The sequence below is a fragment of the Aquimarina sp. Aq107 genome (assembly GCF_943733665.1).
Lineage (GTDB): Bacteria > Bacteroidota > Bacteroidia > Flavobacteriales > Flavobacteriaceae > Aquimarina.
In genome coordinates, this window is record NZ_OX030782.1 from 330,001 (window position 1) to 445,343 (window position 115,343).

Below are 115,343 nucleotides of genomic sequence, written 5' to 3' on the forward strand. Positions count from 1 at the left end.
TAAAGCAGTTTCTCCATTACTTAAGAGTTATTATGGAACAGGAGGAGACTTAAATGTTGATGAGATCCACGAAGTAATACCTATTACAGAGAACTGTGGAGTTTGGCATCCGCAAGAAGGAGTTTTTAACGGGCATTTTCAGCCAACAGAAGCTGATAAGATAAATAGAATTGGGCAATTGCGACAAGGAGTTATAAAGGTTTTGGAGAACACAACTTTTTCTCCTGATGTATCAAGAAAATATACGGTAGCCGATATGATTACTGGATATGGAGTAGCTGAAGCAGTAAGACATTATTATGATATTTATGGTGGTACTGTAAAAGGTAAAAAGGCGGTTGTACAAGGTTTTGGAAATGTAGGGTCTGCAGCAGCATATTATCTTTCGGAAATGGGAGCTAAGGTTGTTGGAATTATTGATCATGCTGGTGGATTAATTAATGAAGATGGTTTTTCTTTTGAAGAAATAAAAGAACTTTACCTTAATAAAAAAGGAAATAAATTATATAGTGAAACACTAATTCCTTTTGAAGAATTAAATAATAAAATATGGTCTTTGCAAACCGAGATTTTTGCTCCTTGCGCTGCATCTAGATTAATTACAAAAGATCAGATTACTCAAATGATGAATTCTGGTTTGGAAGTAATTTCTTGTGGAGCGAATGTACCTTTTGCAGATAAAGAAATATTTTTTGGTTCTATTATGGAGTACACGGATGAGCAAGTGAGTTTAATTCCTGATTTTATTTCTAATTGTGGAATGGCAAGGGTGTTTGCTTATTTTATGGAGAGAAGAGTTTTGATGACAGATGAAGCGATTTTTAATGATACGTCTTTAACAATAAGAGATGCAATACAAAGAATATTTGATAAGAATAATTCTAATAAAAATATAAGTAGAACGGCGTTTGAGATTGCTTTCAAACAGTTAGTTTAATTATTATACAAATTAATTACATATACTATGTTTAAATATTTTCTAGGTAATAGTCCTAAATGGTTTAAAACCGTAATGATAGGATTTCTAATCTTTAATGTGTTTTCGTTTTTTTTCCTCGGTAAGACAATTACGTCTTGGATATTTATTGCAGAATTCATTTTTACATTAGCAATGGCGCTAAAATGTTATCCCTTGCAGTCAGGAGGACTATTGGCAATAGAAATTTTAGCACTTAACCTTACTACTCCAAAGAATGCGTATCACGAGGTGGATCAAAATTTAGAAGTAGTATTACTTTTGGTATTTATGGTGGCTGGGATTTATTTTATGAAGCCATTATTAATGTACATTTTTAGTAAGGTTTTTACTAAAATAAAATCAAAAATGATATTGTCCATGCTGTTTGTTTTTCTGTCAGCAATACTTTCAGCTTTTCTGGATGCATTAACCGTTACAGCGGTGTTAATTAGTGTTGCTGTTGGTTTTTATGGAGTGTACCATAAAATTCATTCTATGCCCGCTTCTGATTTTGATCAAGATGGATCACTGGATCGAAAAGAACTTAGTGGTGAAACATTGGAGGAGTTTAGAAGTTTTTTAAGGAGTTTAGTGATGCATGGAGTAGTGGGAACTGCCTTAGGAGGAGTATGTACTTTGGTGGGAGAACCTCAAAATCTGTTAATAGGAGAAAGAATGGGATGGGATTTTATAGAATTCTTCATTAAAATGGCTCCTATCACATTACCAGTATTAGCCGCTGGATTATTAACTACAGTAGTTCTAGAGTTAACAGGTTCGTTTGGATTTGGAGCTAAGTTACCAGAAGTGGCAAGAAGAATTATTGAGAATTATACTGATCAAGAAGATGCAAATAGATCAGATAAGGCAAAATATGGATTGATAGTGCAAGGAGTGTCCGCTATACTTCTTATTATTGGTTTAGCATTGCATTTAGCACCTGTGGGATTTATTGGTTTGGCATTGATAATTATACAAACTGCCTTTATGGGAATTACAGAAGAACACCAATTAGGAAAAGCTTTTGAAGAGGCGCTTCCATTTACAGGATTATTGGTAGTTTTCTTTGTTATCGTAGCTATGATTCATGATCAACATCTTTTTTCACCTATAATTGATTGGGCATTGTCTCTGGATCCATCTAAACAACCTTCGATGTTTTATGTGGCTAACGGATTGCTATCTATGATTAGTGATAATGTATTTGTTGCTACTGTATATATCGGAGAGGTAAAACAGGCATTTGATAATGGTGTTATAACGAGAGAACAATTCGAAAAATTAGCTATTGCTATAAATACAGGAACAAATTTACCTAGTGTTGCAACACCTAATGGTCAAGCAGCGTTCTTATTCTTACTTACTTCTTCTTTAGCTCCACTTATTGGTTTGTCTTATGGAAGAATGGTTAAAATGGCATTACCATATACTATTATACTTGGTGGTGTAGGTCTTTTAGGAATAATTTATGTATTATAACAATCATTAAAAATATACTTAACCTATAGAAATAACGTTAGTATACTAACACTAAATTAACAAGAACAAATATGACCCATTTATTGATGCTTGGTATGTTAGCCCAAAATACCAAAGAAATTGATCCGGAAGCAGAAGAAAAAACATTGTCCATTATCGATTTATTGCTTAGTGGAGGAACAGGAGGAGTAGTTATTATAGCTATACTTTTTGTTTTGTTATTTGTAGCAGTTTATATTTATTTCGAAAGAATTTTTGCAATTAAAGCAGCATCTAAATATGATGAAAGTTTTATGCATCAAATTAGAGATAATGTTGCAAGTGGTAAGATTGAAGCTGCAAAAATTCTATGTGCGCAGACTAATAACCCTGTTGCTAGGTTAACCGAAAAAGGAATTTCGAGAATTGGAAATCCTTTAGAAGATATTAATAAAGCAATAGAAAATGCAGGTCGACTAGAAGTTTATAAATTGGAGAAAAACGTAAGTATTTTAGCTACTGTTGCTGGTGCTGCTCCAATGATAGGATTTTTAGGTACTGTAATTGGTATGATTTTAGCTTTTCATAATTTGGCATCAAGTTCAGGAAGTGCAGACATGGGATCATTAGCAGAAGGTATTTATACTGCAATGACCACTACGGTTGCTGGATTAGTAGTTGGTATTGTCGCTTATATAGGATATAATCATTTAGTAGTAAGAACAGATAAGGTTATTCATCAAATGGAGGCAACTACAGTGGATTTCCTTGATTTATTAAACGAACCTGCTTAATATGAATTTAAGAGGAAGAAATAAAGTAAGTCCAGAATTCAGTATGTCGTCTATGACGGATATTGTGTTTTTGTTGCTAGTGTTCTTTTTATTAACATCGCCAACAATTACGCCTGAAGCACTTGATTTAATCTTGCCAAAAGCTAAAGGTAAGAGTTCTAACGTTCAAAATATATCAGTTAGTATTACTAATAAGTTGCAGTACTATGTAGATAATGAACGAGTGAGTCAGAGTAGATTAGAATCTACCTTGTTAACTAAGTTGTCAGGTAAAAATGAGCCTACTATTATACTAAGAGCTGAAGAAGGAGTTCCTATTGAAAAAGCTGTTGGTGTAATGGATATAGCAAATAGAAATAAATTTAAAGTAATCTTAGCTGTAAAACCAGAATAATTGATGTTGAAACTAGATACAAAACATAAAAAAAAGTCTTTTATAATAACCATAATACTGCATGTGGCTATTATTTTTTTATTGTTTTATCTAGGGTTAAGTCAACTAGATCCGGATCCTGAAGGTGGTATAGCTGTTAATTTTGGAACAACATTAACTGGATCAGGAGATATTCAGCCGACAGAGGCTATAAAATCATCTCCAAAACAAACAACTCCAGAATCCGCTTCAGATGTCCCTGAACCAGAACCTGAAACACCTGAGATTACCGAAGAGGTGGTTACTCAGGATATTGATGATGCTCCTGTAGTAGAGGAAAAACCAAAAAAAGAACCTCAAAAAAAGGTAGAGAAACCGAAAGAAAAACCAAAAAATAAGCCAGCTGAAAAAAAAGTTAAAGAAAAGCCAGTAGAAAAAGTTGAGGAAAAGAAACCGGATCCTAAACCAGATAAGTCGACTTTAGATATATTAGATAGCTTTTCTAATGGCCCTAAGAGTGATGGTAAAGCTAAGGGAGGAGAAGGAGATGATGGAAAACCTGGAGATAAAGGTAATCCTAATGGGAACCCTTATGCTACTAGTTATTATGGACAACCAGGTCCAGGAGGTACAGGAGGAGTTGGATATGGTCTTAACGGAAGAGGAAGACCAACAAATTCTAAAGTAGTGCAAGAGTGTAATGAAGCTGGACGAGTGGTAGTAAAAATTATTGTTAATAGGTCAGGTAAGGTTGTTCAGGCTATTCCTGGAGTTAAAGGCACTACAAATAGTGCTAAGTGTCTTCTAGATCCTGCTAAGAAGACAGCGCTTACTTTTAAGTGGAAAGCTGATCCAAAAGCTCCAGTCAAGCAAATTGGTTTCGTAGAAGTGACTTTTGGTTTAGGTGAATAACTATAATTTATATTGATAATTTTAAACTTTTCTTCATATAAATAATAAGTTCTTTTTTTAACTTTAAAAATGGAACGAATTTTATAAATCAATAATTAAAGAATTTAATATCGACTATCAAACAACTTTAAAGTGGATGTTTGCACAGTTACCAATGTATCAGCGTCAGGGTGCAAGCGCATATAAAATTGATTTAACAAATACAGTTAATTTAGTAACTTATCTTAAAAATCCTGAAAGTGAATTCAGGAGTATTCATGTAGCAGGAACCAATGGGAAAGGGTCGACTAGTCATATGCTTGCTTCTGTTTTACAAGAATCCGGATATAAAGTCGGCTTGTATACTTCACCTCACCTTAAAGATTTTAGAGAACGAATTCGTGTTAATGGAAAAGTTATAAGCAAAGAATATGTAGTGAATTTTATTTCAGAGCATAGATCTTATTTTGAAGCAAATCAATTATCGTTTTTTGAAATGACTGTCGGCTTAGCTTTTCAATATTTTTCTGAATCTAATGTGGATATTGCAATAATTGAAGCGGGTCTAGGTGGTAGGTTAGATTCTACAAATATTATTATACCAGAGGTTTCTGTTATTACTAACATAGGATTAGATCATACACAGTTTTTGGGAAATACATTGAGAGAAATTGCGAGAGAAAAGGCAGGAATTATTAAAAATAACATACCTGTTGTTGTAGGTAGAACAACTGACGAGACGAAGGAAGTATTTGAAAAAAAGGCTTTAGAACATCATAGTGATATCTATTTTGCTTTTGATTACCAGGGTGTTGTTTTTAGTACGGATCTAAAAGGTAGGTATCAGGGCGAAAATATGAAAACCGTATTGCAAACAATTCTTATACTTCAAGAAAAAGGTTGGAGTATTAGTAATGAGAGTATGGAGAAAGGTCTAGCAAATGTTGTAAAGAACACAAGTTTGTTAGGTAGGTGGCAGATATTAGGGGAAAATCCAAAAGTTATATGTGATACTGCGCATAATGAAGATGGCTTAACGTATGTGATGAAACAGTTGTCAGAGGAAAAGTATGATACTTTGCATATAGTTTTAGGTGTGGTAAATGATAAAGATTTACATAATATTTTACCTTTATTTCCTGTAAATGCTATTTATTATTTTGCAAAACCTGACATAGGAAGAGGATTAGAAGTAGAAATATTAAAGGAAACAGCGTTAATTTTTAATTTAAAAGGAAAAGGTTATAGTTCTGTGTCGTTAGCTTATAAGACTGCTTTACAGGAAGCTAGCAATGAGGATTTGATCTATGTTGGTGGCAGTACATTCGTAATTGCAGAAATAATTTAATTTTTCTTTCAAATTCTTTTGGTAGACTGTAAAACTGTGTTATATTTGCATCCGCAATCACGAATAAGGGTTGCGAAAACATAGAGGGCAATTAGCTCAGTTGGTTCAGAGCACCTCGTTTACACCGAGGGGGTCGGGGGTTCGAATCCCTCATTGCCCACCAAAAAAATCCATTCAATTTTGAATGGATTTTTTTATTTTAAATTACCCTAACGATAGACTCATTGAATCAAAATCAGATTAATCCTAAGGTTTGAAATATGATCATGATTGTTATGTAGAGTCTGAGTTAATTCTAATGAAGTAGTTTTAAATTAGAAAACACTTTAAGAATACACTATTATTTTAGGAATAAAGATTAGGGTGTCTAAAAATTATCATTATAAGAAAAAATTAATTATTTTAATTGATAATCTGGATGACCTGTTTGCCATAGTAAAAAAGTCATTATTTTAGATAATTCTTTATCTTTTTTATTAGCAGAAGCTTCAAACCCATGACCACCTTCAAAATCAACATCCAATAAGACTGGATTATTAGAATTGCCTTCTTCCTGTAATTTTGCAGCAAATTTAGCTGGTTGCCATGGGGGTACACGTGAATCATTCATGCCAGCGGTAAGATAAACTGCCGGATATTTTGTTCCTTTTTTAAGATTGTGATAGGCATCCATTTCTAATAATGCTTGAAACTCTATAGAGTCTTTGACAGTGCCAAATTCTTTAATGTTATTTTGACCATTAGGGCCAAATTCGGAGCGTAACATATTCAACGTCCCAACTCGAATAGCGGCAGCTTTATAAAGGTCTGGGCGTTCTGTGATTGCTCTGCCGATGGTAATACCACCTGCACTAGCTCCCCAAAGTGCTGTTTTATCTTTATTTGTGTAATTATTATTAATCAGATATGTCGTGCAGGCAATCAAATCTTTCCATGAATTAGGTTTAGTAGTTTTACGCCCTCCTAAATGCCAATCATCTCCTTTTTCTCCTCCTCCACGAACGTGAGCTGTTGCGTAGATACCACCCTCTTCTAACCAATACAATAAATAATTATATAAAAAGGGAGAGTTGGACCATTTATACGCTCCATATGCGTTAATTAGCATTCTATTTTGACCATTTAACTTGGTTCCTTTTCTATATATAATTGATAAAGGTACCATAACTCCATCATGTGATGGAATTTCAATTTCTTCAACAATTATGTCTTTTAAAAAATCATATTGAGTAACTGGTACTAAATCTATTGATTCAAATTGCTTTGTTTCGTGATTTAGAATATACGTTTCCTTATAACTAGTCCAACCTTCTATTGTAATTCTTAGTTCAGAAAAATCGATTCCGTGTGAAGACAAATTGATATTACCAGAAGGTTTGGGAAGCTTAATTTCGGATTCTTTTGTAGTTAGATGATCTCGAAAAAATAATTTAGCTTCAACTCCATTTTTTGTTTTTACGTAATAAATTCCGTCTTTAGTTATTTCGAAATCAGATATTACAGATGAATTTTGTTCCGGAACTAATATTGTGGCATCTTCAAAATTAGGTGCGTCTAGATTAACTTTACAAATTTTGAAATTGGAGGCTCCTTTGGCAGTTCGATAATATAGATCACTACCATAGAGAAAAAACTGTTTAATTTTTTCTTGTTTTCCATAAAGCTTTTTCCAATTTATCTTTTCTTGGGATATATTTTTTATTTCTTCGTAATAAGTATCTCTGTAAGATGATACTCCAGCAATTGAAGCAAGAACATATTTATTTTTAGGATGTGTGAAATAGATAATAGGAAAATCCTCTTGTTTGATATTAATTTTTGGGTTATTCTTTTTAGAAAATATGGTTTTAAGTTTATCTACTTTTTTATTTAAATAATAGATTTTAGCCTCAGCTAGAAAAGAATAATCTTTGTTTTTGGTATCTGTAATTGGAGTGTAGGTGTAAATGAACCCTTCATTATTTGATAGCCATTCGACTCCTCCTAAGGAATTGGGTAATGCATTGGGTAGCGTATCAGAAACTATTTTTTTTGTTTTTACATCCATCACAAAAAGTTGAGAAAACTCTTCGTCATTCTTAGTTATGCTTAAGACTATTTTGCTGGAATCCCAATTTGGTTGAATGTAGTTTATAGAATAAGATTCATCCGAAGAAGGTTTGAAATCTTTTGGATCATATAAAATTTCTTCTGATCCGTTTAAACCATTTCTCAGGTAGACTTTAGATGTTGTTTCAATTTTTGAACGTTTTAAATAAAAGTGAATATCATCTTGACTAATTTTCAATTTAGTAATAATACTTTCATTATCGTTTCTCTTTTTTTCAATGGATTTTTGAATTTTAACTATTCCTGGATTATGACCAAAAGCTTTCTCAGTTTCTGTTTTTTGGTCTTTTAACCAATTTATAGTTACTGAATCATTTAAATTCTCTAGTATTCGATATGTATCTTCAATTTTTTGGCCATAATACTCATCTACAATATTTGAATCTTTCAAAGCTTCAGTTTTTTCTTTTTCTTTACATTGAATTGCGACTACCAGAAGTAGAAATACACTTAATTTTCTTATCATACGCTTACTAAAAAAAAACCATCTGATACTTATTAAGTAATCAGATGGTTTGATGTTGTTACCAAAATTAACATAATTGCAGGGTCGCTTGAGTATTTTGACCGGAATCGTCGTCATCAAGCAGCGCAGCAAATCCTCCTTTGATTGTTCTGGAGTTATTTAATTTTGAAATTTGAAATTTTTCGAAACTTAATTTGTTTTTTTTTCTGTCTTTTTTCATTGTGTGAATTTAAATAGGGTTAACTGATTTCTGTCACAAATGTAATGGGATTTTTAACTAAATTTTAAGCCTATATGCTTAAATTCATGAATTTCATCACCTATTTTCCGCTATTTTGTTCTTTAAATTCTTTAAAAAATAAGAAGGGTAGATCCCAGTGTTTTTATGGAAAGCGGTAGTAAAAGACTGTGCTGTATTAAAGCCAAATTCTTTGGCAATGGCTTTTATAGTATAGGATCGTAATTTAGAGTCCTCGGTTAGTCTTGTTACTGCATAATCGATCCTGAGATTATTAATGTATTGAGAAAAAGAAGTCTTTTTCTTTGTATTTATTATTTTTGATAAATAACCATTATTGGTATTTAATTCTTTGGCAAGCAAACTTAAAGTGTATTGTTTTGTTACAAATTGATTACTTCTTTCGAATTTATCAAGCTTACTTAGAATCGTATCGACTACTTCAGATGGTAAATCAATATCTTCTCTTCGACTTTTCTCTTTAGGATGCGTACTATTTTTCTTTACTGCATGTTCATTCCGGTTTTCTAATAAGATTTTAAACCGTTTTTTGTTTATTAAATTTCTTCTACCAACATAAATAATAATCGCTGACAAAATCAAAACGAATAGAACTAAAAACCAATTTATCAGTTTTTCTGTTTTTTTCTCCGTTTCAAGTTTTGTTATCAGTTTTTCTTTTTCCGAAATTAATTTTGGAGTATCATATTGTTCTGCTATCTGTTTACTTAGATTCGTAGGTCTAGTTTTAAGAATACTATCCACGGATAGTAATTTCTTTATGATTTCTAATTGTTTTTCAGCATTGTCTTCATATTTTTTGAATAAAGCTTCATAGGCATCTCGTGCTTGAAGAATTACTTGAGGACTTTTTTTATAGGTAGAATCAACTTTATCAAGATAATATATGGACTTTGTTTTATCATTAATCGAATCATAAATACTGCTAATATGTATGTAATTCATAGCAAGTGAAATTTTCTTGTCTTCTATTAATGAAGTCCCTTTAATCATACTGTCTAGGGCGGTTTTGTATTCCTTTTGTATCAATTTGGCACTTCCATACGATAGTAAAAAAAGTGGATACAAATATTTATCCTCAGTATCCGAGCTTACTTGTATCCCTTTCTTGCTATAGAATTGAGCAGAATCTGCCCTTTTATTAAGTATGTAAGCATTAGAAATAGCGAATAAAGATTTTAAATACTGTTTTTTATGTTTTTCTTGATGCTCTAGTTTTTTAAAAAAAGACATATTTTCCTTAAAAATATTAAATGCTTCATTGTTTTCATGAATTTTACTTTTAAGTAATCCTATGTAATGTCTTATAATTAACTGTTTGAATTCATCTTTTTGCTCACTATAATATTCATTCGCTTTTAGATAATTTTTTAATGCTTCGTTATATTCTACTACATAATAAAGCTGTATTCCTTTTTGTAAATAACCTTTAGCCAGATAAGCTTTGTCTTCAAGGTTTTGCGACACTTGGATGATACTATCAGAATATTTAACGGCATCCTCAGAATGACTAAATATTTCAGAAAGCGTGTAATAAGCCTCTGCAAGCTCAGCAACATTATTATTTTGTTTGACCAAATTTAGGTATTGATTCGCTAGTGATTTTTTGCGAAATTCATTGCTTTCACTCTTTATTTTATTGGAGTATAAGATTGATAATGAATCTTGTTTTTGTATTTGATTTGCGCATAAAATATTAACAAAAAATAATAGTAGTATTAAAAAAGAAAACTCATTTCTCATACATTCAATTTCGATATAAAATTTTAGGTTTAAAGGTAAAAATAGAATGGTTATTGAGAATTAAAGAAAAGTTAAATTCGTGTTTTTATCCATTTTTTAGCCTGTATACTTATTACAAAAATAATTAAAGTCTTTATTAATGTCTTTTTTTTTTGTAAAGTTTTGATATACAGGTTTTTTTAAGTTGAAAAAATGAATTGAAATTCATGAATTTCAAGCTTATATTCATGAATTTCAGTTGTATCTATTTTCATATTCCACATAATATATAGACTTTTGAATTATTAACGATTTATTAATGATTTTAAAAAGGAATCATTTCAAATGTTTCTTGAAATTTGTTGAACAGCTAGGTTGATTTATGTTTTACATTAATAATATAAATTAACACTTATGATCGGAAAATAAATTGTTTTATTTGAAATTATAAAACTTTAGAATAGGTTATCCTATTTATGAAATAATCTTTGGAAGTATTTTTTGAATAGAAAAATTATATAATCCGAAGATTATAATATAACAAATTTTGATATAAAATAGCTCAACTTTAAAAGGATACAGCATTACAAATTCTGTTGAAAGTTAAGTTGTGAAGAAGACATAGTTTTTCGAAATAATCCCATTTTTTGGAAAAGTCACGCATATGTCACTTTTGGAAATTTCTAGAAATAGAGATTTTGGGAGTGCAGGAGGCGAAGCCATATCAAAACCTCATTTTAATATACATTTTTTTAAGTTTTACATTCTTGTTGACACAGGAGTGTATGTAAATGTCTCACATATAAATCATTAACTCATGTCAAAAACTTTTAAAACCGGTTGGTATGTCCTGTATGTTAAATCATGTCAGGAGAAAAAAGTTCACGATCTTTTACAAGAAGATCAATTAGAATCTTTTTTACCCGTAGTGAAAACTATTAGAAAATGGAGTGATAGAAAAAAGATTGCTTTTAAACCTCTTTTTACTTCTTATGTATTTGTAAAGATTAATTCACCTTTAGATTTTCATAAAGCACTTTCCGTAAATGGCGCTTGTGCTTATATCCGATTTGGGAGCGAATATGCAATAGTAAAGGATCAAGAGATTTTAAACATTAAATTATTTTTAGGATCTAACGAAATTTCTAATGTAGAAACTTCTAATAGAACATTTAAAATAGGTGAAATCAAGAAAATTAACTACGGATCACTAAGTGGCCTGGAGTGTGAGATCTTAAAAGTTAACAACACCAATAAACTTATCGTAAGGATAGATTCATTGCAACAGAGTATTATAGCTACAATTCCTTCTTGCCATATTGTAGATATTCATAAGGTAGCATAATATTAATCAAGCTATTTAAGCTACAAATCTACATACATTAAATTCCTGAAAAAAATCAAGTTTATATCATCTAAGTAAATTATATAGATGATATAAACTTAGTAAAATATTATGTTCGATTGGGTTTCCAATTGATATGATAATAGTTTAATTTTTGGAGCGTACTAAATAATTAGAATGGATATGATTCAGAAAAAAATTACAACAAAATATTGGGTTAATAAACTGGAAGGTTTTTCTTCTGACGATTTAAATACTTCTATGGAGTTAATTTCATCTGAAGATAGTATTTCAATAAAAGCAGAGGATTTATCCTATTTTTATAAATTAACCTCAGATAATCATATTGCTGAATTTACGATTCTTTTAACCGTTTTCAATACGCTTTTACAACGTTATTTTGGGGAATGTTATATGATTTTCTCGGATGATTTGATTCCTGATGAAGATATTTCATTATTATATCGTTTTTCAGCTATAAACAATAAAATATTTAAACAGTTTCTTCAAGAAGTTAAGGAAGAAGTTCAGGATGTATACAAGCATAAAGGTTATGATTTAGATACGTTTGAAGGAAAAGAATTTGAAAAATATACGCCATATGGATTTTCTTATAATGGAATTAAAAATAATTCTTCTTCATTTTCATTAAAAGTAACTAAGCAAGAAAATAAAGATATTAGAATTTCTATACTTTTTTCAGAAAATTTTGTAAAGAAGGAGCTTGCAAGTCATTTCCTAAATAGATTTAGTGTTTGGGTTAAAGAATTAGAAGAAAACATAGAAAAGCAGGTTTCCCAAATCGCAATCATATCCGAAGAAGAAAAAGAAAAGCTAGTATCTGCAGTTGATACTGTAGATACTGTAGGTTCTTTGTCAGATACAATCATTTCATTATTTCAATCTCAGGTCACCAATACTCCTAATGATATTGCTCTTGAATATGAAGGAAAGGAATTCACTTATAAAGAAATTAATGACCGATCTAATCAATTAGCTCATTATTTGGTAGAAAAAATAGGTATTTCTTCTGGTGATTTTGTTGGAGTGAAATTAGTAAGGACTGAAAAATTATTAATTTCACTTTTGGCTGTACTTAAAACAGGAGCTACGTATGTGCCTATTGATGTAACTTATCCTGAGGAGAGAATTGCTTACATAGAAAGTGATAGTAATTGTAAATTGGTCATTGACCAGCAACAAATAAATCAGTTTGAGAAAGATCAACTTAAGTATTCAAAACAGAATATAAAAACTGATACTAAATCGAGTGATTTAGCCTATATCATTTATACTTCGGGAACTACTGGAAATCCTAAAGGTGTAATGATTACCCATCAGAATGCGGTTGCTTTGATTAATTGGGCAAAGGATGAATTTAAAAACACTGATTTTGAGGTAGTGTATGCAGCTACATCACATTGTTTTGATCTCTCTGTTTTTGAATTCTTTTATACGTTATCAGTAGGGAAGAAAATAAAATTATTGGATAATGCACTAGAAATAGGAGAGCATATAGAAAACGATAGCAAGGTGTTATTAAATACAGTTCCTTCCAGTATTCGAAACGTACTAGAAGAAGCTTATGATTTATCAAATGTATGTGCTGTGAACTTGGCAGGAGAACCTTTTCCTGTAGATATAGCTCAAAAACTTTTAACTACAAAAGCAGAGATTAGAAATCTTTATGGTCCATCAGAGGACACTACTTATAGTACATGTTATAAATTATTAAATAAAGAAGTATATAAATCAATTCCTATAGGGAAACCTATTACGAATACTCAAGTCTATATTTTAGATGAAAACTTACAGTTGTTACCTTCAGGCGCAATAGGGAAATTATATGTTTCTGGAGTTGGAGTAACGAAAGGGTATTTGAATCGTCCAGAATTAACCGCTGAAAAGTTTATAGAAAATCCATATTGTTCTGGAGAACGAATTTACGATACTGGAGATTTGGCAAGATGGCTTCCAGATGGAAATATTGAATTTTTAGGACGAAAAGATCATCAGGTAAAATTAAGAGGATATCGTATAGAATTAGGCGAGATAGAAAATTCGATATCAGATTTTTCTGAAGATGTTTTGCAAGCTGTTGTAGCGGTTAAAAAAGTTAAGGAAAAAGAAATTTTAGTTGGTTACTATGTTGAGAATAATGTTATTGATAAATCTGAATTAAGAGATTATTTAAGCATCCGTTTACCATCCTACATGATTCCGACTTATTTTATTGCAATAGATTTCGTTCCTCTTACCCCAAATGGAAAAGTAAATAAAAAAGCACTTTCCGAAATTACTACAGTAGATATCGTTAAAAAGGATTATGTAGCACCTAGAGATAAAACAGAGCAAGATTTAGTGAATATATGGGAAGAGGTGTTAGGAATAAAAAACATTGGTGTTAAGGACAATTTTTTTGAGTTGGGAGGTCATAGTCTTATGATTTCACAAATTATAAATAAGGCTTATAAGGCTATGGGAGCCAATATCCCTTTTAAGTCTTTTTACACAAATCCAACAATCGAAGATATAAGGAAAACCTTAAAAAATGATACGTTTATCTCAATAGAAACGGCTCGCATTTCGGATTCTTATCCGATTACATCATCACAACATCGTTTATGGTTGCTAAGTCAAATAGAGGAGAGTACACAAGCATATCATATTAGAGGAGCTGTATCTTTAGAAGGAAATGTGGATATCGAAAAATTTGAGGAGGCATTTCATTATGTAGTTAGCCGTCATGAAATATTACGTACATATTTTGATAATAATGAGGAGGGTATTCTAAGACAGTACGTATTATCAAAAGCGGATTTTGATTTTGAATTAATAGTAAAGGATTTTTCTAAATCGGATGTACCTTATGAAAAAGTTGCGAATTATATAAAAGAACAAAAAGGTAAAGGATATGATTTGTCTAAAGCTCCTTTATTTGATGCATCATTATTAAAAATTAATGATGACAACTTTGTGTTTTTCCTATCAATGCATCATATTATTAGTGATGGTTGGTCATTAGAGATTTTAACTTCGGAGATTGTAGAAAGCTATAAACAACTACAATCAGAAAATTCTTTAAAGCTACCGGATTTACCAATACAGTTTAAAGATTATGCAGTTTGGTTGGAAGAAACAAATACCGAAAGTGCATTAAAGAAATCAAAAGAATATTGGTTAAATGTTTTTCAAGGAGAATTACCAGTGCTGGATTTACCAACTTATAAAAATCGTCCACTTGTAAAAACATATACAGGTAAGGAGGTAAATTATAATTTTTCAAAAGAGATTTTATCTAATCTGAAGGTATTTTCACAGAAACATCAAGTTACCTTATTTATGACTTTGATGTCTGGAATTAAAACCTTGCTTTCAAAATATAGTAATCAGAAGGATATCATCATAGGTACACCAATCGCAGGAAGAGAACATCCTGATCTTGAACCACAAATAGGTCTGTATTTAAATACATTAGCAATAAGAACCAAGTTAAATAGAGAGGATAGTTTTTTAGATATACTTCAAAAAGAAAAACAACAATTATTAGGAGCGTATTCACATCAAAAATATCCTTTCGATAAACTAGTAGAAGAACTTGGAGTAGCAAGAGATCCTTCCAGATCACCATTATTTGATGTAATGGTTATATTACAAAATCAAAAACAATTATCGGATTTCCAAAATAGAGAAGACCTTCAGGAATTAGTGGTAAGTCCATTTAACATAACGCGTGAGACTTCTCAGTTTGATCTTTCTTTTGCATTTATAGAGAAAGAAGATTTGTCACTTCATATAACGTATAATACAGATATTTATGAAGAGTCTTTTGTAATAGAAATCTTTTCTCATTTGGAAAATTTATTTGAACAAGTATTAGTTTCTGATCATATTAGGCTAGAAGATATAGATGTACTAACAAAGTTAGAAAAGCATAAAATATTAGTAGATTTTAACAATACTAAAGTAACTTACCCAAAGGATAAGACTACTGTAGATCTATTTAATGATCAAGTTAAAAAAACACCTGATCAAGTAGCTTTAATTTTTGAAGAAAAAGAGGTTACATATGAGGAGCTTGATAAGTTATCTAGTCAATTAGCTAATTATCTAATAGTTAATTACAAAATAGATGTCGAGGACTTGATAGCAGTCAAATTAGATAGAAGCGAATGGCTTATAATTTCTTTGCTGGCTGTATTAAAAACCGGAGGAGCTTATGTGTCAATTGATCCTACTAGTGATGCTTACGAACGTTCAGCATATATCGAAAATGATAGTAATTGTAAAGCTGTAATTAATAATGAATTACTAGATCATTTTAAATCTCAGCAACGCAATTATGAAGAGAGATTACCAGAAGTACCTTTGAAACCGGAGCATCTTATGTACGTAATTTATACTTCAGGTTCGACTGGTAGACCAAAAGGAGTAATGGTTGAGCATAAAAGTTTAGTAAATTATATAAAAAATCAATCTTTAGAATTTGATTTTGATAGTACAGAACGTGTTTTATTATTTTCTAATCCAACATTTGATGCATCCGTAGAACAATTGTTTTTGACCTTATTGAATGGCGCATCATTAATCATAATATCAAAGGAGTATATCATTGATCCTTCAAGGTTTGTAAGAGCCTTAAAAGAATATGATATAACACATTTTCATTCTACACCAACTTATTTACAACATTTAAATGATCTTAAATCTTGTGAAAATATAAGAAGAATAGTCTCTGGTGGTGAAGCATGCTCAAGAGATCTAATTATGAAAATGAGTAGTGTTTCAGATTTTTATAACAAGTATGGACCTACAGAAACAACAATTAGTTCTACAATTTGTAAGATTAATAAAAATCAATTTAAAGGAAACATCGTATCTATTGGAAGTCCAATAGCAAATACTCAAATATATGTATTATCAGAAGGTCTTGGATTGTTACCTGTTGGAGTAGTAGGAGAAATATGCATTTCAGGAGAAGGACTATCAAGAGGATATTTAAATCAACCAGAGTTGACATCTACAAAGTTTGTGGAAAACCCTTATTTAGCAGGGGGAAAAATATATAAAACAGGTGATTTAGGTCGTTGGTTGCCAGATGGAACAATAGAATTCATCGGAAGAAAAGATGACCAAGTTAAAATTAGAGGGTATCGTATAGAGTTAGGAGAGATTGAGAATGTTATGTTATCTCAAAATTTTATAAATCAGTGTTCTGTTGTAACACAGAAAGTTGAAGGTGAAGAGGTAATTGTAGCTTATTTGGTAGCCGAAAAACCGTTGGATAAAAAAGATTTACGTTTATCTCTAAGTAAAGAATTACCTGATTATATGTTACCGAGTTATTATGTAGAGATAGATGCTATTCCATTGACACCAAACGGTAAAGTAGATAAAAAAGCATTACCTCCAGTAGGGAATCAGGATGTAGCCCTTCAAGAATATGTAGCTCCTACCAATGATTTACAAGTAAAGTTAGTGTCTATTTGGGAAAATGTGTTAGGCGTAGAAGGTATTGGTATCACTGATAACTTCTTTGAATTGGGAGGGCATAGCTTAAAAATAACGCTGTTGGTTAATAAAATCAAACAACATTTAGATTTAGAAATATCCGTAAGAGACATGTTTCTAAATCCTACAATTGAAGGAGTAGTTTCCAAATTAGAAGCGAGTATTTACCATAGTATTCCAAAAGCATCTCAGAAAGAAAGTTATAGTTTAACATCTTCTCAGAGACGTATATGGGTTATGAGTCAATTTGAGGAAGGAAATGTAGCATATAACATACCTAGTGCATTTAAACTAAAAGGTAGATTTCATCCAGATAAGTTATCTCAGGCTTTTACTAAGATAGTTGATAGGCATGAAGTACTACGTACCGTTTTCAGGGGAAATGATCAAGAAGAGGTAAGACAGCATATTTTGGATGCTAACTCAATGGATATAACATTAGAATTTGTGGATATAAGTTCAGAATCAGATTCTTCTGCACTATTAGAAGATTTAGTTGTTTCAAATCAAAACCATGTTTTTGATTTATATAATGGTCCATTATTCAAAGGAATGGTTATCAAGTTAACTCCAGAGAATCATGTACTGCTGCTAAATATGCATCATATTATTGGAGATGGTTGGTCGATGGAGATATTGAGCAAAGAATTTATAACAGTCTATAACAGCTTAGTTACCAGTCAAGAAGTAGATCTTTGCGAATTATCTATACAATATAAAGACTATGCTGAATGGCAAATAAGTAAAGAACAACTTCAACAATTAGATAAAGAAAAAGAATATTGGCATAAGAAATTATCTGGTAATTTACCTGTACTAGAGCTTCCAGTAAATAAGATGAGGCCGAAAATGAAGACATATAATGGAGATTCATTTTCTTATAGTTTTTCTAAGGATTTAAGTACATCTATACAATTGTTTAGTAAGAAACGTGGAGCAAGTTTATTTATGACTTTGATGTCAGGAATTAACGGCTTGTTATCACGATATGTTAATACAGGTGACATTATTATTGGTACACCAGTAGCTGGACGAAATCATTTAGATTTAGAACAACAAATAGGACTGTATTTGAATACTTTAGCTATTCGTACTCAATTTGATAAGAATGCAAGCTTTGAAGATTTGTTGTCAATTCAAAAATCTACACTATTAGATGCCTATTCCAATCAAAAATACCCGTTCGATACTTTGGTTGATGAATTGGCTACTAATAGAGATACCGGAAGATCAGCACTATTTGATGTTATGGTGGTCTTACAAAATCAACATAATTTACTAGGTTCTTCAGATCTAGGATTAGAAGAATTATCATTAGAGCCTTATTTAGATGTTCAAAGGAAAGTAACTCCGTTTGATCTTAGTTTCATTTTCTCCGAGCAAGAAGGGAAAATTTCTTTACATCTGGAATATAATACTGATATTTATGATGCTGTGTTTATTGAAAAACTTGTATGTCATTTAGAAAGTTTCTTAGAAAATTCTATTGATGATCCAAGTCTTAGCATTACAGATATTAATTTCTTGAAAACTCAAGAAGAACATCAGTTGTTACATGAATTCAACAATACAGATATTATATATCCAAAGGGTAAGACAGTTGTAGATATATTTATTGATCAAGCCATCAAAACTCCAAATTCAACTGCTATCTTTTTCGAAGGAAAAAAAATAACATATAAAGAATTAGATGAATTGTCAAATGAATTGGGAAATTATTTGAAATCAAATTATACTCTTGATATTGAAGACCTTATCGGTGTAAAATTAGAAAGGAGTGATTCGTTGATAATTAGTTTACTAGCAATTTTAAAATTAGGATGTGCTTATGTTCCTATTGATCCAAATTATCCAGAACAACGAATATCGTTTGTTGAAAAAGATAGCAATTGTAAGTTAACTATAGACATCGATTTACTAGAATTATTTAGATCTTCAGAACCTCAATCAAAAGAGCTTCCAATAGTATCAATAAAACCAACAAATTTAGCATACGTAATTTATACATCAGGTTCCACAGGGAAGCCTAAAGGAGTTATGATAGAACATGGTAGTTTATTAAATCTGTGTTTCTGGCATATGGATGCCTATGACTTAAAGATCTCAAGTAGAGGAACTTTATTTGCAGGATCTGGATTTGACGCTTCTGTTTGGGAGATTTATCCATATTTGTTATCAGGTGGTTCATTATATCCTATTGCTAGTAAAGGAGTTAGGTATGATGTTAACTTGCTTAAAGATTTTTTAGACCAACATGAAATCACACATTCCTATTTGCCAACAAGGATTTGCGAACAGTTAGTATTAGAAAGTTTGGAACTGGAACGTACAAAAATTTTGACTGGAGGTGAAGCACTTAAGTTACCTGAGGGAATTAAAAACTTAAAGATCTATAATAATTACGGGCCTTCAGAAAATACTGTTGTTACTACTAGTTTTAATTTAAAAGATCATTTAGAAGATGCAATACCTATTGGTCGTCCTATTTCAAATACCAAGGTGTATATTCTATCCGATTCATTGAGATTACAACCAGTTGGAGTAGTTGGAGAGTTATGTGTTTCTGGAGTAGGTTTGTCTAGAGGTTATCTTAATCACAAGGAGATGACATCCGAAAAATTTATAAGTCATCCTTTTATGGTTGATGGACGATTATATAAGACAGGAGACTTAGCTCGTTGGTTGCCTAATGGTACTATTGAGTATATCGGTAGAAAAGATGATCAGATAAAAATAAGAGGTTATCGAATAGAACTGGGAGAAATTGAAAATGTAATAGCTTCTCGATCTGGAATAGAACAAGCTTTAGTACAAGTAGATGTGCAAAACGGAGATCAAGTACTTGTGGCTTATATTGTATCTAAAGAAGCATTTGATAAGCAATCACTACGAGCCTCTTTAAGTCAGGAACTACCAGATTATATGGTACCTAGTTATTATGTGAATTTAGATGTTATTCCTTTGACCGCAAATGGAAAAGTAGATAAACACGCACTGCCATCAGTTGGAATAGAAGATCTTATTCGACAAGAATATGTAGCTCCTACTAATGAGATAGAAGAACATTTAGTATCTATATGGGAGGATGTTTTAGGAATAGAAAAAATTGGAATTACTGATAACTTTTTTGAATTAGGTGGGAATAGCCTAAAAGCAACAATTCTGGTTAATAGAATAAATAAAGCTTTTGACAAAAGGTTCTCGATTCAAGATCTATACGATACTCAGGAAATAGTTGGGGTATCAACAAAGTTAAAATTCATTGTTTTTCAAAACCAATTAAAATCCGATAACATTGACGATTTTGATGAAGTAATAATATAAAATATCTACTGGTTTTATTGTTTGACCAGAACTTACTTGCACTAATTTATACTGAGATCAAAACAAGATCAATATTCAATTTATTTGACTTAAAGTCATTGTAATACCTGTATACTGATATCCGAAATTTAACTTCAGATATATATCAGTATAATCTTAAAAAATATATCGTGATTGAAAATTTAATTCATACGCTGGAATCATTAAGTATTGGTGTTAAAGTACAAGATGGAGATATAAAAATTAATGCTCCAAAAGGTGTTTTAACCAATGAAATTGTGAACGATATCAAAACTCATAAAGAGCAGTTGATTAGTTTACTTTCTTCATATGAGCCTATACCGAGGTCAACTGAAAAGGAGTATTATGATCTCACCTCTTCTCAAAGACGTTTATGGACATTAAGTCAGTTCGATGAAGGTAGTATGGCTTATAATATATTTGGAGCATTCGAACTTCATGGAATATTAGATCTTGATAAACTATCATTGGCATTCAACCACCTAATTAGTAGACATGAAAGTTTACGCACAGTTTTTGAAGAAAATAAAAGTGGAGAGTTAGGCCAATATATAATTCCGATAAAAGAGCACTCTTCAGTATTAAAATTTATTGATCTCAGGGAAAATATTACAGAAGAAATTATAGCAAATCGTGTTACATCTTTTCAGAGACATATTTTCGATTTAGAAAACGGACCGCTATTTATTGGAGAGATTATGAAAGTTTCTCCTGATCGATATGTATTGGTATTTAATATGCATCATATTATTGGAGATGGATGGTCTATGGCTGTGTTAAAGAAGGAGTTTATGCTTATTTATAACACACTAGTATCAGGAAGTAGTCTAGAATTACCAGAATTGAATATTCAATATAAAGACTATTCTGAATGGCAAAATAGTAAAGTTCAACAGGAGAATTTGAAAAAATCAGAGTCATTTTGGCTGGATATGTTGAAGGGGGATTTACCAATATTAGAATTACCTTTTCAGAAAGTTAGACCAAAACTAAAAACATATAATGGTTCTAATAGCAAACATATATTTTCTAAAGCATTTACTTCACAACTTAATGCATATAGACAACAAAATGAGGTAACCACATTTATGGTTTTAATGGCAGCTGTAAATGGTTTGTTTTCAAGATATACAAATACTGAAGATTTTGTACTAGGAACTCCTGTGGCAGGGAGAGAACATCCGGATTTAGAAGAGCAAGTTGGTTTGTACTTGAATACTTTGGCTATTCGAACTCAATTCGAAAAATCAACAAGTTTTAAAGAATTACTGGCAATTCAAAAATCCACTTTATTAGATGCTTATTCACATCAAAACTACCCTTTTGATGAGTTGATTGATGAATTGCATTTAAAGAGAGATATGAGTCGATCAGCTTTGTTTGATATTATGGTTGTCTTTCAAAATCAACAAGAGGTAGTCGATCCGGAAGGATCGCTTTTTAATGAAGTTGAATTAGTACCATATCAAAATACAGACAAGTCATTTAGCAAATTTGATATTACACTCGTTTTTTCCGAACAAGACTCACAATTGAACTTAGACTTAGAATTCAATACAGATATTTATGAAGCTGTTTTTATAGAAAAAATAGCGCTGCATTTAGAAAATTTCTTACAAGAATGTATCGCCAATTCTGATCAAAGTGTTACTAAGATTAATTATTTAAGCGAATTAGAGGAGAAACAAATAATATATGATTTTAATGACACTCTAACTCCATACCCAAGTAGTAAAACAATTGTAGATCTGTTTGTTGAACAAGCTATAAATACTCCTGATGCAATTGCAATAACATTTGAAGAAAAAGAGCTAACCTATAAAGAATTGGATGAGCTATCCAACCAATTGGCAAATTACTTAATAAGTAATTATGATATTGAAATTGAAGATTTAGTTGGTGTTAAATTAGATCGCAGCGAATGGTTAATAATTACTTTGTTAGCTGTTTTAAAAACTGGTGGCGCATATGTTCCTATTGATCCAAATTATCCGGAACAACGTATCGCATATATTGAAAAGGATAGCAAATGTAAGTTTACCATTGATGAAGATTTACTAGAGTCATTTAGGAATTCTGAAACTTCATTGAAATCGCTACCAAAAGTTAAGACCAAAGCGAATCATCTCGCGTATGTGATGTATACTTCGGGATCGACAGGAACCCCTAAAGGCGTATTAATTGAGCAACAAAGTATTATTCGCTTGGTAAAATCATCCAACTATTATCAATTTGCACCATCAGATGTATTGTTAACAACAGGGGCATTTTCATTTGATGCTACTACATTCGAGTATTGGGGAACTTTATTAAATGGATCGAAGTTAGTCATCTGTACTAAAGATGTGTTGCTAAATAGTACATTATTGAATAAACAAATTAAAGATACTGCAGTTAACGTAATGTGGTTTACTTCTGGATGGTTCAATCAACTGGTTGATAATGATATAGGGATATTTGAATCGTTAGAAACAGTTTTGGTAGGAGGAGATAAATTATCAGCTGGACATATTAGTACTATTAAGGAGGTTTTTCCAAATCTGAAATTAATTAATGGTTATGGTCCAACGGAAAATACTACATTTTCTTTGACTCACAACATAACTGAAGTAGAAAATGAAATACCTATTGGATCTCCAATAAGTAATAGCACAGTATATATCTTGAATGATGATCTACAAGTACAACCAATTGGTATAGTAGGGGAAATCTGTTTAGGAGGAGATGGTTTAGCAAGAGGATATCTGAATGATCCTGATCTTACTTCTGCGAGGTTTATAACACATCCTTTTTTGGATAATAGTCGATTATATAGAACAGGTGATTTAGGTCGTTGGTTAGCTGATGGTACCGTAGAGTTTATGGGGCGAAAAGATGATCAAGTAAAGATTAGAGGGTATCGTATCGAACTTGGGGAAATAGAAAATGTGATTCTAAGAAAAAAATCGATAGATCAATGTGTAGTTACAGTTGATAAAGTTCAAGAAGAAAATGCAATTATATCTTATCTGGTTAGTGCAGAAACTATAGATAAAAAAGAATTGAGATCTGAACTAAGCAAAGAACTACCGGATTACATGTTACCTAGCTACTATGTTTCCTTAGATAAAATACCACTAACTCCCAACGGTAAGGTAGATAAGAAAGCATTATCAAAGATTGGAAAGGAAGACTTGATTCAAAAAGAATATGTAGCACCTAAGAATGAGTTAGAAGAACAGTTAGTGTCGATCTGGGAAGATGTATTAGGAGTAGAAGATATAGGAGTCACAGACAACTTTTTTGAATTAGGAGGGCATAGTCTAAAAGTAACTTTGGTATGTAATAAAATAAAGCAAATATTGGGTCTCGAGTTAGGAATAAAGGATATGTTTCTCGATCCTACTATTACTGGGATAGCTTTGAGATTGCAAAAGAATACACAATCGGATATTCCTAAAGCAGAAGAAAAAGAAAATTATCCGTTGACGTTTTCTCAAAAAAGACTTTGGATTTTAAGTCAGTTTGAAGAAGGTAGTATCGCATATAATATTCCAGGAGCTTATGAATTGAAAGGTGTAGTAGCTATTGATAAACTAAAAAAAGCACTTAGAGCTATTATAGAAAGACATGAAAGCCTACGAACAGTTTTTTTAACCGATGATCATGGAGATGTACGTCAATATATAAAGAGTATCGATGAGGTTGAAGTGATAATTGATCAAAAAGATTTAAGTAATGTAATCGATCAATCTTCTGCAGTTTCATCAATTATCGAAAATAGTAACAAACATCGTTTTGATCTCGGTGACGCACCGCTTTTAAAATTACAGTTAGTTACATTATCTCAAGAAAAGCATTTATTACTATTTAATATGCATCATATCATCAGTGATGGATGGTCAATGGAGGTACTTAGTAAAGAATTTGCAGTAATATATGGTAGTTTGTTAAATAATAAGAATATTATTTTACCTACACTATCACTTCAATATAAGGACTATGCAGAGTGGTTAACAGGAGAATTACAACAGTCTAAATTACAAGAATCCAAAGATTTTTGGCTAGATAAATTTAAAGGTGATTTACCAGTTTTAGAACTTCCAACGTATCAATCTAGACCTAAAATCAAGACATACAAAGGTGACGCATCAACATATACTTTTTCAAAAGATTTTAGTCATCGTTTGCAACTGTTTTCAGAAAAAAGAGGAGCAAGTTTATTTATGACTGTAATGGCAGGTATAAATGGTTTGTTTTCGAGATATACAGGATTGAGTGATATAGTATTGGGAACTCCAATAGCAGGAAGAGATCATCCAGATCTAGAAGGACAGATAGGTTTATTTCTAAATACATTGGCCATCCGTACTCAGTTTCAGAAATCATATACTTTTGATGATCTTTTAGAGATACAAAAAAGCACATTATTAGATGCATATTCACATCAAGATTATCCTTTTGATGATTTAGTAAATACTTTAGATCTACATCGTGATATGAGTCGTTCTGCTCTATTTGATGTAATGGTAGTATTTCAAAACCAAAGAGGATTACTAGAATCTGATGATTCTTCTATAGAAGGACTAACATTTAATGAATACAAGAATAATCATAGAAAGGTAAGTCAATTTGATATTAGTTTTATCTTTTCTGTAAAGGAAGATTGTTTGCATTTATACTTAGAATATAATACCGATTTATATAAGTCATCATTTATAGAAAAACTATTCAAACATCTCGAAGGTTTTTTAAATGGATGTATTTCAAAACCTCTACAAAGTATACAAACTATTGATTATTTAACTCAATCAGAGCGAACCCAATTATTAGATGATTTTAATACAACAGAGGCTTCATTTCCAGAAAATGAGACAATTGTAGATTTATTTTTAGCACAAGTAAAAAAGATACCAAAAGCTACTGCAGTTATATATGAAGAAAAAGAATTTACCTATCAGGAATTAGATGAGCTTTCAAATGAATTATCTCATTTTTTGTCAAAAAATTACCCTCTTAATTTAGAAGACTTAATAGGCGTTAAACTAAATAGAGATGAATGGTTAGTAGTATCATTGTTAGCAATTTTAAAACTTGGTTGTGCTTATGTACCAATAGATCCGAAATATCCAAAACAGAGAATAGCATATATTGAAAAAGATAGTAGGTGTAAAGTTATTATAGATGATAACTTGCTATCAATTTTTAAAGAAGAAAAGAATACCTCAAAAGAGCCTGTTGATGTACAAATTAGCTCGTCTAATATTGCTTACATAATTTACACATCAGGTTCTACAGGAATACCAAAAGGAGTAATGATAAAGCATAGCAATGCAGTGTCAATGCTCAACTGGAGTAAACTTGAATTTTCATCTACTGATTTTGAAATGTTGTATGCGGTGACTTCTCATTGTTTTGATTTATCGGTTTTTGAAATTTTTTATCCTTTAACTATTGGTAAGAAAATTAGAGTAATAGATAATGGCTTATCAATTACTAAATACCTTTCAAAAGATAAGAAGATACTAATAAATACTGTTCCTTCTGTAGTAGATAGCTTATTAGAACATAATATACCTTTTGATAATATTGTGGGTATTAATATGGCGGGAGAACCGATTCCTATTTCTTTAAGTAACGCATTATTGAAATATGATGTAGAGTTAAGAAATTTATATGGCCCTTCTGAAGATACCACTTATAGTAGCTGTTATCATATAGATAAACTTCATGAACAATCATTACCGATAGGAAAACCTATATCAAACACTCAGTTTTATATCCTGTCAGATGAACTTTTATTACAACCTATTGGAGTAGTGGGAGAGATCTGTATATCGGGTGAAGGATTATCATCAGGATATTTAAACAAAGTTGAACTCACGAATGAGAAATTTGTGCCAAATCCATATCAACCTGGAGAATTAATGTATAGAACTGGTGATTTGGGAAAATGGTTAGCGGATGGTACAATAGGTTTTATAGGAAGACAAGATGATCAGGTTAAGATTCGTGGACATCGAATTGAACTGGGAGAAATTGAACATGCATTAACTCAAGAAGAATCAGTAATAAATTCTGTTGTATTAACAAAAGATTACAAAGGAGAAAAAACTATTGTGGCTTACTTAGTAGGAAACAATTTGGATCAACACAAATTACGAGAATCTCTTTTGGAACAGCTACCGATTTATATGCTTCCATCATATTATAAATTTTTGGAAGAGATCCCATTAACGCCCAATGGTAAAATTGATAAAAAAGCTTTATTAGAATTAGAAGATTTAGAATCTAGTAGTCAGGAATATGTGGCACCTAGAAATAAGTTGGAAAGAGAATTGGTAGAAGAATGGAAAGATCTATTAGAAATAGACCAAGTTGGAATAAGAGATAACTTTTTTGAGTTAGGAGGACATAGTTTAACCGTTAATGCGCTTCTAAATCGTATAAATGTCAACTACAAAACGGTAATCAAAATAGAACAATTCTTTAGTTCACCTACCATTGAGTTCTTGTCATTACATATTGAAAATGTACAATGGCAAAACGAAGAAGTAAAACAAATCGAGAAGAAAAAAATTATTATATAAAATGGAAGTAGCAGCTTTAATAAAGAAAATTCGAGATAACGGCTTAGGAATAAAATTATTAGAAGGGAATCTGGAACTTGTTTTTTATAAGGATGATGTAGATGATTCTCTTATAGAACTTGTTAAAGATAACAAGGAGAATATTATAGAATATTTGAATTCTATTTCTGTTGAAAAGAATCAAATGGAGATCCCTATGTCACTCGATATGGAAACATATTCCATAACTTCTTCTCAATTTAGGTTTTGGATCTTATGTCAGATGCAAGAGATTAATGCTGCATATAACATACCTTTTGTTTTGAAGATGGAAGGAGATCTGGACATCACTATCCTTAACACGACTTTCAAAAGGTTAATGGAACGCCATGAAATTTTGAGAAGCAAATTTGTGGAGTCCGAAAATGGTGATATAAGACAAAAAATAATTAATGTTGAGGAGGTTGGTTTTGAGGTAAATGAGCATGAAGTTTTAGATAGTCAGTCTATCGGGAAGGAGATAACTAAACTTGCAAGCAGTCCATTTGACTTGAAAAGTAACTCATTATTTAAAGTTGATCTTATTCATAGTGGAAGTAATATTTATTATTTATGTTTCAATATTCATCATATTATTAGTGATGCAAGATCAATTGAAATTATCATTAAAGAATTAGGAGAGATATACAATTCATTGATTTCAGGTAAAAAGATTGAATTACCAGTACTTAGCATACAATTTAAAGATTATAGTGAATGGAGTAATAACACAAACAATCTTGATAAGGAAGAAAAGTATTGGTTAGAAAAATTTAAAGGACAACTTCCAGTAATTAATTTACCTACCTATCAGTTACGACCAGCAACCAAAACATATGCAGGGTCAAGTTATGTAAACAATCTTGATCAAGAATTATTAAAAGAACTTAGATCGTTTTCTAGGAAAAACAAGGGAACTCTCTTTATGACGTTAATGGCAGCTCTCAATGGACTGCTATATAGATATTCTTCACAAACAGATATCATTTTAGGAACACCTGTTTCTGGAAGGAATAATTCTCAATTGCAAAATCAAATAGGTTTATACATCAATACATTACCTATTAGAACACAATTTGAAGCGACCACTTCTTTCTTTGAATTGTTCCAATTACTAAAAGAAAATCTGGAATCGGCATATGCTAATTCTAATTATTCATTTGGAGATTTAGTAGACAAACTAAATCTAAAAAGAGATGTAAGTCGTACACCTTTATTTGACATTCTGGTTACCCATCAACAAAAGAATGATAATTCTTTAAAGACGGAAGACAGTTTTACAAATTTAAAGTGTTCTTTCTATAATGATTTCGAAAACACAGTTAGTAAATATGATATTACTTTTAATTTCTTAGAAGATAATAACGATTTAAGTCTTTTTATAGAATACAATACCGATATTTTTGAAGAAGAGTTTATACAGAATTTAGCGTTCAATTTTGAAGAATTTTTAAAGACGTCTATTGATAAACCTAATGTAGAAGTTCAAAAAGTACCACTAGTAAATAGTGAAGAAGAAGACAGGCTGTTAAATTTATTCAATGACACCAAGGTTTCATATAACCCTAAAAAAACAGTAGTCGAAGACTTTTTAGATCAGGCCTCTAGCACTCCCGATAAAATAGCGCTTGCATACCAAAATGAAGAAATAACATATGCAGAGTTAAATGAGAGATCAAATCAATTAGCCCACTATTTATTCGCTTCAGGAATTCAGGAAAGTTCTGCTGTTGCATTGTGTATAGATCGTTCTATTGAATTGATGATTGGAATACTTGGAATCTTAAAAAGTGGTGCTACTTATTTACCATTAGATCCATCATATCCAATAGATCGTATTGATTATATGGTCGAAGATAGTAAGGCTCAGTTTTTAATTACAAAAGAAGAAATTGCAGGGCTCTTACCAAAAAATGCAAATATTATTTCTTTTGAAGAGGAGTCTATTTGGGAATGCTCAAAAGAAAACTTAGAATTCTTACCAACATTTTCAAATGCAGCATACGTCATTTATACTTCGGGTACTACTGGAAAACCAAAAGGAGTACTGGTAACACATAAAAACTTATCCAATTTCTTTGTGGGATTGAATGATAGATTTGGTCAGCTAGAAAAAGATGAGAATTGGCTTGCTGTTACAAGTATAAATTTTGACATCTCAATTTTAGAAACTATTTGGACGCTAACCAGAGGTAGTAAAATTGTGTTACAACCAGATAGGCCTGTTTTGCTAACAGACAATACATCAGCTATGGATTTTAGCTTATTGTATTTTGCAGCTCAAGAAGAAATTGCATTTGAAAATAAGTACAAATTATTATTAGAAGGTGCCAAATTCGCTGATGAAAATGGATTCGAAGCGATTTGGATTCCAGAGAGACATTTCCATAGTTTTGGAGATCAATTTCCGAACCCTTCTGTAGCAGCAGCAGCAGTATCCACCATTACAAATAATGTTACCATACGATCAGGAAGTGTTGTGTTGCCATTACACGATCCTGTAAGAGTGGCAGAAGAATGGTCTATGGTAGATAATTTATCAAATGGAAGAGTAGAAATGTCCATAGCATCTGGTTGGCATCCAAATGATTTTGTTTTGGCTCCAGATGACTACCATACACGTCATCAAAAGATGCAGGATAAATTAAATACGGTAGTTGAATTATGGGAAGGAGGAACACTAACACGAAAAAATGGAGTTGGTAAGGATACCACTTTCAGAATACATCCAAAGCCAATTCAGAGTAAATTACCTATTTGGATTACTTCTGGAGGAAATGTGAAAACATTTGAATATGCAGGATCTATTGGAGCTAATGTATTAACGCATTTACTTGGGCAAAGTATAGAAGATCTTGAATTTAAAATCGACAGCTATAGAAAAGCCCTGAAAGAAAATGGGTTTGATCCTGAAAAAGGGAAAGTTTCATTAATGTTACACACTTTTGTTAGTGATGATCTTTCTTTTGTAAAAGAAACTGTAGAAGAACCATTTAAAAATTATTTACGTCATTCGGCAAACCTGATGAAATCTATCGCTGATGATAAGGGGCTTGATTTAGAGAAAGACCTTGATGTGTTGATTGAAATGGGGTTCCAACGTTTTTATAAAACAAGTGGTTTATTTGGAACTCCAGAAACCTGTATGAAACGCATTCAGGAATTATATAAAGTTGGAGTAAATGAAATCGCGTGCTTAATAGACTATGGAATTGACACGAATATTGTTTTATCAAATTTAGAGCACTTGAAAGGATTACAGGATTTGATATCAAGATCAAAAACTCAAAATCAGTTCTTAAAAAAACGAATGGAGTTAGACTGGTCTACTTCTAGTTTGATAAAAGAAAATCAGATAACACACCTGCAATCAACTCCATCTTTTATTCAAGAGTTATTAATAGATAAAGAAGGTAGAGATGCTTTAGAACAGATTGAAACCTTATTAATCGGGGGTGAGGCGCTTCCATTGTCTTTGTCCAGACAATTAGAAGAGCTTAGAAAAAAACCACTTTTTAATATGTATGGCCCAACCGAAACTACTATTTGGTCTACTATTAAAGAAATATATGAAGATCGTAATATAAGTATTGGAAAACCAATAGCTAACACCCAGATATATATACTAAATAGTTCTAATCAACTATGTCCTACTGGAGTAATAGGTGAATTGTGTATAGGAGGAGACGGAGTTTCTAAAGGATATTTGGGTAGACAAGATTTGACTGATGAAAAATTTATAACTAACCATTTTTCTGGAAAAGGTAAAATCTATAAAACCGGTGATTTAGCACGTTGGTTGCCTAATGGAGAATTAGAATGTCTGGGAAGAATAGATAATCAGGTAAAAATTAATGGGCATAGGATTGAACTTGGTGAAATCGAAAATAGTATTGAAGAATTTCCTGGAATTATAAAAAGTGTAGTGAATTCTGTTGATAATAATGGAACTAAAAGCCTAGCAGCATATTTAACAATAAATGAAGCATACAATGCTAATGATTTGTTAGAATACCTAAATCTAAAATTACCTAAGTATATGGTTCCATCATTTTTGATGGTATTAGATGAGTTTCCAATGACCCTAAATGGTAAAATAGATAGAAAATCTCTTCCAGAACCAAATGTTTCCAATATAAGTAAAAACAAGTTTGTAGCTCCAAAAAATGATTCAGAAAGAATACTGGTTGAGATCTGGGAAAAAGTTCTAAAATCTGAAAATATCGGGACTGAAGATAACTTTTTTGAACTAGGTGGAAATTCACTTTTGGTGATGCGTATGCTAACACATATTCGAAATGAATTTAAAGTAGAAATATCAATTGTAGAATTTTTCACCACAAAAAACATTCAGGATCTTTCAGGTTTAATTGCGGAAAAAGAAAATACAGATAGTATTACCGAAATTAAATTTGTAGAAAACAAACCACAATATCCCCAATTATCTTTTTCACAAGAACGACTTTGGTTCCTTGATAAATTAAGTGGAAGTACTCATTACCATATGCCTCTAATTTTTGATTTAGATGGTCAGGTGAATTTTGAAATCTTAGAAAAAGCCTTTAAAACAATAATCGAAAGACATAAAGTTTTGCGAACCATATATCTCCAAAACAAAGGAGAAGCATATCAGAAAGTCATTCCATTTGATCAATGGAAAATGAATTTAGTTCGTGACTTTGAGAATATGGGTGATACAAGTATCGAACAATTAATAATTAGTGAAATTCATAAACCTTTTGATCTTGAAAAAGACTATATGCTAAAAGCAAGTGTTTTTTCTGAAAGTGATGAGACCTCAAAGTTATTGATTTTAATGCATCATATCGCTTCAGATGGGTGGTCAGTTTCATTATTGTTAAAAGAACTTGAACTTCTTTATAACGGATTAATAAATGACCCTACTTTTAAGCTAAAACCTTTAGATATACAATATGTTGACTACAGTATTTGGCAAAGGGAACAAATTAAAGGTGATTTTATCGACAAACAATTATCATATTGGAAAGCACATTTAAAAGATTTAGAGCCATTAAACCTTCCAATCGACTTTCCTAGAAAGGCCCAACAAAGTTTTCAAGGAGATCATTATCATTTTACTATAGATACAGATACTTCAAAAAGAGTATACGATTATTCAGAGAAAGAAGGCACTACGCTTTTTATGACATTATTAACTACGTTCAAAGTGCTATTGAGTAGGTATAGTAATCAAACTGATATTTGTATAGGAACACCTATTGCCAATAGAGAACAAGAAGAAGTGGATAAGTTAATTGGCTTTTTTATCAATACCTTGGCATTACGCAGTAACCTTGATGGAAATCCTAAATTTAATGATTTATTAAAAACGATAAAGGAAAATACATTAAATGCTTACGCTCATAAGCATGCACCATTTGAACAGGTAGTAAACCAGACAGTGAAAACAAGAGATTTGAGCAGAAGTCCTTTGTTTCAAGTAATGTTTGTTCTTCAAAATAAAGAAGAAAATCCAGAATATAAACTAGGAGATGTTACTCTTAAATCTGGTCCTTATACTTACGAAAAATCTCAGTTTGAATTAATTTTTAGTGTTACAGAAACACCAAAGGGACTAAGTGTGGGTGTTAAGTATTGTAGCGACTTATTTAAAGAAGAAACAATAGTACAATTGGCGCAACACTATAAAAATCTAATACATTCAGTACTTGATAATCCAAACCAGAATATTAATAACATAGAGTTCTTAGATGTAGATGAAAAACAAGAGCTGTTAGAAAGTTATAATGATACTTTGGTTACCTATCAAAAAGAGTTAGTGATTAATTCATTATTTAATCAAAAAGTAATTCAATCACCAGATAATGTAGCGATTAAATATGAGCAGAATTCATTAAGTTATTTGGAGTTAGATCAGATTTCCAATCAGTTAGCCAGATATCTACAAGCTACCTATTCTATTGATAGAGGAGATATCATAGGTGTAGAATTGGAAAGATCAGAATGGCTTATTGTAACAATGCTAGCAGTATTTAAATTAGGGTGTACTTATCTGCCAATAGATCCAAGTTTTCCTGAAGTTAGAAAAGAATATATCATTAATGATAGTAACTGTAAAAGGATAATTAAATCCACTTTGATAGATGAATTTGATAACTGTAAACAAGATTTTGACGAAAAAGGATTAGATGTAAAGGTTGAACCAGGTAATCTAGCTTATATCATATATACTTCTGGTACTACAGGTAAGCCTAAAGGAGTAATGATTACGCATCAAGCAATTTTGAACACCATTTTATCTCAAATAGATGCTTTTAAAATTAATTCCTTTGAGAATTGTTTACAATTTTCAAATCAATGTTTCGATTCCTCAATCTTTGAAATATTGATCAGTCTATTAGGAGGAGCTACATTGGTGATTTTGGAAGAATCAATGAAATTAGACATACCAGCTTTTATCAATTATATTGAAAAGCATCAAGTTACATTGGCAATATTGCCTCCGTCATTCGTAACGCTCTTAGACGTAGATAAACTATCAACGATAAAACGACTTGTTACAGCAGGAGAGGAAGCTCCAATACAAAAAGCCAAAGAGTTTTCTGAAATAGGGATCTATACGAATGGATATGGTCCAACAGAAAGCAGCGTATGTACACTGACGTATGAAGGAGAAATAGGTGACAAAATTCCGGTAGGAAAACCAATAGCAAATACCAAGGTTTATATTTTATCCGAAGATCTCGAATTACAACCAAAAGGAGTCATGGGTGAGTTATGTATAGCAGGTGCCGGATTATCCATAGGATATTTAAACCGCCCAGAATTGACTAAAGAAAAATTTGTAGATAATCCTTTTGTTGTTGGTGAAAAGTTATACCGTACCGGAGATTTGGCTAGATGGTTGCCTAATGGAAATATTGACTTTTTAGGTAGGAAGGATTCACAAGTGAAAATTAGAGGATATAGAATAGAGTTGGGAGAAGTCGAGTATGTTCTATTAGAACAAAAGAACTTGGTTAAGCAGGCAATTGCAGCGATAACAGAAAAAAACGGGATGCCTATACTAGTATCATATATTGTTCCTGGCGATGAGTATAATAAAGAAGAGTTAAAGACTATTCTTAGGAGAAACTTGCCGGACTATATGATCCCAAGCTTTTTCATCGAAATTGATGAAGTAGCAGTAACTTCTAATGGTAAAATAGATAAAGCAAAGTTACCTGATATAGATCAGCAGAGCCTTGTAAAACAGAAGTATGTTGCCGCAGAAAATGATATTGAAGATAAAATAGTACAAATAATATCAGATGAATTTGATATTCCAATAGGAAGAATCGGAGTAAATGATAACTTTTTCGATTTAGGAGGTAATTCTATCAATATGGTTAAAGTTTTATCAGTTTTGAATGCTGAGTTTATAGAGGAAATAAAGATTGTTCACCTTTTTCAATATCCTACAGTACGTAGCCTTACAAAGGCATTTTTTAATAAGAATGATAGTATCATTGAAGAAGAAACTAGTGAAGAGTTAGAGGAAGATTTTGATTTTGATGAGGAACTAAATGAGTTTACAAATTTAATAGATTAAAGAGATGAATAAAGGTCAAAATAAAACAGACATTGCAATTATAGGGATGTCTTGTAAATTCCCAAAGTCTAATGATGCTAAGGAATTTTGGACTAATGTAAGTGAAGGTAATGAACTATTTGGATTTTATTCAGATGAAGAGTTATTGAAACATGGATATTCAGAAGATAAAATTTCGAAATCAAATTTTGTAAAGAGTAAGATAGAAATACCAGATGTAGAAAGTTTTGATTATCGTTTTTTTAATTATACTAAAGCCGAAGCGGAAATGATGGATCCGCAATCTAGGATATTACATGAGCAAGTATGGTTAGCTCTGGAAGACGCTTCGTGTGATATTTCTAATTATAAGAAAAAAATAGGTTTATTTTTGACAGCCTCTAATAATGAGTTATGGTTGGCTCATTCTAAAATAAATCCTAATGATAAAGTAAATCCTTTTTATATATCTCAATTAGCAGATAATAAATTTTCAAATACACTAATTTCATATAAATTAAACCTTAAAGGTCCTAGTTATTATATCAATACGGCTTGCTCAAGTTCACTTACAGCTGTTCATTTAGCATGTAGAAACTTACTCTTAAAAGAATGTTCCATGGCGGTCGCAGGAGGGGCAAAGATTGTTTCTAATGTGAATAAAGGATATACTTTTCAAGAGGGGATGATATTTTCAAAGGATGGATATTGTAAAGCATTTGATGAAGATTCATCAGGAACCATTTCAGGTGAAGGATCTGGAGTAGTTGTTTTAAAGAGGTTAGATGATGCAATCAATGATGGAGATCAAATATATGCAGTTATTAAAAGTTCTGCTGTTAATAATGATGGCGGAAATAAAGTAGGATATACAGCTCCGAGTATAGACGGTCAATCAAACTGCATAAAATTAGCACATAAAATAGCAAAAATAGATCCGAATACAATTACTTATGTAGAAGCTCATGGAACTGGAACAAAGTTAGGTGACCCTATAGAGATTGGAGCATTAAATAAAGCTTTTAATTATGATAAAAATCATAAATGTTATATTGGTTCAGTAAAAACAAATCTTGGACATTTAGACACTGCTGCAGGCATTACCGGATTAATAAAAACTGCCTTAGCCATTAATAACAAATTAATTCCTCCTTCTTTAAATTTTACAAGACCAAATCCTGAAATTAATTTTGAAGAAGGCCCTTTTCAAGTTGTTACAGAATTAAAGCAATGGCAGACTTCTGTAGAAAATCCAATTAGAGCAGGAGTGAGTAGTTTTGGAATAGGAGGAACCAATGCGCATGTGATTTTGGAAGAAGCACCGTTTAGAAAGACTACAAGTCGTTCTAGACCGTATCAGTTACTTACTTACTCGGCAAATACCTTTAATTCTTTAACCAATTATTCTAAAAGCTTAAGTAAGTTCCTAGAAAGTGAAAAAGAGATGAATTTAGCTGATGTGGCTTATTCTTTAAATACAGGTAGGAAATCATTTAAATATAGAAATTATATCGTCTCTGAAAACGATATGAAGGCATTACAAAACTCAAAGTTTTCTAATAATAGTGCAGGAAATGAATCTAGTGCATTAAAAAAGAATATAGTTTTTCTTTTCTCAGGCCAAGGCAGTCAATATTTTAAGATGGGAAAAGATCTGTATGAACAGGAAACATACTTCAAAAATTTAATGGATAATGGTTTCGATATCTTGAAAAGTATCACAAATTTAAATTTTAAAAAAATAATTGGATATACTGAAGAAGACGAGGTTGATGAGACGTTGATAAATGAAACACAATATACACAGCCACTGTTATTTTTAATTGAATATAGCATTGCAAAACTACTTTTACATTGGGGAGTTTCTCCAAAACATATGATTGGCCATAGTCTTGGAGAGTATGTTGTAGCTTGTATAAGTGGAGTTTTTTCTTTTGAGGATGGATTAGAACTTGTTGTAAGAAGAGGCGAGTTGATGAGTAAAACATCTGAAGGCGCAATGTTATATGTTGATTTATCGAGAGACAAAGTAGAAAGATTTTTGAATGAAGATCTTTCAATTGCAGCAATTAATACTCCAGATACTGTTGTTATATCCGGTAAAAAGAAAGCTATAGAAAATCTGATTTCTAGGCTAGAAAAAGAGGAAATAACTACTATTAAACTTAAAACTTCGCATGCCTTTCATTCTATTCTAATGGATGAAATTATCGAAGATTTTAAGAAAGTGTTAGAGGAAATTAGCTTTAACGAACCTAAAATGAGTTTCATATCCAATTTATATGGCAAAGAAATTTCGGATAATATTTCACCAGAATATTGGATAAATCATTTAAGAAATACAGTAAGGTTTTCAGATGGAATTAACTCTATTTCAGAAGCAGAGAATCTACTATTTGTTGAAATAGGACCAGGGAATACTTTATTAAATTTTTGTAAGAAAAACATAAAGTCAAGTGAAATTTTTCAGACAATTCGTCACCCTAAAGAAATGGTAGACGATAATCAAAAACTTACCATTTTTCTTGGAGAATTATATACTAAAGGGGTAGATCTTAATTGGGAAAATTATTACGAAAAAGAGGTTAGAAATAAAGTTTCAATTCCTAAGTATTGTTTTGATAAATATGTATTGGATGTTAAAGTAGATCCATTTGAAAATATATCAGACTTAAATATAAAGGATTCATTGAAGTCAATATCTGATTGGTTTTATGAACCGTCATGGAAAAGAAAAAATAGACTGAACAATGTTGGTTATAAGGAAAATGAAATATTTTTAATTTTTGAAGATTCTATAGGATACAGTAAGTTACTAGTTGAGAAATTTAGAAATAAGAATAATTTTTTCGTTATTAAAAAATCAAAAGAATTTTTAAGTCACGACAATAATCATTTTGAATTAGATACCGAAAATGAAAATCATTTAAAATTATTATTTAAAGAATTGTCCTTAGAAGACTCGAAAACTTTGAATGTAATTCAGATGAACTCACTTGGAAAGGAAGAGTACAAAGAAAGCTTATCTGAATTTAATACCACAGTAAGTATCGTTCAAAGTATTAAATCTTGCTATCAAAGAAATAAAATCAACCTGTATATTTTAACCAATAATGTTAACAATGTTATAGGAAATGAAGAGATTAATCTTAATAATTCAATCAATTCAGGAATACCAGTTATAATATCCCAAGAGAATAATAATATTAATTGTTGTTGTATAGATCTAGCTTTGGATGATAATAAAAGTGAAGTGATATCAAATGTTTTTAAAGAAATTAATTCAAATATCTCTGACAACTACATAGCTTATAGAAATAAATATAGATGGGTAAAAAGTTTTAATCCTGTAAAAATTGAAAAAACTAAAGAATCCACAAGAATTAGAGAAAAAGGAACTTATTTAATTACAGGTGGCTTAGGTAATTTAGGTTATTTACACGCTAAACATTTGTTAGAAAATTACAATGCTTCGGTAATTATTTTAGGAAGGAGTGAAATTGAAAATAATTTTGATAATAATAAGAAAGCATTAAGATTTGAAGAGTTAAGTCAAATAGGTAATGCAAAATACTATAATGTTGATTTAAAGGATCTGAGTTCTTTGCAAAAAATAGTAGATAATATTGAAGATACTATAGGGGAAATAAATGGTGTTTTTCATTTTGAAGGCACTATTTCGGGTAATTCTATAAAAGTTATGGATTTCTTAGATAAAGGAGACCTAGATGAGCAATTTGAAGCTAAAGTTTTGAGTACAATTACCTTGGGAAAAATATTTTATAATAAACAACTAGATTTTTGTTTATTATCTTCTTCATTGTCAACTATAATTGGAGGTAAGGAGTCGATTGCTTATGTAGCTGCTAACTCCTTTTTAGATTCATTTTGTAACTCAGAGGTCATTAAAAATTGTATAACCATTAATTATGATGGATTTAGTTTTAATAACCAATCCGGTAATAATGGTATTAATTCGGATAATGTAATTGATATTTTAAATAGAGTTCTGTCGTTAAACGATATTAATCAAATAATTGTTTCAACCAGGGATATAGACTACAGATTGTCTGAGTGGATTACTAATAATAAGGAAAATAACAGAGAAAATACTATAAATGATACTTTAGGAAAAAGCAAAATAGACGAAATCGATGTTGATCGATCACTTTTATCTTCTAATTATATTGAGCCTACTTCCCCAATTGAAATGAAACTGATTGATTTATTTCAAAACCTTTTCGATTTAAATAAGATAGGAATAGAAGATAATTTTTTGGAATTAGGAGGGAATTCTTTACTGGCGACTCAGCTAATTAATAAAATTAATAAGGAGTTGGAAATAGAGATATCAATTTCTGAAGTCCTAACCAATAACACCATTAAAGATTTAGCACTGTTAGTTGAAGAAAGACAATGGTTACAAGATGAAAGGGAGTTATCTAATGAAATCATATTATAATCTTCTTTGGTGTAATAGGATTAAACATAAATTCACAGATGAGAAATTTGCTTAAAGAATTACGAGAGCACAATATTTACGTTTCATTACAAGGGGAAGAACTTAAATTGAAATTTAATGGAGAAAAGCTTCCTGATGATTTAATTTCAAGAATTAAAGAGTATAAACAGGAAATAATAAAGTACTTAAAACAAGGGAGTCAACAAAATAATTCTAAGGAAAAAATTCCAAATACGCTTTTATCCGAAGAAGGTTATATGTTATCAAATTCACAAAATAGATTATGGATTTTGGATCAGGCAGAAGGAGGGTTACCGGCATATAATATTAGTAATCAAACTATTTTAGATGGTAATTATAATATTGATCTTTTTAAAGAAGCGATTTTTCTATTGCTAGATCGTCATGAAATACTAAGAACTGTTTTTAGAAAGAACAATGAGGGAGAACCGCGACAATTTGTATTATCCAGCGAGGAAATTAATTTTAAGATAGATTATGTAGATTTAAGAGGAGAAGAAGAGCAAAATGAAGCCATTATCAACTTTATAAAAAAAGATACGTACAGAGTGTTTTCTATTGAAAAAGGGCCTCTATTATCAGCAGCATTGATTCATTTGGAAAACGAAATATATATATTCCATTATAATATGCACCATATAATAAGTGATGGATGGTCTTTAAAAATACTTGCCAATGAGGTAATAAAAATATATAATAATTTGTGTTCTGATGAAATCGGAACTTTAAGACCATTAAGGATTCAATATAAAGATTTTGCTGCTTGGCAAAGTGCCAAAATTGAAAATGGGAATTATTCGGCGCATCAAAACTTTTGGAATAAACACCTTTCGGGGAAATTACCTCAATTGAATTTACCTTCAAATAAGCAAAGGCCTTCGATAAAGACCAATAAAGGAGAATTACTAGAAATGTATTTGCCTAGTAAAGTAGTTTCAGGCTTACATTCATTTGCCCAACAAAATAATGGCTCTTTATTTATTAGTATACTATCTATTTGGAATATTTTAATGCATAAATATAGTGGAGAAAAAGATATCATTATCGGAACTCCCGTGGCTGGACGTGAACATATAGATTTAGAAAATCAAATAGGCTTTTATGTAAATACACTCGCGCTAAGAAATAATGTAGATCCAGATAATACTTTTATTGAACATTACAATTATACGAAAGAGAGAGTTCTGTCAGCGCTCTCTTATCAGACATATCCTTTTGATCTCTTAGTTAACGAATTAAATATCCAAAGAGATCCAAGTAGAAATGTTGTGTTTGACATTATGTTGGCTTTACAGAATACAGAAAAAATATCTAAATCCGAAAATCATGAAATAACTCCAGGCGAAGTTTATTCTAAAGGCGAGTCTAGAACCAAATTCGACATGGGAATAACTTTTTTTGAAGTAGAATCTTTATTAAAGTTTCAGATCAATTTTAATACAGCTATTTATGACAAAGAAATGATTACCCAAATGATGCATCATTTTAAACTGTTGTCTGAAGCATGTATTACTTCCAATAAAGTAAAGATTCGTGATATTGATTTTTTATCAGAAAAAGAAAAACAAAAACAACTTTTTGATTTTAATTCTTTTAATCTAGGAGATAATGATGGAAAAACATTTCTTGAATATTTTAATGAAAAAGTCAAACGATTTCCGAAACATATAGCAATTCAAAAAGAAAATAGAAAAATAAGTTACAACCAATTAGATAGTGATTCAAATCAAATAGCAAATTTTTTGATTAAAAATGGAATTAGAAAGGGAGATTTTATACCATTCTCTCTAGCTGATAAAGTTGATGCAATTACAACGATGTTGGGGGTTATGAAAGTTGGAGCTGCTTATGTACCTATATATGATAGATTTATAAAAGGAGAGGTAAACACTATTCTTAATGATATAGAAGCAAAACTATTTATTACAGATTTATCCATTAAAGAAGAGAAAGGAAATATTGATGATGTTTCTTTAGTAAGTTATGAAGATATGCTCTCAGATTCTTTTGAATCTGAAATAACCGAGCCTATTAAAATAGATAAGGAAGATATTGTGTATGTTATCTATACATCGGGAACAACCGGTAAACCTAAAGGTGTATTGGTAACCCATGGTAATCTGAGTGATTATTTATTAGGATTGACACAAAAACTTAATATCGAAAAGAAAAGCCATTATGGTTTAATGTCAACTTTAGGTGCAGATTTAGGATATACATTTCTTTATGGAGCATTAGCAACAGCAGGTACATTACATGTATTTTCAGACGAAATGCTTAAGGACAGTCCTAAGTTAATCTCTTATTTTGAAAACAATGTCATTGATTATATTAAAATTGTTCCTGAACATTGGAACTCTATTCATAATGATGGGACACATCTTATCCCTCAAAAGGCTATTGTTTTTGGAGGAAGTGTGTTAAATATGAGGGTAATTGAAAATTTAAACAGAAGTAGAGCTAAAATAGATATTTATAATCATTATGGACCAACAGAAACCACAATTGGTAAATTAATGCATAAAGTAGATCTTTCGTACCGATATAACAGTGTATATATAGGGAAACCTTTTTCGAATACAAAAATATATGTTTTAGGGTCCAATTTAGAGTTGTTGCCTATTGGATGTGAAGGAGAATTATGCATTGGAGGTGATGGTGTATCTAAGGGATATTTGAATAGAAAGAATCTTACCGATGAAAAATATATATCAAATCCTTACTGTAAGAGTGAAAAGTTATATAGAACAGGTGATATTGTAAAGTGGAACTCAGATGGACAAATTGTTTTTCTTGGACGAAAAGATGATCAATTAAAAATTAGAGGTTATCGTGTTGAACCAGATGAAATTGTTAATAATTTAATCAGTTTTGAAGAAATAAAAGAAGCAATTGTTGTATTAAAAAATGAGAATTCAGAAGATTATTTATGTGCCTATTTGGTTATTAATTCTGATACAATTGATCTTCGTCAGGTGCGTGAAAAATTAGAAGATATTTTGCCTTTATATATGATTCCAAACTTTTTTATAGAAGTGGATAGTATACCTTTGACATCAAACGGGAAAATAAATAAAGATGCATTACCCTCACCTTTATCAAAAGGTGTTCTTCAACAAAAAGAATATATAGCGCCCAGAAATGAAATGGAAATTAAGTTGGTAGAGGTTTGGAAAGAACTTCTAGGAATTGAAAGAATTGGTATTAATGAAAACTTTTTTGAATTAGGAGGCCATAGTTTAAAATTAATAAAACTTGTAAATGCCTACCATAAAATTTTCAATGTAGAAATAAAATTAAAAGATTTATTCGTTTTTAAGACCATTGAAAAACATGCAGAATTAATAGAAGTTCAAAGCTTAATTAATAATCAAAATAATACATCAAAAAAAGATGAGGAAACGATATCTTTTTAAATAGAAGCCATCAAATTTTTGATTTTAGAAAATACTATAGCCTTAGCTATATAAGGTTAGTTTTTTAGAATATAGAGAAGATAAGGTTCACTATAAAATTTAAAAATGAACATTATGAATAGTGATATTTTAAATTTATTGAAAGAATTAAAAAAACTCGAAGCAAGATTATATGTTGAAAATGGAGTTTTAAAACTAGATATACAAAAAGAATTACTTACAGATACTCTAAAAAATGAAATTAAAGAAAATAAAGAAACCTTAATAGATTTATTAAGCGTTAAAAGAAATAATGAATATGAAGCTATAGAGAAATCAGAAAGAAAATTATCGTATCCGTTAAGTGAACAGCAAGAACAAATTTGGCTAGCTTGTCAAATGAAAAATGGATCGCGGGCATTTAATATGCCTACTTATATCGAATTTGGGAATGATTTTGAAATAAATAAATTTAAAAAAGCGATATATGAGGTTATTAAAAGATACGATATTCTTCGAACAATTTTTGTAAATGAAGATGGTATAGTAAGACAAAAAGTTATTTCCTATAAGGAGTTTAATTTTAAAATTTTAGAGAAAAACCTCGAAGTTGAGAATGATTATAATTTGGTAGAGAAACATATTATTGAAGATACATCAAAAGAATTTGATTTAACTCAATATCCTCTGTTTAAAATTCATTTACTAAAGTTATCTAATAATAAGTTTGTAGTATACTATAATCTTCATCATATAATATGTGATGGATGGTCATCAGAAATTTTGAGAAATGAAATTTTTAACTACTATAAATCAGATGATATTAGTAATGTGTATTCAGAATTGGATACTCAGTATTCAGATTATGCAGTATGGCAAAAAGGAAATAGAGATAAGTTGTATTTCAAAAATAAAGATTTTTGGAAATCAAAACTAGATAAAGGAATGGTTCCTTTAGATTTAAATTTTGCAAACCCCAGACCTAAAAGTAAGAAATATGAAGGTAGATCAGAGTCAGTTATTTTACCTAAAGAGTATTTATATAAATTAGAAAGTATAGGGAAGAAAGAGCATATAACACTTTACATGCATTTACTTGCTATTTCCTCTTTACTGCTTTATAAGTTTTCATATCAAAAAAACTTAGTAATTGGTACAGCAATGTCAGGTAGAACACATCCTGATTTAGAAAATCAATTAGGGTGTTTTGTGAGATCCGTTCCATTATTTTTTAATATTAACCAAGAATTAGACTATTCAAACTATATAAAAGAAACCCAAAAAACTGTTCTAGAGGCTAGGGATAATCAAGATTTTTCTTTTCATAAATTATTAAAAGAATTAAATTATAGAGTGGTTCCTTCAAGAGGGTTATTATTTGATGTAGTGGTTGTAATTGACCAAAATTTATCAGATGTGGCCAATAGTAAGAGTCAAGTAAATCCTTTAAGATTAGAAGTAAATAACAGTAAACATGATCTTACATTTTACTTTGGTTATTATGGTGATACAGTAAGTTTATCTGTCGTTTATAATACCATCTTATTTGAAGAAAAAGATATTAAATCTTTTGTGAATAGTTTTCTTGATTTGACAAGATCCGTCAGTGAAGATTCGACTATAAAAATAGAAACTCTAATGTCAAGTTTATCAGATGTTGAAGAAGATAAAGAATATAAGACTTTTCTGGATCTGGTAACAGACGAAATTAGCGATGATTTTTAAGTTTAATCGTTATTCAAATAAAGTGTTTTTTTGATACCATTTCAGTAAAAGTTAAGATGAAAATAGAACTCTTCATTAATGACTATCTACAGAAATCTATTAAAACGACCTCGTCTTAAACTGTAAATATTTAATACAGTTTTTAAAAACTCACTTAATTAAGAAAGTAACTTTTTTCCTGTTAACTCCATGTTATTTAGGTATGTCTATATAAGAATAGGCATGGTTTTAAAATGTATTGGGTGTAATACAGAATTTGGGTTATCAATTTTCTAATTACCATATAAATACAATAATAAGTTGAAAAAAAAGATTGGAATTATTTCCGGTATGGGAACAAGAGCTGGGTTGTATTTTGTCAATAAATTGATTGATCAAATACATGCGCCTAAGGATCAGGATTTTCCGGAGTTTATATTACATAACAATAGTAGTGTTCCAGATAGGACTTTAGCTATAGTATATGGAAAAGAATCTCCAGAAAGAGAACTGTTAAGGTCCATAAAGATGATGAACGAGTTACAAGTTGATTATATTGTTTTAACCTGTATAACCTCGTATCATTTTGTTAATATGTTGGATAAAGAGTTGCTTAAGAATATTTTAAATCCAGTAGAACTAACTATAAATGTATTATTACAAAAAGGCTACAGAAGAATTGGTCTTATGGCTACAACAGGGACAATAAAGTCGAAGCTTTTTCATAAACACTCTGAAGAAATAGATTTGATTACACTGAATGAAAAAGAACAGGAAGAACTTTTTATGAAGTCTATTTATATGGATGGTGGTTTAAAATCCTCCGAAATTAAGGAAGAAGCATATTATCTTTTCGAAAAAGCATTTGATACTCTTAAAGAGTATGAAGTAGATGTTATGGTAGGAGGATGCTCCGAAGTCCAGATCGGATATGAGAATATTACAACCAAAATCCCATACATTGATACAATGTCGGTACTAGTTGATGAAGTTATAAAAGTAATGAATCTAAAGAAAACTACTAATGAACAAGAAGCTGATACATTCCTTGTTTGAAGGTAAAGTTGAGCAGTATAAAACCAATGTGGCAATAGAATCTGCTTTAGGAAACTTTACATACGATCAATTAAATAATATTACCAATAAGATAGCTTTTTTATTACGTAATTATAGTAACAAGCAAGATTGTGTTGCAACATATTTCAATCAGGAGCTATTCTATATATTTTCAATAATAGGGGTTTTTAAATCGGGAGGAATATATGTTCCTATTGATAAAAAATATAAGAGAAATCATTGGAGAGAATTATTTGAAACTGTTCAACCTCAGGTTATTTTAACTAGTAAGGAACATATAACAGATATTGAAACTTTTAGTGAGATTTTTAATTATAAAGTTCCTAACATTATCTTATTTGACTGGAAAGAGAATTCATTAGATTTCTGGTATTATAAGAAGGAAGAAGAAAAAAAGATAGATGTAGCCGCTTTTAATAAAAATATAACCTTACCAGAGATGACAGGAGAAGAGGCTAATTATATCTTTTTTACTTCTGGTTCTACGGGATCACCAAAGATGGTATTAGGAAAGCATAAAAGCTTAAGTCATTTTATACATTGGGAGTCAGAAACTTTTAAAGTTACTGAAAAAGATAGAGTAGGTCAATTCACATCATTTTCTTTTGACGCATCATTAAGAGATGTATTTCTACCCCTTGCTAATGGAGGAACTATATGTATACCTCCTCAAGAGATAAGAGCAAACATTGTAAAATTGTGTCAATGGATGAGGAAAAGTAAAATTACATTAATTCATACTGTCCCAACTTTCTTTCGATTACTTCTTTCCGAGGATAATACTACAGAAGAGTTCCATTTAAGGCATGTATTTCTGGCCGGTGAAAAATTGTATAAAAGAGATGTAATCAACTGGCAAAACAAATACGGTAATAAAACGAAAATAACTAACTTTTATGGAGCTACAGAATCTACATTGATTAAAACTTTTTACACGGTAAAAGAAAAGATAACAGGAGATTTTTCTGACCTTTTATCTGTTGGCAAACCAATCTCTAAAACAGTAATTCTTATCCTAAATTCTAATAACAAATTGTGTCGTATAGGAGAGAAAGGAGAGATATTTATAAAAACACCATTTCTATCCAAAGGATATTTTAAGAACCCTATAGAAACTTCAAAGCGTTTTATTCAAAACCCATTATCTTCTACTCCAGATATAATATATAAAACAGGAGATTTTGGACAATACGATAAGGATAGAAATATTATAGTATTAGGGAGAAAAGATGCTATCGTAAAGCTTAATGGAGTAAGAATTGATCTTAATTCTATAGAACAAGTAATTTTATCCATAGAAGAAATTGCAGATGTTAAATGTATATTACACGACAGAGGTGAAGATTCTAATTTGGTTTGTTTTTATAAAGCAAATGTAAATTTGGACAAAGCTGTACAGGTACATTGTTCTGAGTTTTTATCTTTTTATGAAGTTCCATCCTTATACATCCATCTTGAAGATTTTCCAACTAATGCAAATGGGAAAGTTGATATTCAAGTACTAAAAAACAAGATCAAAGAACAAAGAACACAAAAAGTAAAAAGAACCAATTGGAGCAAAATACAGGAAGATATAGTAAACATTTGGCAATCGATCTTGAAAATAGATACCATAAGTATAGAAGACAATTTTTTTCTTATTGGTGGACAAAGTATTAATGCAATACAATTAATAGCGGCTTATCAGAAATTTTTCGAAGTAGAACTAAACTTAAATGACATTTTTGAGAACCCTGTTTTAGAATCACATGAATACTTGATATTAAAGTCAAAGAAAAAGGACTATATAGAAATCAAAAAAAATGAGATAGTAGATAAAATTCCATTGTCATTTTCTCAAAAAAGTATTTGGACTGCTTGTCAATTATTTGGTTCAGAAACCTATAATATGCCTAGTTATATAAAGTTGCCTTCTGATATTGATCAAGAGCTTTTTGAGAAAGCCGTTTATAAAACCATTGAACGACATGAAATTTTAAGGACTGTTTTTAAACAACATGGAGAAGAAACATATCAATCAGTGATATCTAATGAAGACTTTAATTTCAAAATAAAATATACAGATTTTTCTGAGAAATTAGATGCCGAAGAAAATGCAATGGTATATGTGAACAATGACTCTTACATACCATTTGATTTAGAAAAGGGGCCTCTAATAAGGGCAACGGTAATAAAAATAGATCAAAACTATTCACTTTTTTATTACAATATGCATCATTTAATATCAGATGCAGAATCTATTAAACTTTTGTCTTCGGATATAATGAGTTTTTACAATCTTCTTAATGGCACAAGGGTAGAGGCTATTCCTGAACTCAGAATTCAATACAAGGATTATGCAATTTGGCAAAATGAGACTATAAAAAATTATAACGATCAAGAAAAGTACTGGTTATCAATTTATAAAAATAATATACCCAAACTTACATTATCAATAGCTAAAAGTAATCATTTAGAAAAATACAAGGGAAAAATGCTTTATTCCCAAATTAACGAGGTGCTTTTTGATAAAATATCAGCATTTAACCAAGCGAATAGTCTTACCTTCTATATTCAATTTTATACTGCCTTAAGTATTTTGATATATAAATATTCGCATGAAAAAGACATCATTATAGGTAGTCCTTTTAGCAGTAGATCTCACTGGGATCTAAAAGAGCAAATAGGATTACACCTTAATACACTTGCTATAAGAAGTAAAATTGATAAAAAACAATCTTTAATTCAGTATTTTGAAGATGTCAAGAAAAATGTACTTCGTGCTCAAGAAAATAAAGATTATCCTTTTGACTTATTAGTTCAAAATGTTAACACCAATAAGGGAAGCTTAACTAATCCTATTTTTAAAGTATTTCTCGTTGTAAATCATATAGATGTAGAAAGTAAATTAGAACTTGAACAAGAAGATCCAATAGTAGAAACAAAAACTAAGTTCGATATCTCTTTCCGATTTACGGTTTTAAAAAACAAAGTAAATTATTCATTAATCTTTAATAATTCAATTTTTGAAGAATCTGATATCGTAGACTTTAATAAAGATTTTTTGAAATTATTAGAGTATATAATTGATAATCCTCAAACTACCATTGCTGAGTCTGAAAATATCCTAAAAACTGAAATTGATCAGGAAGAACATGACTCTTTTAAAGAACAATTTGAAACTCATTTTTCTGAGGATTTTTAACCTTATCCAGAATAATATAATTCCCTTAGATGATCACTTAGGATGTTTTGTGTTTCTAATACTATGCATTTAATAAGTTACACCTTTCACAAAGATTAATTTCTTTAAACAATTAAATAAAATTTCATTTTCACAAAATCATGAATAAAAAAGTAGTACATACTGTTTTTGAAACTGTCGTTGAAAAATTTCAAGATAAAATAGCTATTCAATCAGATAGTCAAAATATAACCTATTCAAAACTTAATACTTTTGCAAATAACATAGCCTCTGTATTGATAAATAATGATATTAATAAAGGAGATAAGGTGGCCACACTATTTTCTGATGAAATACTTAATATCATTTCTTTAATAGGTATTTTCAAATCCAACTCGATCTATATTCCGATTGATAGAAATTTTAAAGAAAACCATTGGAAAGAAATCTACACAGTAATTAAACCTAAAATTTTATTATTAGATAAAAAAGGTGTAGAGGAAATCGAAAAATATAATTCTCAATTCGAATATACGATTCCTCATATTATTGTTTTAAGTTTTGACAACAATGATTTGGAAATAAATGGTTTAGGTGAAAATGATACAAAGGAGTTAATTGGAGTTACATCATCTGATATGAATCCAAATCTTGAGATTTCTGGAGAAGATTCAAATTATATTTTCTTTACCTCAGGGTCTTCTGGAGCACCAAAAATGGTGCTGGGACAACATAAAAGTTTAAGCCATTATATACACTGGGAAGTTAATGAATTTAACATCTCTCAAGATGTTAGGCTAGGTTTTTTAGGCAGTATGTCATTTGATGCTTCACTGCGAGATGTTTTTGTGCCATTGATCAGTGGTGGTACGATTTGTATACCTCCCCAAAACGTTAAAAATAACTTTGTTCTACTATCAGATTGGATAAGAAATGAAAAAATCAGCTTAATTCATACGGTACCAACTATTTTTAGAACATTGTTGATAGAAGATACGAATTCTGATCCTTTTAAGGATTTGGAATTATTGTTCTTGGCAGGAGAAAAGTTATTCTATAAAGACATTATCAATTGGAGAGAACGATATGGGAACAACACTCTGATGGTTAATTTATATGGAGCTACAGAATCGACATTAGTTAAAACATTTTATAAGATAGAGGATAATATAAATAGTCCTTCTTCTGATGTCGTAAGTATTGGGAAAGCTATTTCTAATTCGGGGATCTTAATTCTGAACAAAGAAAATGAAGTCTGCGAAATTAATGAAGTAGGAAGGATTTTCATAAAAACACCTTTTTTGTCTAAAGGTTACTATAAGGATGAAAAACTTACAGCTAAGAAATTTATACAAAACCCACTTAATTTAGAAAAAGATATTATTTATGATAGTGGAGATTATGGTAAATATGATGCGCAAAGAAATGTAACAATAATTGGGAGAGAAGACGGGATTGTAAAAATTAATGGCGTAAGAGTTGATACCAACTATGTTGAACAGGTGATTATTGCTTCTGATAAGGTACGGATGACCAAATGTTTACTTTTAGAAGGTATTGAAAAGGAATATAATCTTTATTGTTTTTATCAGAGCTCCGAGGATGGAATTGAAAACGATATTAAAAAGTATAGTCTATCAAAATTATCTACTTATGAAGTACCTTCCTTTTTCATACCTCTTAAACAGATACCGTTTAATGTAAATAAGAAAATTGATGTTAAGGCTCTAAAAACTATAGCAAAGGAGTACTTGAATTCAAAAAAAGAACCGGAAGTATATAATGAGACAGAGGGGAAATTAAAACTAATATGGAAGGAACTTTTAGGTGTTGAGACAATTTCTTTAGAAGATAATTTTTTATTTCTGGGAGGGAATAGTATAAAACTTATACGCCTTAATTCGAGAATTAGTAATACGTTTAACGTAGCACTTAATATTACAGAGTTATTTTCTAATTTAACTATAAAGTCGCAATCGAAGTTAATAAGAAGTAAAGAACAAAAAGTTGTTGAGTATATTGAAAAAACGGATGAAAAGGAAAACCACATAGTAACTCCATCACAGTATAGACTTTGGGTTATGTCCAAAATTCCGAAAAATTCGGTAGCATTTAATATGCCAAGACAAGTAAAGTTGGATGGTAATATTGAGATAAATCTTTTACAAAAAGCAATACTATCAGTAATCAAGAGACACGAAATGTTAAGAACTGTGTTTGTCTCTCCGAATGATGAAGAAGTTTTTCAAAAAGTGTTAGGTATTGATGATATTAGTTTTAGGGTAAATTTTAAAGATTTTGAAGACAAGACTTCAGAATTTGAAGATTATATTTCGAAAGATGCGAACGAGCCATTTGACCTCGAAAAAGGCCCTTTGTTTAGATGTTGTCTAATCAAAATTAATGGGGGATATATATTTTATACTAATATGCATCATATTATAAGTGATGGATGGTCCGAAGAGGTTTTGATTAAAGAAGTTAATCTCTTTTATGATGCATATCTTAAAGATGAAAAGCCTGTTCTTCCCGAACTAAAAATACAATACAAGGATTATTCAGCTTGGTTAAGCACGAGGTTTGATTCTAATACAATAGAAGGTCAAAAAGACTATTGGGCAAATAAATTGGAAGGAGAACTGCCAAGGATAGATTTTATAACAAATAAAAATCGCCCATCTATCAAAACTTTTAATGGTAGAAAACTTAGTACTTCTATAAATAAGGATGTAATAAAAGAACTTAATTCATTTTGTAATGAAAACGAAGGAAGTATTTTCATAGGAATATTATCTGCTATAAAAATTTTATTAAGCAAGTATACACATAATAACGATATAATCATTGGAGCACCAATTGCAGGAAGAGATGCGTTAGAACTGGAAAATTTAATTGGTTATTTTGGGAATATTCTTGTACTAAGAAATCAAATAGATCAACAGAAAAGTTTCTTAGATATTTTTAATAGTATCAAAAATAATACATTAGAGGCTTATGCAAATCAGCAGTATCCTTTTAATGATATTGTAAACGATTTGGGAATTAAAACGGATTTAAGTAGAAATCCCATTTTCGATATTTCGGTTACTTTTCATAATATTTCAAAGAAAGATATCTTAACCGAAGACAATTTTGAAGAAGGTTTAATCATAGATTCTGGAGCTTGTTTTAGTAAAAATGATATAGAATTTCATTTTGGGGAAACTAGGGATTCATTAGTAATGACTCTTAAGTTTAATGAAGATGTATATGGAAAAGATTTTATAGAAAATTTAATAAAACACTTCAAAAGTATTTTATCAAACCTTTTAAAAGAATCAAAAAAGAGTATTTCGGGAATTAATTATATCTCAAGTCAGGAACTTAAGATGCTAGTTGAGGATAATAATTCTACTCGTGTGAATTATTCTCCTACAAATCTTGTTTCAGGTTTCAAAGCTATTACAGATACCAACCCGGATACTTTGGCAATGTTTTTTGAAGGGACTGAACTTAGTTATAAGGAGTTAGATGAAATATCAAATCAATTTGCTAATTGCCTCAGGAATGATTATGGGATTAAGCCAGGAGATAGGGTTGGAGTTCATTTGTTACGTAGTGAAAAGGTTATCGTATCTATTTTAGGGATTTTAAAGGCAGGAGCGGTTTATGTTCCTATCGATCCAGATTTACCAGAGTATCGCAAATCTCATATTCTGGAAGATTCGTCTGTTAGTTTATTAATTACAGAGACGATGTTTATGTTTGATTTGGAGTATTATTCTGGGGATTTGTTAGCAGTTGATGTTGAGTTTGATGAATGTAATTATGCTTCAGATTCCTTGGATATCGTTATTGAAGATTCTATGTTGGCCTATATTATTTATACTTCAGGTTCAACTGGTTTGCCTAAAGGGGTTATGATTTCACACGGTAGTATTATCAATACTATCTTGTCTCAAATTTCAATTTTTAACCTGTCGGATTGTACAAGGAGTTTGCAATTTGCTTCCTATTCCTTTGATGCTTCTATATCAGAAATTTTTATCACTTTATTATCAGGAAGTAGTTTATATATAGTAGGGGATCGGGAGCGAAATGATCCGGAAGCTTTAACAGATTATCTTACAACTAATAAAATAGAAATAGCTACACTTCCCCCTGCATATTTACGCTTGATGGATATAAAAAGTCTATCGAATTTAAAATATTTAGTTACAGCAGGAGAATCTCCAGACTACGATGTAGTAAAAGCTTTTTTGAATTATGGTACTTATTTTAATGCTTATGGTCCTACAGAGACGAGTATTTGTGGTACGATACTTCGTATAGATCAAGGTACAGAATTATTTTCAGGTCCTATAAGTATTGGTAGTCCAATTTGGAATACGGAAGTTTATATTTTGGATACATATAATAATGTACAGCCAGAAGGTATTTCGGGAGAAATTTGCATAGGAGGCCAAGGATTGGCGGAAGGATATTTGAACCAAGAAGAGCTAACACAAACTCGTTTTATTTCGCATCCGTTTAAGTCAGGAGAGAAGCTTTACAAAACAGGAGATTTAGGTAGATGGTTACCGGATGGTACGATAGAATATTTAGGTAGACAAGATGATCAGGTAAAAGTAAACGGTCATCGTATAGAGCTAGGAGAGATAGAGTTTCAACTACGAAGTAAACCTTCAATTAAGGAAGCGGCTGTTTTTGTACAAGAGGATAAAGGTCAGAAGAGTTTGGTTAGTTATTTGGTATCAGATCAAGAAGAAACAAGTGATAGTCTACGAACGTTTTTGAGGTCTAGACTACCAGAATATATGGTTCCTAATACCTATATTCAATTAGATCATATACCTATTACTAGTAATGGTAAAGTAGATAAGAAGTTGCTATCTAAAGAGGAATTTACAGAGATTTCTACAGGTATTGAATATGAAGCACCGGTTACAGAAGAACAAAAAGCTTTGGTACTCGTTTGTCAAGATGTTCTTAATAGGGAGCAGATAAGTATGCGAGATAATTTTTATAATCTTGGAGGAGATTCTATCAAATCGATTCAAGTAGTATCTCGTTTAAAACAACATGGATATCAATTAAAAGTAGAGGATATATTACGTTATCCTATACTTATAGAATTATCATCACATATTACAGGGGAGATTCGAGATATAGATCAAGCTACGGTAGAAGGAACTTTAGCCTTAACACCGATTCAGGAATTCTTTTTTAAAGATCTTGCGACGGAGAACCCTCATTATTATAATCAATCCTTGGTTTTAAGGAGTTCAGAAGATATAGATGGAGATGTGTTGGAAAAGAGTATAGCTGCATTATGTAGCCATCATGATGCTCTTCGTATGATTTATAATCGATCAGAAACAAGTTGGACTCAAACCAATAAAGGGAGTTCTGGTACTCATTATGAAATAAGCTACTATGATCTTCGGGGAGAAACAAATGCTAAGGATAAGCTTTATGAGTTAGGTTCTGCCTTACAATCTAGTATTAATATAGAGTTCGGCCCGTTGTTTAAGATAGGTCATTTCCGATTGGATGATGGAGACAGAATAGCTTTAATATTACATCATTTAGTAGTTGATGGAGTTTCTTGGCGTATTCTTTTAGAGGACCTAACTGCATTATATGAAGGATATCGATCCAATACTGCAGTATCATTACCATTGAAGACAGATTCTTTTAAATATTGGTCAGATGCATTACAGGAATATTCTAAGAGTGAAGCTTTAGAAGTGGAACAAGAGTATTGGCAATCTTTGCTAAAAGATCAAAGTTTGAAGGCATTACCCACAGATAAAAATCCAATAGGAGTAACAACAATTAACAGTAGGGAGAGTTTTGCGCTAAGCCCTGAGGTTACCAATTTGTTACAGACAAAGGTTCATGGGGTTTATAACACAGAAGTTAATGATGTTTTACTCACAGGGTTAGGTTTAGCTCTAAAAGAGGTTTTTGGTTTAGAGAAGAGTTTGATTAAGTTAGAGGGACATGGTCGTGAGCAAATCAAGGAAGAGTTAGATATAAGTAGAACAGTAGGTTGGTTTACTACAACGTATCCATTGGTAATTGATATTTCAAAGGATAGTTTGTCATCAGCTTTGGTAAATGTTAAAGAATCTATAAGAAAGGTTCCAAATAAAGGCATTGGTTATGGAATATTGAAGTATTTAACTCAAAGTATAAAAGAAGATATCAAGCCTAGAATATTGTTCAATTACCTTGGGGATTTTGGTAATACAGCAGGTGTTAAAAAAGGGGGTGTTTTTGAATATTCTGGGGATAATATTGGAGCGTCTATAGATAAGAGAAATGGAGAGGATACTGTTTTAGATATTTCTGGTATTATGGCAGGTGAAGAGTTAAACATTTCTATCCGCTATTCCGATGAGGTATATAACTCAGAGACAATCGAACGCTTATCAGAGTCATATCATAAGCACCTAAAAGGGTTGATAGAGGAATTATCAGCAAATGAGTTTAGTAAAATAACACCTTCAGATTTAACTTTTAAAGAGCTAACAGTAGAAGAGTTAGATGTCATCAATAGCAATAATAATATAGAGGATTTATATAAATTATCTCCTTTGCAATTAGGAATATATTATCACTGGTTGTCTAGTAGCTCGAGCTTTATGTATTTAGAGCAAATTTCTTATAGAATTTTATCAAATAATGTTCAGGTTGATGTTTTAAAGGAAGCTTATGATAAATTGGTTCATAGACATGCAGCATTAAGAACTAGCTTTACCAATGCTTATGCTGGAACACCACTTCAGGTAGTACATAAATCAGTGCCTAGTAATTTTTCGTATGAAAAAGTACCTGATGGTATAGGTAAACAGGAGAAAGAAACCTTTACTCAGTCCAGAAAGATACAAGATAGAGAAGAAGGTTTTAATTTGGAATCAGGATCTCAAATGCGACTTAAGGTAATTGAAATTGATTCTGGAGAGTATGAGTTTATCTGGAGTCACCATCATATCATTATGGATGGATGGTGTATGAGTATATTAATTAATGATTTTTATCAATTAATCAATTCAATAGAACTTCCTAAACCATCTAAATACTCAGAATATATAAAATGGATCGATAAAATAAATGAAAAAGATTCCTTGGGATATTGGAAAAGCTATTTAAAAGGATATGATACAGCGGTTAAAATTCCTTTTTCCATTTCAACAGAAAACAGATCATATGTAGAGAATAAAGAGGAGTTTATAATAAAACCTGATGTCTACGATCAAATATCAAAATTATGTAATCAAGAAGGAGTTACTGTTAACACTTTTATTCAGGGTGTGTGGGGGTATTTACTTTCTAGATATAATGATAAGGAAGACGTAGTTTTTGGAACTATTGTATCTGGTCGACCTGGCAATTTAAAGGGGGTTGAAACTATGATAGGTATGTTTAGTAATACTATTCCTGTAAGAATTACTTCAAAAGATGAAACACCTATAAGTTTACTTCAGAAAATACATAAAAAAGGTATTGAAGGAAATTCGCATCACTACCTTGGTTTGGGTAGTATTCAATCTGAAAGTGAATTAGGGATGAATTTAATTAATCATATTATGATTTTTGAAAATTATCCAGTTCAAGAAGTTATTGAGGAAGATTTCAATTCAGGAAATAGTATTCAAAACTCTAGAATAGAATCAGTAGATTTTTTTGATCAATCAAATTATGATTTCAATATTGTAATAATACCTAATCCAGATTCATTAAGGGTTAAAATCCGCTATAATACTTTAAAATATAGTGAAGAAGGTATTCGCACAATAGTTGAGCATATGCAAATTATGATCGAGGAGTTTTTATATAACTCTGATCAAGAACTTACCACCTTAAACTACCTTCCAGAGAAAGAGATTAACTCTTTGGTTTCGGAAAAAAATGCTACAGAAGTAACTTATTCGGTGAGTGATTTAGTTTCAGGTTTTGAATCTATTGTGAATTCTCATTCTGATAGTTTAGCATTGTATTTTAATGATACTCGTCTCACCTATAGTGAATTGGATGAGTTGTCTAATCAATTGTCTCATTGTTTACGTGATAATTATAGTATTAAACCTGGAGATCGTGTGGGGGTGCATTTAACGCGTAGTGATCGTGTTATTGTTTCGATTTTAGGTATTTTAAAGTTAGGAGCGGTTTATGTTCCTATTGATCCAGATTTACCAGAATATCGCAAATCTCATATTCTGGAAGATTCGTCTGTTAATTTATTAATTACAGAGACGATGTTTATGTTTGATTTGGAGTATTATTCTGGGGATTTATTAGCGATAGATGTTGAGTTTGATGGTTCTGACTATGCTTCGGATTCCTTAGGTGTTGTTATTGAAGATTCTATGTTAGCTTATATTATCTACACTTCAGGTTCAACAGGTTTGCCCAAAGGAGTTATGGTTTCTCGTGGTAGTATTATTAATACGATTATGTCACAGATTTCAATATTCTGTATGTTGGATTGTCGCCATAGTTTACAATTTGCTTCTTACTCTTTTGATGCTTCTATATCAGAGATTTTTATCACATTATTATCAGGATGTGGTTTGTTTATAGCGAGTGATAATGAGCGTACGGATCCTAAATTACTAGAAGATTTTATTAAGTTACATGAAATAGATATCGCCACATTACCTCCTGCCTATCTTCGATTGATGGATGTAGAGAGTTTACGGGATATGAGATATCTGGTTACTGCTGGAGAGTCTCCTGATTATGAAAGTGTTAAGTCATATCTATCTTATGGTACTTATTTTAATGCTTATGGTCCTACAGAGACAAGTATTTGTGGTACGATACTTCGCATAGATCAAGGAACAGAATTATCATCAGGTCCTATTAGCATTGGTAGTCCAATCTGTAACACTGAAGTCTATATATTAGATTCGAATAATAATATACTACCGGAAGGAGTTATAGGAGAGCTTTGTATTGGGGGTAAAGGGTTAGCAGAAGGATATGTGAATCAGGAAGCATTAACAGCTACACGTTTTATAACTCATCCTTTTAAAGAAGATGCTAGATTATATAAGACTGGAGATTTAGCACGTTGGTTACCTGATAGTACGATTGAGTATTTGGGTAGACGGGATGATCAAGTAAAGATTAATGGTCACAGGATTGAGTTAGGAGAGGTTGAATTTCAACTTCGTAGTAAGAATTCGATTCAAGAAGTTGCAGTTCTGGTGGATTCATCAGGTTCATCAAAAGAACTAGTAGCTTATTTAGTTTCAGAAGAAGAGGAGACTTCAGATAGTTTACGTAGTTATTTAAAGAAGTTGCTTCCTGACTATATGATTCCTACTAGTTATGTTCAATTAGATGAGATTCCGATTAATAATAATGGTAAGGTGGATAAGAAAGCTTTATCAAAAGAAGTGTTCACTACGTTGGATACAGGTATTGTTTATGAGGCTCCTGTTACAGATGAGCAACATGCTTTGGTTTCGGTTTGTCAAGATGTTTTGAATAGAAATCAAATAGGCTTACGAGATAATTTTTATAATCTGGGAGGGGATTCTATAAAATCTATACAGGTTGTTTCCCGATTAAAACAACAGGGGTATCAATTAAGGGTAGAAGATATTTTACGTACACCTATTCTTGGAGAACTTTCAACCTATATTACAGGAGATATTCGTGATATAGACCAAGGTTTGGTGGAAGGAGATATAATTTTAACCCCTATTCAGGAATTCTTTTTTCAGGACTTAGGGAAAGCCAATCCACATCATTATAATCAATCTGTTGTACTTCGTAGTTCGGAGGCAATCGATCAAGATTTTTTAGAAAGAAGTATAGCTACATTATGTGAGCATCATGACGCTCTTCGTATGGTTTATCAGGATTCATCAGATGGCTGGATTCAAACGAATGGTGATGTTTCTAAGGATAATTATGAGATCATTTATTATGATCTACAAGGTGATACAAATGCAACTACTCGAATACAAGAAATAGGTTCTTCGATACAATCAAGTATTAATCTCGAGACAGGTCCTTTATTTAAGATAGGTCATTTTAGATTAGATGATGGTGATCGTTTGGCATTGATTATCCATCATTTGGCAGTCGATGGAGTTTCTTGGCGTATTCTTTTGGAAGATTTATCATCACTATATAATGGTTATGCATTAGAGACTTCGGTATCATTACCGCTAAAGACAGACTCATTTCAATATTGGTCTAATTTACTTCAGGATTATGCAAAGAGTGAATCATTAGAAGGGGAACTTGAGTACTGGAAGTCTTTAGTCGAAGAGGGAAGTTTTGGTCGCCTTCCAGTAGATAAGGAAACATCGGGTCCTTTAAAGATTAATACAAATCAGGGTTTTGTGATAAGTGAGGAAGTCACAAACTTGCTGCAAACCAAAGTACATAGTGTTTATAATACTGAGATTAATGATGTTTTATTAACAGGATTAGGATTAGCTATTAAAGATGTTTTTGACTTAGACAAGAGTATAATTAAGATGGAAGGTCATGGTCGAGAACAAATCACAGAGGATATTGACGTTAGTCGAACGGTAGGATGGTTTACTTCAGTATATCCATTTTTGTTAAGGGCCAACGATTTGTCATCAGAAGAGGCATTGGTTCAGGTTAAAGAGGATCTGAGAAAGATCCCGAATAAAGGTATTGGTTATGGAGTACTTAAATATTTAACAGATCAACTACCAGGTGATATACATCCAGAAATATTATTTAATTATTTAGGGGATTTTGGGGATAAAATAGGAGGGAATAAAGATGGTTTCTTCGAATATTCTAACGAAAATATCGGTGCTAGTGTTGCTAAAGAAAATAGTCAGGATACTCTTTTAGATATTTCTGGTATAATGATAGGAGGTCGTTTAAATATTTCTATCCGATATTGTGATAAAGTATATGAATCAGATACCATCAAGAGGTTGAGTGAATCATATAACAAACATTTAGAATCACTAATATTACAATTGTCAGATAAAGAAGCAAGCTGTATTACTCCATCAGATTTAACATTCAAAGGTCTTACTATTCAGGAATTGTCTGAGATAAATAAAGATCAAACCATAGAAGATATATATAAATTATCACCATTACAGTTAGGAATATATTTCCATTGGTTAACAAGTAGTTCTACGTTACTGTATTTTGAACAAACAACATATAGAATAAATTCTTTAGATCTTAATACAAATGATTTAAAAGAAGCGTATGATCAATTGGTTTCCAGATATGCAGTATTAAGAACCAGTTTCACTAACGCGTATGCAGGAACACCTCTCCAGATAGTTCATAAAACAGTACCAAGTAATTTTTTCTATGAAAAAGTATCTGATATTTTAGATCAAAGTGAACAAGAAAAGTATATAGAAGCTGCAAAAGAACAAGATAGAGAAGAAGGATTTGAATTAGAAGCTCCTTCGCAGATGCGATTAAAAATATTTGAACTCAAGAATGGAGAATTTGAGTTTATCTGGAGTCATCATCATGTAATATTAGATGGTTGGTGTACCAGTATATTAATTAATGATTTTTATCAAATATTAGATTCTATTCAGAAGAAAAAGGAACTTAAATTATCTAAGCCAGCAGATTATGTAAACTATATAAAATGGTTAGAACGAAGAGATAAAAAGGACTCACTTGATTTTTGGAAAAATTATCTTTTAGGTTTCAATGAAGTACCGGAGATTCCTTTTAAAAATATTGAATATGCTAATACAGCATATAAAGAATTAAAAGAACGGTTATCTATTGAAGGAGAATTGTTTGATAAGATAAATGAACTTTGTCAAGCAAAAGGGGTTACATTAAATTCATTAATGCAAAGTGTTTGGGGATACTTGTTATCTAGATATAATGATGTTAATGATGTAGTTTTTGGAACTGTAGTTTCTGGTAGACCTGGCGATTTAAAAGGGATTGAAGAAATGATTGGTTTATTCAGTAATATGATACCAGTCCGACTATCTTATGAAAGAGATGCTACGCCAGTCGATTTAATATATCAAATGAAAGAGAATTCGATAAACTGCGGATCTCATCACTATTTAAATTTAGCCGAAGTTCAATCACAAAGTTCAATAAAGAAAGATCTTATAAATAGTATTATTGTTTTTGAAAACTTTCCAATTCAAGAACGTTTGAACCAATCAGATTCTGTTGATATCAATGTAGAATCTGTTGGAGGAACTGACCAGTCAAATTATGATTTTAACTTGACAATTTTACCTACTGCTTCTTCTATTAAAATAAACTTCAGGTATAACGAATCTAAATATGATTCTGAAGGAATTAAACTATTAGTAAGTCATTTTTATAGATTACTTGAAAGATTTTCAAATGCTCCAGAAGAACCTTTATATTCTTTTAATTATATCTCTGATGAAGAGGTAAATCAAATTACAAATACTTTTAATGTATCAGAAATAAAGCCTTCAAACAAAACAATTCTGGATGACTTTTCTGAACAAGTAAAACAAAAACCAAATGAAATAGTAGTTAGAGATATAAATGGAGAATTGACATATGAAGAAATAAACAAACTGTCAGACCAATTAGCTTATGAATTAAAAAATAATCATGGTATTAGTAAAAGGGATTTAGTAGGTATACAAATAGAACCTAGTAATTGGATTTTAGTAGCTGTCTTAGGTATATTGAAATCTGGAGCAGCATTCGTACCTATCGATGAAAAATTGCCAAGGATTCGAAAAGAATTTATAGTTAATGATGCTAACATCAAATTATTGATCACTGATTCAAATAGTATGTTTGATCTTGATTATTATGAAGAAAAAGTATTAGCAATTGATATCGAATTAGATATATCAAAAGAAATAGATCCTCTAGATTACAATCTATCAAATGACTTGCCTGCATATATTATTTATACTTCGGGATCTACAGGAAACCCTAAAGGAGTTATTATAGAACATAAATCGTTATATAATTATATATCCTGGGGTAAATCATATTACTTAGAAAATAATTTGATCAATACTAATTTTGGATTGTTTACATCTCTTTCTTTTGACCTTACAATATCAAGTTTGTTTTTACCGCTTGTTTCGGGAGGTGCGGTACAAGTTTTTGAAGTAGCAGATAATTTAACCAATGTATTATCAACATATTTGGACAGTAATATATCGTGTATCAAACTAACTCCTGCTCACGTTAGTTTATTGGATGGTCTGGATTTAAAATCAGAAACAATAGAATTAGCAATAATTGGTGGAGATACTTTAAATAAACAACATATTAGGATACTTAGAGATATAAACCCTTCTATTAAAATATTTAATGAATATGGTCCTACAGAGTGTACCGTAGGATGTATAACCGAAGAAATTAATAAGCATCAAGATTTAATTTCGATAGGTTATCCTATTGATAATACTAAAATTTATATTCTGGATCAAAATAACAATATACAACCTAAGGGAGTTATTGGTGAAATTTGTGTCGCAGGAGTAGGCTTGGCTAACGGATATCTTAATCGTTCTGATCTTACTAAAGAAAAGTTTATTCAAAATCCGTTTAATATATCCGAAAAATTATATAAAACAGGCGACTTAGGAAGATGGTTAGAAGATGGGAAAATTGAATTTTTAGGAAGAAAAGATAATCAAGTAAAAATTAGAGGGTATAGAATAGAACTTAACGAGATAGTTTCTTGTATGCAGACTTTAGAACAAATAAGAGATTGTGTGGTTATATCTAGAGCTAATAATTCAGGAAATAAGGAATTAGTAGCATATTATATTTCTGATCAAGAGATCAAGTTAGAATTTATACAAAATTATTTATTAGAAAGATTACCGGAGTATATGGTTCCTGATCATATCATCAGTATAGATAAAATTCCATTAACAATAAATGGTAAGGTTGATAAAGATCAACTACCAAAAGTAGATAAGTCTATTTCTTCGAAGAATTATGTTGCGCCAAGAAATGAAATTGAGGAAAGATTAATACAATTAATCGCAGATTTATTGAATAGAGAAAAAAATGAAATCGGGATTAATGATAACTTTTTTGATCTGGGTATGAATTCATTGGAAATGATGAAAATGGAAAATTTAATACGTCGAAAATTTGGGGTAGAAATCAGGATGGCTTTATTGTTCAAGTATCCAAACGTTAATGAACTGACTAATCTGTTTTTGCAGGATAACAACGATAAAGTGGAAAAAGAAGAAGAGAAAGATTATGCTCCTGAGATTGACGAGATTCTCGACATTATATCAGAATAATATTTGATTTTATGAAAAATAAAGTTAGTAAAAAAGACATTGCAGTAATTGGGCTTTCTTGTAAGTTCAATAAAGCATCTAATTATATAGAATACTGGGATAACCTCGTTAATGGTGTTGAAATGCTAGATCATTATGAGGCCAGTGATCTTATAAAAAAAGGTGTTGATGAAGGAATTGTAAATAATCCAAATTTTATAAAAGTTAGCTCATTTGTAAATAACCCAGAAAGTTTTGACTATCCTTTTTTTGGATATACTAAGGAAGAAGCAAATGCAATGGATCCGCAGATAAGAATCTTGCATGAACAAGTTTGGTTAGCTTTAGAGGATGCAGGTTGTAATATCTCTAAATCTAAAGATAAAATTGGACTGTATTTAGCGGCTAGTGAAAATCTAAACTGGCTAGCACATTCGATGCTTAATCAAAATGAGAAGATAGCTCCTTTTTATCAGTCAAAAATTTCTAATAAAAATTATATAAGTTCATTAATTTCATATAATCTTAATCTAACAGGGCCAAGTTATTATATAGATACAGCATGTTCAAGTTCTTTATCTGCTGTTCATATGGCTTGTAGAAGTTTATTATTAAGAGAATGTTCTATTGCAGTTTCTGGAGGAATCAAAATAAATCCAGTAAAGAATTATGGTTACTTTTATCAGGATGGAATGACCGTATCTAAGGATGGTAAATGTAAATCATTTGATAGTGATTCTTCAGGAACTGTAGGAGGAAATGGAGCTGGAGTTGTAGTTCTTAAAAGATTAGAAGAAGCTATTGAGGATGGAGATCCAATTCATGCTATCATTAAATCCTCTGCAGTAAATAACGATGGGAGAAGGAAAGTTGGATATACGGCTCCAAGTGTTACTGGACAAGCTGATTGTATTAAATCTGCACATAAATTTGCAGGAGTCGATTCAAAAACAATTACATATGTAGAAACACACGGGACAGCAACAAAATTAGGTGATCCAATAGAAATTGATGCTCTAAATGAGGCTTTTGATTATAACTCAGATCATAAATGTGCTATAGGTTCTGTCAAAACAAATCTTGGTCATTTAGATACAGCTGCAGGAGTTGCAGGTCTAATAAAAACGTGTTTGGCATTAAGCAAAAGAAGCATACCTCCTTCCTTACATTTCAATGAACCAAATCCAAACATTGATTTTGATTCAGGACCCTTTTATGTAAATAGTAAAAGACAACCATGGAGAACTGAAGGAAATTTACCATTAAGAGCAGGATTAAGTAGTATAGGTATCGGAGGAACAAATGTGCATATGGTGTTGGAAGAATTTTTAGAAAACAAGAAAATTCCATCCGTTGATCCTCAATTAATTTTATTATCTGCAAAAACAACCAAATCATTAAAAAGTTATTGTGCTAAATTCACAGATTTCCTAAAAACACAAGATGAAATTAACATTGCGGATTTGTCATATACTTTGGGAACTGGTCGTACCTTTCATAAATATCGAAATTACATAGTCTGTAAAGATAAAGAGGGGCTTTTAGCTAGTCTAAACAATTTAACTCAGGAAGAACATTATAAGCTGAATAGTAAAAAAGAAATTGTCTTTATGTTTCCGGGACAAGGAAGTCAATATTTCGGAATGGCAAAGGAGTTATATAATGAAATCAATTTTTTTAAAAATAATATTGATCTAGGTTTAGAGATTTTAAACAGAAAAACGGGTGAAGATTTTAGAGCTGTTCTAGGGTACGGTGAAGAACAAGGACAAGACTCAGAGCTGATTAATGAGACTAGATATACTCAGCCTCTATTATTTTTGATTGAGTATTCATTAGCAAAACTTTTAATAGAATGGGGAGTATATCCTGATTGTATGATAGGTCATAGCCTAGGAGAGTATGTAGCAGCTTGTTTATCAGATGTTTTTTCTTTAGAAGAAGCTATAGAGATCATTTTAAAACGTGCTTCTTTAATGGATAAAATGAATAAGGGAGCTATGCTACATGTTGGTGTTCCTTTGAGTGATATCAAATCGTTATTAGATGATAATATCTCAATTGCTGCTATTAACACTAAAGATTCAGTAGTTGTATCAGGAACAAAACAAAGTACTGATAAACTTCAAAATTTACTGGACAAACAAGATACTCCTAGTAAAGTTTTAAAAACTTCTCATGCATTCCATTCATACATGATGGATGATATGTTAGATGATTTTAAAAATGAATTGGAAAAGATCTCACTTTCTGATCCAAAGATTCCTTTCATATCAAATCTTACAGGAGAACTAATAAAGAATGAAGAGGTAAAGTCAGCACAATATTGGGTAGATCATTTAAGGCATACAGTTAATTTTTCTAAAGGAATAGACTATTTAGCTAAAAAGGATACCATTTTTATAGAAATTGGAGCAGGCTCAACGCTAACAACTTTTTGTAAACAAAACAAACAATACTCCAGCATTAAACATACCTCAATTAATTTAATAAGCAAAGCCCAACAAGATATTGATGATTTGCAGTTTTTTATGAATGGATTGGGTAAACTTTGGGTACATGGTGTAGAGATGAATTGGAGTAAGGTTTATCAGAATAAAAATAGAAGAAAAATTAGTATACCAGGTTATAGTTTTGATCATTATAAACTTGATTTTGATATTAATCCATTTAAGAAAATTGTTAGTCAAAATTTTGTAAGTCGGAAACCAATTTCCGAGTGGTTTTACACTCCTAATTGGAAAAAATCAGTTTTGCAGAATAGTAATCTTGAAGATAAGAATGATACTTACTTAATTTTCTCGGATGAGAGTCCCTTAATAGATAGTTTGGTAAAAAAAACTAGATCAATGGGTAATACAGTTCACGTTGTATTATTGGCTGATGGTTTTGAGAAAATTGAAGAACAATTATTTAGGGTAAATCCAGCTATAAATCAAAATGTAGTAGAATTATTTAAATCTATTGATACTTATAATATTGATAAAATTATTTTGGGATGGGACTATGAAGGAAATAGTCAATCAGAAGTGATAAATGTTTATAAGCAATATCTTAATATTAGTAAGGAGTTATTAAAATTTAAACCCTTAGAAGATAAAAAAGTATATTTTTTGTCAAGTTTAAATAATGGTATTTTAGGTGATGAGAGTATAAATATTACAATGTCAATATCTCAGATGTTGGGTAAAATAATGGCACAGGAAAACCCCAATATATCGTTTCGATTTATAGATGTCAATAAAGTTAATATTCAGTCCAATCTGATCAATAACATTGTCAAAGAATTATATATTGATGATATTAATGAAAGTATTGCTTATAGGAAAAAAGAAAGGTGGATTGAATTTTATGATCAAATCAAAATAGATGATCATAAAAAACCAGACCTGAACAATAAATTAATTTTAATTACAGGAGGATTAGGTAAAATAGGGCAATATTTGACAAACTATTTATGTGATACCCATAACGCAGAAGTGATTTTAATTGGACGAAGCAAGCTTCCTAAAGAAGATGAATGGCAAAATTACTTAGGTAGTAATGTAATTGAAGATTCAGTAAAATCAAATATATTTAAACTTAAAACCCTTAAGGATAAGGGGTATAAGGTTGCTTATTATGAATCTGATGTCTCTGATTTATTAGATTTTGAAAACACTATTAATGAAATAGAGAAAAAATATGGGAGTATTTCTGGTATTATACATGCTGCTGGAAACCATGATATTAAATCTTTTAGACCTGTAGAAGAAATCGATGAGAATGCTATCATTGATCAATTTAATCCAAAAGTTGCTGGAACTTTGAATATTCATAAAATCTTTGGTGATCAAAATCTTGATTTTGTATGGATAACATCAAGTCTTTCTTCTATTTTGGGAGGACTCACTTACGGAGCGTATGCATGTGCAAATAGGTTTATAGATGGATTCGTAAAGCATCATAAGGAAAGCCTTAGAAATTGGATAAGTATAAATCTAGATGGAGTTGGAGATAACATGATCACCTCTCATGAATTAATAACGATTTTTGAAAAATCATTAAGTTTATTGGATTATAAACAGCTAATTATATCTATTAAAGACATTAATAATGTAATTCAAAAAATGTCCAATTCATTAGATAAAGAAACTAAAGAAGATTCAAATAATGAAATAGAGAGACCATTACTTCGCACAGATTTTGTGTTACCAACGACTGATTTAGAAATTCAATTATGCGAAATGTATCAATCTTTCTTTGGGATTAGTGAAATTGGAATAAAAGATGATTTTTTTGAATTGGGCGGAGACTCGCTCAAAGCAATGACATTTATAAAACGTATTAATGCTGAATTTGACGTCGAAATTAATTTGAAAGAATTCTTTTCAATGTCCGATGTTAAAAAACTAGGTTTGAAAATTGATTTATTACAAAAGATGAGTAGAATTCAAAATAAAGAAAAAGGTAAAAATATAATCAAAATATAGTTTATTAAGTAAATATATTGTTATATATTTACAATTCTTTAATATGATAATATATACCTTCTGTGACTGGAGGTAGCGTAGCAATATTGGATTCTTTAATAGTAAATAATCACTATTTATACTAGAAACTCTGTAATAAGTAATATTGCTTTCCAGAATAGAAGTTTAATTGAACATAACGTTCTCACAATTCTCAAAGATAGTTGTCATAATAACTCACATTCTTACTACAATATGTCTTATAACTGTTTATAAAGGCAAATTTAGTAATCAACATTATTTCCGAAAAAACAATATTTGATCATCTCCTAAAAGGTTATTTGATTTATTTCAATTAATATTTAATAAGATCTACAAAAATGTATAGTTTAATTAACGAATTGGATCAGAATGATATTCGTTTATCATTGTCTGATGGTGAATTAGAGGTTAGTTTTGATACAGACGAAATCGACAAAGTTCTTCTTCAAAAGATAAAAGAAAATAAAGAAGAATTGATAGCTTTTATCAAACAAAACTATTACTCGAGAAAGGAAGATATAATTCCACTGCAAAAAAAAGATCGATATTTAGCCTCTAGTGCTCAACAGCGATTATGGATCCAATTAAAACTTGATGGTAATTCTAACACATATAATATTCCTAACTCTATAGAATTAGAAGGTGAGATATATAAAAAAGAATTAATTGAAGCCATCGAAGCGACAGTAGATCGTCATGAAATTCTGAGAACAGTTTTTGTCGAAGAAAACAATGTCCTATATCAAAAAGTTTTAGATAGAAAAGATCTAAATTTTAGAGTAGACTACCAAGATTTGGTAAATGTAAATAAAACTCAAAAAGCAGTTAAAGAATATATTTCAGAAGATTCATTTATAGCCTTCGACTTAGAGCAAGGTCCTTTAATGAGAGTTACATTATTTAAAGTTTCTCAGAGCAAATGGGTACTTTATTTTAATATGCATCATATTATAAGTGATGGGTGGTCAATGCATATCTTAGAAAAAGATATTAAATCCTATTATAGTGCTTTTGTGAGCAATACTATACCAGAATTATCAGCCCTGAAAATACAATATAAAGATTATAGTGCATGGCAGTTAGAACAATTAGTGAGCCCAAAATTCGAAGAATATAAAGAATATTGGTTAGAAAAATTAAAGGGAGAATGGACGTATCTAGATCTACCTTTTAGAAAGAAAAATAAAGGTGTCAGATCTAATATAGGCGAGGCTCTTAGAACATATTTATCATCGGAAAGTACTAAAAAGTTAAGATTATTTACTCAAGAGAATAGAGGAAGTTTTTTTATTAGTCTTTTGAGTATTTGTAAAGTATTGTTGCATCGGTATACGTCTCAAAAAGATATTATTATTGGAACCGCAGTAGACGGAAGGGATCACACCGATTTAGAGGGACAGATAGGGTTTTATGTAAATACACTTATTTTGAGAAATACCATTGAACCTTCTCATTCTTTTGGTAGTATTCATGAGCGTATTAAGGATTCTACTTTATCAGCATTTAACAATAAACTTTTTCCCTTTGATAAATTACTAGAGTACTTAGATTTAAAAAGAGATGTTTCTAGAAACTCAGTTTTTGATGTTTTTATAAATTATAACTCTAATTCTATCAGCACTACTAATGAAACTGTTGATGACAAAATAGAGTTTTTAGGCGATAGCCTGGCTAAATTTGACCTTAGTATAATATTTGAAGAGGTAGGTGAACAGATATTATTCCATGTTAGTTATAATACAAGTATTTATGATAGGTGGATGATGGAAGAGTTTATGGAACAGTTTAAGCATTTGTTGGCTTCCGTTCTTAAGTGTCCAGAAAAACCTATAAATGAACTTGATTTATTGAATGAAGAGAAAAAAACGAAATTATACCGCAAGTTTAACAGTACAGAGGTTGCTTACGATTTAGAAAAAACAATATTAGATTATTTTAAAGAAAACGTTAAAAATAATCCAAGTTCAGTTGCACTTATTTTTGAGGATAAAACTTTAACGTATTCAGAATTAGATAAAAAGTCTAGCGTATTATCTCACCTCCTTACAAACAAAGGAATAGAACCAGGCAATTTTGTACCTATTTGTGTAAATCGTTCTTTTGAAATGATAATAGGTGTATTAAGTATTTTAAAATCAGGAGGTTGTTATGTGCCCATAGAACCTTTATACCCTAAAGACAGAGTTGATCACATTTTAAAGGAAATAGAAGCTAAACTCATTTTAAGTGAAAGATCTGTTGAATTTGAATTTGAAGAGTTAGAGAGGATCGACATAGAAGGCCTTAAGAATGAAAAATTCAATGTAGATGACATCGAAGTAGTTTCTAAGGATTTGGCATATATGATATATACATCTGGTACCACAGGAAACCCTAAAGGTGTAATGAATAATCATAAAGGATTTATGAATAGGTTATTATGGCAAAAAGACTATTTAAATCTTAATGAATCAGATACATTTTTATTAAAGACCCCTTTCACTTTTGATGTTTCTGTTTGGGAGATTTTTCTTCCTTTACTTTGTGGGAGTAAGTTAGTTATTGCATCACCAGATGGGCATAAAAATCCCTATTACTTAAGAGATGTTATTAAAAAAAATGAAGTAAGCATAGTACACTTTGTTCCTTCAATGTTAGGTGTTTATATGCAAAGTATAAAAGAAGACTCCTTTGATTCGGTTCGCAATTTAATATGCAGTGGCGAAGAATTATCAATAGAATATATAGAGGAATTTAGAAAAAATAACAAAAATTCAAAAATCCATAATTTATATGGCCCAACTGAAGCTGCAATAGATGTCACGGCAATAGATTTGACAGGGTTAGCCTTTGATTACAAGGGTGTTAGTATAGGTAGGCCTGTTGCAAATACAGAAATATATATTGTAGATGAATTCAATAGGTTATTGCCAATGGGGGTAATTGGAGAGATTGTAATTGGGGGAATTCAAGTTGCTGAAGGATATTTCAAGAAAGAACAATTAACTAGAGATAAGTTTGTGCCAAATCCTTTTTCCGGAGTAGGGAAAGTATATAAAACAGGTGATTTAGGCATGTGGTTAGATGATGGTTATATCTATTATAAAGGGCGAAAAGATAACCAAGTAAAAATTCGAGGTAATAGAATTGAACTTCGAGAAGTAGAAAAAGCGATATTATCGCTAGAAGAAGTTGATCAGGTAGTTGTTTTGGCAGATGGGGTTAGTACCAATAAAATATTAGCAGCGTATTTGGTAGGCACAGAAATTAATTTGGATCGTTTAAAAGGTTTTTTAAGAAATAAATTGCCCGTTTATATGATTCCAGAGATTTTTTATTCAGTTTCTACCATTCCATTATCGGCAAATGGGAAAATTGATAAACGAGCATTGCTTCTAAATAAAGGGGAGGTGCTTAAGAGTAATGTAAAATTCGAAAGCCCTAAAAATGAAATTCAAAAAAAATTAGCAGAATTATTAAGAACAGAATTGAATGAGGATGCAAAAATAGGTGTTCACGATAATTTTTTCGATTTGGGATTAAACTCAATAAAACTACTAAGATTCTTAGAGCTGATTAATTCAACTTTTAATGAAGAACTTATGCCTGAAGTATTATTTGAATACCCAAGTGTTTTTGAGTTGGCTAAGATTCTTTCCAAAGTGACTTTAGAAGAGAAAAATGAGGACTATGAGAGTAAAGTAGAAGAGATGAATGACTTTTTCGATATGATGGCAGAATAATTTTTAAAAGCATAAACGATGGGAAAAAAAGATATAGCTATAATAGGAGTTGCAGGACGATTTCACGGATCAGATAATATTAATCAATTTTGGGAAAATTTATATAATTCAAAAGAACTATTTAAATTTTTTACCAAAGAAGAATTGTTAAAATTAGGAGTAGATAAATCAGTAATTTATGATTCAAAATTTGTTCCTGTAGATTCAATTGTAAATAACGCAGAGAGTTTTGATTTCTCCTTTTTTGGTTACACCAAAGATGAAGCAAATTTGATGGATCCGCAAACCAGGGTTATGCATGAACTCGTATGGACTGGATTAGAGGATGCGGGCTGTGATCCGTTTAAATATTCCGAAAATATAGGTTTGTTTTTATCTGCATCTAACAATTTAAGATGGGTAGCACATGCATTAACTCAGAATACCGATGTAAATACTTTCTTTATTTCGCAAGTAACAAATAAAGAGTTTTTAAGTTCTTTAATATCCTATTCGTTAGATCTTAAAGGACCTAGTTATCATACTTCTACAGCTTGTTCAAGTTCTCTTACCTCTGTTCACTTGGCTTGCAGAAGTTTGTTAATGAGAGAATGCTCAATTGCAATTGCAGGTGGTATAAGTTTAAATTGTAAAAAGGACGTAGGGTATTTTCATAAAGAAGGAATGATAGAATCAATCGATGGACATTGTAAACCATTTGATAAGGATTCTACAGGAACTGTAGGAGGTAATGGTGGTGCTGTTGTTGTTTTTAAGAGATTAGAAGAAGCAATTAGAGATAAGGATAATATCTATGGCGTCGTTCGTGCTACAGCATCAAATAATGATGGTAAAAGAAAAGTAGGTTATACAGCTCCAAGTATTAAAGGACAGGTAGAATGTATCAATTTTGCACATAAAATGGCTAATGTCACCCCTGATTCAATTTCATATATTGAAACTCATGGTACAGGGACAAAGTTGGGAGATCCTATTGAAATTTCAGCTTTGAATAGAGCCTTTAATAATAACAACACACATAGATGTGCAATTGGGTCAGTAAAATCAAATATAGGACATCTTGATGCGGCAGCAGGAATAGCAGGTTTTGTTAAAACTTGTCTTTCTTTAAAAAACAAAAAAATACCAGCTTCTTTACACTTTAAAGAATCAAATCCTAAAATAAGCTTCAAATCAGGACCATTCTATGTTAATGATGAACTTAAAGATTGGCGTAGTCCTGATAATTCACCTCTTAGAGCTGGGGTTAGTAGTTTTGGAATTGGAGGAACCAATGTACATGTGATAATGGAAGAATATCCTTCTAAAAATCAAATACAAAGTAAATCATTAAGGTCGAATCACATATTCCCTTATACAGCTAAAACACCTTCTGCACTGGAAAGAAACAAAAAAAACATTGAAAATTTTATTGAGGAATCCAGTAAAAATGATTTGCTAAATCTGTCCTATACATTAAGTAAGGGACGTAAACATTTTGATTATCGTAATTTTTTGATTGGTGGCGTTGATGAAAATGAGTTAGAAAAAAAGGAAGTATATAAATCAACGATTAAAAAGAACGCTAACAAAATAACTTTTTTATTTCCAGGACAAGGAAGTCAATATTTTGAAATGGGAAGAGGACTCTATCACGAAGAACCTTTTTTCAAGTCAATTTTAGACAAAGGATTTAAGAAGTTAGAAGTTTTAACAAGCAAAAATTTTAAGTCAATTCTAGGTATAGAAATAGACCAAAATGAAAATGATGAATTGATCAACGAAACACGTTATACACAACCTTTAATTTTTTTAATTGAGTATGCTTTGGCTACCTATTTAAGATATCTAGGTATTGAGCCAACTTATATGATTGGTCATAGTCTGGGAGAATATGTTGCCGCTACAATTGCTGAGGTATTTCCTTTCGAGCAAGCTCTAGAAATTGTTGTAAAAAGAGCAGAACTTATGAATAGTGTTTCATCAGGTACAATGGTCTCTATAGGTGTATCTGCCAAAAAAGCTATTTCGTTTATTGGAGAAGATCTTTCGATTGCAGCAATAAACTCATCGGACTCTTGCGTGATTTCAGGAAGAAATGAAAAAATACAGGAATGTATTCAATATTTAGAGACAAATGATATTGACTACAAAATACTCAAAACATCCCACGCATTTCATTCAGATATGATGAATGGTATTTTATTTGAGTATGAAGAATTTTTGAAAAAGTTCTCTCTTTCAATTCCTACCATAGATTTTATTTCCAATCTTACAGGAAAACCAATAAAAAATGAAGAAGTAACTTCAACATCTTACTGGGTTAAACATCTTAGAGAAACGGTCCGTTTTTCTGAAGGATTAGAATACTTAAATAAAAAGGAAAACAATATTTTTATTGAAATCGGATCAGGAAAAACGCTAATACCTTATGTACGACAAAAGGAAAATATTAGAAATCAAGAAATGTTGTATTTATTAAGACCTAAGAATGAAACAGTAAATGATACCTTTCATTTTACAAGTGCATTAGGAAGACTATGGAGCTATGGCGTTGAATTAGATTGGGAAAAGTATTTTGAAAATCAGGATGCAAGAATAATTTCTGCACCAACTTATAGTTTTGACAGTACCTGTTTGGATTATAAAGTTGATCCTTATTCTGGAATTCAAACGCTTGCTCAAAGAAAAAATCTTTTTAAAGATTGGTTCTACGAAAAAAACTGGAAAAAATCGAAACTAAATAAAGAGAAATCATTGGATAGCAAAGGATTTTTGATCCTTTCGAATAATAAGTCAAGCTCCGCATTACAAACAAAATTAGAAACTCAGGGAGATACCTGTTTAGAATTGTTTTGTCAAACAGATGCAAAAGAAGGAACAACTATTGATAGTGTGAAATCATTATTCGAAACTATAAATAAACAAGATACTTACTTTAATAATATTGTATTAGATTTTTCTTTTGGAAATGATTTATCTCAATTAAGAAAGAATTTTACTTATTGTTTAAATATATGCAAGGAAATATTAGCATATTATCCAGAGAAAAGAAAAAAAATAACACTTTTATCAGATTTTAACAATGAAGTATTAGGGGGAGAAAAACTTAATATTTCTGTATCCGTAATCAGTAGCCTTTTTAAAGTATTATCACAAGAAAACCCACATATATTATTTTCTGAATTAGATATTGTTGATAGATCAAATTCTTTTGAAGAAACAATTCAGGATATTACAGAAGAGATAAAATATAATTTTCAAGATGTCAAAGTTGCTTATAGAAATAGATATAGATGGGTAGAGTTTTATGATAATATCGTATTGTCTTCTGATAAAAAAATAAACCTAAGTGAAGAGAAAATATATCTAATAACTGGAGGTTTAGGGCATTTAGGATATACAATAGCATCTCATCTAAGTACAAAATATAATGCTACAATAATTTTGACGGGGAGATCAGGAGTTCCATCAGAAAATACATGGGATACTTTTGTTATTAATTCGGAGTCAGAAGAAAGTTTGGTAAAAAAAGTAAAAAGATTAAAGAGTTTAAAGGAACAAAATCAAAAAATCCATTATTACCAAATGGATGTTTCTGATATGGAAGAAATGAAATCTGTAGTACAGATTATAGAAAATAATGTTGGCAAAATTTCAGGAGTTATTCATGCAGCTGGAGTCATTGATAATTATTCCTTTAAACCTTTAGAAAATATAGATATAACTAATATCGAAACACATTTTAACCCTAAGGTAAATGGAACACTTAATCTTTACGAAAATTTTAAAGATAAGGAATTGGATTTTGTTTGGATCAGCTCAAGTCTTTCATCAATATTAGGAGGATTAACTTATGGTTCTTATGCGGCTTCTAATAAATTTATCGACGCATTTATCGAAAATAACAAAGGATTATATAATTGGAAGTCCGTTAATTTAGACGGTTTAGGTAACAGAGCAATTAGAGATCATGAATTAATACAAATATTTGAAGAAACCTTAGTTTCAGATAATTATAATCAAACGATAATCAGCATAACTGATCCAAATAAGTTCAAGTTAGAGCCGAAAAAAGAAAGTAAAGAGGAGAAAGTAACCTTGATACAAGAAGATTATATGCCACCCGTCACTAAAACTCAAAAAGATTTATGTGAAATATGGGAATCTTTTTTCGGGTACAATCAAATAGGAATTACCAACAGTTTTTTTGATTTAGGAGGTGATTCTTTAAAAGCAATGACATTAGTAAAAAGAATTCAAAGAAAGTTTGATATAGAGATTAACTTATTGGATTTTTTTAATAAACCAAATATAGAAGAGCTTGCAAAAGAAATAGATAGAGCAAAGAATATTTTAAGTCTGAAGAAGGAATCAACTAAGAAAAATAAAATCACTATTTAATGGAAGAGTTACTTAAAATATTGGCAAAAGAAGATATTAGCATTTCAGTTACTAATGAAAAGGAACTAGAATTAAATTATGATGGCGATTATATCGATGAAACCTTATTACAAGAAATAAGAAAATACAAAAATGACTTAATAGCGTATTTGAGTAAGTATAAAAAGGCGAATCAACATTGTACTATTCAACCAGTAAATGAAAGAACAAAATATAGAGCATCTTTTGGGCAAAAAAGAATATGGTTATTAAGTCAACACAAAGAAGGTTCTGCAGCTTACAACCTGTCTAATTTAAGAGAGATTAAGAATTGTGATACTCTAAAATTTAAAAAAGCACTAGAATGCTTGATTGAACGTCATGAATCACTAAGAACAGTTTTTAATCTTGGAGAAGATGGTCACTTATATCAACATATACAAGAACCCAATGAAATAAAATCTTTTTTTGAATGTAGAGATTATAGAGATAAATCAGAAGAGGATATCAAAAATGAAATAAGGGAATATGCTAAAGTTCCATTTGATCTAACTACCGGACCACTTTTTAAAGTGTACTTGTTTCAAAAGAATTCTGAAGATTATATCATGTATTATAATATGCATCACATTATTAGTGATGGTTGGTCACTGGATGTAGTTATTAATGACATGATGATTTTTTATAAATCACTGTTGAAAGAAGAAAAAGTGCAAGTAGAACCTTTATCAATTCAATATAAGGATTTTGCGTCATGGCAACTGGAATCTTTTGAGAATGGATCTTTGAATAAAGAAAGAGCATATTGGTTAGAAAGTCTTAAAGGGAACATTCCTTTATTAAACCTTTCTAAAACAAAAAAAAGACCAGAAGTAAAAACTTTTAATGGAGAAAAGTTACAAACCATCCTTAATATTGAAGTAACCAGTAAAATACGTGAATTCATAAAGGAACATAAAGGAAGCACCTATTCATTTTTGTTAACTATGTGGAATATATTGTTATATAAATATACTGGTGAAAAAGAATTTGTCATAGGTGTTCCTGTTGCTGGGAGAGGACTGGAGGAGTTGGAAAATCAAATAGGATTTTATGTTAATACTATTCCGTTAAAAAATAGCGTAAATTCGGAAGATAGTTTTTTGGAAACATTCAGTAGAATTAGTAAAAGAATGCTGGAAGGGATTTCAAATCAGATGTGTCCTTTAGATAAAATTATAGAAGATCTGAAGATTCCGAAGGATATAAGTAGAAACCCTTTGTTTGATATACTGTTGACATATCAAAATATCAGAAAAAAGAAAATTGAACCTGATCAGGAAATAGCGTTAGAAACTATAAAGCTTGATAAAACAACAACTAATGCTAAGTTGGATTTGGATATTGATTTTCTGGAGCATCAAAATTACATAACTCTTGAGGTAACATATAATACGGATATATGCGAAGAGAATTTTGTAAGAGAGTTGATAAAGCGTTTTAAAAAAGTAGTAGATTTTGTATTAGTTAATAATGAGTCGTATATAAAGGATATTAAGTACTTGTCGGATGGAGAAAGAACATTTTTAATAAATAAATTAAATCAAACAAATGAGAATTTTAATCTTGATCTCACCGTTCTGGATTTATTCAAAAAACAAGTAAAAAGTAATCCAAATGCTATTGCTATTGCATACAATAATGGAACTTTAACCTTTGCAGAATTAGATAAGTTATCAAATCAATTGGCTAATGGTTTAAAGAAAGAATATGGAGTAGGTAAACTAGACGTAATAGCTATTTATTTGGAACAAGAAGAGCGGAGTGTTATTTCATTGTTAGGAATATTGAAACTAGGAGCAACCTATGTTTATGTAGCACCTGAAATGCCACAAGAAAGGAAAGAATTTATTCTCAAAGATTCAAAAGCTAAATTAGTCATAACAGATGTTGAGTTTAAACCTGATATTAATGATATTCATTTTTCGGGGGAAATATTTGTAATTGATGCAAATTTTGAGTCTTCCTGGGATACTTCGATAGTATATTCTATTTCTTCCAAAGAAATTCCAGCGTATCTTATTTATACGTCAGGTTCAACAGGAACTCCTAAAGGTGTAGTAGTTTCCCATGGCTCTCTTGTCAATTATTTGGAATGGGCTAGAATTTATTATTCAGATAATGGAACGGTGAATCTTAGTTTTGGTCTATTTACATCATTGACCTTTGATCTTACTATAACTAGTTTGTTTTTACCTCTTGTTAGTGGAAACACATTGACAATATTTAAAGCTAAGGAAGGTGTTTCTACAAAGCTAGAAAAATATATTAATAGCAATATAGCCTGTATTAAATTAACACCAGCGCATATTGATGTTTTAAATTTAATAGAAATACCAAATCAAAGTAGAATTTCGGTTGCGATTGTAGGTGGAGATACATTAAAACCCCATCATATCGGTATTTTGAAAAATATCAATCCTGATATTAAAATTTATAATGAATATGGCCCTACAGAAGCTACCGTTGGCTGTGTGGTTAAAGAAATTACAAGTCAGAATGAAAAAATACTCATAGGAAAACCTGTAGCAAATACCCAAATAATGATTTTATCAGAAGATCTGGAACTAATGCCTTTTGGAGAAGTTGGGGAAATTTGTATTGGCGGAGTACAATTAGCACAAGGTTATCTAAACAAACCCAAACTTACCAAAGAAAAATTTGTTGTGAATCCATTCAATATAAATGAGAGATTATATAGAACAGGTGATTTGGGACGATGGTTACCAAATGAAAACATTGATTTTTTAGGAAGAGTGGATCATCAGGTGAAAATAAATGGCCATAGAATTGAAACAGGAGAGATCGAATCTGCTTTATTAGATATTTATAATATACAACAAGCTGTTGTTATTGCAGTTGAGAATAGCAACGGAACGTTACAATTGGTTGGATACTTAGTAAGTGATGATGAAATTGACCAACATGAGATTCAGAATGTTCTATCGAAGAAACTTCCAGAATATATGATTCCTAAAATTTATGTAAAGCTGGAAGAGATACCTTTAACCCATAATGGAAAAATAGATCGAAAAGGGCTGCCAGATCCGGTTTTTGATATAGAATATGTACCTCCTTCAAGTCAAATGGAAAAAACAATTACAGAATTGTGGCAGGAAAATTTGAATATAGAAAAAATAGGAATCCATGATAATTTCTATAGTTTGGGAGGGGATAGTTTAAAAGCGATACGAATTAAAATAGAAATATATAACAAGTTTGATATTGACTTTGAAATAGCAGAACTGTTCATGTACACCACAATCAAAAAACTTTCAGAAGAGATTGTTTCCAGGCAATTAAAAAAAGAAGAAACTCTAGGAGAAGTAGTAGATAAGGTAACGATCTAAATCCAACTTTTACTTAAAAATCATTTTTAAACAATAAATAGTTAGCTGACCTATAGAAATATGGGGTGGTATCTTATTAAATAAAATCAAATAATTAATCATGAGTGAAAATAGTAACAAAAAATCATATTTAAAGTTAAATGTAGCAATAGAAGCATTGATAGACAGGTGGTATGCTTGGTCTCATTTGGTTTCACCAGCAACTGCTGCTCTGAATATTAAAGAAAGACATATTAAAATAATGGAATCTTATATAAAGAATCCAAAAATTCATCAAGCAGCGGTTAAAAAGCCTGAAATGATGGGAGGCCCATTTATAGATTATGATGGCGGTAGAGTAGAAGAAATAAAAGAACTATTAGAAGAAACCAAAAAGAAAAGAACAAAATCTCTTGAATTGACTGAGGCCATTCATGGATTAAATGAATTGTTACAAAATGAGGCTGATGGACATTCTTTAGATTCTTTGTATCCAAAAGTTCCCAACGAACTTAAAGGGCTTGTAGAACTTTATTATGATTTAAATAATCAACCTAATTTCAGGTTTTTTGAATCTTTATTATATAATACAGAATACTATGATCAGTCAACACAAACCATTTCTTTACAACTTGTAGACGCTGATGATTCAAGGTCTTTTGTACTTAGCACACCAAGATTAGATGATAATCACTTATTACATCTGGATATACCTTTTAATAATAAGTTGATTGATGATTTATTCAGGATGAAAAGAATACCTGGAGATTATGAAAAAATAAAAGAAGATATAGGAATTAAACCTGATCAGGAAGAATTATTTGAAAGCCTTTTTACAGAAGAACCTCCTAAAAAATATGAAGGATATACCGGAAATGGAATCAGAACGAGATATTTTGGACATGCTTGTGTTCTGGTTGAAACTAATGAAATATCTATATTGGTGGATCCTGTTATTAGTTACGATGGCTATGAGACTGACGTTAACAGGTATACGGTTAATGATTTACCTGAAGTAATAGACTACGTGTTAATAACACATAATCATCAGGATCATGTATTGTTAGAAACCTTACTTCAATTAAGACATTGTATTAAGAATATTGTAGTTCCAAGTAGCGGAAAAGGAAACTTACAAGATCCTAGCCTTAAATTAATGTTTAAAGCTATAGGGTTTGATAATGTAATTGAATTGGATGATATGGAATCTGTTACACGTGATAAATGTGTTATTACTGGAATTCCTTTTTTGGGAGAACACAGTGATATAGATGTTCGATCAAAACTTTCCTTTCATGTTTCATTACATAATGACTTCAAAGTGTTGTTTGTAGCTGATTCTTGTAATGTAGAACCCAAAGTATACGAAAGAGTTCATGAGGTTTTAGGAGATACAGATGTGATTTTCTTGGGAATGGAGTGTGATGGAGCACCATTGTCCTGGCTTTATGGACCTCTGATGTTTGAAAAATTAGAAAGATCAAAAGATCAATCTAGGAGATTAGCGGGTTGTGATTATGATCAGGGGATATCACTCATTAATATATTTAATCCTAAAAATGTATTTGTTTATGCCATGGGCTTAGAACCTTGGCTACAGTTTATTAGTTCTATAAAATATACCGATGAATCCAAGCCAATTATAGAATCAAACAGGTTAGTAGAAAAATGTATTGAACAAGGTAGAGATGCTGAAAGACTTTTTGGAGAGAAAACAATAGAATACTAATTCTTTAATTTAATTAAGATATAGATATGGAAGCTATAACAAAGGTTCTTCTTGAATTTGAAGAGAAAAAAATAAAACTGGAGTACAAAGAGGATAAGCTGGATATAATTTCTTACGGAGGTATTATTGATAAGGATATTATTGATAAAGTAAAGTTTCATAAAAAGGAAATAATAGAGCATTTGAAATCCAATAATGAAACTAAACGTCTACATATAAGTCCGGTTTCTGAAAAAAACTGTTATCCATTATCGAGTCAACAATTTCGATTATGGGCGGTGAGTCAATTTCAAGAAGCATCTATAGCTTATAATTCATATGGTTATTTTAATTTGGATAAGAACCTTAATATAGAAATATTCAAACAATCTGTATTGGCGACTATCGAAAGATTCGAAATATTAAGAACTATTTTTAAGAAAGAAGAGTCTGGAGAGGTTAAACAGTATATAGTTCCTTTTGATAGTTTTGATTTTCAAATTCAAACATACAATAGTAAAGATGAAAATGATTATTGGCTTACCCTAATTCAAGAAGATATCTCTATAGAATTTGATTTAGAAAAAGGGCCATTGATTAGAGCAAAGTTGTTTGAACTATCAAAAGGAGGATTCATCTTCTATTACAATATGCATCATATCATTACCGATGATTGGTCAAATAAGGTTTTGGCAAAAGAAATTCAATCTCATTATGAAGCTTTATTAAGAAACGTCAATTTTAAGAAAAAACCACTCCATATTCAATATAAAGATTATGCAGTATGGCAGCTTAAAAATTTGAAAAGTGAGAAGTTTAAGGAACATCGGAATTATTGGAAACAGAAATTGTCTGGAGAACTATCTCGAATAGATTTAACGTCTAAGAAAGTAAGACCAAAATTTAAAACAAATAACGGGAAAAAGTTGAGGGTATTTTTGTCAGCTCCTCTAACTAGGGGTATTGATGAACTTACATTAGAAAATAATGGGAGTTTATTTATAAGTCTTCTCTCATTTATCAATGTAGCATTATATAAATATACTTCTCAATCTGATATTATTATTGGTACTCCTATTGAAGGAAGAAATCAGCTAGAATTGCTGGATCAAATAGGTTTTTTTGTTAATACGACTCCATTAAGAAATATTGTTGATCCTAGTGATAGCTTTCTTGATTTTTATGAAAAAGTTAAAAATTCTACTTTAGAATCATATAAGCATTCTTCATATCCATTTGATCAAATTGTAGATGCTTTAGGTTTGGATTATGATATGAGCCGGACTCCTATTTATGATGTCTCAATTACTTTACACGAAGAACAGAAGGGGAATAGTATTGGTGTGAAGAAGGAACCATCAACAATTATGGATATGGGGACAGTAAGTAGCAAAAATGATATAGAGTTTCATTTTCAAAAAGTAGCAGATCAAATTTTATTAGAACTTACCTATAATGAAGATGTTTATGACCAAAAATTAATGGAAGGGCTAGTCATTCATTTTCAACAATTGGTCAAAAATGTAATTGCAACCCCAAAAGAAACAATTAAACAATTAGATCTTCTGAATGAAAGTGAAAAGGAAGAGCTTTTATTTGAATTTAATGACACTAAATTAGAAATACCAGAAGACACATCTATTTTGGAATTGTTTAATAATCAAGTTTTAAAAAAACCTAATAATACAGCCGTATTTTTTGAAAACAAAACCTTGACATATAAAGAGTTGGATGAAATAACCAATCGACTTGGGAATTGTTTAATTGAGAAATATAAAGTTACAAAGGGAGATTTTGTAGGAGTTCATTTAGAGCGTAGCGAGTGGGCCATAATAGCTATTTTGGCTATTTTAAAATCTGGATGTGCATATGTTTTTATTGATCCAACTTATCCTGAAGGAAGAAAACAATTTATAGTAGAAGATGCAAATATAAATTTGATACTCGTAAGTTCTACCTATATGTTTGACATGGACTTTTATCCTCATTCACTTTTGACTTTGGATATAGAATTCTCAGAAGAAGATTACTCGATCGAAAGACCAAAGGTTTCCTTATCATCTGAAAACATAGGATATGTTATATATACATCAGGATCGACTGGGATTCCCAAAGGAGTAGAGATTACTCACAATAATTTGGTTTCCTCTATTTATGCAAGAAATAATTTTTATGATGGATTAAACTCTTACTTATTAGTTCCATCTTTTTCTTTTGATTCATCAGTTGCAGTTATTTGGGATTGTTTAACAAATGGAAGTACTCTTTATGTGGTTAGTGATTTTGATTTAAAAGATTTAACCTTTATCGAAAGCTTAATTATTCAGGAAAGAATTGAAGGAATTTTATGTGTTCCTTCTTATTATGAAATGATATTAAATCATTTCAGAAAGAAACCAGAATCAATGAAGCGAATTATTCTGGCAGGAGAATCTTTGAAAGAATATATTGTTCAGAAACATTATGATTTCTTACCATCTTGTAAACTGTATAATGAATATGGCCCAACAGAAAATACAGTATGGTCTACCGTGACAGAAATTGAAAAGGATGTAGAAGTCATTACAATTGGTTCACCGATTGCGAACACAGTTGTTTACATTCTTGATAAGCATGGAAAACTTGTTCCTAAAGGCGTAACAGGAGAAATCTATGTTTCAGGTAAAAATGTTGCGAAAGGGTATCTGAACCGTCCAGAATTAAACGATCAGAAATTTTTGTACAATAAAAGCATTAGCGAGGAAAGATTATACAAGACTGGTGATTTAGGACGTTGGACACAAAATGGAACTATAGAGTTTATAGGAAGAGATGATGATCAGGTTAAAATCAATGGATATCGAATAGAATTAGGAGAGATAGAAAATAAGCTACTGGAAATTGATGGTGTGGACCAAAGTGTAGTTTTAATAAATGAAAATGGAAACGTAGAAAAGGAAATAATTGCTTTTATAGTGTTGTCTGATAACAATTTAACAATCCCTTCTTTAAGAAAACTTTTGTCTGAAAATACTTTGAGTTATATGTTACCTAATCATATAATTGAAGTAGATGAAATGAAATTAACGCATAATGGAAAAATAGATAAAAAAGGATTATTAAGGTACTATAGAGAATCATATTTAGGAAGTAAAAATATAGTTTCTCCTAGAAATGAGTTAGAAGTCAAATTAGTTGAAGCTTGGAAAGAAGCATTGGGAAAAAGCGAAATAGGAATTGAAGATGACTTTTTTGAAATAGGAGGAACGTCTTTGAAATTGATTGAAATTTTAATGAAGCTAAGCAAGGATGGGATCAAAATAGAAGTTCAGGACTTTATTAATAATCTTACTATTAAGGAAATTGCTGCTTTAACATCTGATAAGGTTTTGTCATAAACTCCTGTTTTAATTAAGTTATTAACGTTTTAAATTAAAGATGGTCTTAGACAATATTAGATATTTTGAGCTTTCGGAAAACCAAAAATATATGCTGCATCCCAGTGCTATAGCATTATTTTCATTAATAAAAATAAAAAAAAGATCATTAAAAGATTTTGAAGAAGAGTTTAGAGACTTTATCAGCTATCACCCTTCGCTTTGCACAATTTTTAATACTCGAGGAGATATCGTTATCCAGGCTTATGTAAAGCCAGCTAAGGTTAAAGTTAGGTTTGTTTATGAATTATCAATAAACGATAGCAAAGAAATTAATCAAGTTTTATTAGCTCCATTCAATGTTTTTGATGAAGAAATCATACGAGTAGTTGTAGTAGAAAACAAGAACGAAATTGGGTTATATATTAGCATGCCTTATGCAATAATAGATGCTCAAAGTAAGTTGATTTTAAGCAAAGACATCAAAACCCATTTTGATGGAGATATTAAATTAGAAAGACAATCTTTTTCTAATTTGGACTTTATTAAAAGTCAAAAGAAATTTCTTGTTTCTAAAGAAGGAGAAGCTAATAGACGATACTGGAGAGAGGTATTAAAAAGTTATACCATAGGGAATGGCGTTTTTCTACCACAGGGTGATAAAAATAAATATGTAAGTCAAAAGTTTATAGTAACCGAGGTTCATTTCGAAAAACTTAATTCGGTGACTAACAAATTTAAGTTACCAGTCACTGCAATTATGTTAGGTTTTTTTCAAAATCTAATATCTCTTTTGTACTCAGATTCGTTGTTTTTTAATGTCAGAATGAATGGTAGAGATAATTCTTACATAGATCTTGATGCTAATAATTTTGTCGGTGTTATGAACAATACACTTCCAATTCCTGTATTAAAAAACACTTCTATTGATATTAAGAAATATTTGTATGAATGTTTTGGAATATATTGTGAGGCAAGAATGAATCAGAGGGTTCCATTTACTGTAATAGATCAAGATTTTAACAAAATTCATAATTCAAATATTGATCAATTCATTGCAGGTACATTCAATTTCAATGTTTTAGAAGGAGACTTAGTTGTAAGTCGAAATCACACGAAAAAAAACAAAGAAATATATGCAAAAGAGTCTATAATTTTAAATTGTTATCAGCATAACAATGCCTTAGAATTAGAATTACTCTGCCTCAACGAAATATATAATAAGAACTCTACTTTGCTAGATCTTCCATCATATCTTGGATTATTCTTAAAGATATTAGAATAATTTAAGTTACCCACAATAATTTTTAAAACAGTTTCAAAGCCATTATTGAAGGTGTCGTGTAAAAAATTACCCCAAAAAAATAGCCTACATCAAATTGAATTTCAAATAAAAAAAATTAAAAATGATTATTAAAAAAAAATCTTGGAAAATTGTAATTAACTTCATAGTATTATTTTTACCATTAATTACATTTTGTCAATATAAGGTTAACGGAACAATAAAAGATAGTAACGGAACTATTCCGTTTGCTAATATATTAGTAAAAAGCACTTCGAATAATCTTGTAACTGGCGCTATAACCGATAAAGCAGGAACCTTTACTATAGATCTTAACCAAGGCTTATATACTTTAACGATAAGTCATGTAGGATATCAAAATCTAGAAAAGCAAATTGAGATAAATAGTGACCTAGATTTAGGAGAACTATCTTTAGTTTTTGATAATGAACTAGATGAGGTTCTTATTGTTAAAAATAAGGAACGCATAGTACAAAAAGTAGATCGTTTGGTGTTTAATAACGAAAATAATGGGATGACCAGCGGTGGAACAGGACTTGATGTTCTTAGAGTAGCTCCAGGAGTTACTATTAGTGATGATCAATTGGTAATGATTGGTAAGAGTGGAATGCGATTAATGGTAGATGGCAAATTAGTACCACTATCTGGAAACGATCTGGTAAGTTATATATCTTCGATTTCGGCAGATGATGTAAAAGAGGTAGAAATTATTACCAACCCTCCAGCAAAGTATCAAGCTGAAGGAAATAGTGGACTTATAAATATCATCTACAAAAGAAATACAGAAAAAATATGGAACAACAGAATAAACCTTTCGTATACTCAAGCAAAATATGCAATATATAATCTGAATAATAACTTTAGCTATAATAAAAACAAAGTAAAACTATTATTAGGTGTTAATGCTACTTTAGGTGATAACGAAGTCCAAAGAAATACAGAAATTAATTATGACCGAGGCTTATGGGAACTTGATCGAGTTGATAAATGGAGAGAAGATAAATTGGCTACTCGTTTAATGATTGATTATAGTATTTCTGATAAAACAACAATGGGAGTACAATATTTAAATAGTTTATGGGTTCCAGATATAGATATTAGGAATGTTAATAATGTATTTGAAGGGAGCCAGTTGGATTCTATTTATAAAGGATCAACTAACTATGATGTATATGGGGCGTACAATGCAGCCAATTTAAATTTTACTCATAAACTAGATACCTTAGGGCGTAAAATATCAATAGATTTGGATTTTTTCAGAAATAAGAAAAATGAAGAAATTGACGTTTTGACCACTTCATTTAATTCTGATGGCGTTAGAATAAACGATGTATTTTCTAATTTAAATATTTCAAATGAGGACTTAAAGAATTATAGTGGAAGAATAGATGTAGAATATCCACTATCTACCGTGAATCTTTCATTTGGTGGAAGAATAAATCATTCAGAGAGCTTATATAAAATTGATAATTTCAATACATTGTCAGGAAACAACGTGTTGAACCCACAATTTGGAGATGATTTTAAATATCTTGAGACTCAACAAGCTGTATATATAAATGCAACTAAAAAATTAGGAAAAAAAGTTGATATGCAACTTGGATTGCGATTAGAGAACACAGAAACTGAAGGAATTTCTTTTATAGAAGATACTGTTAACGAGTTTGATTATTTAAGATTATTTCCAACATTTTATATATCATATAAAAAGGATAAAAAAAATACATTTTCTTTTAACTATGGGAGACGAATTAGAAGACCGTTGTATTATGAATTAAGTCCCGTTAGAAGATATTATACAAATACATTTTTTGTTGATGGAAACCCATTATTGAGACCATCTTTTTCAGATAATATGGAGCTTTCATATTCCCATAAACGAAAATTCTTTTCAAGAGCTTTTCTAAGTATAGAATCAGATGGTTTTGGAGAAGTAGCTATTATTAACGAAAACTCGGACGAACAGGCTAATAGTATTGAGAATTATTATACCCTATATAACTATGGGATAAATACTTACTATATATTTAATAAATTGAATTGGTTGGAAAGCCAAAATGGGTTTTATATTTTAGGGAGTGATGTTAAGTTTGAAAGAGAAATAAACACTAGAACTCAACAAGGGCTTAGATTTTATTTTGAAACTAATAATACATTGCACTTAAATCCTAAAAAAACCATTAGGGCCCAAGTAAATTATAGTTATAGTTCTCCTTATAATAAAAACCAATTTGAATATGCCGAAAGACATAAGTTAGATCTTTCTTTTCAGTTCCAACTACTTAATAAAAGTCTTCAGTTGACCGCAGGTGCTTTTGACATTCTGAGATTAAATGAATTAGGGAAAACATCTTTTGTGAATGATATAAGACAGTCATCCAGAGTATACATGAGGGATCGATCCGTAAGACTTTCTCTGATGTACAAATTTGGAAACAAGAAAATCAAAGTAAGAGAAAGGAAGTTTGGAAATGAAGAAGAAAAGAGAAGATCTGGAAATTAAACATTATAAAATGACTAAAAAAGTACAGTTGTTTTTACTTCATTTTGCGGGAGGGAGCTCTTATTCTTTTGATTTTTTAAAAAAATATAATTCGGAATTATTTGAATTTTCACCCCTTGAATTACCTGGAAGAGGAAAAAGGTTTGATCAAGATTTTTTAGAAAACAAGCAAAGCTGTGTAAAGGATTATGTTCGACAAATTAAAAGTTTTAGAAATAATGATGTACCTTATATTATATATGGGCATAGTATGGGGGCCACTTTAGGGTTAAGTGTCGCTTTCGAAATGGAAAAAACAGGTGATAGTCCAATGCAGTTAATTGTTTCCGGTAATCCAGGTCCAGGTGTTTCAAATGATGTAAACGATGAAGAACCAAAAATCCGTCACAAGTTGAATGATGAAGATTTTAAACAAGAAATTATTTCATTAGGCGGAATACCTAAAGAAGTGATCAATAATGATGAATTTTTTAAGTTCTTTATTCCCATTTTAAGAGCTGATTTTACAGTGGTTGAAACTGATCGGGAATATGAAAAAAACACTATGATTAAGATACCAATTTATGCCTTAATGGGATCCGAAGAAAGGAAAAAAGAGAATATTGAAAATTGGAATAATTTCACTTCTGGTCATTTTCAATTTCAAATCTTAAGTGGAGATCATTTTTTTATATATGACCATCCACAAAAAATAACAGAGATAATTAAAAAATGCTTGATTAGCACAGGAGTAATATATTAAAAATACCTGCACTAAATCGCAAAATCCGCAATACTCATTTGTTTAATAATCACAACAAGATTATTACTAAGGATTTAAAAATTTTGCGTCATTAAATTTCCTGTTCCCCTTATTAAGCAAAGAGTGTTTCTTTATCGGTGATAAAACAAAAAACAGGAAAACTAATTGAGAAACATTCCTACTCATCATATATTATATAGAATATTTACAGCCTTATTTCATTCTTTTAATGCTATTCATAATATCGATCAACTCTAAATCAATAGTAATAAACTGTTGATCTAATTTCATTCATTGACTTTAAAAATAATTACATAGTGATCTAGATCAGATTGCCGTGCCAAATAAATACATCGTAGGAATTAATAATCATGCACTTCTAAAAGTGATAAAATAAATCATGTCTTCACAGTAAAAAAATGAATTACGTGAAGAAATTATGGACAATATATAATACCGAAAAGTGAAATTGTCTTTTATAAAAATTTATATAAATGTAAATTAAGCAAAAATGAGAAAACAAATTATTATTATCGGAGCGGGCCCTGGGGGGATTCAATTAGCTTACTATCTTGAAAAAAATAATATAGATTATCTAGTACTGGAGCGAAATGATAAATCAGGTTCGTTTTATGAAAAATTTCCTATTCACAAAAAGTTAATTTCTATTAACAAGGTACATACAGGTTTTGAGGATCCAGAGGTTAATATGAGATTCGATTGGAACTCACTATTAAGTGATGATAATGAAGTATTATTCAAAGATTTTTCTGAAGAATATTTTCCAAGTTCAGATTCATTTGTAGAATATATAAATAAATATTCTGAATATCATAATCTTAATATAAAATATAATTCCGAAGTAAAACAAATAAGAAAATCGGATCATTTTGAAATAGAAACGAATGATGAAACATATCAATGTGAGCACTTAGTAATTGCTACTGGTTTGAGTAAGCCTTATATGCCAAATATAGAGAATATTGATTTATGTACGAATTATGTTGATCTAGAGTTTGATCCTAAACCATATACAGGAAAACGAATATTAATATTAGGAAAAGCAAATTCTGCTTTTGAAACAGCTGATCACTTAATCCCATATGCAACGTTGATTCATTGTTTGAGTCCAAACCCTTTAAAACTTGCCTGGGGCACACATTATGTGGGTCATTTGAGAGCTGTAAATAATAATTTCTTAGATACGTACCAGTTAAAATCACAAAATGCTGTTATTAATGGAGAAATTGAGTCAATCAAATTCGAAAACAACCAATATTATGTCACTGTCGCTTATGGAAATGCAAATGGTGAGGTTGAAGAGTTAATATATGATGAGATAATCAATTGTACAGGTTTTAAATTTGATACGTCAATGTTTCATGATAGTATAAAACCAGAATTAAGTAATAGAGATAAATTTCCAAAGCAAAACTCTAGTTGGGAATCGGTAAATATCGAGAATTTATATTTTGCAGGTACTATAACTCAAATGAGAGATTACAAAAAATCTACTTCTGGATTTATTCATGGATTTAGATATAATAGTAAATGTCTATACCACATATTAGATAATAAAATTAATGATAAAGAGTGGGTATACGAATCAGAAGAATTGGTTTCTCCTGAAAGTATGGCTCAAAAAATTATCGATAACGTAAATAGGGCATCAAGTTTATGGCAACAATTTGGATATATAGGACATGTTATTGTTTTAACTGATGAGGGTACATTAAAGTACTTTTATGACGTTCCTGTTGATTATTTACACGATAATTATTCATTATTTGGTTCTAGATATTTTGTAATTACACTAGAATATGGAGACGAAATCTTCAAGAATGCTAGTGATATATTTGCAGTAGAACGTGTTCATAAAGATGATGTTGATAATGCACATCTAAGTGCTTTTTTACACCCTATAGTTAGAGAGTATTACCAAGGAGAACTAGTGACAACTCATCATATTATCGAAGATTTTGAAAGCAAATGGGATGAATATGATACGCATGTTCTTCCTTTAATTAAATATCTCGAAGGTAAGTTTGTTACACTAAAAAGTGAACTTCTTAAATGAATTGTATAAATAACAGTAGTACTTAAATATTTTTCTGACTTCCCTATTTATTCTAAAATGAAATATTCAAATTAGATACAATAGGTAAAGCTTAAAAGTGCCGCTAACTCTTATGTTGTAGTACAATAAAACTATAAGAATTATAGTGAGTGCAGTTCTATTTTAATCCAAAAACTTTACATATGTTAAAATTAAAACCAAAAGATATTATTCTTTTATTATTATATGCCATACCAAATACAATTTTAAGTTTTGGGATCATATATATAATAAACAAGGTTCTTGCAGGGAACGAAGAATTTTTAAAGGATTATATGATTATAGTCTTTTTATCAGCTGTAGGATATACATATTTACTAAATGTAATATTCCAGAAAGCACTCAATAAGTATGCTTTTGAAATTTTATATAAGAACGAAAAAAACCTGTTCAATCAAATACTAAGAGCTCCTTTAATAACGCTTGAAAAATTTGGCACGCAACGTTTTTATACAGCCATGGAGGATTTACGAATATTTTCCAATTTGCCCTATACAGTTACTCATACAGTTAGTTCACTATTAATGTTGGTATTAGGAGTTGTATATATGTTCACACTATCACCTATGTCTGCAGGAATTGTATTGGGCTTAATTGTTTTAGTAGCAGTTTGTTATTTTGTTGTTATGAACTCTATGTCTAGTCAAGTAGAAAGGTTAAGAAAATATAATGAACATTATTATAAGTATGTAAATGATTTAATTTCAGGTTTCAAAGAATTAAAATTAAGTGTATCCCGAAGAAAAAACATAATGGGAAAACATTTAGGTCCTAATCGTGATGATGCTGAAGGTTTAGATTTTAAAGTTAACTATGTTTTTCTATCCATCAATATGATAAGTCAATATGGATTGTATATTGTTATTGGAGTTATTTTATTTGGTTTACCAGCTTTGGGGTTATTAGAAAGAGAAGATGTTATAGCCTATGTAGTTGTAATTCTATTTATTTCTGGACCTATAAATAACTTAATAAACTTGCAGCAAATGTATACTCGTTTTATGGTTGCAAATAAGAGAATTAAAAACTTCATGAAAGATTTTCAAATTGATGATGAAGTTGCGACTTCAATCCAAAATGAAGATCAGAAGTTTGAATCTCTTGAATTTAAAAATATATCATTTAACTATGAAAATGAAAATGATGAGAAGACATTCGCGTTAGGTCCAATAGATCTTAAAATTAATCAAGGAGAAGTTCTTTTTGTTGTGGGAGGTAATGGATCTGGTAAAAGTACATTTATTAATGTTTTGACAGGTCTATACAAACCTACTGAAGGGGAAATCATTTTAAATGATAATGAATACTTGAATATCAAGGACGATTTACAAGATTCTATGACAGCAATTTTTACAAACAATCATATATTTTCTCATAATTATGATGATTATCAACTTAAAGAGAATGATGAATATAGAGGATTGCTAGAAACCATGCGTTTAGATCAGGTAGTTACTGATGATAAAGAAGAGTCAGCTAGAAGAAGGTTTTCTAAAGGACAAAGTAAACGAATGTCAATGATTTTTGCACTCCTTGAAAAGAAACCGGTTTTAATATTAGATGAATGGGCAGCTGATCAAGATCCACATTTTAGAAAATACTTCTACGAAGAATTGATTCCAAAACTTAGAGCAGAAGGAAAAACGATTATTGCTGTTACTCATGATGATGCCTATTTCCACCTTGCAGATCGTATTATAAAATTTGACTACGGAAAGATTGTAAAAGACGTAGAGGTAGATAATAAAGTAGAACTTACTGAAAGTTTGTGGGCCTAGAAGGATTCTTTTCCTTTTCTAGTTAACTCTTCTGTAGAAGAGAAAACATTTCTTTAATTTATAGAATATCGACATGAAATTGACACTTCCACAACAAGATGTCTATTTTGAGCAATTGTTATACCCTAACCAACCTATTTATAATATAGGTGCCAAAATAGTAATTAAGGGTAATATAGATTTTAAAACCCTGAATAAAGCTTATATAAAGCTTATCGAGCAACATGATGCATATAGAAGTATTGTCGTCAATGCTGGAGAAAATGCGGAAATTAAAACCTTACCAAAACATGGTTCTACTCTCGGTTTTATAGATTTTTCTAATGAAGAAGATGCGAATAAAAAGGCTGAGGTGTTCATGCAAAGAACTTTTGTAGAACCTTTCGATTTTAATTCTAAAGAATTATTACACAAGTTCATTTTGATTAAGGTAAATGAAACAAGTCACTATCTGTTTTCGGTATATCATCATATTATTACTGATGGTTGGGGAACATCCTTAATGTTTCAACGATTAGTAAAAAATTATAATGAACTTATAGAATTAGGACATGTAGCGACAACATATCCTTATTGTTATAAAGATTTTGTTCAGAATGATAGAGAATATAGTCTTTCAGATGCTTATTTAAAGGATAAACTTTTTTGGAAAAATAAGTTTCAAAATCTTCCTGAACGTCTATTTGAAAAACTGGATGATACTTTTGATCTCAATAAGAGCAGTCGAAAAGAATTGATGATAAAACGTTCAGTATATAATCAACTTTTAGATATTGCCAAAGAATATAAAAGTTCAACTTTTCATGTTATCCTGGCTTTGTTATACCTTTATTTTGGAAAGAAACATCAAAATAAAGATTTTGCCATTGGAATTCCAGTGTTAAATAGAGGTAAGTCTGTTTTTAAGAAAACAGTAGGGCTTTTTATGGGAGTTTCCGCTTTGCGTATGTCTCTTGATTTTGAGGATACATTTGAAGACTTAATAGGTCAAATAAAACAACAACTAAGACAAGATTATCGTCATCAACGCTATCCACTAGGAAAATTGATAAAAGAACTGGATCTTTTCCAAGACAAGGATAGACTTTTTAATATTACATTGTCTTATGAAAAGCAGAATTATTCAGATCATTTTAAGAATACAGAAACTAGAGTTATTCCGTTAACCCATCAATCTGAAAGAGTTGCATTAGCAGTTTATATCCGAGAGTTTGATGAGCTAGAAGATGTCAAAATAGACTTTGATTATAATGTAAATTATTTTGATGAGGGTTCAACTAGTCAGTTAGTCACGCATTTTGAGTGTCTTATGAATGATGTGATTAAAAGTACTAGCAAAAAATTATCAGAATATAATTACTTAACAAATAGAGAAAAACAACAATTATCAGATGCTTTTAATCAAACTGAGTCGAGCTATAATAAAGATGAAACACTAGTATCCTATTTTGCTGATCAAGTCACAAAAGGAGCAAATACTATTGCAATTCAAGATAGGTTTAAAGCTTATACCTATGAGGAATTAAATATCGTATCAAATCAAATTGCTGACTATATTTCTGGAGAAATTAGAACCCAAGATACATCTCCTATTGCTGTTTTAATGGATCGTTCAGCGGATTTAGTGGCGGTTTTAATGGGAGTTTTTAAGTCAGGAAGAGCGTATATTCCTTTAGATCCGAGGTTCCCCAAAGAACGACTTAAATACATAATTGATCATAGTGATGTGAAATGTATCATTGGAGATGTCGAACAACAAGATGTAATTGATACGGAGGTAAGGTTTGTCAATATTGAAACGATATTAAATGATAATACCCTTAATAAAAAGTATTCTCCAAGCAAACTACATTCATCTGATACTGCCTATGTAATATATACTTCAGGATCTACTGGAAACCCTAAAGGAGTTGAAATAAGACATCAATCACTATTGAATTTTTTATTGAGTATCCAACAAAAACCTGGAATAACGAATGAAGATATACTGTTTTCCGTTACCACTCAGTCTTTTGATATTTCGATATTAGAGTTTTTTACTCCGTTGATTTCTGGGGCAACATTACACGTTGTAGGTAATGATACGTTAATTGATCCACTAGCTATAATACAAGAATTAAAAGAAGTTAACCCTACTATAATACAAGCAACTCCTAGTTTTTATCAAATGCTTTATAATGCGAACTGGGAAGGAGATAATAAAGTGAAAGTATTATGTGGAGGAGATTTGTTAAGTGAATCCCTAGCAGAAAGCTTATTAAATACTTGCTCAGACGTTTGGAACATGTATGGTCCAACGGAGACAACAATTTGGTCAAGTATAAAGAAGATTGAGTCACCTAAGGATGCTTCCAATATTGGAAAGCCAATACAAAATACATCTATTTATGTACTAGATGAATACAAGAAGCTGTTACCAATTGGCGCTACTGGTAATATTTATATAGGAGGTGATGGATTGGCAAAAGGATATTTTAAAAACGAAGCGTTAACAAAAGAAAGATTTATAAAAAATCCATTTGACGAAAGCGGAAAAATATATAATACCGGTGATATTGGTAAGTGGAATACTAATGGAGAAATTGAGTTTTTAGGTCGTATTGATCATCAAGTGAAAATTAGAGGGTATCGCATTGAGTTGGGAGAAATAGAAACGAAATTGAACCAATTGGAAGCAATAAAATCATCAGTTGTTATTGCTAAAAAGAGAAAAAATCAGGAATCTTCATTAGTTGCTTATGTTATTCTAAATCAAAAGAATATCGATGTAGATGATATAATTGCCCATTTACAAAAAGAATTACCAGAGTATATGATTCCTTATACTTTTATTCCATTAGAGAGTTTTCCATTAACACCTAATAAAAAAGTAGACAGGAAAATATTAACATCAAGAGATGTAGAGGTTTCTTCTAATATATCCAAACATAAAAAACCAACATCCTTTTTAGAGATTAGGCTTTGCGAATATTATAAAGAGGTTTTGGAAACAAAAAGCGAAATAGGTATCACAGATAATTTTTTCAGACTTGGAGGGCACTCATTAAATGCAGTCAGATTAATTGGTAAAATAGAAAAAGAATTGGGGTATCAAATCTCTTTGAAAACCATTTTTGATCATCCTACAATAGTATTATTATCATCATATTTAGAACTGAAAGAAGCTCAAGAAATAAAATCAATACCGAGGACAACAATAAGATCATATTATCCAATTACATTACCACAATATGCAATATGGTTAGCTTCATTTCAAAGTGAAAAATCAGTTGCCTATAACATGTTTAGATCTTATAGAGTGAAAGGTGATTTTGATCATGTTTTATTAGAAAAAGTATTCAGAAATATTATTAATAAATATGAAACTTTACGAACAAATTTTGTTGAATTTAAAGGAGTTCCGCATCAAATAATTAGACCAAGTGAAGAAACCCTTTTTAAGATAGATCGCTTTTTTGTAAATAATATTGATTTAAAAAACGAACTGAAAGAATATGCAAATCACGAGTTTGATCTCAAGGATGAAACTCTAGTTCGTTTGGGTATGTTTGAAACAGAGACAGGTGATTGTTATTTATTATTTGTAACTCATCATATCATGATGGATGGATGGTCATTAGAGGTTTTGATTAATGATGTTATTGAAAAATATACTTCATTAACTTCTGGAATAAGCTTACAACAAGAGAAGTTAAGCCTCCAGTTTAAGGATTATGCAGTTTGGCAGCATAATATTGAGCTTGATAACAAAAATGATAACTATCGATTTTGGAAACAATACCTCAATAATTATCAATGGAGAAGCCTTGTTTCTTATGATCAAGATGAAAAATTGAGTAAGAAGTATTCTGGGAGTTTTTATCATTTTAACTGGGATAAAACATTTCTTGAAAAGTTAAATCAAATAGCTTTAAGTCAAAAGACTACACTGCATACATTATTAGCTGCAGCATTCAATATCCTGATCTATAAAATGGAAGGGCTTAGCGATATTTGTATAGGTACCATAAATTCTGGAAGACCTTTCTCAGATCTGCATTCTCAAATTGGAATGTTTGTGAAAACACTACCATTACGTTTAAGAATAAAACCAGATCAATTGTTTACAGACATGTTACAAAATGTACAAGAGGATATGTTGACAATTGATAAGCATCAAGATATTCCTGAAGAAATATTAAGCTCTTTAAGATTAGAAGCAATTTTAGTATTACAAAATCCTACGTTTAACTATGAGAAAATTGAAATAAATCAAGATTTCTCCTTAGAGTTTAATACAGTAGATGCGAAATACAATAGGTTGCCGCTATTAGTTAGCTTTTCTATAAATGAAAAGCATCTACATGGTTCTATTTATTACGATACCAGTAAATACGAAATTGAAACTATCGAACTTTTGGTCTTGAAATACAAAAAAATTCTTGAAGAGCTCGTACATAACTCGAACATCTCAATAAATGACATAAATGCGGACTTAGCATTTGAACAAGAAAAAGCTATTGAAATAGATTTTAGCTTTTAAATATCACGAATAAATAAAATTAGAATAATCAGAAATTATGAGTTTTTATATGAAAAATATAACAGCAGTCGTATTGTTGGTCCTTAGTTGTTTAACCACAATACAAAGTCAAAAAGGATCTTTACAAGAGACAGAAACTTTTTTCCCTAACGTAAACGTATTAAAAGAAGATACAATAGAATATAAGTTTCTTTCTGTTCCTGAAAATTGGGATGATTCTAAAGGAAATACAATAAAAATTGCAGTTTGTATATTAAAAAATAAGTCTAATAAAGCGAATGCCGATGCTGTTGTTTTTATTCAAGGAGGTCCTGGAGCTAGTGGCGTTCAAAACATTAGATCTTGGTATAAGCATCCTCTACGGGAAAAGAATGATATTGTCTTATTTGATATTAGAGGGACTGGGTTTTCAGAACCTAGACTTTGTCCTGATCTAGGGAAGAAATTTATGGAAATCTTGGCTAAAAATCAATCAGAAACAGAAGATGAAAAACAAAAAACATCAGAGGCTTTGTCCTGTAAACAGGATCTTCTAAATCAAGGAGTGGATATAGAAGCTTATAATAGTTTATCGGTTTCACAGGATTTACATGCTTTAAAGAAATTATTGGGATATTCCAATTGGCACGTATATGGAGCTTCATATGGAACATATATGGCTCAGGTTTATACAAGTATGTTTCCAAATGATATTAAAACTTTATCATTGGATTCTCCCATTTCTGATATATCAACGTACTATACAAGGAATACTACTAATTATATGAGTAGTCTTTCTAAAGTTTTTAAAAAATGTTTGAGCGATTCAGATTGTCATAATCAATATCCTGATTTGAAGACGATATATTATAAAACTATTGCAGATTTGGAAGAAAATCCGATAACTGTAAAAGTTGATAAGAAAATAATTGCATCTGGAGAATTTACATATAATTCAGAAGATTTTAAAATAGCAATACAGCAGGCATTATATAACAAAAAACTTGTGGAGGTAATTCCGCTTTTAATCTATCAATTTCATGAAAGAAATGAAGATGCTCTTGGAAATTTAGTAGCTGCATTTTCTAGCTTGCTTGGAATGGATTATGGAGTGTATTTTTGTGTAAGCTGTAATGAAACACTTCCTAACAATAAAATTTCAGAATATCAAACTGATGCATCCAAGTATAAAGGACTGAAAGGTGGGGTTGCATTTTATAAATCGGATTTTAAGGTTTGCGAGAAATGGAATCTTAATCGACGGGACACAATAGTGCCTCATGATTTATCTAAATTATCAAGTATATCATCTCCAGTACTCGTATTTTCTGGTGAGTATGATCCTATAACTCCAGTTACAAATGGTGATGAAGTAGCTCGAAAATTTAAAAAAGGATATACAGTTATTGGACATAATCTAGGTCATGTTCCAGGTTTTACAAAAACGGGTAATCAAGTAGTTGAAGCTTTTATTAATGATCTAAATAAAAAATTAGATGTCTCTGCATTCAACAATGAGGATGCGATAGACTTTGTTAATGGAGTTGTTATTAATCCAGGTGTCTCAAAAGTTGGTAATAACTTAAGTAAATTAAATTTAGTCTTTTTACTTCCATTGTTTGTGGCACTATTAATAATGTTTGTTTTTATTTTTACATATGTGACTAAATTATTGAAGAAACAATACAATACTAATTCCGATAAAATAATAAGAGTTCTTAGTGCTCTAACATCTATTGTTGGGATCACTGGTTTGATTAGTCTCGTTTTGGCTTTAATGAAAGTAGCTGGTCAAAACTATTTTGTTTTAGCATTTGGTCTGCCTGAAAACTTCAATTATATATTTATCGTATTACTAATATTTAGTGTATTGCTCTTTATAACTATGTTATACTTCATAGTTCGGATTAAAATTATCAATGATAGAAGCATTGTTTTTTCAGTGTTATTCTCAAACATGCTACTAGCTACTTACCTATTCTATTGGGGTGTTTTATAAATATAATAAGATTCTCTACAAGATTGTTGCCTTCATAATAACCTGAAATACTATTTGGAGTCCACAACATTCTCCATTTTACAATTAAAATAACGATTATGAAAAGTGATAAACCAAAAATTTTGGATAAAGAGGGTATGCCTGTATGTAAAAGAAAATTAGACTTAATAGCAAAGGGTTACATATCTCTGGCTGAGGTTTCAAACTTTTCTTGCTCGTGTAAATGTTCACTTAAAAATGAATTAAGTAATTAATAACTCTAGATAATGACGCAAATTCTTTATTCATATATATCAGAAGAAAACCATTGTTATTTGATGAAGGAAGTAGCATCAAAATTTTCTACTGATTTTCAAAATAAACTCTTAAAATACAGAAGATGGCAAGATGCTCAATTGTCATTATTGGGAAGAATTCTTCTAGGTACAGGATTAGAAAATATAGATATACCTTTTTGCGAGAATAACGTAATATATACTAGCCACAACAAGCCTTATTTTAAGGAAGGTAAAGTGAAGTTTAATATCTCTCACTCAGGGAATATGGTTGTTTGTGCAATAACAGAAACTTGTGAAATAGGAATAGATATCGAAATGTTACACAGTCTTCATCTTGGGGATTTTAAAACTCAAATGACAGCTTTAGAGTGGCAACGAATAATTTCTTCAGATAATCCTGAAAGCTCTTTCTTTGATTACTGGACACAAAAAGAAGCTGTTATAAAAGCTCTTGGTATTGGGCTTTCTCTTCCATTAAATTCTTTTGAGATAATAGACAATAAAACTATAATTGATAAAGAAAACTTCTTCCTAAAAGAAATTCAATTAGATAATAAATACAAATGTCATATAGCATTTAAAGATGAAGTTGATTCAAGAGTATTAAACCTTCAAATGATAAATCCAATTCCAATATTCAAACAATATTGAAGCTCGTAAATTTTGATGATGGATTTCATATGCTGTGTCAAAAAAAATGAAACGATGCCCCTTCAAACTCATTATAGTGAACAAAACCATTCATTCATTTGAATGGTTTTTTTATGTCCGTATGTTAGTGATTTAATAAGCTGGTTAATAAAATGAACAATTTCAGAAAGAACACTATTAGTATTTCTGAATAAAAATGAAAATTAAAATAGAAGTAAAAACTTAGAATGTTTATATGATGTGTTTTTATTCAAGAACAATTATTTTTGAAGAATAATAAATTACTTTAAAATAAGATGGAGAAATTAGGACTTACAAAGGAAAACTGGGATCAATTTACGACTTGGATTTGGGATTTTTTACCAGGATTAATTTCGGCAATTATTATATTTTTTGTTGGTATATGGATTATTAATATTTTTAGTAAAGCACTTCGTAAATTCTTCCAAAGGAAAGATTATGATGAGACATTAGAAAAATTCTTATATGATCTAATAAATATAGGTCTTAAAATTTTACTCATAGTATTAGTTGTTACTCAATTAGGTGTTCAGACATCTTCTCTCGTAGCAATTTTAGGAGCAGCTGGATTAGCTATTGGTTTAGCATTGCAGGGATCTTTGTCTAATTTTGCTGGCGGAGTTCTTATTTTGTTCTTTAAACCTTTTAAGATTGGGGACTTTATAGAAGCGCAAGGTATTTCGGGTACTGTTAAGGAAATCTCCATATTTACTACTAAAGTAAATACTTTCGGGAACCAACTAGCAGTGATACCAAATGGTAAGATATCTAACGGTAATATAATTAATTACTCTGCAGAAGATAGAAGAAGAGGTAAGATAGAAATAGGAGTTTCTTACGATAGTAATATAAAAGAAGCTAAAGAGATTATATTGGATTTGATCAATGGTCAAGAGAAGGTTATTAAAGATCCAGCTCCTGAGATATATGTTTCTGAACTAGGAGATAGTGCTGTGACTTTATCTTTACGTTTTTGGGCACTTAATGATGATTTTTGGGCTGTTCATTTTTATACTATAGAGGAAGCTAAAAAAAGACTTGAATCTAATGGAGTCTCAATACCATTTCCGCAAACTGATGTACATTTATATTCTAAAGAGTCTAAAAAATAAATCAGGTAGTTTTCTAAAATCTATTTTAAAACCTGATATTTCGTGTTGCTTTATTTTCCTAAATAATTTATAAAATCGCTATGCCTTAGATGGAAATTGTTAGATTTAGTAAATACTAGCATAAAATTATGTTTAATGGCTGAATCTTTATTATTTATACCAGATATATCTGGATATACAAAATTTGTTCAAAATACAGAAATAGAGCACAGTCAGCATGTGATTGCAGAGCTGTTAGAGGTTTTGATTAAGGCTAATACTCAAAATTTAAAATTAGCTGAAGTTGAAGGAGATGCGCTTTTTTTTTATAAAGAAGGAGTAGTTCTTTCTCAAGAGAAGTTGTTGGCGCAAATAGAAACAATGTTTACAGCTTTTTATAGTCATCTTAAAGTGCTAGAAAAAAACAGAATCTGTCCTTGTAACGCTTGTGCCACGGCACCGGATTTACAATTAAAAATTATTGCACATTCTGGAGAATTACAATTCATAACTGTTCAGGCTAAGCGAAAGCCTTTTGGGAAAATAGTAATAGAAGCGCATAGGTTACTTAAGAATTCGATTTTAAGTGATAATTATGCGTTGTTAAGTGAAGATTTGTCTACAGTAATTGGGATTTCTGATGATTATAGAAGTCAACTGTTTAATTTTTCGAAATATGAAGATGTTTATGATGAGAAAAATATTAAATATTTGTTTTCTGAAATTGATAAAGAAAATCTAAAGCTTACGTCGTATGAAACTCCGTATGAAGTACATTTTGATAAATCGCCAATATTGGAGATTCAAAAAGAGTATAGTGTTTCTGCAGGAGAATTGTTAGAGTACATTACTAATTATAGTTATCGACATCATTGGGTAAAAGGAGTTAATGAATTCGTTTACAATCCAGACGAAGTAACTCGTTTAGGTACAGAACATGTGTGTGTTATAGATGGTAAACGATTAAATTTTACTACAGTAACGAAATCTGTAGAGTCAGATAGGTTAATTTACGGAGAGCATACTACGGATATTCCCGTGATTGATGGGATGTATCAGTTTTATACACTTGTTACTACTTCTGAAAATTCTTGCAAATTGATTTTGGAGTTGTATCCAGAAGCAAAGTCAATTTTTAAAAAAATTATGCTGCATTTAGTTATGAAGAGATCGTTCAGAAAATCAATAAAAGAATCTCTAGATAATCTAGAGGTGTACGTAAATAATAAATAGTATAAAGTAATTCTTTTATTTAATTATATCGAGAATACGTTCGAGTTGCATTCCGCGGGATCCTTTGATTAAAATAGCATCTTTAATATCAGAAAAAGATTCATTTTCTTTTAATGTTTCAAAAGATCTATATTTTCTTACCCGCACATCCTTTATAGATGTTTCGAAAAAGTTATTGCCGATTAAATAAATTGTGTCAAAAGATGTTTTAGTTGCTTTTTCCGCAATTTTTTCGTGTTCAGTAGCAGCAGAATCTCCAAGTTCAAACATGTCACCAAGAAACACAGTTTTGTTGTTGTAATCTAAGTTATGGAAATTGTCTATAGCGACACTCATACTTGATGGGTTGGCGTTATAGGCATCTAATATGATAGTTAATTCTTCTTTATTAATTATTTGCGATCTATTATTAGATGGAATGTAAGATTCAATTGCAGTTTTGATTTTTTTAGGATTGATTTTAAAATAAAAACCAATAGCTATTGCTGCTGAGATATTTGTAAAATTATACGCACCGATTAAATTACTGTGGATATTTTGATTTTTGCAGAATACATTAACCATCGGGTCAACGTCATCTAGTTGTATGGTGATATCACTTTCTTGTTTTTGAGAGAATGTGTATACTTTGATTCCTTCTGCCGCTTTAGAAAGCTTAGCGTCTTCTATGTTTAGAAAAACAGTTTTATTGTATTTTTTTAAATGTCGATAAAGCTCAGTTTTGCCTTTTAATACACCTTCTAAGCTTCCGAATCCTTCCAGATGTGCTTTTCCTATGTTTGTTATATAGCCAAAATCTGGTAGAGCAATATTGCATAAGAATTCAATTTCCTTTTGATGATTTGCGCCCATCTCTACAATTCCAATTTCGGTATTTTCGTTCATTGACAATAGGGTCAATGGAACACCTATATGGTTATTTAAATTTCCTAAAGTAGCAGTTGTTTGGTAGTTAGAAGATAGGACACAATTAATTAACTCTTTAGTAGTGGTTTTTCCATTACTTCCTGTGAGCGCTATAATTGGAATTTTTAGATGTTTTCGATGATGTGTAGCTAGGCTTTGTAGTGCTTTAAGCGTGTCTTTAACTAGTATATATTGATCTGATACAGCAAATTTTTCATCATCAATTACAGCGTGTAACGCACCCTTATCAATTGCTTGTTTGGCATAAGTGTTACCATCAAAATTGCCGCCTTTTAAAGCAAAAAATATACTGTTTTTTTTGATTTTCCTAGTATCGGTAGAAATACCATCACTTTTTAAAAATAATTCATGTAGCCTTGTAATATCCATGTATTATAGTTGTATTAAAAAGCCCTGTGCATATTGACAGGGCTTTATTTTATAACGAACTGATAAATTTTAATTTATCTCGGTGCTCTATGTTTTGGTGTCTTTTTGTTTTTGGCTTTTTCACCAACACGTGACATTGCATTTCTAAACCCAATATAATCGGTTGCCATATCCTGAGGGAAGAATCTTCTCTGTGCAGGATCTAACCAATATGCTCTGTCTTTCCAAGAACCACCTTTGTATACTCTTACTTCTTCACTTACAATCGTAGTTCTCTTACTAGACTCATCATATCTTCTATCTAGTTTTGTGCTATCAGCTGCACTTGGCTCAACACTATGGATTGGAGAGTTATACATCCTTCTGTTAGGAATGTTTTCGTCTTGGAAACCTTCGTAGTATCTAGAAGAGCTTTTGTCACCATCTCTAAAGTTACGGTTGTCACTTTGAGTAAAGTTAGTTCTTAAATATGTTTCATTTTCATCAACAGGAGTTTGTAAAATACCTCCTGGTAATACTCTTGCCACAATTTTACCATTACTTAATGTGTCATAAATAATAGAATCTGTAGTAACAATCTTAACAGTTCCGTCAGGATTGATTGCGTTTTTAGTATAAACGTTACCTCTATAGTAGTTAAAGTCATTATACTCATCATCTACAATTGGTCTGTATACATCAGCTACCCATTCTGCAACGTTACCAGCCATATCATAAAGACCATAATCATTAGGGTCATAAGATGCTACTGGAGCGGTAATATCAGCACCATCATCACTCCATCCTGCTATACCACCGTAGTCACCATCACCTTGTTTAAAGTTAGCTAATTGATCTCCACGAGTTCTTCTTTTTCCAGAACGTGTGTATTGACCATCCCAAGGGTATTTCTTTCTACCTCTGTAGATGTTGTAACTTCTAAGTTCAACTAAACCTAAAGCAGCATATTCCCACTCAGCTTCGGTTGGTAGTCTATATTTAGGTAAAAGTAATCCGTCTTTACGTTGGATATATAAACCTGTAGAGTCATTTCTTTTTTCGTAATCTTCCGATTTTTTTCCACCTCTTGTAGCTTCGTCGTTTCCTCCATATGTTTGTGAAGGAGCGTTTAAATAGGTGTCAGTGTTAAATGTACTTTCTGCAGAAACATCTTCGAAAGGTGCATTTTCTTTAATTACTCTTTCTTCTTCAAGAATTCTTTCATTCACACGGTCAGTTCTCCATTTACTGAACTCAACAGCTTGAATCCAGTTAACACCAACTACTGGATAATTGGCATATGCTGGGTGACGAAGATAGTTATTAGTCATCATTTCGTTAAAACCTAGACGGTTTCTCCAAACCAATGTATCTGGCAATGCTCCGTGATAAATATTTTTATATTTTGGCTCGGTTGGAGGATATACACCTTTCAACCAATCAAGATATTCTAGATACATAACATTGGTAACCTCAGTCTCATCCATATAAAAGGACTGTACGTGTTGTTGTGTCGGAGTATTATTCCAGTCATGCATCACATCATCCTGAACTCGTCCCATGGTGAAGGTTCCACCTTCAACAAAAACTAATCCTGGACCTGTTTCTTGTTCTTTATAATTAGTGTTTACTTGGAATCCACCATCCTTGGAGTTGTATTTCCAGCCAGTGGCTCTAGAACTGTTGCCATAATCTGTCTTGTTACAGCTGAACAGTAAGATACTAATGGTAAGGGCCATTAGCGACTTAAAAACTAACGCGTTTTTCATAATTTTAAGTTCGTTAAAGTAGAAATTAGGGCTTGCAATATAATAATTAACGTTAAATTTACCCTAATATTTTTAAAATAATATCAAATCGCGAAAAATTTATGTTTTTACGATTGACTTTGGTTTAACGCAATATTTTGGTGTTTATTATTATTTTTGAAGAAAAACCATAATTTGGGAAACACTAAAACTGTGTTAAACCCGTTATACGCTATGATGAAGAAAATTATATTTTTTTGCGCCTTACTTATTTCTGCATTTATTTCGGCACAGAAGACAGTACATGTTGATATTGTTTGGAAAAATGTAGAGATGAATACTTCTAGTACTTCTTTCACAGTTCCGGGGTTTGATGAAGAAAATTTTGAATTTCAAGACGATATTGGAGTTAGATATACCAAATTTTGGGAAGAATCGGCAGAAATTAATTCAAGAACTGCGAGAATTGAAAATGTTGTTTATAAAACTATTTCTAGAGCAGATCTAAAAGACCTTGGTGTTAATCTAATTCCTAACGAACTTACATATGATATTCGCTCCATAAAAGCGAGAAATAAGAAAACCGGTTTTATTAGTCTTTTACCTGTAGTTAAAAATGGTAATGCTTTTAAAAAAGTTGTTTCTTTTGATATTGTTTATCAAACCACAACTAGCCGAGCAAATGCTAAAAGAGCTCCAATAAGTAATTCTGTTTTAGCAACAGGAGATTGGTTTCGATTTTATGTTGATAAAACGGGAGTTTTTAAAGTTACACCTGCTTTCTTAAGTAGCTTAGGTATGGATATTTCTTCGGTTAATCCAAATACTATAAAGATATATGGTAATGGAGGAAGAATGTTACCTTTATTAAATGAAGAAAATACAGAGTTTGATTTAAGAGAGAATGCGATACAGATAGTCGGAGGAGAAGATGGTAATTTTTCTGGCGATGATTATATTTTATTCTATGGTGAAAATACAGAAGGATATAGTGAGGAAAATATAACGAATCTAAATTTGTACGCTGATAAGTCATATTATTATGTAACATCAGGAGGTTCTAATAGTAGACGTGTATCTAATTATAATGAACCTACCGCTGCAGCAGATATTCAGATTAATTCATTTACTGATTATCAATTTTATGAAATAGATGAATATAATATTGTAAAAGTTGGAAGGCGTTGGTTTGGTGATCGTTTTGATGTCCAAAATAATAGAAATTATAATTTTGACTTCCCAAATTTAATTTCGTCAGAACCTATTGAGTTAAGAGTTTATGGAGCAGCTACTTCTACTTCTGTGTCCAGTATGAATATAACTGTTAATGGTGGACAGGTTGGGATCTTAAGTTTTGGGCAAATTTCAGGAACATCTCTAGGTTCACCGAGGAATATTACACAGGATGTTACTTCTAGTTCTGACCAAGTGACGGTTGGTTTAAGTTATAATAATAATGGTAATCCTTCTGCAATAGGTTATCTTGATTTTATAAGTCTTGAGGCTAATAGAGGACTAATAGGTACCAATTCCCAGATGCCATTCTTTTATAAAGATGCGCCTACCTTAGCAGGAATTGGACAATATAATATTTCGAATGCATCTGGTATTTCTCAGGTATGGGATGTAACGAATCCCGAATTAATAAGTAGTGTTGTTAATGATAATGCATCATCTACTTTAAGTTTTAAAGCTACAATGGGCGAAACAAGGCAATATGTAGCAATTGTGCCGACAAATTATTATGACCCGCTATCAGATCAAACTACAAGAGTTGATAATCAGGATATAAAAGGAACTATATTTCTTAATAATCAGGGACAGTTTGAAGATATTGATTATTTAATAGTTTCAAATAATGATTTGTTGCAATCCGCAAGTAGATTAGCTGATCATCATAGAACCTTAAATAATTATAATGTTAAGGTAGTGACACTTGATCAGATTTATCATGAATTTGGAAGTGGTAAACAAGATATAGCGGCAATAAGAAACTTAGTGCGATATGTATACGATAACGCTTCTAATGCAAATGAGCGGTTAAAATATCTTTGTCTTTTTGGAGATGCATCAGTTGATTATAAAGGTTTATTGTTAAGAGAAAATTGTGCGGATAGCAATATAGTTCCAACTTTTCAGAGTTTGAGTAGTTTTTCTTTAGTAAGTTCTTTTGCTACAGATGACTTTTTTGGGTCTATGGATCCTGCAGAAGGGCAAATGCTGTCAAGTGATCAATTGGATATTGCAGTCGGTAGAGTATTAGCAGATACACCACAATTGGCAGATGCTATGGTTACTAAAATTATTGACTATAATAATGAGCAGTCCTTTGGCCGATGGAGAAACTCTGTATTGCTGATTGCAGATGATGTTGATGTTGATTGGGAAGAAACTATCCAGAGAAATTTAGATGAGCTTGGCGATGATTTGGTTCAAAGAAAACCTTATTTAAACCTTACTAAAATATATGCTGATGCTTTTGAACAAGAATCTTCAGCATCCGGAAGTAGGTATCCTAAAGTGAATGAAGCTATTTCTAATGCAATAGAAAAAGGAGCTGTAGCTATTGATTATTTTGGACACGGTGGAGAAGATGGGTTGGCAAAAGAATTTATTTTTAATAAATCGGATGCTAGCGAATTAGCAAATACAAATAAGTATCCCGTTTTTATTACGGTTACTTGCGAGTTTACTAAGTTTGATAATCCTTGTCGAGATTCTGCTGGGGAATTAACCTATTGGAATACCAGTGGTGGGGCAGTAGGTCTAATTAGTACGACAAGAGATGTGATTGTAACTTTCGGAATTTCGGTTAATGATAGATTGTCAGGGTTTTTATTTCCAGACACTTCTGATTATCCAACTATTGCGGAGGCTGTAAGACAATTAAAAAATTCATATACTACCAATAGTAGAAGAGTAGTTTTCTTTTTTGGAGATCCTGCGATGAAAATGGCTATCCCTAAACCAAATATTCGTTTAACTACAATTAATGATGTGCCCATTACACAGGAAGTTGATACTCTTAAAGCGCTAAGTAGAATAAAAATATCAGGAGAAGTGGTAAGTGAATCAGGAACCCTATTATCTGATTATAATGGAGTGTTGTCTACTACTATATATGATAAAGAAGTGGATAGAGTTACACTGGCTAATGATAATGTTAGAAATAGTGCTGGTGAAATTATTAAGTTAAATTATGAAACATTAGGAGAGATTATATTTAGAGGGAAAGCATCTGTTACTAATGGTCTTTTTACTTTCGAATTTATAGTGCCTAGAGATATTGGTATTCCGGTTGATACTGGAAGAATAAGTTTTTATGCTTCTAGAAATGGAGTTCTAGAGAATCAAACTGGAGTTGATCAAACAATTTTAGTAGGTGGGCTTAATGAAAATGCTCCCGAAGATAATGTAGGTCCGCAAATTCAGTTGTTTATGAATGATGAAAGTTTTGTTTCTGGGGGTGTAACCAATGATTCTCCGATACTTATTGCTAGATTGCAAGATGAAAATGGCATAAATACTGCGAGTGGTATCGGTCACGATATTTCTGCTATATTGGATGGTGATGAAGCGAATCCATTTATTCTTAACGATTTTTATGAAACGGAAATAGATGATTTTACAAAGGGAATCGTTAATTTTAAATTTAGAGATTTAGAACCAGGATTGCATACGCTTACATTCAAAGGGTGGGATGTTTATAATAATTCTTCGACTCAAGAAATTCAATTTGTAGTGGCTGATGCTTCGGGTTTTACGCTTAATAATGTTCTTAATTATCCAAATCCATTCGTCAGTCATACCGAATTTTGGTTTGAGCATTCTAGTGCTATTAATGATGTTTTAGAGGTTCAAGTTCAGGTGTTTACCGTATCCGGAAAAGTGGTCTGGACAGACAATCAGACGTTGTCCGGAAAAACAAGTTATAGAGAGGATATTCAATGGAATGGGAGAGATGATTTTGGGGATAAATTAGGAAAAGGAGTATACGTATATAAGATATCTGTAAAATCAACGTTAACAAATCAACGGGTTGAGAAATTTGAAAAACTCGTAATATTATAATAACTAAATAACTATATATTTGTCAAAATCAATTTTCACATGAGAAAAATCATAATCCTTGGGTTTGTGTTTTTAACACTATCAAATTTTAAATTGAAGGCTCAAGACCAGAACCGAGCAATAACTACTGCTACACCATTTTTACTAATTGCTGCAGATGCAAGAGCAGCAGGTTTAGCTGATCAAGGAGTTGCAACTTCAGCGGATGCATTTTCACAACAATGGAATCCAGCTAAATATGCATTTGTTGCAAAACAACAAGGGGTAGGTATTAATTATACACCTTACTTAAGTAATCTAGTAGATGATATATTTTTAGGGAGTGTAAATTATTACAATCGTTTTGGACAGGATGGTAGAAGTGCTGTTGCTGCAAGTTTTAGATATTTCAGTCTAGGAGATATCGAATTTAGACAAGGTCCTAATGATGAGCCTAATGTTCAGAAACCTAATGAATTGACATTAGACGTTTCATATGCATTACAATTAAGTCCTACATTTTCTATGGGTATTGCAGGACGATATCTACGTTCTGATTTAAGATTGCAAGGTTTGGGAGCCGATGCAAGTGCTGCAGGAAGTTTTGGTGTAGATGTTGCTGCTTTTTATCGTAGTGAAGAGATTGCTTATAGCTCTTTTAATGGTAGATGGAGAGCTGGATTAAATATTTCTAATATTGGTCCTAAAATTAAATATGATGACGCGGGACAAGAAAACTTTATTCCTACTACATTTAGGTTGGGTGCAGGATTTGACTTCTTATTAGATGAGTACAATAGAATTACACCATCTTTAGAGTTTGCTAAATTATTAGTTCCTAGTCCACAGGATTTTGATGGCGATGGCGATATAGATGCAGAAGATAATGCAGAATATCAAGATATAAGTTCATTTGGAGCTATCTTTTCATCTTGGGGAGATGCTGATGGTGGTTTTAGCGAAGAATTAGAAGAATTTACCTGGTCTTTAGGAGCTGAGTACGTATATAAAGATGTGTTCTCTTTCAGAGGTGGGTATTTCAATGAAGCAGAAGAAAAAGGAGCGCGTAAGTTTGTATCTCTTGGACTTGGATTTAAATATACAATTGTAAATTTAGATGTTTCTTATTTATTCAATGCATCTTCTGTGCAGAGTCCGCTAGAAGGAACGCTTCGATTCGGTCTTTCATTTAATTTTGGAGAAGACTTTTACGATAGGTAATCGTAATGATATTCATACCTTAAAAAAGTATCAAGCTTTAATGTTTGATACTTTTTTTGTTTGTAGTACATTGTAAATACTTTATTAGAAGATAGTATTAGTGTATATACTATTGTAAATTTTTGATTGTGAAAGAAATAGAAATAAAATCGACATTGCAAGTGTATGATGCTCTAGAAGAGTTGCCAAAGGATGTTCAGGAATTGATGCAGCAGTCCTTTAAAATTAGAGATAAAGCATATGCTCCATATTCAGAGTTTTTAGTTGGAGCTGCTTTATTGTTAGAAAATGGCGAAGTTATTTTGGGTAATAATCAAGAAAATGCTTGTTATCCATCTGGTTTATGTGCGGAGCGTGTAGCGATATTTTCGGCGGGAGCAAACTTTCCTGGAGTTCCAATTTTAAGAATGGCGCTTTCTGCAAAATCTTTAAAACATCAATTGATTACACCTACTCCTCCTTGTGGTGCTTGTAGACAAGCTATAGCAGAATATGAATTAAATCAGAAGAAGCCAATTGAGATATATTTTATGGGAGAAACAGGAAAAGTAGTTAAATCTTACTCTTTAGCTAATTTATTACCACTTATTTTTGATAATTCGTATTTATAACGTTTTCGTTGATTTTTATCTAAAAACTGCTTTCTCCTTAGTAATGAATATATTATTTTTGTTTTTCGCTTAATTGAAAAATAAGCATAAAAACTCTGTAATTGTTAGAGAGGTCGGCAATAAAGCTGACTTAATTTTGAAATATCATTACATTTTAGATGAAAAAAGTAACTAAAGAAGTTTACCTGAAGTGGTATGAGGATATGCTTTTCTGGAGAAAGTTTGAAGACAAACTTGCTCAAGTTTATATCCAACAGAAAGTAAGAGGGTTTTTGCATTTATATAATGGCCAAGAAGCTATTTTAGCTGGTGCCTTACATGCAATGGACCTTACTAAAGATAGAATGATTACCGCGTATCGTAATCATGTTCAGCCTATCGGAATGGGAGTTGATCCTAAGCGAGTAATGGCAGAGTTGTATGGTAAAGGAACAGGGACATCTCAAGGAATGGGAGGATCTATGCATATCTTTTCTAAAGAACATAGATTTTATGGAGGACACGGTATCGTTGGTGGACAAATTCCTTTAGGAGCTGGTTTAGCTTTTGCAGATAAATATCACAAAAGAGACGCAGTTACTTTAACCTTTATGGGTGATGGAGCTACTCGTCAAGGTTCCCTTCACGAAGCTTTCAATTTAGCAATGTTATGGAATTTGCCTGTTGTTTTTTGTGTAGAAAATAACGGATATGCTATGGGAACTTCGGTAGAAAGAACCGCAAACCATACTGATATATGGAAACTTGGTTTAGGATATGAAATGCCTTGCGGACCTGTAGATGCTATGAATCCTATAAAAGTTGCTGAGGCAATGGATGAGGCTATTACTCGTGCAAGAACAGGAGGAGGACCAACTTTCTTAGAATTAAAGACATATCGTTACAGAGGTCACTCTATGAGTGATGCGCAGAAATATCGTACAAAAGAAGAGGTTGCAGAATATCAAAAAATAGATCCGATTACTCAGATATTGGATATTATAAAAGATAAGAATTATGCTACGGATGAAGAAATAGCAGCTATTGACAAGGGAGTGAAAGCTAAGGTTGCAGAATGTCAGAAGTTTGCCGAAGAATCTCCATTTCCAGAAAAGAACTTGATGTACGATGTAGTATACGAGCAAGAAGATTATCCGTTTTTATCACACAAACCACAATAAATTATGGCTACAGTAATTAATATGCCGCGATTGAGCGATACTATGGAAGAGGGAGTAGTCGCGAAGTGGCTTGTTAAGAAAGGAGACAAAATCAGTGAAGGAGATATCCTTGCAGAAATTGAAACCGATAAAGCAACTATGGAATTTGAATCTTTTTATGAAGGAGTATTACTTCATATAGGGATTGAAGAGGGAGAGACAGCTCCAGTAGATCAACTTCTTGCAATTATAGGCGAAGAAGGAGAAGATATTTCTGGTCTATTAAACGGTGATCAAGGATCACAAACAGAAACAGTAAAAGAAGATAAAGCTGAAGAAACGACTCCAAGTGCTTCTGCAGCTCCTGCAATTCCAGAAGGAGTAGAAGTTATTACAATGCCTCGGCTTAGTGATACCATGGAAGAAGGTACTGTTGCTACTTGGCTTAAAAAAGTAGGAGATTCTGTAGAGGAAGGAGATATCCTTGCAGAAATTGAAACTGATAAAGCTACAATGGAATTTGAATCTTTCTATAATGGTACCTTATTACATATAGGTATAGAAGAAGGACAAACTGCTCCTGTTGATCAATTATTGGCAATTATAGGTCCAGCTGGAACTGACGTTTCTGCTATAAAAGATGGAGGAGCTGTTGCGGCTTCTGCTTCAACAAAACCAGTGGATACTCCAACTCCTAAAAAAGAAGAAAAAGTAACTGTAGCTTCTTCATCAGGTAGCGAGTCATCTGGAGGAAGAATTTTTGCTTCTCCATTAGCTAAAAAAATAGCTGCAGATAAAGGAATTGATCTAGCGCAAGTAAAAGGTACTGGTGAGAATGGTAGAATTGTAAAGAAAGATGTAGAATCGTTTACACCTTCAGCTACAGAGAGTACTCCAGCTACTAGTGCTGCTGCTCCTGCAGTAAAAGCTTTTACTCCAGCAGGAGAAGAAAGCTTTGAAGAAGTTAAGAATTCTCAAATGCGAAAAGCAATTGCTAGAGGTCTTTCTGCTTCAAAATTTACTGCACCTCATTACTATCTTACTATAGAAGTTGATATGCAGAATGCAATGGCATCTAGAAAGCATATAAACGAATTACCAGATACTAAGGTGTCATTTAATGATATGGTAGTTAAGTCGTGCGCTATGGCATTAAGAAAACATCCACAAGTAAATACGCAATGGTCTGATGATGTAACTAAATATGCTAAGCATATAAGTATCGGAGTTGCTGTTGCTGTGCCAGATGGATTAGTAGTTCCTGTGCTACCTTTTACAGATCAGATGTCTCTTACACAAATAGGAGCAAATGTAAAGGAATTAGCAGTAAAAGCTAGAAATAAAAAGCTTACTCCTCAAGAAATGAGCGGAAGTACATTCACAGTTTCTAACTTAGGGATGTTTGGTATTCAGGAATTTACTTCTATAATTAATCAGCCTAATTCTGCAATATTATCTGTGGGTACTATAGTAGAAAAACCTGTAGTAAGGAATGGTGAGATTGTGGTTGGTAATACAATGAAAGTTACTTTGGCTTGTGATCACAGAACAGTTGATGGAGCGTCAGGTGCACAGTTTTTACAGACCCTAAAACAATATTTAGAAAACCCTGTAACTATGTTGGCGTAGTTAAAAAAGGAATATTTATTATAATTAAAATCCCACTTCTATCGAAGCGGGATTTTTTTATATTTAAAAGATGAATAAAAGAATAGATAAATTAAAGTCCAATGTACTATCTGATAAGATATTTTTGCTTAAAGAATATACTTTTGATTATAAGCATACGAATACCCATGCTCCAGAAAAACATCTTCGAGAAGTATATGATCACGGTGATGGGGCTTCTGTTTTATTATATAACCTAGCAAAAAAAACAGTTGTGCTAACCCAGCAATTTAGATTGCCGACTTTCTTAAATGGTAATGCATCCGGGATGAGTATTGAAGTTTGCGCAGGATCTTTGGATGGGGATACTCCAGAAGTTTGTGCAAAAAAAGAAGCGCTTGAAGAAACAGGTTATGCTATTAATTCTGTTGAAAAAGTATTTTCGGTATATGCATCGCCAGCGACAATGACGGAAATTGCGCACTTGTTTATTGCTGAGTATACAGATGAAATGAAAGTGGAAAATGGAGGTGGATTAGACAATGAAGAAGAATATATTGATGTGCTAGAAATAGAGTTTATAAGGGCATTCGATATGATGCAAACTGGAGAAATTAAGGATGCAAGAACGGTTATGTTATTACAATTCCTAAAAATAAAAGGTATAATGGAATCTTAATAGGAGATCTCAGAGGGTACTTTTTAAGTATCTTTATCAAAAAATATTCATTTATATCGGAAAACAAAAAATATGAAACAGATATCACTTTTTATTATTACACTTTTATTTATAAACTGTAAAGAAGTAACTAGAGCACAATCATTAGCATCAAACGTTGCAGCTTCTGATGTGGAAAGTATTATGAATTTTTTAGCTAGTGATGAATTGGGAGGTAGAGATACTGGTTCTGAAGGGTTAGAAAAAGCGGCTAAATTTATAGAAGAGGAGTTCAAGAAGTCTGGGATTGATCCATATTTTGATTCGTATTTAAATACGTTTGATGCTAAAGGGACCGAAACATATAATGTAGTTGGTTATTTAAAAGGGACAGATCCTGATTTAGCAAATCAATTTGTGGTAATTGGAGCACATTTTGATCATATAGGAACAGGAAAAGAAGTAAATGGAGATGTAATTGCTAATGGAGCTAATGATAATGCTGCTGGAAGCACTGCTGTTATTTCACTAGCAAAACATTTTGCAAAAGCAAAAAGTAATAAACGTAGTATTTTATTTGTATTGTTTGGAGCAGAAGAAAGAGGTCTATTAGGTTCTAGTCATTTGGCAAAAGCTTTAAGAGAAAAAAATCTTGACCTTTATACTATGGTAAATTTTGAAATGATAGGAGTACCATTAAATGATAAAAGTTATAAGGCTTACATTACTGGATATGAAATTTCTAATATGGCTGATAAAATGAATGAGTATTCAGGAAAAGAACTAATAGGTTTCTTGCCAAAAGCAAAAGAATTTCAATTGTTTAGAAGAAGTGATAATTATCCTTTTTATGAAAAGTTCAAAGTGCCTTGTCAAACGATTTCTACTTTTGATTTTACAAATTATGAGTATTATCACCACGTAGATGACGAGGTTTCCGAAATGAATTTTGAGTTTATGGCAGAATTAATAAATGACTGTATACCTGCTATAACAAAGATTCTGAATACATCAACAAAAGAAATTAAGTTAAATTA

General features: G+C 30.9%; 45 protein-coding genes and 1 tRNA gene (2 of these 46 only partly in view). 41 read left to right on the forward strand and 5 right to left on the reverse strand.

Annotation, left to right across the window (positions count from 1 at the left end; all coding sequences use genetic code 11):
* The 7 genes from NMK29_RS01370 to NMK29_RS01400 form a co-directional block, all read left to right on the forward strand.
* A protein-coding gene (locus NMK29_RS01370) for a Glu/Leu/Phe/Val dehydrogenase dimerization domain-containing protein (protein WP_108802853.1) crosses the window boundary here: on the forward strand, positions 1–937 show its 3' portion. Its footprint begins 290 nt before the window's first position; the window shows 937 of its 1,227 coding nt (coding positions 291–1,227); its start codon lies beyond the left edge, outside the window; the stop codon is at positions 935–937.
* Between the two features lie 27 nt (positions 938–964).
* Entirely contained in the window at positions 965–2,437 is a 1,473-nt protein-coding gene (gene nhaB, locus NMK29_RS01375) for a sodium/proton antiporter NhaB (protein ID WP_108802854.1), read from the forward strand.
* An 86-nt stretch (positions 2,438–2,523) separates the two neighbouring features.
* Entirely contained in the window at positions 2,524–3,210 is a 687-nt protein-coding gene (locus NMK29_RS01380; protein ID WP_091411577.1) for a MotA/TolQ/ExbB proton channel family protein, read from the forward strand.
* A 1-nt stretch (position 3,211) separates the two neighbouring features.
* Positions 3,212–3,604, forward strand: a complete 393-nt coding sequence (locus NMK29_RS01385) for a biopolymer transporter ExbD (protein WP_027392691.1) — start codon at positions 3,212–3,214, stop codon at positions 3,602–3,604.
* 63 nt (positions 3,605–3,667) lie between these two features.
* The gene (locus tag NMK29_RS01390) at positions 3,668–4,495 is read left to right on the forward strand and encodes an energy transducer TonB (RefSeq protein WP_369862897.1); all 828 of its coding nucleotides are present in this window, start codon (positions 3,668–3,670) and stop codon (positions 4,493–4,495) included.
* 109 nt (positions 4,496–4,604) lie between these two features.
* Positions 4,605–5,822, forward strand: a complete 1,218-nt coding sequence (locus tag NMK29_RS01395; RefSeq protein WP_108802856.1) for a folylpolyglutamate synthase/dihydrofolate synthase family protein — start codon at positions 4,605–4,607, stop codon at positions 5,820–5,822.
* An 85-nt stretch (positions 5,823–5,907) separates the two neighbouring features.
* Positions 5,908–5,985 (forward strand) — tRNA-Val (locus NMK29_RS01400).
* Positions 5,986–6,219: 234 nt separating this feature from the next.
* Here the strand turns inward: NMK29_RS01400 and NMK29_RS01405 are convergent.
* From NMK29_RS01405 to NMK29_RS01415, 3 genes are all read right to left on the reverse strand, one after another.
* Entirely contained in the window at positions 6,220–8,397 is a 2,178-nt protein-coding gene (locus NMK29_RS01405; protein WP_159092170.1) for a prolyl oligopeptidase family serine peptidase, read from the reverse strand.
* 67 nt (positions 8,398–8,464) lie between these two features.
* Positions 8,465–8,617, reverse strand: coding sequence for a hypothetical protein (locus tag NMK29_RS01410; RefSeq protein WP_159092171.1), 153 nt, complete (start codon positions 8,615–8,617; stop codon positions 8,465–8,467).
* Between the two features lie 96 nt (positions 8,618–8,713).
* Positions 8,714–10,234, reverse strand: coding sequence for an AraC family transcriptional regulator (locus NMK29_RS01415; RefSeq protein WP_159092172.1), 1,521 nt, complete (start codon positions 10,232–10,234; stop codon positions 8,714–8,716).
* A gap of 808 nt (positions 10,235–11,042) precedes the next feature.
* Here NMK29_RS01415 and NMK29_RS01420 point away from each other — a divergent pair.
* From NMK29_RS01420 to NMK29_RS01550, 27 genes are all read left to right on the forward strand, one after another.
* A complete protein-coding gene (locus NMK29_RS01420; protein ID WP_159092173.1) occupies positions 11,043–11,192 on the forward strand; it encodes a hypothetical protein in 150 nt (49 codons plus the stop codon).
* A gap of 3 nt (positions 11,193–11,195) precedes the next feature.
* Positions 11,196–11,723, forward strand: coding sequence for a UpxY family transcription antiterminator (locus tag NMK29_RS01425; protein ID WP_108802859.1), 528 nt, complete (start codon positions 11,196–11,198; stop codon positions 11,721–11,723).
* 183 nt (positions 11,724–11,906) lie between these two features.
* Positions 11,907–20,558, forward strand: coding sequence for a non-ribosomal peptide synthetase (locus tag NMK29_RS01430; protein WP_159092174.1), 8,652 nt, complete (start codon positions 11,907–11,909; stop codon positions 20,556–20,558).
* 170 nt (positions 20,559–20,728) lie between these two features.
* The gene (locus NMK29_RS01435) at positions 20,729–27,148 is read left to right on the forward strand and encodes a non-ribosomal peptide synthetase (protein ID WP_234424237.1); all 6,420 of its coding nucleotides are present in this window, start codon (positions 20,729–20,731) and stop codon (positions 27,146–27,148) included.
* 1 nt (position 27,149) lies between these two features.
* On the forward strand, positions 27,150–34,739 hold the full coding sequence (locus NMK29_RS01440) for a non-ribosomal peptide synthetase (RefSeq protein WP_108802861.1): 7,590 nt from the start codon (positions 27,150–27,152) through the stop codon (positions 34,737–34,739).
* Between the two features lie 4 nt (positions 34,740–34,743).
* Positions 34,744–39,180: a type I polyketide synthase gene (locus NMK29_RS01445; protein ID WP_108802862.1), complete on the forward strand. Its 4,437-nt coding sequence runs from the start codon at positions 34,744–34,746 to the stop codon at positions 39,178–39,180.
* Between the two features lie 38 nt (positions 39,181–39,218).
* Positions 39,219–42,617 (forward strand): non-ribosomal peptide synthetase, encoded by a 3,399-nt coding sequence (locus NMK29_RS01450; protein WP_108802863.1) that lies wholly within the window; start codon positions 39,219–39,221, stop codon positions 42,615–42,617.
* A gap of 114 nt (positions 42,618–42,731) precedes the next feature.
* Positions 42,732–44,321, forward strand: a complete 1,590-nt coding sequence (locus NMK29_RS01455; protein WP_159092175.1) for a condensation domain-containing protein — start codon at positions 42,732–42,734, stop codon at positions 44,319–44,321.
* Positions 44,322–44,621: 300 nt separating this feature from the next.
* Entirely contained in the window at positions 44,622–45,356 is a 735-nt protein-coding gene (locus NMK29_RS01460; protein WP_108802865.1) for an aspartate/glutamate racemase family protein, read from the forward strand.
* Positions 45,325–48,561: a non-ribosomal peptide synthetase gene (locus NMK29_RS01465; protein WP_108802866.1), complete on the forward strand. Its 3,237-nt coding sequence runs from the start codon at positions 45,325–45,327 to the stop codon at positions 48,559–48,561. The genes NMK29_RS01460 and NMK29_RS01465 overlap by 32 nt, the downstream gene beginning before the upstream one ends.
* 140 nt (positions 48,562–48,701) lie before the next feature.
* Positions 48,702–62,792, forward strand: a complete 14,091-nt coding sequence (locus NMK29_RS01470) for a non-ribosomal peptide synthetase (protein ID WP_108802867.1) — start codon at positions 48,702–48,704, stop codon at positions 62,790–62,792.
* A gap of 11 nt (positions 62,793–62,803) precedes the next feature.
* Positions 62,804–67,243 (forward strand): type I polyketide synthase, encoded by a 4,440-nt coding sequence (locus NMK29_RS01475; protein ID WP_108802868.1) that lies wholly within the window; start codon positions 62,804–62,806, stop codon positions 67,241–67,243.
* 359 nt (positions 67,244–67,602) lie between these two features.
* On the forward strand, positions 67,603–70,986 hold the full coding sequence (locus NMK29_RS01480; RefSeq protein WP_108802869.1) for a non-ribosomal peptide synthetase: 3,384 nt from the start codon (positions 67,603–67,605) through the stop codon (positions 70,984–70,986).
* Positions 70,987–71,004: 18 nt separating this feature from the next.
* A complete protein-coding gene (locus NMK29_RS01485; protein ID WP_108802870.1) occupies positions 71,005–75,369 on the forward strand; it encodes a type I polyketide synthase in 4,365 nt (1,454 codons plus the stop codon).
* Positions 75,369–78,737, forward strand: a complete 3,369-nt coding sequence (locus tag NMK29_RS01490; protein WP_108802871.1) for a non-ribosomal peptide synthetase — start codon at positions 75,369–75,371, stop codon at positions 78,735–78,737. The genes NMK29_RS01485 and NMK29_RS01490 overlap by 1 nt, the downstream gene beginning before the upstream one ends.
* A 100-nt stretch (positions 78,738–78,837) precedes the next feature.
* Complete coding sequence (locus tag NMK29_RS01495; protein WP_108802872.1) at positions 78,838–80,445, forward strand: MBL fold metallo-hydrolase; 1,608 nt, start codon at positions 78,838–78,840, stop codon at positions 80,443–80,445.
* A gap of 26 nt (positions 80,446–80,471) precedes the next feature.
* Positions 80,472–83,801, forward strand: a complete 3,330-nt coding sequence (locus NMK29_RS01500) for a non-ribosomal peptide synthetase (protein ID WP_108802873.1) — start codon at positions 80,472–80,474, stop codon at positions 83,799–83,801.
* Positions 83,802–83,892: 91 nt separating this feature from the next.
* A complete protein-coding gene (locus NMK29_RS01505; RefSeq protein ID WP_159092176.1) occupies positions 83,893–85,065 on the forward strand; it encodes a condensation domain-containing protein in 1,173 nt (390 codons plus the stop codon).
* Positions 85,066–85,186: 121 nt separating this feature from the next.
* On the forward strand, positions 85,187–87,586 hold the full coding sequence (locus NMK29_RS01510) for a TonB-dependent receptor domain-containing protein (protein WP_108802875.1): 2,400 nt from the start codon (positions 85,187–85,189) through the stop codon (positions 87,584–87,586).
* Positions 87,555–88,328 carry a thioesterase II family protein gene (locus NMK29_RS01515; protein WP_234424238.1) on the forward strand — a complete coding sequence of 258 codons (774 nt, stop codon included), beginning with the start codon at positions 87,555–87,557 and terminating at the stop codon, positions 88,326–88,328. Before NMK29_RS01510 ends, NMK29_RS01515 begins: the two co-directional genes overlap by 32 nt.
* A 511-nt stretch (positions 88,329–88,839) precedes the next feature.
* Positions 88,840–90,405, forward strand: coding sequence for an NAD(P)-binding domain-containing protein (locus tag NMK29_RS01520; protein WP_108802876.1), 1,566 nt, complete (start codon positions 88,840–88,842; stop codon positions 90,403–90,405).
* A gap of 182 nt (positions 90,406–90,587) precedes the next feature.
* Positions 90,588–92,222: a cyclic peptide export ABC transporter gene (locus tag NMK29_RS01525; protein ID WP_108802877.1), complete on the forward strand. Its 1,635-nt coding sequence runs from the start codon at positions 90,588–90,590 to the stop codon at positions 92,220–92,222.
* A 73-nt stretch (positions 92,223–92,295) separates the two neighbouring features.
* Entirely contained in the window at positions 92,296–96,744 is a 4,449-nt protein-coding gene (locus tag NMK29_RS01530; RefSeq protein WP_108802878.1) for a non-ribosomal peptide synthetase, read from the forward strand.
* 49 nt (positions 96,745–96,793) lie between these two features.
* Positions 96,794–98,722, forward strand: coding sequence for an alpha/beta fold hydrolase (locus NMK29_RS01535; RefSeq protein ID WP_108802879.1), 1,929 nt, complete (start codon positions 96,794–96,796; stop codon positions 98,720–98,722).
* A 266-nt stretch (positions 98,723–98,988) separates the two neighbouring features.
* Positions 98,989–99,651 carry a 4'-phosphopantetheinyl transferase superfamily protein gene (locus tag NMK29_RS01540; protein ID WP_108802880.1) on the forward strand — a complete coding sequence of 221 codons (663 nt, stop codon included), beginning with the start codon at positions 98,989–98,991 and terminating at the stop codon, positions 99,649–99,651.
* A 296-nt stretch (positions 99,652–99,947) separates the two neighbouring features.
* Positions 99,948–100,784, forward strand: coding sequence for a mechanosensitive ion channel family protein (locus NMK29_RS01545; protein ID WP_108802881.1), 837 nt, complete (start codon positions 99,948–99,950; stop codon positions 100,782–100,784).
* Positions 100,785–100,919: 135 nt separating this feature from the next.
* On the forward strand, positions 100,920–101,996 hold the full coding sequence (locus NMK29_RS01550; protein WP_108802882.1) for a DUF2652 domain-containing protein: 1,077 nt from the start codon (positions 100,920–100,922) through the stop codon (positions 101,994–101,996).
* Positions 101,997–102,011: 15 nt separating this feature from the next.
* Here NMK29_RS01550 and murF read toward each other — a convergent pair whose 3' ends face one another.
* Both murF and gldJ read right to left on the reverse strand, forming a co-directional pair.
* Positions 102,012–103,292 (reverse strand): UDP-N-acetylmuramoyl-tripeptide--D-alanyl-D-alanine ligase, encoded by a 1,281-nt coding sequence (gene murF / locus NMK29_RS01555; RefSeq protein ID WP_108802883.1) that lies wholly within the window; start codon positions 103,290–103,292, stop codon positions 102,012–102,014.
* 74 nt (positions 103,293–103,366) lie between these two features.
* A complete protein-coding gene (gldJ, locus tag NMK29_RS01560) occupies positions 103,367–105,040 on the reverse strand; it encodes a gliding motility lipoprotein GldJ (RefSeq protein WP_027392664.1) in 1,674 nt (557 codons plus the stop codon).
* A 216-nt stretch (positions 105,041–105,256) separates the two neighbouring features.
* On the opposite strand from gldJ, the gene porU reads away from it, so the two are divergent.
* The 7 genes from porU to NMK29_RS01595 form a co-directional block, all read left to right on the forward strand.
* Positions 105,257–109,090, forward strand: coding sequence for a type IX secretion system sortase PorU (gene porU / locus NMK29_RS01565; protein WP_108803004.1), 3,834 nt, complete (start codon positions 105,257–105,259; stop codon positions 109,088–109,090).
* A gap of 39 nt (positions 109,091–109,129) precedes the next feature.
* A complete protein-coding gene (gene porV, locus NMK29_RS01570; protein ID WP_027392662.1) occupies positions 109,130–110,290 on the forward strand; it encodes a type IX secretion system outer membrane channel protein PorV in 1,161 nt (386 codons plus the stop codon).
* 128 nt (positions 110,291–110,418) lie between these two features.
* The gene (locus NMK29_RS01575) at positions 110,419–110,901 is read left to right on the forward strand and encodes a cytidine deaminase (RefSeq protein WP_108802884.1); all 483 of its coding nucleotides are present in this window, start codon (positions 110,419–110,421) and stop codon (positions 110,899–110,901) included.
* A 158-nt stretch (positions 110,902–111,059) separates the two neighbouring features.
* Positions 111,060–112,061, forward strand: a complete 1,002-nt coding sequence (gene pdhA, locus NMK29_RS01580) for a pyruvate dehydrogenase (acetyl-transferring) E1 component subunit alpha (RefSeq protein ID WP_027392660.1) — start codon at positions 111,060–111,062, stop codon at positions 112,059–112,061.
* A gap of 3 nt (positions 112,062–112,064) precedes the next feature.
* Entirely contained in the window at positions 112,065–113,669 is a 1,605-nt protein-coding gene (locus NMK29_RS01585) for a pyruvate dehydrogenase complex dihydrolipoamide acetyltransferase (protein WP_108802885.1), read from the forward strand.
* Positions 113,670–113,739: 70 nt separating this feature from the next.
* Entirely contained in the window at positions 113,740–114,327 is a 588-nt protein-coding gene (locus tag NMK29_RS01590; RefSeq protein WP_108802886.1) for an NUDIX domain-containing protein, read from the forward strand.
* A 72-nt stretch (positions 114,328–114,399) separates the two neighbouring features.
* Positions 114,400–115,343, forward strand: partial view of a M20/M25/M40 family metallo-hydrolase gene (locus tag NMK29_RS01595; RefSeq protein WP_108802887.1) — the 5' portion only. It continues 1 nt past the right edge of the window; only the first 944 of its 945 coding nucleotides appear in the window; the start codon lies at positions 114,400–114,402; its stop codon straddles the right edge of the window (only 2 of its three bases are visible, at positions 115,342–115,343).

Excerpts from the sequence above, each read along its gene's own strand:
- NMK29_RS01410 (WP_159092171.1), bottom strand. The coding sequence starts at position 8,617 with ATGAAAAAAGACAGAAAAAAAAACAAATTAAGTTTCGAAAAATTTCAA.
- NMK29_RS01505 (WP_159092176.1), top strand. The coding sequence starts at position 83,893 with ATGCTGCATCCCAGTGCTATAGCATTATTTTCATTAATAAAAATAAAA.
- NMK29_RS01470 (WP_108802867.1), top strand. The coding sequence starts at position 48,702 with ATGAATAAAAAAGTAGTACATACTGTTTTTGAAACTGTCGTTGAAAAA.
- NMK29_RS01525 (WP_108802877.1), top strand. The coding sequence starts at position 90,588 with ATGTTAAAATTAAAACCAAAAGATATTATTCTTTTATTATTATATGCC.
- NMK29_RS01480 (WP_108802869.1), top strand. The coding sequence starts at position 67,603 with ATGTATAGTTTAATTAACGAATTGGATCAGAATGATATTCGTTTATCA.
- NMK29_RS01485 (WP_108802870.1), top strand. The coding sequence starts at position 71,005 with ATGGGAAAAAAAGATATAGCTATAATAGGAGTTGCAGGACGATTTCAC.
- NMK29_RS01385 (WP_027392691.1), top strand. The coding sequence starts at position 3,212 with ATGAATTTAAGAGGAAGAAATAAAGTAAGTCCAGAATTCAGTATGTCG.
- NMK29_RS01510 (WP_108802875.1), top strand. The coding sequence starts at position 85,187 with ATGATTATTAAAAAAAAATCTTGGAAAATTGTAATTAACTTCATAGTA.
- NMK29_RS01445 (WP_108802862.1), top strand. The coding sequence starts at position 34,744 with ATGAATAAAGGTCAAAATAAAACAGACATTGCAATTATAGGGATGTCT.
- NMK29_RS01425 (WP_108802859.1), top strand. The coding sequence starts at position 11,196 with ATGTCAAAAACTTTTAAAACCGGTTGGTATGTCCTGTATGTTAAATCA.
- NMK29_RS01430 (WP_159092174.1), top strand. The coding sequence starts at position 11,907 with ATGATTCAGAAAAAAATTACAACAAAATATTGGGTTAATAAACTGGAA.
- NMK29_RS01515 (WP_234424238.1), top strand. The coding sequence starts at position 87,555 with ATGAAGAAGAAAAGAGAAGATCTGGAAATTAAACATTATAAAATGACT.
- NMK29_RS01585 (WP_108802885.1), top strand. The coding sequence starts at position 112,065 with ATGGCTACAGTAATTAATATGCCGCGATTGAGCGATACTATGGAAGAG.
- NMK29_RS01450 (WP_108802863.1), top strand. The coding sequence starts at position 39,219 with ATGAGAAATTTGCTTAAAGAATTACGAGAGCACAATATTTACGTTTCA.
- murF (WP_108802883.1), bottom strand. The coding sequence starts at position 103,292 with ATGGATATTACAAGGCTACATGAATTATTTTTAAAAAGTGATGGTATT.
- nhaB (WP_108802854.1), top strand. The coding sequence starts at position 965 with ATGTTTAAATATTTTCTAGGTAATAGTCCTAAATGGTTTAAAACCGTA.
- NMK29_RS01520 (WP_108802876.1), top strand. The coding sequence starts at position 88,840 with ATGAGAAAACAAATTATTATTATCGGAGCGGGCCCTGGGGGGATTCAA.
- NMK29_RS01495 (WP_108802872.1), top strand. The coding sequence starts at position 78,838 with ATGAGTGAAAATAGTAACAAAAAATCATATTTAAAGTTAAATGTAGCA.
- porV (WP_027392662.1), top strand. The coding sequence starts at position 109,130 with ATGAGAAAAATCATAATCCTTGGGTTTGTGTTTTTAACACTATCAAAT.
- NMK29_RS01405 (WP_159092170.1), bottom strand. The coding sequence starts at position 8,397 with ATGATAAGAAAATTAAGTGTATTTCTACTTCTGGTAGTCGCAATTCAA.
- NMK29_RS01380 (WP_091411577.1), top strand. The coding sequence starts at position 2,524 with ATGCTTGGTATGTTAGCCCAAAATACCAAAGAAATTGATCCGGAAGCA.
- NMK29_RS01490 (WP_108802871.1), top strand. The coding sequence starts at position 75,369 with ATGGAAGAGTTACTTAAAATATTGGCAAAAGAAGATATTAGCATTTCA.
- NMK29_RS01545 (WP_108802881.1), top strand. The coding sequence starts at position 99,948 with ATGGAGAAATTAGGACTTACAAAGGAAAACTGGGATCAATTTACGACT.
- NMK29_RS01500 (WP_108802873.1), top strand. The coding sequence starts at position 80,472 with ATGGAAGCTATAACAAAGGTTCTTCTTGAATTTGAAGAGAAAAAAATA.
- gldJ (WP_027392664.1), bottom strand. The coding sequence starts at position 105,040 with ATGAAAAACGCGTTAGTTTTTAAGTCGCTAATGGCCCTTACCATTAGT.
- NMK29_RS01540 (WP_108802880.1), top strand. The coding sequence starts at position 98,989 with ATGACGCAAATTCTTTATTCATATATATCAGAAGAAAACCATTGTTAT.
- NMK29_RS01530 (WP_108802878.1), top strand. The coding sequence starts at position 92,296 with ATGAAATTGACACTTCCACAACAAGATGTCTATTTTGAGCAATTGTTA.
- NMK29_RS01465 (WP_108802866.1), top strand. The coding sequence starts at position 45,325 with ATGAACAAGAAGCTGATACATTCCTTGTTTGAAGGTAAAGTTGAGCAG.
- pdhA (WP_027392660.1), top strand. The coding sequence starts at position 111,060 with ATGAAAAAAGTAACTAAAGAAGTTTACCTGAAGTGGTATGAGGATATG.
- NMK29_RS01420 (WP_159092173.1), top strand. The coding sequence starts at position 11,043 with ATGTCACTTTTGGAAATTTCTAGAAATAGAGATTTTGGGAGTGCAGGA.
- NMK29_RS01590 (WP_108802886.1), top strand. The coding sequence starts at position 113,740 with ATGAATAAAAGAATAGATAAATTAAAGTCCAATGTACTATCTGATAAG.
- NMK29_RS01475 (WP_108802868.1), top strand. The coding sequence starts at position 62,804 with ATGAAAAATAAAGTTAGTAAAAAAGACATTGCAGTAATTGGGCTTTCT.
- NMK29_RS01455 (WP_159092175.1), top strand. The coding sequence starts at position 42,732 with ATGAATAGTGATATTTTAAATTTATTGAAAGAATTAAAAAAACTCGAA.
- NMK29_RS01550 (WP_108802882.1), top strand. The coding sequence starts at position 100,920 with ATGGCTGAATCTTTATTATTTATACCAGATATATCTGGATATACAAAA.
- NMK29_RS01440 (WP_108802861.1), top strand. The coding sequence starts at position 27,150 with ATGGAAGTAGCAGCTTTAATAAAGAAAATTCGAGATAACGGCTTAGGA.
- NMK29_RS01535 (WP_108802879.1), top strand. The coding sequence starts at position 96,794 with ATGAAAAATATAACAGCAGTCGTATTGTTGGTCCTTAGTTGTTTAACC.
- porU (WP_108803004.1), top strand. The coding sequence starts at position 105,257 with ATGAAGAAAATTATATTTTTTTGCGCCTTACTTATTTCTGCATTTATT.